Origin of the sequence: Arthrobacter sp. WCS2018Hpa-7, assembly GCF_031843805.1 — a bacterium.
Taxonomy (GTDB): Bacteria; Actinomycetota; Actinomycetes; order Actinomycetales; family Micrococcaceae; genus Arthrobacter.
The window spans coordinates 1-115,343 of record NZ_JAVTJB010000003.1 but is presented as its reverse complement, the minus strand read 5'-3'; the positions used below and the strand labels follow the sequence as shown (position 1 = coordinate 115,343).

At 62.7% G+C, this 115,343-nt stretch carries 103 protein-coding genes (1 of these 103 running past the window's edge); 53 read left to right on the top strand and 50 right to left on the bottom strand.

Translation table 11 applies throughout. From position 1 onward, the window contains the following. The 8 genes from RQH14_RS04780 to RQH14_RS04745 form a co-directional block, all read right to left on the bottom strand. Positions 1-251, bottom strand: the 5' portion of a protein-coding gene (locus tag RQH14_RS04780) for an FAD-linked oxidase C-terminal domain-containing protein (RefSeq protein WP_311212197.1). 1,162 nt of this gene lie to the left of the window's left edge; only the first 251 of its 1,413 coding nucleotides appear in the window; the start codon lies at positions 249-251; its stop codon lies beyond the left edge, outside the window. A gap of 435 nt (positions 252-686) precedes the next feature. Next, positions 687-989, bottom strand: a complete 303-nt coding sequence (locus RQH14_RS04775) for a hypothetical protein (RefSeq protein WP_311212196.1) — start codon at positions 987-989, stop codon at positions 687-689. A 65-nt stretch (positions 990-1,054) separates the two neighbouring features. Next, complete coding sequence (locus tag RQH14_RS04770) at positions 1,055-1,822, bottom strand: SCO1664 family protein (protein ID WP_311212195.1); 768 nt, start codon at positions 1,820-1,822, stop codon at positions 1,055-1,057. Further along, on the bottom strand, positions 1,822-2,376 hold the full coding sequence (locus RQH14_RS04765) for a DUF3090 domain-containing protein (RefSeq protein WP_311212194.1): 555 nt from the start codon (positions 2,374-2,376) through the stop codon (positions 1,822-1,824). The genes RQH14_RS04770 and RQH14_RS04765 overlap by 1 nt, the downstream gene beginning before the upstream one ends. Positions 2,377-2,400: 24 nt before the next feature. Beyond that, a complete protein-coding gene (locus RQH14_RS04760) occupies positions 2,401-3,093 on the bottom strand; it encodes an MSMEG_4193 family putative phosphomutase (RefSeq protein ID WP_311212193.1) in 693 nt (230 codons plus the stop codon). Between the two features lie 59 nt (positions 3,094-3,152). Then, complete coding sequence (locus RQH14_RS04755; protein ID WP_311212192.1) at positions 3,153-4,529, bottom strand: aspartate ammonia-lyase; 1,377 nt, start codon at positions 4,527-4,529, stop codon at positions 3,153-3,155. Further along, positions 4,526-5,941: an aldehyde dehydrogenase family protein gene (locus RQH14_RS04750; RefSeq protein ID WP_311212191.1), complete on the bottom strand. Its 1,416-nt coding sequence runs from the start codon at positions 5,939-5,941 to the stop codon at positions 4,526-4,528. Before RQH14_RS04750 ends, RQH14_RS04755 begins: the two co-directional genes overlap by 4 nt. After that, on the bottom strand, positions 5,934-6,980 hold the full coding sequence (locus RQH14_RS04745) for a homoserine dehydrogenase (protein ID WP_311212190.1): 1,047 nt from the start codon (positions 6,978-6,980) through the stop codon (positions 5,934-5,936). Before RQH14_RS04745 ends, RQH14_RS04750 begins: the two co-directional genes overlap by 8 nt. 158 nt (positions 6,981-7,138) lie before the next feature. Here RQH14_RS04745 and RQH14_RS04740 point away from each other — a divergent pair, with 158 nt between their 5' ends. Then, positions 7,139-8,173 carry an AAA family ATPase gene (locus RQH14_RS04740; RefSeq protein WP_311212189.1) on the top strand — a complete coding sequence of 345 codons (1,035 nt, stop codon included), beginning with the start codon at positions 7,139-7,141 and terminating at the stop codon, positions 8,171-8,173. 95 nt (positions 8,174-8,268) lie between these two features. On the opposite strand, the gene RQH14_RS04735 is transcribed toward RQH14_RS04740, so the two are convergent. Then, positions 8,269-10,425 (bottom strand): glycogen debranching N-terminal domain-containing protein, encoded by a 2,157-nt coding sequence (locus tag RQH14_RS04735; RefSeq protein ID WP_311212188.1) that lies wholly within the window; start codon positions 10,423-10,425, stop codon positions 8,269-8,271. A 280-nt stretch (positions 10,426-10,705) separates the two neighbouring features. On the opposite strand from RQH14_RS04735, the gene RQH14_RS04730 reads away from it, so the two are divergent. Further along, the gene (locus RQH14_RS04730; RefSeq protein ID WP_311212187.1) at positions 10,706-11,062 is read left to right on the top strand and encodes a cupin domain-containing protein; all 357 of its coding nucleotides are present in this window, start codon (positions 10,706-10,708) and stop codon (positions 11,060-11,062) included. Between the two features lie 80 nt (positions 11,063-11,142). On the opposite strand, the gene RQH14_RS04725 is transcribed toward RQH14_RS04730, so the two are convergent. The 7 genes from RQH14_RS04725 to RQH14_RS04695 all read right to left on the bottom strand — a co-directional run bounded on the left by RQH14_RS04725 (position 11,143) and on the right by RQH14_RS04695 (position 18,448). Further along, positions 11,143-11,835, bottom strand: a complete 693-nt coding sequence (locus RQH14_RS04725; protein ID WP_311212186.1) for a GntR family transcriptional regulator — start codon at positions 11,833-11,835, stop codon at positions 11,143-11,145. Between the two features lie 38 nt (positions 11,836-11,873). Next, complete coding sequence (locus RQH14_RS04720) at positions 11,874-13,328, bottom strand: NAD-dependent succinate-semialdehyde dehydrogenase (RefSeq protein WP_311212185.1); 1,455 nt, start codon at positions 13,326-13,328, stop codon at positions 11,874-11,876. Positions 13,329-13,353: 25 nt separating this feature from the next. After that, positions 13,354-14,607 (bottom strand): aspartate aminotransferase family protein, encoded by a 1,254-nt coding sequence (locus tag RQH14_RS04715; protein ID WP_311212184.1) that lies wholly within the window; start codon positions 14,605-14,607, stop codon positions 13,354-13,356. A 79-nt stretch (positions 14,608-14,686) separates the two neighbouring features. Continuing rightward, entirely contained in the window at positions 14,687-15,820 is a 1,134-nt protein-coding gene (gene solA / locus RQH14_RS04710) for an N-methyl-L-tryptophan oxidase (protein WP_311212183.1), read from the bottom strand. A gap of 2 nt (positions 15,821-15,822) precedes the next feature. After that, positions 15,823-16,590 (bottom strand): amino acid ABC transporter ATP-binding protein, encoded by a 768-nt coding sequence (locus RQH14_RS04705; protein ID WP_311212182.1) that lies wholly within the window; start codon positions 16,588-16,590, stop codon positions 15,823-15,825. After that, the gene (locus tag RQH14_RS04700; RefSeq protein WP_311212181.1) at positions 16,587-17,483 is read right to left on the bottom strand and encodes an amino acid ABC transporter permease; all 897 of its coding nucleotides are present in this window, start codon (positions 17,481-17,483) and stop codon (positions 16,587-16,589) included. The genes RQH14_RS04705 and RQH14_RS04700 overlap by 4 nt, the downstream gene beginning before the upstream one ends. Positions 17,484-17,527: 44 nt before the next feature. Next, the gene (locus RQH14_RS04695; RefSeq protein WP_311212180.1) at positions 17,528-18,448 is read right to left on the bottom strand and encodes an ABC transporter substrate-binding protein; all 921 of its coding nucleotides are present in this window, start codon (positions 18,446-18,448) and stop codon (positions 17,528-17,530) included. Between the two features lie 344 nt (positions 18,449-18,792). On the opposite strand from RQH14_RS04695, the gene RQH14_RS04690 reads away from it, so the two are divergent. Genes RQH14_RS04690 through RQH14_RS04670 form a run of 5 tightly spaced genes read left to right on the top strand, consistent with a single transcriptional unit; the run spans position 18,793 to position 24,441 of the window. Then, positions 18,793-19,467: a haloacid dehalogenase type II gene (locus tag RQH14_RS04690; RefSeq protein ID WP_311212179.1), complete on the top strand. Its 675-nt coding sequence runs from the start codon at positions 18,793-18,795 to the stop codon at positions 19,465-19,467. 27 nt (positions 19,468-19,494) lie between these two features. Then, positions 19,495-20,772 carry an FAD-binding oxidoreductase gene (locus RQH14_RS04685; protein ID WP_311212178.1) on the top strand — a complete coding sequence of 426 codons (1,278 nt, stop codon included), beginning with the start codon at positions 19,495-19,497 and terminating at the stop codon, positions 20,770-20,772. Positions 20,773-20,786: 14 nt separating this feature from the next. Then, entirely contained in the window at positions 20,787-22,337 is a 1,551-nt protein-coding gene (locus tag RQH14_RS04680) for an aldehyde dehydrogenase family protein (protein ID WP_311212177.1), read from the top strand. Next, on the top strand, positions 22,334-23,449 hold the full coding sequence (locus RQH14_RS04675; protein WP_311212176.1) for a tartrate dehydrogenase: 1,116 nt from the start codon (positions 22,334-22,336) through the stop codon (positions 23,447-23,449). Before RQH14_RS04680 ends, RQH14_RS04675 begins: the two co-directional genes overlap by 4 nt. Before the next feature lie 2 nt (positions 23,450-23,451). Further along, on the top strand, positions 23,452-24,441 hold the full coding sequence (locus RQH14_RS04670) for a D-2-hydroxyacid dehydrogenase (RefSeq protein ID WP_311212175.1): 990 nt from the start codon (positions 23,452-23,454) through the stop codon (positions 24,439-24,441). Here RQH14_RS04670 and RQH14_RS04665 read toward each other — a convergent pair. Then, a complete protein-coding gene (locus RQH14_RS04665; protein WP_311212174.1) occupies positions 24,438-25,460 on the bottom strand; it encodes a DUF808 domain-containing protein in 1,023 nt (340 codons plus the stop codon). The genes RQH14_RS04670 and RQH14_RS04665 overlap by 4 nt on opposite strands. Positions 25,461-25,958: 498 nt before the next feature. On the opposite strand from RQH14_RS04665, the gene RQH14_RS04660 reads away from it, so the two are divergent. The 8 genes from RQH14_RS04660 to RQH14_RS04625 all read left to right on the top strand — a co-directional run bounded on the left by RQH14_RS04660 (position 25,959) and on the right by RQH14_RS04625 (position 36,033). Beyond that, positions 25,959-27,029 (top strand): LacI family DNA-binding transcriptional regulator, encoded by a 1,071-nt coding sequence (locus RQH14_RS04660; RefSeq protein ID WP_311212173.1) that lies wholly within the window; start codon positions 25,959-25,961, stop codon positions 27,027-27,029. A gap of 80 nt (positions 27,030-27,109) precedes the next feature. Next, a complete protein-coding gene (locus RQH14_RS04655) occupies positions 27,110-28,780 on the top strand; it encodes an ABC transporter substrate-binding protein (protein WP_311212172.1) in 1,671 nt (556 codons plus the stop codon). A gap of 124 nt (positions 28,781-28,904) precedes the next feature. Next, positions 28,905-29,882: an ABC transporter permease gene (locus tag RQH14_RS04650; protein WP_144650234.1), complete on the top strand. Its 978-nt coding sequence runs from the start codon at positions 28,905-28,907 to the stop codon at positions 29,880-29,882. Positions 29,883-29,893: 11 nt separating this feature from the next. Next, positions 29,894-30,829, top strand: a complete 936-nt coding sequence (locus RQH14_RS04645) for an ABC transporter permease (RefSeq protein WP_311212171.1) — start codon at positions 29,894-29,896, stop codon at positions 30,827-30,829. Then, a complete protein-coding gene (locus tag RQH14_RS04640) occupies positions 30,826-31,788 on the top strand; it encodes an ABC transporter ATP-binding protein (protein ID WP_311212170.1) in 963 nt (320 codons plus the stop codon). Before RQH14_RS04645 ends, RQH14_RS04640 begins: the two co-directional genes overlap by 4 nt. Then, positions 31,785-32,879 (top strand): ABC transporter ATP-binding protein, encoded by a 1,095-nt coding sequence (locus RQH14_RS04635; protein WP_311212169.1) that lies wholly within the window; start codon positions 31,785-31,787, stop codon positions 32,877-32,879. The genes RQH14_RS04640 and RQH14_RS04635 overlap by 4 nt, the downstream gene beginning before the upstream one ends. Next, positions 32,876-34,426, top strand: a complete 1,551-nt coding sequence (locus tag RQH14_RS04630) for a glycoside hydrolase family 32 protein (RefSeq protein ID WP_311212168.1) — start codon at positions 32,876-32,878, stop codon at positions 34,424-34,426. Before RQH14_RS04635 ends, RQH14_RS04630 begins: the two co-directional genes overlap by 4 nt. A 164-nt stretch (positions 34,427-34,590) precedes the next feature. Further along, positions 34,591-36,033, top strand: coding sequence for a glycoside hydrolase family 32 protein (locus RQH14_RS04625; RefSeq protein ID WP_311212358.1), 1,443 nt, complete (start codon positions 34,591-34,593; stop codon positions 36,031-36,033). 166 nt (positions 36,034-36,199) lie between these two features. Here RQH14_RS04625 and RQH14_RS04620 read toward each other — a convergent pair whose 3' ends face one another. Then, positions 36,200-37,648: an SLC13 family permease gene (locus tag RQH14_RS04620; RefSeq protein ID WP_311212167.1), complete on the bottom strand. Its 1,449-nt coding sequence runs from the start codon at positions 37,646-37,648 to the stop codon at positions 36,200-36,202. A gap of 12 nt (positions 37,649-37,660) precedes the next feature. Next, complete coding sequence (locus RQH14_RS04615) at positions 37,661-38,779, bottom strand: PrpF domain-containing protein (RefSeq protein WP_311212166.1); 1,119 nt, start codon at positions 38,777-38,779, stop codon at positions 37,661-37,663. A gap of 228 nt (positions 38,780-39,007) precedes the next feature. Here RQH14_RS04615 and RQH14_RS04610 point away from each other — a divergent pair, with 228 nt between their 5' ends. After that, positions 39,008-39,946, top strand: a complete 939-nt coding sequence (locus tag RQH14_RS04610) for a LysR substrate-binding domain-containing protein (protein ID WP_311212165.1) — start codon at positions 39,008-39,010, stop codon at positions 39,944-39,946. Here RQH14_RS04610 and RQH14_RS04605 read toward each other — a convergent pair whose 3' ends face one another. After that, positions 39,947-40,726: a type 1 glutamine amidotransferase domain-containing protein gene (locus tag RQH14_RS04605; RefSeq protein ID WP_311212164.1), complete on the bottom strand. Its 780-nt coding sequence runs from the start codon at positions 40,724-40,726 to the stop codon at positions 39,947-39,949. Between the two features lie 129 nt (positions 40,727-40,855). Here RQH14_RS04605 and RQH14_RS04600 point away from each other — a divergent pair, with 129 nt between their 5' ends. The 5 genes from RQH14_RS04600 to RQH14_RS04580 all read left to right on the top strand — a co-directional run bounded on the left by RQH14_RS04600 (position 40,856) and on the right by RQH14_RS04580 (position 46,381). Beyond that, entirely contained in the window at positions 40,856-41,281 is a 426-nt protein-coding gene (locus RQH14_RS04600) for a ChaB family protein (RefSeq protein ID WP_311212163.1), read from the top strand. Between the two features lie 177 nt (positions 41,282-41,458). After that, on the top strand, positions 41,459-43,009 hold the full coding sequence (locus RQH14_RS04595) for an ABC transporter substrate-binding protein (protein WP_311212162.1): 1,551 nt from the start codon (positions 41,459-41,461) through the stop codon (positions 43,007-43,009). A 28-nt stretch (positions 43,010-43,037) separates the two neighbouring features. After that, complete coding sequence (locus tag RQH14_RS04590; protein WP_311212161.1) at positions 43,038-43,979, top strand: ABC transporter permease; 942 nt, start codon at positions 43,038-43,040, stop codon at positions 43,977-43,979. Beyond that, positions 43,963-44,808 (top strand): ABC transporter permease, encoded by an 846-nt coding sequence (locus tag RQH14_RS04585; protein ID WP_311212160.1) that lies wholly within the window; start codon positions 43,963-43,965, stop codon positions 44,806-44,808. The genes RQH14_RS04590 and RQH14_RS04585 overlap by 17 nt, the downstream gene beginning before the upstream one ends. Beyond that, positions 44,801-46,381, top strand: coding sequence for an ABC transporter ATP-binding protein (locus tag RQH14_RS04580; protein WP_311212159.1), 1,581 nt, complete (start codon positions 44,801-44,803; stop codon positions 46,379-46,381). Before RQH14_RS04585 ends, RQH14_RS04580 begins: the two co-directional genes overlap by 8 nt. A 7-nt stretch (positions 46,382-46,388) precedes the next feature. On the opposite strand, the gene RQH14_RS04575 is transcribed toward RQH14_RS04580, so the two are convergent. Beyond that, complete coding sequence (locus RQH14_RS04575) at positions 46,389-47,201, bottom strand: hydrolase (RefSeq protein ID WP_311212158.1); 813 nt, start codon at positions 47,199-47,201, stop codon at positions 46,389-46,391. Between the two features lie 213 nt (positions 47,202-47,414). Here RQH14_RS04575 and RQH14_RS04570 point away from each other — a divergent pair, with 213 nt between their 5' ends. The 4 genes from RQH14_RS04570 to RQH14_RS04555 all read left to right on the top strand — a co-directional run bounded on the left by RQH14_RS04570 (position 47,415) and on the right by RQH14_RS04555 (position 50,976). Continuing rightward, the gene (locus RQH14_RS04570) at positions 47,415-48,881 is read left to right on the top strand and encodes an APC family permease (RefSeq protein ID WP_311212157.1); all 1,467 of its coding nucleotides are present in this window, start codon (positions 47,415-47,417) and stop codon (positions 48,879-48,881) included. Positions 48,882-48,899: 18 nt separating this feature from the next. Further along, on the top strand, positions 48,900-49,463 hold the full coding sequence (locus RQH14_RS04565) for a DinB family protein (RefSeq protein WP_311212156.1): 564 nt from the start codon (positions 48,900-48,902) through the stop codon (positions 49,461-49,463). Positions 49,464-49,568: 105 nt separating this feature from the next. After that, a complete protein-coding gene (locus RQH14_RS04560) occupies positions 49,569-49,775 on the top strand; it encodes a DUF2945 domain-containing protein (protein WP_311212155.1) in 207 nt (68 codons plus the stop codon). Positions 49,776-49,779: 4 nt separating this feature from the next. Next, on the top strand, positions 49,780-50,976 hold the full coding sequence (locus tag RQH14_RS04555; protein ID WP_311212154.1) for an FAD/NAD(P)-binding oxidoreductase: 1,197 nt from the start codon (positions 49,780-49,782) through the stop codon (positions 50,974-50,976). Between the two features lie 48 nt (positions 50,977-51,024). Here RQH14_RS04555 and RQH14_RS04550 read toward each other — a convergent pair whose 3' ends face one another. The 3 genes from RQH14_RS04550 to ligD all read right to left on the bottom strand — a co-directional run bounded on the left by RQH14_RS04550 (position 51,025) and on the right by ligD (position 54,591). Next, positions 51,025-51,918: a glucose 1-dehydrogenase gene (locus RQH14_RS04550; RefSeq protein WP_311212153.1), complete on the bottom strand. Its 894-nt coding sequence runs from the start codon at positions 51,916-51,918 to the stop codon at positions 51,025-51,027. Between the two features lie 143 nt (positions 51,919-52,061). Then, positions 52,062-53,345, bottom strand: coding sequence for a cation:proton antiporter (locus RQH14_RS04545; protein ID WP_311212152.1), 1,284 nt, complete (start codon positions 53,343-53,345; stop codon positions 52,062-52,064). 1 nt (position 53,346) lies between these two features. Next, positions 53,347-54,591: a non-homologous end-joining DNA ligase gene (gene ligD, locus RQH14_RS04540; RefSeq protein WP_311212151.1), complete on the bottom strand. Its 1,245-nt coding sequence runs from the start codon at positions 54,589-54,591 to the stop codon at positions 53,347-53,349. 362 nt (positions 54,592-54,953) lie between these two features. Between ligD and RQH14_RS04535 the strand changes: the two genes are divergently transcribed. Both RQH14_RS04535 and RQH14_RS04530 read left to right on the top strand, forming a co-directional pair. Further along, positions 54,954-55,304 (top strand): DUF3846 domain-containing protein, encoded by a 351-nt coding sequence (locus RQH14_RS04535; RefSeq protein ID WP_311212150.1) that lies wholly within the window; start codon positions 54,954-54,956, stop codon positions 55,302-55,304. An 83-nt stretch (positions 55,305-55,387) separates the two neighbouring features. After that, entirely contained in the window at positions 55,388-57,136 is a 1,749-nt protein-coding gene (locus RQH14_RS04530) for a pyruvate dehydrogenase (protein WP_311212149.1), read from the top strand. 1 nt (position 57,137) lies between these two features. Here RQH14_RS04530 and uvrA read toward each other — a convergent pair whose 3' ends face one another. Further along, complete coding sequence (uvrA, locus tag RQH14_RS04525; RefSeq protein WP_311212148.1) at positions 57,138-59,660, bottom strand: excinuclease ABC subunit UvrA; 2,523 nt, start codon at positions 59,658-59,660, stop codon at positions 57,138-57,140. A 64-nt stretch (positions 59,661-59,724) separates the two neighbouring features. Next, on the bottom strand, positions 59,725-62,100 hold the full coding sequence (locus RQH14_RS04520; protein WP_311212147.1) for a family 78 glycoside hydrolase catalytic domain: 2,376 nt from the start codon (positions 62,098-62,100) through the stop codon (positions 59,725-59,727). A 111-nt stretch (positions 62,101-62,211) separates the two neighbouring features. Between RQH14_RS04520 and RQH14_RS04515 the strand changes: the two genes are divergently transcribed. Beyond that, positions 62,212-62,859: a TetR/AcrR family transcriptional regulator gene (locus tag RQH14_RS04515; RefSeq protein ID WP_311212146.1), complete on the top strand. Its 648-nt coding sequence runs from the start codon at positions 62,212-62,214 to the stop codon at positions 62,857-62,859. On the opposite strand, the gene RQH14_RS04510 is transcribed toward RQH14_RS04515, so the two are convergent. Then, complete coding sequence (locus RQH14_RS04510) at positions 62,856-63,680, bottom strand: IclR family transcriptional regulator (protein ID WP_396136269.1); 825 nt, start codon at positions 63,678-63,680, stop codon at positions 62,856-62,858. The genes RQH14_RS04515 and RQH14_RS04510 overlap by 4 nt on opposite strands. Before the next feature lie 236 nt (positions 63,681-63,916). Here RQH14_RS04510 and RQH14_RS04505 point away from each other — a divergent pair, with 236 nt between their 5' ends. From RQH14_RS04505 to RQH14_RS04465, 9 genes are all read left to right on the top strand, one after another. Continuing rightward, positions 63,917-65,473 (top strand): ABC transporter substrate-binding protein, encoded by a 1,557-nt coding sequence (locus RQH14_RS04505; protein ID WP_311212145.1) that lies wholly within the window; start codon positions 63,917-63,919, stop codon positions 65,471-65,473. A 55-nt stretch (positions 65,474-65,528) separates the two neighbouring features. Continuing rightward, on the top strand, positions 65,529-66,482 hold the full coding sequence (locus RQH14_RS04500) for an ABC transporter permease (protein ID WP_311212144.1): 954 nt from the start codon (positions 65,529-65,531) through the stop codon (positions 66,480-66,482). Continuing rightward, positions 66,479-68,518 (top strand): dipeptide/oligopeptide/nickel ABC transporter permease/ATP-binding protein, encoded by a 2,040-nt coding sequence (locus RQH14_RS04495; protein ID WP_311212143.1) that lies wholly within the window; start codon positions 66,479-66,481, stop codon positions 68,516-68,518. Before RQH14_RS04500 ends, RQH14_RS04495 begins: the two co-directional genes overlap by 4 nt. Further along, positions 68,515-69,522, top strand: coding sequence for an ABC transporter ATP-binding protein (locus RQH14_RS04490; RefSeq protein WP_311212142.1), 1,008 nt, complete (start codon positions 68,515-68,517; stop codon positions 69,520-69,522). Before RQH14_RS04495 ends, RQH14_RS04490 begins: the two co-directional genes overlap by 4 nt. Positions 69,523-69,564: 42 nt before the next feature. Then, on the top strand, positions 69,565-70,536 hold the full coding sequence (locus RQH14_RS04485; RefSeq protein WP_311212141.1) for an alpha/beta hydrolase: 972 nt from the start codon (positions 69,565-69,567) through the stop codon (positions 70,534-70,536). Positions 70,537-70,582: 46 nt separating this feature from the next. Next, positions 70,583-71,575 carry an alpha/beta hydrolase gene (locus RQH14_RS04480; RefSeq protein WP_311212140.1) on the top strand — a complete coding sequence of 331 codons (993 nt, stop codon included), beginning with the start codon at positions 70,583-70,585 and terminating at the stop codon, positions 71,573-71,575. 82 nt (positions 71,576-71,657) lie between these two features. Beyond that, positions 71,658-72,515, top strand: coding sequence for a fumarylacetoacetate hydrolase family protein (locus RQH14_RS04475; protein WP_311212139.1), 858 nt, complete (start codon positions 71,658-71,660; stop codon positions 72,513-72,515). Beyond that, positions 72,515-74,239, top strand: coding sequence for an FAD-dependent monooxygenase (locus RQH14_RS04470; protein ID WP_311212138.1), 1,725 nt, complete (start codon positions 72,515-72,517; stop codon positions 74,237-74,239). Before RQH14_RS04475 ends, RQH14_RS04470 begins: the two co-directional genes overlap by 1 nt. Then, entirely contained in the window at positions 74,217-75,449 is a 1,233-nt protein-coding gene (locus RQH14_RS04465; RefSeq protein ID WP_311212137.1) for a DUF3500 domain-containing protein, read from the top strand. The genes RQH14_RS04470 and RQH14_RS04465 overlap by 23 nt, the downstream gene beginning before the upstream one ends. 107 nt (positions 75,450-75,556) lie before the next feature. On the opposite strand, the gene RQH14_RS04460 is transcribed toward RQH14_RS04465, so the two are convergent. The 4 genes from RQH14_RS04460 to RQH14_RS04445 form a co-directional block, all read right to left on the bottom strand. Next, on the bottom strand, positions 75,557-76,624 hold the full coding sequence (locus RQH14_RS04460; RefSeq protein WP_311212136.1) for a quercetin 2,3-dioxygenase: 1,068 nt from the start codon (positions 76,622-76,624) through the stop codon (positions 75,557-75,559). Between the two features lie 82 nt (positions 76,625-76,706). Further along, entirely contained in the window at positions 76,707-78,989 is a 2,283-nt protein-coding gene (locus RQH14_RS04455; protein ID WP_311212135.1) for a family 78 glycoside hydrolase catalytic domain, read from the bottom strand. Between the two features lie 45 nt (positions 78,990-79,034). Further along, the gene (locus RQH14_RS04450) at positions 79,035-80,324 is read right to left on the bottom strand and encodes a family 1 glycosylhydrolase (RefSeq protein ID WP_311212134.1); all 1,290 of its coding nucleotides are present in this window, start codon (positions 80,322-80,324) and stop codon (positions 79,035-79,037) included. A gap of 44 nt (positions 80,325-80,368) precedes the next feature. Beyond that, entirely contained in the window at positions 80,369-81,697 is a 1,329-nt protein-coding gene (locus tag RQH14_RS04445; RefSeq protein ID WP_311212133.1) for an MFS transporter, read from the bottom strand. 189 nt (positions 81,698-81,886) lie between these two features. Here RQH14_RS04445 and RQH14_RS04440 point away from each other — a divergent pair, with 189 nt between their 5' ends. After that, on the top strand, positions 81,887-82,513 hold the full coding sequence (locus RQH14_RS04440) for a TetR/AcrR family transcriptional regulator (protein ID WP_311212132.1): 627 nt from the start codon (positions 81,887-81,889) through the stop codon (positions 82,511-82,513). Positions 82,514-82,567: 54 nt separating this feature from the next. Further along, complete coding sequence (locus tag RQH14_RS04435; protein ID WP_311212131.1) at positions 82,568-82,969, top strand: nuclear transport factor 2 family protein; 402 nt, start codon at positions 82,568-82,570, stop codon at positions 82,967-82,969. Positions 82,970-82,997: 28 nt separating this feature from the next. On the opposite strand, the gene arfB is transcribed toward RQH14_RS04435, so the two are convergent. Then, positions 82,998-83,417 (bottom strand): alternative ribosome rescue aminoacyl-tRNA hydrolase ArfB, encoded by a 420-nt coding sequence (gene arfB, locus RQH14_RS04430; protein ID WP_311212130.1) that lies wholly within the window; start codon positions 83,415-83,417, stop codon positions 82,998-83,000. 103 nt (positions 83,418-83,520) lie between these two features. On the opposite strand from arfB, the gene RQH14_RS04425 reads away from it, so the two are divergent. The 6 genes from RQH14_RS04425 (at position 83,521) to RQH14_RS04400 (ending at position 89,329) form a co-directional block, all read left to right on the top strand. Beyond that, complete coding sequence (locus tag RQH14_RS04425; RefSeq protein ID WP_311212129.1) at positions 83,521-84,345, top strand: ABC transporter ATP-binding protein; 825 nt, start codon at positions 83,521-83,523, stop codon at positions 84,343-84,345. A 45-nt stretch (positions 84,346-84,390) separates the two neighbouring features. Further along, positions 84,391-85,371 carry an iron-siderophore ABC transporter substrate-binding protein gene (locus RQH14_RS04420; protein ID WP_311212128.1) on the top strand — a complete coding sequence of 327 codons (981 nt, stop codon included), beginning with the start codon at positions 84,391-84,393 and terminating at the stop codon, positions 85,369-85,371. A 9-nt stretch (positions 85,372-85,380) separates the two neighbouring features. Beyond that, positions 85,381-87,531 (top strand): iron ABC transporter permease, encoded by a 2,151-nt coding sequence (locus tag RQH14_RS04415; protein WP_311212127.1) that lies wholly within the window; start codon positions 85,381-85,383, stop codon positions 87,529-87,531. Between the two features lie 54 nt (positions 87,532-87,585). Continuing rightward, positions 87,586-87,981, top strand: coding sequence for a hypothetical protein (locus tag RQH14_RS04410; protein WP_311212126.1), 396 nt, complete (start codon positions 87,586-87,588; stop codon positions 87,979-87,981). Between the two features lie 71 nt (positions 87,982-88,052). Beyond that, a complete protein-coding gene (locus RQH14_RS04405) occupies positions 88,053-88,688 on the top strand; it encodes a dihydrofolate reductase family protein (protein ID WP_311212125.1) in 636 nt (211 codons plus the stop codon). Further along, positions 88,685-89,329 (top strand): MBL fold metallo-hydrolase, encoded by a 645-nt coding sequence (locus tag RQH14_RS04400; protein WP_311212124.1) that lies wholly within the window; start codon positions 88,685-88,687, stop codon positions 89,327-89,329. The genes RQH14_RS04405 and RQH14_RS04400 overlap by 4 nt, the downstream gene beginning before the upstream one ends. Before the next feature lie 32 nt (positions 89,330-89,361). On the opposite strand, the gene RQH14_RS04395 is transcribed toward RQH14_RS04400, so the two are convergent. After that, a complete protein-coding gene (locus RQH14_RS04395) occupies positions 89,362-89,790 on the bottom strand; it encodes a hypothetical protein (protein WP_311212123.1) in 429 nt (142 codons plus the stop codon). Positions 89,791-90,022: 232 nt separating this feature from the next. Between RQH14_RS04395 and RQH14_RS04390 the strand changes: the two genes are divergently transcribed. Next, entirely contained in the window at positions 90,023-90,505 is a 483-nt protein-coding gene (locus RQH14_RS04390) for a pyridoxamine 5'-phosphate oxidase family protein (protein ID WP_311212122.1), read from the top strand. Positions 90,506-90,511: 6 nt separating this feature from the next. Next, positions 90,512-90,868, top strand: coding sequence for a TraR/DksA C4-type zinc finger protein (locus tag RQH14_RS04385; protein ID WP_311212121.1), 357 nt, complete (start codon positions 90,512-90,514; stop codon positions 90,866-90,868). A 1-nt stretch (position 90,869) separates the two neighbouring features. Here the strand turns inward: RQH14_RS04385 and RQH14_RS04380 are convergent, their stop codons facing one another. The 7 genes from RQH14_RS04380 to RQH14_RS04350 form a co-directional block, all read right to left on the bottom strand. Next, a complete protein-coding gene (locus tag RQH14_RS04380; RefSeq protein WP_311212120.1) occupies positions 90,870-91,130 on the bottom strand; it encodes a hypothetical protein in 261 nt (86 codons plus the stop codon). 18 nt (positions 91,131-91,148) lie between these two features. Next, positions 91,149-92,162: a fumarylacetoacetate hydrolase family protein gene (locus RQH14_RS04375; RefSeq protein ID WP_311212119.1), complete on the bottom strand. Its 1,014-nt coding sequence runs from the start codon at positions 92,160-92,162 to the stop codon at positions 91,149-91,151. Positions 92,163-92,172: 10 nt separating this feature from the next. Further along, complete coding sequence (locus RQH14_RS04370; RefSeq protein ID WP_311212118.1) at positions 92,173-93,258, bottom strand: amidohydrolase family protein; 1,086 nt, start codon at positions 93,256-93,258, stop codon at positions 92,173-92,175. Then, positions 93,255-94,379, bottom strand: a complete 1,125-nt coding sequence (locus tag RQH14_RS04365; RefSeq protein ID WP_311212117.1) for an FAD-dependent monooxygenase — start codon at positions 94,377-94,379, stop codon at positions 93,255-93,257. Before RQH14_RS04365 ends, RQH14_RS04370 begins: the two co-directional genes overlap by 4 nt. A 65-nt stretch (positions 94,380-94,444) precedes the next feature. Further along, entirely contained in the window at positions 94,445-95,452 is a 1,008-nt protein-coding gene (locus RQH14_RS04360; RefSeq protein WP_311212116.1) for a cyclase family protein, read from the bottom strand. Beyond that, positions 95,449-96,390 carry a fumarylacetoacetate hydrolase family protein gene (locus RQH14_RS04355; protein WP_311212115.1) on the bottom strand — a complete coding sequence of 314 codons (942 nt, stop codon included), beginning with the start codon at positions 96,388-96,390 and terminating at the stop codon, positions 95,449-95,451. The genes RQH14_RS04360 and RQH14_RS04355 overlap by 4 nt, the downstream gene beginning before the upstream one ends. 5 nt (positions 96,391-96,395) lie before the next feature. Beyond that, on the bottom strand, positions 96,396-97,415 hold the full coding sequence (locus RQH14_RS04350; RefSeq protein WP_311212114.1) for a VOC family protein: 1,020 nt from the start codon (positions 97,413-97,415) through the stop codon (positions 96,396-96,398). A gap of 271 nt (positions 97,416-97,686) precedes the next feature. Between RQH14_RS04350 and RQH14_RS04345 the strand changes: the two genes are divergently transcribed. Next, positions 97,687-98,910 carry an MFS transporter gene (locus RQH14_RS04345; protein WP_311212113.1) on the top strand — a complete coding sequence of 408 codons (1,224 nt, stop codon included), beginning with the start codon at positions 97,687-97,689 and terminating at the stop codon, positions 98,908-98,910. Positions 98,911-98,938: 28 nt separating this feature from the next. Then, positions 98,939-99,895: a LysR family transcriptional regulator gene (locus tag RQH14_RS04340; RefSeq protein WP_311212112.1), complete on the top strand. Its 957-nt coding sequence runs from the start codon at positions 98,939-98,941 to the stop codon at positions 99,893-99,895. A gap of 45 nt (positions 99,896-99,940) precedes the next feature. Here the strand turns inward: RQH14_RS04340 and RQH14_RS04335 are convergent, their stop codons facing one another. From RQH14_RS04335 to RQH14_RS04300, 8 genes are all read right to left on the bottom strand, one after another. Beyond that, positions 99,941-101,212: an MFS transporter gene (locus RQH14_RS04335; RefSeq protein WP_311212356.1), complete on the bottom strand. Its 1,272-nt coding sequence runs from the start codon at positions 101,210-101,212 to the stop codon at positions 99,941-99,943. Between the two features lie 5 nt (positions 101,213-101,217). Further along, positions 101,218-101,700, bottom strand: a complete 483-nt coding sequence (locus RQH14_RS04330; protein WP_311212111.1) for a hypothetical protein — start codon at positions 101,698-101,700, stop codon at positions 101,218-101,220. A gap of 187 nt (positions 101,701-101,887) precedes the next feature. Continuing rightward, a complete protein-coding gene (locus RQH14_RS04325) occupies positions 101,888-103,258 on the bottom strand; it encodes a DUF3100 domain-containing protein (RefSeq protein ID WP_311212110.1) in 1,371 nt (456 codons plus the stop codon). After that, positions 103,255-104,481 (bottom strand): amidohydrolase, encoded by a 1,227-nt coding sequence (locus RQH14_RS04320; RefSeq protein WP_311212109.1) that lies wholly within the window; start codon positions 104,479-104,481, stop codon positions 103,255-103,257. Before RQH14_RS04320 ends, RQH14_RS04325 begins: the two co-directional genes overlap by 4 nt. Positions 104,482-104,492: 11 nt before the next feature. Continuing rightward, entirely contained in the window at positions 104,493-106,040 is a 1,548-nt protein-coding gene (locus RQH14_RS04315) for an aldehyde dehydrogenase family protein (RefSeq protein ID WP_311212108.1), read from the bottom strand. Positions 106,041-106,069: 29 nt separating this feature from the next. Further along, positions 106,070-106,975, bottom strand: coding sequence for an NAD(P)-dependent oxidoreductase (locus RQH14_RS04310; RefSeq protein ID WP_311212107.1), 906 nt, complete (start codon positions 106,973-106,975; stop codon positions 106,070-106,072). Positions 106,976-107,039: 64 nt separating this feature from the next. Continuing rightward, positions 107,040-107,924 (bottom strand): MurR/RpiR family transcriptional regulator, encoded by an 885-nt coding sequence (locus RQH14_RS04305; RefSeq protein WP_396136272.1) that lies wholly within the window; start codon positions 107,922-107,924, stop codon positions 107,040-107,042. Positions 107,925-108,106: 182 nt separating this feature from the next. After that, positions 108,107-110,017, bottom strand: a complete 1,911-nt coding sequence (locus RQH14_RS04300; RefSeq protein WP_311212105.1) for an FAD-binding monooxygenase — start codon at positions 110,015-110,017, stop codon at positions 108,107-108,109. A gap of 184 nt (positions 110,018-110,201) precedes the next feature. Between RQH14_RS04300 and RQH14_RS04295 the strand changes: the two genes are divergently transcribed. Both RQH14_RS04295 and RQH14_RS04290 read left to right on the top strand, forming a co-directional pair. Continuing rightward, a complete protein-coding gene (locus RQH14_RS04295; RefSeq protein WP_311212104.1) occupies positions 110,202-111,137 on the top strand; it encodes a 5'-3' exonuclease in 936 nt (311 codons plus the stop codon). 187 nt (positions 111,138-111,324) lie between these two features. After that, positions 111,325-111,882 (top strand): Clp protease N-terminal domain-containing protein, encoded by a 558-nt coding sequence (locus tag RQH14_RS04290; RefSeq protein ID WP_311212103.1) that lies wholly within the window; start codon positions 111,325-111,327, stop codon positions 111,880-111,882. A 160-nt stretch (positions 111,883-112,042) separates the two neighbouring features. Here the strand turns inward: RQH14_RS04290 and RQH14_RS04285 are convergent, their stop codons facing one another. Beyond that, a complete protein-coding gene (locus RQH14_RS04285) occupies positions 112,043-113,128 on the bottom strand; it encodes an acyl-CoA desaturase (RefSeq protein ID WP_311212102.1) in 1,086 nt (361 codons plus the stop codon). Positions 113,129-113,315: 187 nt separating this feature from the next. Between RQH14_RS04285 and RQH14_RS04280 the strand changes: the two genes are divergently transcribed. Both RQH14_RS04280 and RQH14_RS04275 read left to right on the top strand, forming a co-directional pair. Next, positions 113,316-113,735: a YciI family protein gene (locus tag RQH14_RS04280; RefSeq protein ID WP_311212101.1), complete on the top strand. Its 420-nt coding sequence runs from the start codon at positions 113,316-113,318 to the stop codon at positions 113,733-113,735. A 58-nt stretch (positions 113,736-113,793) separates the two neighbouring features. Continuing rightward, positions 113,794-115,047, top strand: a complete 1,254-nt coding sequence (locus tag RQH14_RS04275) for an RNA polymerase sigma factor (protein WP_311212100.1) — start codon at positions 113,794-113,796, stop codon at positions 115,045-115,047. Between the two features lie 99 nt (positions 115,048-115,146). Here the strand turns inward: RQH14_RS04275 and RQH14_RS04270 are convergent. Next, positions 115,147-115,343, bottom strand: a 197-nt coding sequence (locus RQH14_RS04270; RefSeq protein ID WP_311212099.1) for a hypothetical protein, incomplete at its 5' end; no start/stop codon positions are given.

The following is a 115,343-nucleotide window of genomic DNA, read 5'->3' as shown; positions in this document are numbered from 1 at the left end:
GGCACCACCGTCACGCCAAGCTCCGCGGCCAGCTGCACTGCCGCCTGAACCTCGGCGGCCGTCGAGGGAAGAACGACGCCGGGGCCCGGATTTCCGCTGTCGGCTGCAGTTTTTGCCGTGGCTGCGTCGTGGCCGTAGCGGGTGGTCCGGGGGCCGGGAGCCAGGATCTCAATGCCTTCGACTCGTCGCGAGAGTTCACGGATGTAGTCCTGCAATGCGGTGTGTTCTTCGGTGAGCTGTTGTGTTGTCATGCGGGCGTCTCTCCGTCCGGGTGCATGACAAGGCATTCCTGCGCGAAGCACCCAAAGGCTTGTGATGGAAATCCCGGTCACAAATGACTGGGTCCTCAAAAGCTAGCGGGATTCGGAATTTACGCGCGAGTTTCCTGAAACGTCGATCAATAGTTCTCAACCGGGGGTAGTAAACAGGACTATTAAGTAAGAGAACGTCATTCAGCGAAAGAATTGTTTATTGGGGGTGCTGCTTCGCCCGCCAGCACGGCGAAGATGACAGTTGTGGTCTGTTTGCTACGCCCAGGCGTCGCGCCGAGAAGCCCGATGTCGCTCGGTGACCGACTGGTTAGCTTGCATGACCGATTCAGCGCCGCCGCCGTTGCTTCGCGTACGTCTGGCGTCCGGGCAAGTACATCAATAGGGACGTGCCGGCCGCCTGACCCAGCCCGGCTTCTACTGTGGCTTGAAGGGCGAGAGTCGGCGGATTCTCTGTCGTGCAGCAGAAATCAGGGGACGTGCTTCCAGGGCTCCTGACTTCACAGAAGACAGCACCTTACGGAGGATGCCACTGAAGCGATCCTTGCTTCGCAGGTTGTGCGTCAGGTCCCAGGTGGTTCGGATGGAGTGCACGGCGAGAACAACGATGAAGAGTGAGATCACCAGGCCGGCAACTGAGGCGGCCACGATCATCACCCCTGTGATGTGCACCAGGAGCACGGCAGAAATCACAACGGTGTGGGCGTCAAAAAGTTCCATATTCATTTCTCGCGGAGTAGTGGGTGGGGTGGTTTTCGTGGGGAATCCCGTTGCCGGGATTCCCCCTAAAACAGAGGCCAGGGCACCGCTGGCATGTCACCGCTTGGAGCCGGGAACTGTCCTAGCAGGCGCAATCTGGCGCAGCGTGTGGCCAGTGATGCGACTTCTTCGGCGCTCAGCAAGTCCGCGAGGTTTTGACCCAGCCCACCGTTCAAACCCTCGGCCACACGATCGATGCCTTCTAGTTCCCCGGCGGCAAGCGGGTCGCCCAGCCATCCCCACAGCACCGTGCGCAACTTGTGGTCATGGTGGAAGGTCAGTCCATGGTCTACGCCGTGTCGGCGTCCGTCCGTCATGGCAAGGATGTGGTCGCCTTTACGGTCGGCATTGTTGACGATCATGTCGAAGACCGCCATGCGTCTTAGCGCCGGCGAGTCTTCGTGAATGAGGGCGACCATCTGTCCCTTCTCATCCTGTCCTTCGAGCACGTGCTTCCATCCCGTCTGCGGCACGCGGTCCGTTGCGACCAGGTCCACGGCGCGCTGGGAAGGGTCTTGCTCTTGCCAGAGTTGCACCATTCCTTCGCCCAACGGGCCATCGCGCAGCCAGGTGCGTGGCACGATGTCCCCACCGAATACCTGCGACACCAGGTAGGCAGCCACTTCCCGGTGAGCCAGATTGCCATGGGGAAAATCCCAGAGCGGACTTTCGCCTGCTATCGGCTTGTAAACGACTGTGACGTCCCCGATGGCGCCCAGGAATGTCGCGTTTGAAGCCGTCGTGATGCGGCCAGTGAGCGTCAGCTCGGCGGTCGCCAAGTCCGGCGCCGGCATCACGCCTCGGGAAGGGTGCAACTGTGCCCGTCGGCGTCTACGGGGTATCCACACAGCGGGCACGTCGGGCGCCCGGCGCCGACGATTTCACGGGTGCGCTTGGCGAATGCACGGGCGGTGCCTACAGGCATGCGGACCAGCAGCATTTCGGCTTCGATTGCGCCGTCCTCAACAAGCGGTTCGTCGTTGTCATCAGCATCGACCTCGGCGATGGGGTAGGCCTCAATCACCACCTGCGCCGTGGTTGGATCCCAACCCAAGCTCATGGCTCCGGCGCGAAACTGCTCGTCAACTGCCTCAAGGGGCTCGTTGTCCACAAGCTCAATGGGAGTACTCGTCGGAACGCTGAACGGGTTGCCCTGAACGGTGATGAGCTGGTCAAGGATCTCGTCGATCTTCTCCGCAAGCTGGGCCGACTGCTGCTTCTCCAGGGCAATACTCACGATCTGTTTCCCCGCGCGCACCTGCAGGTAGAACGTCCGCGACCCCGGAAGGCCAATGGTCCCAACTACAACCCGATCAGGCCAGGCAAACTCGTGAACACTTGTAGGCATGTCAGTATTTTAGGCACATAAGATTCATGGCGCGTTCTGACCTGCACCGCCGCCCACCGGCGCATCGCCGGAATGGATGCCGTTCGACAGCCATGACAGATCACCGGCATCGGTGTTGGTCGCGTGGACGCTCGGCCGATCAGCCCCGTAGCGCACGATCGAAATGGAGGCGGGGCCAACGTTAATACGCTGGAAAAGGTCAAGGTGCATGCCGAGCGCGTCGGCAAGGATTGACTTGATGATGTCACCGTGACTCACCGCCACCCACACCGCTCCTGGCCCATGCTCGGCTTCGAAGGCTGCATCGTGGCGCCTGATTGCCGCCACGGACCTGGCCTGCATCGCGGCCATGGATTCTCCCCCGGGAAACACGACGGCGGATGGTTGCGTTTGCACTACTGGCCACAAATCCTCGGTTGCGAGCTCACTGAGCATGCGGCCCTGCCACTGGCCGTAATCACATTCGGTGAGATCGATGTCGACCGGCGCATATGGAGTGCCGGCCTGGCGGGCGAGAATCAACTGGGCGGTCTGCCGGCAGCGCTCAAGAGGACTCGACACCACCCCGACTACCGGCACGGCTGCGAGCCGGTCTGCTGTCACAGCCGCCTGTTCGCTCCCCACTTGATCCAGGCTCACGCCATCGGCCCGGCCAGCCAGCAGTCCAGTGGCATTGGCTGTGGTGCGGCCGTGCCGCACGAGAATAACTGTCGCCATCCACCCAGCCTAGTTCCCCGCCCGTACCTGCGTGGTTCGGTGAATCGCGTGTTCCCGTCTCAGGCCATCATCAGGGCCTCGGCTTGTTCGGCCAACAGCAGACCTTCACCCACAGCGATATCGAGGACGCTCTGTCCGGACACAAGAGCCTTGTGGGCGATGTCGGCAGCAACGGCGTAGCCCAGCAGCGGAAGCAACGCTGTGGCTTGTGCTGTGGAGGCCCGTGCCCGGGACCGCAGCAAGGCCTCGTTCGCTTCGATGGCTTCAACGCAAAGGTCCCGCAGAACATCTGTCCCGTTGGTCAGCCAGCTCAGTGATTGCAGCAGGGCGTGAGCGATGACCGGTTCAAAGGCGTTGAGTTGAAGCTGCCCATTGTCTGCGGCCATGGTGACGGTGAGGTCGGCCCCGGCCACGAAGAAGGCTATCTGGTTGACGACCTCCGGAATCACTGGGTTGACCTTGCCGGGCATGATGGAGGAGCCCGCCTGCCGCGGAGGCAAGCGGATCTCGGCCAGCCCTGTTTGGGGACCGCTGGAAAGCAGCCGCAGGTCGCTGCAGATCTTGGAGAGCTTGATGGCGGTGCGTTTGAGCGCTCCGGAGAACGTCATGAACGCACCGGTGTCCCAGGTTGCTTCGACGAAATCGTGGGCGCGGACCAGTTGCACTCCGCTCACCGCTGAGAGCTTGTCGATGATGCGCTCAACATACAAAGGGTCGGCCGTGATGCCCGTTCCGATCGCCGTGGCGCCCAGGCTGCACTCGAGCAATAGGGCAGCCGCCTCGCGCAGACGCCGTTGGTCTTCCTCGAATGTCACGGAGAACGCGGTGAACTCCTGGCCGAGGGTCATCGGCACGGCGTCCTGCAATTGCGTGCGTCCAACCTTGGGGATGGCTGCGAAGGCCTGGCCCCGTTCGGCGAACGCTGCCGAAAGGAGGGCCAGGCGTTCCAGCAAGTCCTCCAGTGCGAACACCAGGGCCAGGCGCACCGCCGTCGGGTAGACGTCATTGGTGGACTGGCATTTGTTGACGTGCCCGATCGGATCCACTACGTCGTAGGAGCCGCGGGGGTGCCCCAGGGCTTCCAGCGCGAGGTTGGCGATGACCTCGTTGGCGTTCATGTTGGTGGATGTTCCAGCGCCGCCTTGGATGACGTCCACGGGAAATGCGTGGTCAACGTCGCCGGAGGCCACAGTTTCGCAGGCCAAAGCAATGGCTTCGCCAATCTCGGCGGGGATCAGGCCCAGCTCGGTGTTGGTCAGCGCTGCGGCCTTCTTCACGAACGCGAGAGCGCGGACAAGGTGCCGGTGGGTTCCCAGTTGGATGCCGCTGATGGGGAAATTGAGGATGGCCCGTTCGGTGTGGATTCCCCACAGGGCGGATTTCGGGACAGCCATGGAGCCGAGGCTGTCGTGCTCGATTCTTAGTCCTGTGGTCATGAAGTAATCGCGATGACTTTGGGCTGGGTCATTTCCTCGTAGGCGAAGTGGACGCCTTCGCGGCCCATGCTGCCGTACTTGGAACCGCCGAAGGGCATGGCGTCGTGGCGGTAGTCGGAGGAATCGTTGATCATCACGCCGCCTGCGTCGATCGCTTTGGCGGTGGCCAGGGCCCGGCCCAGGTCCTTGGTGAAAACCCCTGCCTGCAGGGCGTATTCGCTGTCGTTGGCCAGTTCGATGGCTTCCTCGGCGGTGTCGAAAGGTTCCACCAAAACTACGGGGGCGAACAGTTCCTCGCTCCAGGCTTCGCAGTTCCGGGGGACTCCGGTGAGAACAGCGGGTGTGAGGACCGGCCCGTTCAGGGTTCCGCCCGTGAGGAGTTGAGCCCCGGCGGCCACAGCCTCATCGATCTTCCGTTTCGCTTCGGCGGCGGAGGCATTGCTGATCATGGGCCCGACGTCGGTTTGTTCGCTGCGCGGGTCCCCGGTTTTCAGTGCAGCGGTTTGCGCGACGAAGGCCTGAACGAAGGCGTCAAAGACTGATCGGTGGACAAGGATGCGCTGGGCACCGATGCAGTTCTGCCCGGCGGCCCAGAAAGAGCCCGAGACGCAGGCTTCGACGGCGGCTGGAAGGTCCGCGTCGTCGAAGACGATAACGGGCGCATTGCCGCCAAGTTCCATGGACAGGCGCTTGAGGCCGGCGTTCGCAGCGATCGCCCGGCCGGTGGCGAAGCCCCCGGTGAAGGAGACCATGCGGACCAGCCTGGAGGAAATGATCGTTTGGGCGATCGTGCGGTCGCCCAGGACAACAGTGACGAACTCCGCGGGCAGTCCGGCCTCACGCAGCAGATCCACCAGGAGGATAGCCGTCAACGGTGTCAGCTGCGAGGGCTTCAGGATCACTGTGTTCCCGCCGGCGATCGCCGGTCCGAGCTTGTGCGCCACCAAGTTCAATGCGTCGTTGTACGGGGTGATCGCGGCGATGAGTCCCAACGGTTCACGGGTAAACCATCCCTGACGGTTCTCAGAACCGGCGAACGAGTCAAACGGGACCACTTCGCCAACGTTCCGGCGGGTTTCCGCCGCAGAGAGCTTGAGGGTGTTCACTGCACGGGAAACTTCCTTGCGGGCCTGCTTGATGGTCTTGCCGGCTTCGGCGACGATCAGCTCAGCTACCTTCTGGGAACGCTCCTGCAGAAGATCGGCGGCGGTGTCCAGGATCCGGCCGCGCTCATGCCGGGGCATGGCGGCCGCTGCCGGAGCGGCCGCAGCCGCGCGGATAAGTTCTACGCGGACGTCAGCGTCGGAGCACTGGTCCAGTGTGGCCAGGACGGTGCCGTCAAACTTGTTGCGCACCACCAGATCCTGGGTTGCCACCGGCGAGTAGGCTTCTGCAATCGCTGTTTCAGGCACGGACGGCTCCTTTGACGAATTCGTCGACGGCAATGATGTCGGAAATGAGGGCGTAAGCAGTCTCGACGCGACCAGCACCCGGGCCGGAAACTGTGACAGCCCCGAGCAAGTCGGTGGTGAAGGAGACGGCGTTGGTGGCACCGGAAATCCCGGCCAGCGGGTGGTCAGCCGGAAGGGCGATGGGCTGGACAGATGCGGTGATGCGGCCATCGCTTTCGCGGCGGGCTTCGCCGATCAGCTTCCAGCGGAGGTCGTTTGCCAAGGCCTGGGCGACGTCGTCACTGGTGATGTCCTGAATGCCCGTAGTTTCCACGTCAGTGGGGTGGATGTTTGCGCCGAGAAGTTCGTTGGCCAAAATGGCAACCTTGAGCCGAACGTCCGAACCGCCAATGTCAGCGGTGGGGTCAGCTTCGGCGTAGCCGAGGTCCTGGGCTTCGGCAATGGCCTCGTCCAGGCGCAGACCGGCTTCCATCCGGCCCAGCACGTAGTTGCTGGTTCCGTTCAGGATCCCCTGTATGCCATTGAGTCCCAGGCCCCCAAGCATCTTGTGGGCCAGACGGATCACGGGCGTACCGCTCATGACGGCGCCTTCATACTCAAAGCGGACGCCGTTGTTTGCAGCGAGCTTGCTCAATGACGTGCCCTGCAGAGCCACGGGTCCCTTGTTGGTGGTGACCACGTGCTTGCCCGATTCGATAGCCCACTTCACGTGGGAGACGGCTGGTTCGCCGTCGACCGGGCTGGTGAAGGTGGCTTCGACGACGATGTCGGCGGGGCTGTTCTTGATGACCTCTTCGTTGCGGGGGTCGTGGCTGCCGCCCGGCAGCCCGTCGAAAGAAGACCCGCGAGGCATGGCCAAAACAGCGGCAAGATCAATCCCATCGCCCTGGACCAGCGAGCCAAAGGCGAGGTCGGTGATGGCTACGACGCGAAGCTCGAAGCCGAGGGAAGCGAAGCGCTGCGGTTCATCGCGGATCAGTTCTGCCAAGGCGCGGTTAACGCCTCCGAAACCGATCAGGGCCAGGTTGTAAGTAGTCACGGGATCTCCTTGGGTAGGGCGGTGATGCTGTTCTCTAAGCCTCAGTCCTTGGAGTGTCAGTTACCTATGTACGAATCGCTCGTCGGAGATGCCGAAACGCCCAATTGCGGGCAGTTTGATCCGTGGCCGCTTCAGATCGCGAGTACTACAGTGGATGTATGGCTGCAGGCCGCAATCCGCTCGATGAGCTGAGGGAAACCATTGGCCATCTGGCCAATCAACTCAAGCTGCCAGGTTCAGAACGCGTTGACGACCTTGTGGGTGATTTCATCGGTGCCCGGCCCGGTCCGGCACGGCCGTTGTCCGAGGTCCAGGCCGAGCTTGATGCGCTGGTCGGACTGGAGACCGTGAAGGAACAGGTCAGGGCCTTGGTGGCATTGCTTCAGGTCCAGGCACGTCGCAAAGCCCACGGACTGCCGGAGGTGGCCACATCCCAGCATCTTGTGTTTCTCGGAAACCCGGGCACGGGCAAGACCACCGTGGCGCGGCTCCTGGCAGAGATGTACCGTGCGGTGGGCCTGCTGCAGAAAGGACACCTGGTCGAGGTGGACCGTTCCGGCCTGGTAGGGCAGTACGTTGGGGCAACGGCCATCAAGACGGACCGGGTGATCCGGCGGGCGCTGGACGGCGTCCTGTTCATCGACGAGGCCTACGCGCTGGCCCCGGAGGACGGCCGGATGGACTTCGGCCCCGAGGCTATCGAGATCCTGCTCAAACGGATGGAGGACCACCGCCACCGTTTGGTGGTGATCGTGGCCGGTTACCCGCGCCTCATGGAATCCTTCCTGCTCTCAAACCCCGGGCTGCGGTCCCGTTTCGCCCGCGAGATCACCTTCCCCGACTACTCCGTGGACGAACTCGAGACGATATTCCAGCAGATGCTGGCCCAACACGAGTACACGCTGGAGCCAGGCGCGGATCAGATGTTGCGGCGCATCCTGGCCGGGCTTCACGCGGGCGAAGACTCCGGGAACGCCCGTTTCGCCCGCACCCTGTTTGAGCAGTCACTTAATCGCCAGGCACTGCGGCTGACGCGCGGCGACGAACAGAGTCTCGACGCACTCGACCGTGAAGCGGTCATCACGCTCACCGAGGATGACATCGTTGAGGCGGCTCTTGCCCTGGGCCAGGAGCCGCAGCCGGAACCTGCTCCGGAACCGGAGCCTTCACGCTGGTGGCGCTGGTTCGCCTGACGGCTCGTGCCGACAGAGCTGCGTCGATCCGGTGGTTGGCACCACTGCCCAGACCGGGTGGTGGTCATCAGGTCGACCTCCGTGCTTCACGCGTCCTAGCCCTTTTTGCGAAGCCCTGCCTGTTCGACGAGTTCGGTCAGCCACGGCCGGTGTCCCTGATGGAACACCATCCCATCCGGCAGTCCCTGCACGGTGGGGACCGAATCGGCAATGTCGATGGTCACCCTGCCGCCCGCCATGGGCGCGTTGGTGATGTGCAAGTCGCCGTAAGAGGCCGGCAGCTGGGGATCCATCCAGAATCCGCCGTGGGACACATGGGCGTCGTACCTCATGAGGCTCGTGATCAGCTGGATGGGTGAGGTGGCAGCCCAGGCTTGGGGTGAACAGGCTGTGGGGTAGGGCACGGGTTCGCTGTACTGCTCCCGGCTGAATCCACAGAACAGCTCGGGGAGGCGGCCTTCGGAGTGGTCGGCGGCATCGAGCAGGGCTGTAGCGATCCGTTGAGCTTCCTCTACGAATCCGTAGCGCATCAGCCCCGCCGCGATGACAGCGTTGTCGTGCGGCCAGACGGATCCGTTGTGGTAGCTGGCGGGGTTGTAGGCGCCCATGTCGGTTGCCAGCGTGCGCACGCCCCAGCCACTGAACATCTCAGGTGACATCAGCCGTTCTGCCACGAGCGGCGCCTTGTCCTCGTCCACTAGGCCGACCCAGAGGCAGTGCCCCATGTTGGAGGCGCACGCGTCCACCTGCTGCTTATTGCCGTCCAGCGCAATCGCGTAGTAGCCCCGGTCCGGCATCCAAAATTGTTCGTTGAAACGTGCTTTCAACCGGGCCGCGCGATCGGCGAGTTCGCGCGCCAACGGTGCGTCTCCGGCGTCGTACGCCATCCACGCCCGGGCCATGTACGCGTCATAGACGTATGCCTGGACCTCGCACAGCGCGATCGGCGGCTTGGCGAGCCGTCCGTCCGCGAAGTTGATCCCGTCCCATGAATCCTTCCACCCTTGGTTGATCAGCCCGCGATCATTGAGTCGCTCGTATTCGATGAAACCATCGCCGTCCCTGTCCCCGTAGTCCCGGATCCATTCGAGGGCACGGTCTGCGTGGGGGAGCAGGGCGGCGATGGTGTCCTTGGCGAAACCCCAGCGGCTCACCGAACCCAGCACCACCACAAACAGGGGAGTGGCATCGATGCTGCCGTAGTAGATGGACTTCCCGCCCAGGGCCAGGCTGCTGGAGACATCCAACCGGACCTCATGCAGGATCTTTCCCGGTTCTTCCTCAGTCGCAGGGTCAACCACCCTGCCCTGCCGCTCAGCCAAGGTTTGCAACGTTCCCAAGGCCAATGAGGGATCAACCGGCATGGCCATTTCCGACGCCCACAACGAGTCCCGACCAAACAGCGTCATGAACCACGGGGCTCCTGCGGCCACAACCACTCTTTCCGGGTGGGCAGGGTCCTCGATTCGAAGGGCCCCGAGATCGTCATAACTCCGCCGGAGTGTCCTTTCGATCGAGCGGTTACCCATCTGCAGAACGGGAATTTTGGCCACCCATTCCTGCCGGCGTCGATCGCTTCGGGACAGTTCGCCGACGGCGGGACGCACTACGGACCCTGCCAAAACCGCCCCTTCAGATCCGGGCGTGACGGTGAGTTCGGCGCTCCAGGAGCCTCGCGCCGGGATGGTTGTCCGGTAGCTGAAACCGTCACGGTCCGCTTCAGGGATGTCGGAACTTACGACGACGGACTTCCGGACGTCCTGCCAACGGGCGCGGATTGTCAGTGTGGTGGCATCGGCCTCGCGGCTTACCTCCCACTGCGTCTGCACGCGCGCTTCCTTCACTTCGAAGACATCAGCGAAGTCAGAACCTACGCTGATCGCGATGAGGCAATCTGCCGGCTTCGTAGAATAGTTGCGCACGGTGATGTGTTCCACCATGCCAACGCCCAACTCCCGGGTGCGTTCCACGATCAACGGGGTGTCCGCGTATCCATCGGACATGGTGATACGTCCGGCGAAGCCTGCCCTGTAGGGTTCCTTCGTTTGGGCTGTCAGGGGTTCCACAGACTGCCCGTTGACCGTCAGGCCCCACGCGGAGAGTATCCGGGTGTCCTGGAAGAACAGGCCGTGCGGATGATCCGGAGTGATATCACCGCTGGGCTGCGAGATACAGAACGAGGTTCCCTCCACCAAGGTCACTGTCCCGGCGCCCAGAGGGCCGGCGGCGGTATCGGCATTCCATCCGGCCATTTTCCGGGCTCCTTTGGCGGTCCTGCTGCGTCCTCGCTGTCCTGCTGCATCCCTAGAGTGACGCTACTCTTGCCAGGCGATGCGGGCCAGACCATAGAGGGACGCCTAACGGCTCAATTTCCGCCCACCCGGTTCTACCGGGTTGTCCCTCCTGTGTCCACACCGTGACCATTTCCACTCAAAGCTATCGTCGATTGTTGACAATTGTTAGGATGGGGCATGTGCTCTTCCAAAGACGGCGGGCACATTTACACGGGTCTGAGACCCAGAAGGAGCAGCAATGGTCAAGGCCACTGTCATGAAAAATGCCAACACCCAGAACCCCGGCGAACACCTTCCAAAGCCCACATCAAGCACTCCCGGTCAGACGGAAGTGTCACTCCGCCTGTGGGCCCGGGAAGGACTAAAGACCGGTATCTGGGAGGCGACCCCCGGTGTGTCCACGAGTACCAGGCCCGGCTATGACGAGATTTGCCAGATCCTCAGTGGCTCAGCGACCATCACCGAGGAAGATGGAACCAGCTTCGACGTCGGCCCCGGCTCGTTGTTCGTTACGCCGGCCGGCTGGACGGGAACGTGGACCATCCACGAAACACTGCGGAAGATGTGGGTAGTGGCCGACCTTCCCAAGGTCTAACAGCGAAGGTCCCATAGATGAAAGGAAGGGCCCGGTTCAGTGAACCGGGCCCTTCCTTTGATGCGGATAATCGATGAGGCCTAGGCGATTATTCCCGTTACTTCAGGCTTGGAGGTGAGGTCCTCCACGGCCTTGTGCATGTGGCGTTTGATGGCGTCCTGAAGGCCGCTCCGGTCACGTGCTTCGAGCAGGTCCAGAATCATCTGGTGTTCCTGCACCAGTGCATCGATACGCGGATAAGCCACTTCCAGGCTGAGGATACACATCCTGGATTCGGCAGCAAGGGTCTCGTAGATCCGGATCAGGCGCGTGTTTCCGGTTCCGGACACAAACGCCGTGTGGAACTGCATATCCAGCCGGGCGATAGCCTGCCAGTCCGAAGCTGCAACCTGCTTGGCCATACCTCGGATGATGCCCTTGAGTTCCCTGCACGTATCAGCAACCTGATCCGGCTCGGAATCCAGAAGTGTGCTGGCGGCAGCCAATTCCACTGCCTCGCGGACGGCATAGATCTCCCTGACGTCCTCTGTGGAGAGCTCCAGTACGAAGACGCCCCGGTTGCGCTTGCTCACCAGGATGCCCTCCTGGCACAGCCGCTGCAGTGCTTCGCGGAGCGGGCCCCTGGACGTGCTGAGCTGACTGGCCAGTGCGGATTCGTTGACTTGCTGTCCAGGCCTGAAGGCTCCCTGGACAATAAGCTCCCGCAATTGGTCAGCGATCAGCTGCGCCGTGGGCCGGCCCTCCAGAACGAACATTCCCTCCGGTGCCGCCATTGACATCCCCTCATTCCATGCTCGGCAAGTTGAATCTATTAGACCGCTACTGCGGTGTACTTGTATTCCAAAAACTCTTCAATCCCAATTTTGCCGCCTTCGCGGCCCAACCCTGACTGCTTGACCCCGCCGAACGGAGCGGCGGGATTGGACACCAGGCCCGTGTTCAGTCCGACCATGCCAACTTCCAGGTCAGCCGAGAACCGCAATGCCTTTTCCATGCTCTCGGTGAACACGTACCCCACAAGGCCCCACTCAGTGTCATTGGCCAGGCGGAGGACTTCGTCTTCGCTGTCGAACGCCGTGATGGCAGCTACTGGGCCGAAGATTTCCGTGGACATCAACGCGGCGTTGGTAGGCACATCCATCAAAACGGTGGGGGAGTAGAAGTAGCCCGGCCCTTCCGGACGGCTTCCGCCGGTGAGGATGCGCGCGCCCTTGGAAACGGCATCTGCAACAAGGCTTTCGACCTTTTCCAGGCCCTTCTGCTCAATGAGGGGTCCGACGTCGGTCCCTGCCGAAGCGCCATTGCCCACCTGCAATTCTGACATCTTTTTGGAGAACTTCTCGCCAAACTCTTCCACCACGGAACGGTGGACGAAGAAGCGGTTGGCTGCCGTGCACGCCTCTCCCATGTTCCGCATCTTTGCTTTCATGGCTCCATCTACAGCCTTCTCAATGTCTGCATCCGCGAGGACGATGAAGGGGGCGTTGCCGCCCAGCTCCATGGAGGACCGCATGACGTTGTCCGCAGCCTGCCGCAGGAGAACCTTACCCACCTCGGTAGAACCGGTGAAGCTGATCTTGCGGGCGATCCCGCTGTCCGTCCAGGTCCGGACCACGCCGGAAGCGCTCGACGTCGTCACAACGTTCAGCACGCCGTCGGGAAGTCCTGCTTCCTTGAAAATCGCCACGAGCGCCAACGACGTGAGGGGCGTCAGCTCCGCCGGCTTGAACACCATGGTGCAACCGGCAGCCACTGCCGGCGCGATCTTCCGCGCGCCCATGGCGAGCGGAAAGTTCCACGGCGTCACCAGCACGGAAGGCCCAACGGGTTCCTTGGTAATAAGGATGCGCGTGTTGCCGTCCACGGAGGAGGCGTTGTCGCCACCGATCCTTACTGCCTCTTCGGAGAACCAGCGGAGCATCTCGGCGCCATAAGCCACTTCGCCCCTTGCTTCGGCGAGGGGTTTGCCCATCTCGGCAGTCATGATTGCTGCCAATCGATCTGTATTGGCGATGACGAGGTCGAAGGCGCGGCGGAGAATGTCTGCGCGCTCACGGGGAGTGGACTTCCCCCACGTTGCCTGTGCGCGTCCTGCAGCTTCGATGGCCAAGGCTGCATCTTCAGGGGTGCCATCGGCGACATGCGCAATGACATCGTTCGTGGCGGGATTCTCCACAGCAAAAGTGGCGCCGTTTGCAGCCTTCTGCCACACGCCGTTGATGAATAGATCGGTCTGCAGTGTTGCGGGGTCAAAGGAGGTGGTCATGATGGCTCTTTCAGTGGTCGTCAGGTTAGGAGGTGGCCGCTTTGAGTGCTTGCGTGAACCTGGTCAGGCCGGCTTGGATTTCGTCGCTTGTGACGTTCAACGCGGGGATGAGGCGGATGACGTTCCCGTGCGGCCCACAGGTGAGGAGCAGGAGCTCTTCCTTGATGGCGGCCTGTTGGACAGCCAAAGCAGTGGTTGCGTCCGGGGCCTTGTCAGCGGCTGTGAACTCGACGCCCTGCATCAGGCCCCGGCCCCGCACATTGCCAATTCCGGCGAACTCGGTTTGCAGCGCCTCCAGGCCAGTCCGCAGTTCGTCGCCGCGAAGAAGCGCGTTTTCCACGAGGTTTTCGCGCTGGATGACGCCAAGAGTGGCGACGCCGGCGGCTGCGGCCACAGCGTTTCCCCCATACGTTCCCCCTTGGGAGCCAGGCCAGGCTTTGCCCATCAGCTCTGCTGAGGCGGCGATTGCCGAGATGGGGAAGCCGCTGGCGAGGCCCTTGGCGGTAATGACGACGTCGGGCGTGATTCCGGCCCAGTCGTGACCCCAGAATTTACCGGTGCGGCCTACCCCGGCCTGGACCTCATCAAGAATCAGCACTATGCCGTGTTGATCTGCTCGTTCACGCAGGCCTTGGAGGAAGGCCACGGGGGTGGGGATGTATCCGCCGTCACCAAGCACTGGTTCGATGATGAAGCCGGCAGTGTCGCTGGGGGCGCTGATGGTCAGCAGGAGGTGGTCCAGTTCCTTCAGGGCGAAGTCGACGGCGCTAGCTTCGTCCCAGCCGTACCGGTACCAGTGCGGGAACGGGGCGACATGAACCCCACCCATGATGGGGGAGAACCCGGATCGGAACTTGGTGCCGGCCGTCGTCAGGGATGCCGCGGCGACGGTCCGGCCGTGGAACCCTCCCTGGAAGGAGATGATGTTGGGACGGCCGGTGGCCATACGCGCCAGGCGGATGGAGGCCTCAACAGCTTCGGAGCCTGACGTGGCGTAAAAGACGCTGTCCAAACCCTGTGGCAATACGGTGCCCAAGAGTTCGGTGAGTTCCAACAGCGGCTTGTGCATCACCGTGGTGTATTGGGCGTGGACAATCTTGCCCACCTGTTCACGGGCTGCGGCCACAACATCGGGGTGGCAGTGACCGGTGCTGGTCACACCTATCCCGGTAGTGAAATCGAGGTATTTCTTGCCGTCGGTCGCGTGGATCCAGCTGCCGGCCGCGTGGTCGACAACCACAGGGGTGGCTTGCTTCAGGATAGGGCTAAGTGTTGCCATGGCTTCATACTTTCTTAGGAACTGTAGATTGTCAACAATACGCGATCGATAGGGTATTCCCCCGCCGAGGCGGAACTCTTCAGGTCTCTTGGAACCTCTGTGGCCGAAGGAAGTCCAAGCCGTCAAACCAGCGCTTGCCAAGTGCTTCGCTGGCTGCAATTTCCCCGTAACCGGAAGCCATCTTGAAACCGGCTCCCGAGAACCCCGTCGCGGAGTAAATCCGGCTGGACTCGCCGAGGAAGCCCATCAACGGCTGCGAGTCCGAGGTGAAGAGGTCCGGGAAGGCATCCGAGCGTACGATGCTTGGGACCAGGCCAGGGAAGAACTCCGAAACTGTCTCCGTGGTTTCAGCAATCTCTGCAGGTGTTAGATCCCGGGGCACTGAGTCGGCGGCGGGAGTTGGTGCTCCACGACCATCAAGCGTGGCTTTGACGGTGACGCCATCCACTGCCGGTGCACCGTACATAGAGCTATCGCCGGAAATCCTGATGAAGATCGGAAATTTCTCCGGTGAGAATTGTTCTGCGTCACGGGCGACGAACCATGACAGGAAGATCCTCTTGGTTTCGGTGTGAGCCCTGAGGTATTCAGGCATGAGCTGCTTGGACCAAGCGCCCGAGGCGACGATGGCTCGTTCGAAGGTCCAGGATTTTGTCCCCGACGTGATAACGACGCCGTCGTCGGTTTCAGTGATGGTATCGATCGGCGTGTTGCTGTAGATGGTTGCGCCGTTGGCCTCGGCTGCGGTGATGGCGGCGGTGATGGCGCGGTCCGTTCGCAGGGCGCCGGCCTTGGGGTCGTAGACGGCCATGTCGTCGGCACGCAGATTGTGTTGCGGGTAGCGGGTGGCCATTTCCTCACGGCTGAGGATCTCGTGGACGGCTCCGGTGATTCGTGTGGTCTCAAGCAAGCTCTGGAGGTATGGTCCGTCGGTGGTGCCGATGGAGAGTCCGCCACAGCGAGTGAGGATGTCTTGCCCGGTCTCCGCTTCGAGTTCGGCCCAGAGTTCGCGGGAGCGGCTCAGGATGGGGTAGTAGGCAGGGTTGCCGCGGTAAACCATCCGGAAGAGCCGGGTGTCTCCGCCGGCGGCACTTCGTGCGTGTGCAGGGGAGTGCGCTTCAAATCCCACGACGGAATCGGTGAGTCGGGAGGCTTGCCAGAGGGCCATGCTGCCGATGCTGCCCAGGCCGATGATTGCGAGTTTTCCGTCCATGATCAGAGGACCTGCTTGAGGAAGGATTGGGTGCGGGGTTCCTTGGGGTTGGTGAGGACTTCGCGGGCGTCGCCGCGTTCTACGACGTTGCCTTCGTCCATGAAGATCAGGGAGTCGGCAACTTCGCGGGCGAAGCCCATTTCGTGGGTGACGACCACCATGGTCATGCCTTTTTTGGCGAGGTCTTGCATGACGGCCAGGACTTCGCCGACTTTTTCGGGGTCCAGGGCGGAGGTGGGTTCGTCGAAGAGGATGATTTCGGGGTTCATGGCCAGGGACCGGGCGATGGCGACGCGTTGCTGTTGTCCGCCGGAGAGTTCGGCGGGGTAACGGTCGCCGAAAGCGCCGAGGCCGACGCTGGTGAGCAGTTCCTGGGCTTGCTTGGCTGATTGTTTTTTGTCGGCGCGTTTGACAAGGACAGGGCCGGCCATGACGTTCTCGCGGGCGGTCATGTTGGGAAAGAGATTGAACGACTGGAACACCATGCCCACGCGGGTGCGCTGTTGGGCCAGTTTTTTCGGTGGGAGGGCGTGGTAGGCGGTGTCGGTTTCGTAGTAGCCGAAGTCTTCGCCGTTGACTTTCAGGATGCCCGAATCGACGGTTTCGAGGCCGTTGATGCAGCGCAGCAGGGTGGACTTGCCGGAGCCGGAGGGGCCAATAATGCAGCAGATTTCTCCGCTGGCGATTTCAAGGTCGACATCTTTGAGGACTGTTTTGGGTCCGAAGGATTTCCGGATTTTTTGGGCCTGGATGGTGCCGTCAGCGTTCATCGTGCTATCCCTTCCGGTGCGGTGAGTGTCACTTTGCGGGCTTTGCGGGGGACCCGGGCGGAGGTGTGTGAGTACTTTTGCTCGAGTTTGGACTGGGGGTAGCTCAGCAGCATGGTCATCACGAGGTACCAGAGGCTGGCGACGATCAGCAGCGGGATGGTTTCGTAGGTTCGGGCGTAGATCAATTGGGCGCTTTGGAGCAGTTCTGCTACGCCCAGGACGCTGACCAGGGAGGTGCCCTTGAACATGCCGATGACCTGGTTGCCGGTGGCCGGGATGATGGACGGCATGGCCTGGGGGATGATGACCTTGCGCATTTTCATGGCCCCGCTCATGCCCAGGGAATCGGCCGCTTCGATTTGGCCTTTGCCGACCGAGGAGAATCCGCCGCGGATGATTTCGGCCATGTACGCGGCTTCGTTCAGGGTCAGGCCGATCAGGGCGGCGGTGATCGGACCCATCAGGGCGTTGGTGTCGATCGCGGTGCCAATATCGGTGAACGGGATACCGATGCTCAGGTTCGGGTAGAGGGCCGAGAGGTTGAACCAGAAGATCAGTTGGACCAGGACCGGGGTGCCGCGGAAGATCGTGATGTAGACCCCGGCGAGGGCGGCGATGGGTTTGATGGTGGAAGCCCGCATGATGGCCAGGCCCAGTCCGAGGAGGGTGCCCAGGGCCATGCTCGCCACGGTGAGGAAAATGGTGAGCATCAGCCCGCGCAGGATGGATTCGTGGGTGAAGTACTTCGCTACGACATCCCACTTGAAGTTCGGGTTGGTCGCGACCGAACTGAGGACGCCGATGCCGACCAGGATGCACACGACCCAGGAAGCGTACTCAAACGTGCTGCGCCGCTTCAACCGCGGCTTCAGCGCCGAATCCAACCCGCTCATCGCTTTACTTCTTTCCATAGTCACTTGCTTCATAGGAGCGCCCACTAGTTCAGCTTGGCGTCAGTGATGGCTCCGGATTCCAGCCCCCAGTTGTCGAGGGACTCTTTATACTCCGGGGTCTGAAGGACGGACTGGAGGGCTGCCTGGAAGGCCGGGACCAGCGGTGAACCCTTCTTCAGGCCGATGGCCGTCAGGTCGCTGGAACCGACGTCGACCCGACCGACGAGGACGAAGGAGCCCGGCTGCTGCTTCTCGGCCCATCCGAGTGCGGTGGTGTCATACAGAATGCCGTCGATGCGCTTGGAGTGCAGCTGGGTGAGCGCGTCCTGGACGTTGGGCAGCGTCACACCGTTGATGGCCGGCTGTCCCTTTGACGTGCAGGTCTGCTCGCTCAGCGCGGGGAGGCGCTTGAGCTGGCCCGTTGATCCCTGGGTTACGGCGATGTTCTTGCCGCACAGGGTCTCTACCGTGAGGTTGAGCGGGTTGCCGGCGGCCACAGCCACAGAGTTGCCGGCCTTGAAGTAATCGATCATGTCCAGGACTTTCAGTCGTTCTTCAGTCTTGGACATGGTGGTGGCGGTGAAGTCGAAGCGACCGCCATCGAGCCCGGGAACAATCGTGTCGAACTTCGTGTCCACGAACTTCAGCTTCAGGTCAAGCTTCCTTGCAATGAGCCTGGCAATGTCCGGGTTGAGGCCAATCGCAGTTGTGTTGTCTTCAGCCAGGAACGTGGTGGGCGGGTAGTGAAGGTCCATGGCGACCGTCAGCTCGCCTTTGTCCTTGATGGCCTGTGGCAAGAGGGCCACGGCAGCTGAATCGGGCTGCACGCCTTCGGATATGTCTGTGGTGTCGGCAGTCTTGCTGCTGTCCGCGGAGTCGCTGTTGGCGGCGCCTCCACAGGCGGTCAGCGCCATCAGAACGGCAAGTCCAGCAGCGGCGGTCTGCGCCTTGGTTCGGATCTTCATAGTAGTTCCCTTCGAGGGAGTCGGGCGGTGGGGAGGGGGAAGTCTTGAGTTGAAATGTGATCCGGATCTCTCCGTCATCTAGTGCAATGCAACCCCCTCAACAGTAGATTGTCAACAATTTACAGAAAACTTTTTTGACCCCGCTCACTCAGTTGAGAATCATTCTGGATGTACGCCGAAACTGTTGACAATTGACAATTTGGCGTCCTAGAGTCGAAGCAATGGTCGAGCAGCTTCCCGGCCCGCCCTGCAGGACATTGCGGTGCAGCCCCATCGAATCCGGCACCTTCACATACGGCCGGACCGCCCCCATCCCCAGACACCTGACAAGAAACGGAATCGACATGGCAGAGACAAACTTCCGGCCGAAGTACATCTCCTTTGATATCTACGGCACCCTGATCAACTTCGACATAGATCCCACCACCCGGCGTCTGCTGGATGGACGTATCTCTGAAGAACAGTGGCCCACGTTCAAGAAGCAGTTTCGCGGATACCGCTTTGACGAAGTCCTCGGTGACTACAAGCCATACGAGCGGATCCTCCAGGACTCTTTTGACCGCGTGTGCAAGCGCTGGGGGATCGGACCTACCGAAGGCGCCGGCGCAGCTTTCGCTGACGCAGTCCGCGGCTGGGTTGCCCATGAGGACGTGCCGGCCCCGCTGAAGCTGATGGGTGACAATTACCAGCTCGTGGCTCTGTCCAATGCGGACACCAGCTTTCTGGACATCAGCATTCCCAAGCTCGGCGCCAACTTCCACTCCGTCTTCACTGCCGAGCAAGCCCAGGCGTACAAGCCGCGCTACCAGGCCTTCGAGTACATGCTGGACACCCTGAACGCCAAGCCTGAAGACTTCCTGCACATCTCCTCACACACCCGCTACGACATGCATCCCATGCACGACATGGGCTTCCGGAACCTCTGGATGCTGGACCGCGGCTACGACCCCATCGGTCATGGCTACGACCTCAGCACTGCGAAATCCCTGGACGAGATCAACAAGCACCTCGGACTCTAGAACGACTACGAGGCGAAAGGCCACCCCGTGAAACTTGTTCCCTACTGGCTTGATACTGCAGAGCCATCCGGCGATTACCGCCGAACACCGGTCCCGGAAAATGTTGATGTTGCGATCATCGGCGCGGGCTTTACGGGGCTGTCCGCGGCCCTTGAATTTGCCAAGCAAGGAGCCAGCGTGGCTGTCTTCGAGCGACACACTGTTGGCTGGGGTGCGTCGGGCCGTAACGGGGGAATGGCTACCACTGGTTTGGCCATTGGTTTCAGTACCGCAGTCAAACGCTACGGGGCGCCCCGCGCGGTTGAGATGTTCCGCGAGTACAACGACGCCATCGAAACCATCGAGAAGCTCGTCCACGACAACGGCATCGACTGCGACTTCAAGCGCTTCGGCAAGCTTTCGCTCGCGTTCCACAAGTCACACTACGATGGCTTCCTGAAGTCCCAGGAGCTGCTTGCGAACCTTGTGGATCACCACGTAAAAGTCATCCCGAAGGCAGAGATCCACAGCGAAATCGGGACGGACTTCTATCAGGGGGCCATGATGGATCCCCTGGGTGCAGGCCTGCATGTGGGCAAGTTCGTTCACGGGCTGGCGAAGGTGGCCGCCGACCACGGCGCAGATATCTGCGAAAACGCAAGTGTCACGGAGCTGAACAAGGTTTCTGGTACGGTGCACGACGTCCACACCACCCGGGGCATTACCCGTGCAAAGCAGGTCCTGGTGGCCACGAGCGGCTACACGGGCAACGTCACCCCGTGGCTGCAGCGCCGTGTGATTCCGGTAGGCAGCTTCATCATCTGCACTGAGCCACTGTCCGAAGAGGTGGTCAACCGCATTCTTCCCAACAGGCGCCAAGCATCTGACAGCAAGATGCTCACCTACTACTTCCGCATTACCCCGGACAACAGACTGCTGTTCGGTGGGCGCGCCCGCTTCGCGCTGTCCAGCCCGGATTCGGACGTCAAAAGTGCAGAGATCCTGCACAAGGCAATGACCGAACTTTTCCCCTATCTGTCCAAGGCCAAAGTGGACTACATCTGGGGTGGCCTTGTGGACCTTTCCATGGACCAGATGGTGCACGCCGGCGTTCATGACGGGCTGTTCTATTCGCTCTGCTACAGCGGCCATGGCGTACAGATGGCCGCCCATATGGGCAAGAAGATGGCCCACTACATGGCCGGAGATAAGCAGGCGAATGTGTGGGAAGACCTGAAGAACCCGCCTGTGCCCGGCCACTTCGGCCCGCCGTGGTTCCTGCCTTTCATTGGTGGAGCCGCGAAGATCATCGACCGCATCAAATAGGCAGGGCAGGACCCATGAGTTCATCGACCAAAGTCGCTCAAGCGCGCCCAAAAACACGGCAGGAGACCGCCTACAGGCGGGCAAGTATCGCCGCCCTGCCCGGCGGTGCTTTCCTGGAGGGCCGTTGGGAGACGGCTGACAGGATCCTTGAGGTCCGGGATCCCGAAGACGGCGTTCTTCTGGGGACAGTGTGTTCCTCCACTCCACAGGATGTACGGCGGGCGGTTGCCTTCATTTATCGCCATCTACAAGAATTTGATTGGACTCTCCGGGAACGGCGGGAGGCCTTGGACCGTGCTGCGGTGTTGCTCGCGGAGCAAGGCGGGCGGTTCGCGGAGATCATTGCCGCGGAAAGCAGCAAGACCATTACCGAGGCTGAGCGTGAAGTGCGCCGGTGCATCGAGACGTTGCGACTATCCGCTGCTGCGTCCAGCGAACTTGTCGGAGAGACTCTGGCGTTTGACGACAGTGTCGCCGGGGCCAATAAGATCGGCTGGTACATCCGCAAACCCGTGGGCATTATCGCGGCCATCACCCCCTTCAATGATCCGCTCAATCTTGTAGCGCATAAGCTGGGCCCGGCGTTGATCGGAGGCAACGGCGTCGTACTTAAACCCTCAGGACGCACACCGCTGACCGGGCTTGCCTTCATCGAACTGTTGTTGGAGGCGGGCGTTCCTGCCGGTCGACTTGCCGCCATCGTTTCGGGACCGGGTGTTTCGGAGGCGATCGTGACCGACCCAAAGGTTGATCTCATCTCGTTCACGGGCGGACCGAATACTGCCGACCGTATCGCTGCCGCCGCGGGAGCGAAGAAGATCCTCTCTGAACTCGGCGGCAACAACGCAACAATCGTCTGCGCAGACGCTGACGCCAAGGCCGCCGCCCAGGCGATAGTTGCCGGCGCATTCGGAGTGGCAGGGCAAAATTGCCTGTCGGTGCAGAGGGTCTACGTTCACATCTCACTGTTCGATCATGTCCTCGAAGAGGTGGTCGTTGGGACCCGGGCGCTTCGCGTCGGGGCCAAGTTCGATCGCTCCACTGACGTCGGACCCTTGATCAGCGAGGCTGAGGCCCGCCGCGTGGAGGAATGGGTGGACGAGGCCAAGGCACTTGGCGGGACCGTCCACGTGGGTGGGCAACGCCACGGCGCGTTCTACCAGCCGACCGTACTCACGGACGTGCCCGCAGATGCGCTGGTCATCCGCGAGGAAGTGTTTGGCCCGGTGGTCAGCCTCATGCCGTTCATCCAGGTCAGCGATGCCATCCTGGCCGCCAACGACTCCGATTACGGGCTGCAGGCCGGTGTCTTCACGGAGTCGATCGAGCTGGCCCTGGCCATAGCCGACAAGCTGCACGTGGGTGCCGTGGTGATCAATGAGACCAGCGATGTCCGGATCGATTCCATGCCCTTCGGCGGGTTCAAGAAGTCCGGCGTGGGCCGCGAAGGCGTCAAGCACGCGGTACGCGAGATGACCGAACCCAAAAGCACCATCATCAAATTGGCCGAGCCGGCCACACGCTGGCAGCAGCTCAATGCCACCTCAGAACGGAATGCATCATGACGACCCACAAAATCGCAGTTATCGCGGGCGACGGAATCGGCAAGGAAGTTGTTCCCGCCGCCATCGAATGCCTCGAACGGATCGCGCAACTCCACACCATCAACCTCGAGTTCACCCACTTCGGCTGGGGCTCGGACTACTACGGAGAGCACGGGCGAATGATGCCGCTGGACGGGCTGGAACAGCTGGCGCAGCATGATGCCATCTTCCTGGGTGCAGTCGGCTCCCCGGAGGTTCCGGACGCCGAATCCCTCTGGGGACTCTTGATCCCCATCCGGCGGGAGTTCCAGCAGTACATCAACCTGCGTCCGGTGAAAACGCTCGACGGCGTCAAATCACCACTGGAGAACAAGGCACCAATCGATATTCTCATCGTGCGTGAAAACAACGAAGGGGAGTACTCGGAGGTCGGCGGCCGCGCCTACCGCGGGCTGCCCCATGAGACAGCCGTCCAAGAGACCATTTTCACCCGCCTGGGGGTATCGCGGGCCGCTCACTATGCCGCTTCGCTCGCCTCATCCCGAAAAGGTCACCTGACATCGGCAACCAAGAGCAACGGCATCATCCACACCATGCCGTTCTGGGACGAAGTAGTGGAAGAAACCACCCGCCTCTACCCTGACGTGACGCTGACCAGCGAACTGGTTGACGCGCTGGCTGCCCACTTGGTTTTGAAGCCCTGGACCTTCGACGTCATTGTCGCCTCAAACCTGCTGGGCGACATTCTCTCCGACTTGGGCAGCTCCGTCACCGGTTCCATCGGCGTAGCCCCCAGCGCCAACCTCAATCCGGATGGTGACTTCCCGTCCCTCTTCGAGCCGGTCCACGGGTCAGCCCCGGACATCGCGGGCAAGGGGCTGGCAAACCCGGTTGGCCAGATGTGGTCAGGGGCAATGATGCTCCAGCACCTGGGCCACCCGGAAGCGGCCGGGCACCTGCAATTGGCCTTCGAGTCAGTGTTGCGGGAGGGCCTGGGCACCCGCGACGTTGGAGGACCCTCGTCCACTTCGGAGTTCACTGCCGCCGTCCTGGCTGCCATCGACGTCGTGGCGGCCGTCGGCCGGTCGGAAGCCGTCGAAGCAGCGAAGCCAGCGGCAGCAGCGGCGTCGTAAACATGAAGACCGCCAACGCTCAACGGCCTATAGTTGCTGTCCTGTACCGGGAGGCCCTGCCGCCCCGATTAGACGAGATCGAAGAGCTGGCCGACGTCCGCCTCACCACGGCAGAGGGCCTGGCTGTTGCAATGAACGGCGCGGATGTGCTGTATCAATGGCACTCCTTCTCACCTGCACTGCGCGAGAACTGGGCCGCAGCCTCGACGCTGAAATGGGTCCACGTTTCAGCGGCCGGCGTCAGCCAGCTCCTGTTCGATGAACTGATCAACAGCGACGTCGCCTACACGAACTCGCGCGGTGTCCTCAGCCGCGCAATAGCGGAGTTCGCGCTGGGGTTTGTCCTGGATATTGCGAAGGATTCGCAGGGTTCGTTGAAGCTTCAGCAGGGCGGGCGCTGGCAGCATCGGGTCACCCGCAAGGTCCAAGGCCAGCGTGCGCTGGTAGTAGGAACGGGCTCCATAGGGCGGGAAATTGCGGCATTGTTCAGTGCCGTTGGCCTACGGGTCAGCGGTGCTGGGCGCAGCAGCCGGCCCGGGCATGGGTGCTTTGAAGAGATCCACTCTTCGCAACGCCTGGCCCTGGTTGTCCGCGACTTTGACTACGTTGTGCTGGCAGCCCCGCTGACCGACGACACCAGGCACTTGGTGGACGAGGACGTCCTTTCAGCCATGCGGCCCACGGCCCACCTCATCAACGTGGGGCGCGGGGAACTGGTGGACACAGACGCTTTGGTGGACGCGCTCGGCTCGGGATCAATAGCCGGCGCGGCACTCGACGTGGTCCACCCTGAACCCCTGCCCGCGGAACATCCGCTATGGAGCATGGACAACGTCATCCTCACCCCTCACATGAGCGGCGACACCGAAGACTACCTCGACGATCTGGGAAAGCTGTTCGTGGCAAACCTCCAACGGTTCAGCCGGGGTCAACCACTGCATAACGTCGTGGACAAAAAACTCGGGTTCGTTCCCGCTCCTTCAGCCCCCTAGGACACCGGACCGTCATGCCCTTCAGCGGGCCTGTGACCGGAGATCGCGGCGCGGATATCGCCTTCTTCGTGCCCGTCCTTCTTCTTGCCGAACGGCAGCACCTTGAGCAGCGGGTGCAGGATGACCATGATGACCAGGCCCCAGATGGCGCCAAGAATGGCCGAGCACAGCGTGTTGACCAGCCAGGCAAGGAAGCCACCTACAGCGGGGATTCCGGCAAAGGGCGTCTCGAGGACATGAACCAGGTCATACGGGCCGTGCCAGCCGAGGTCGTGTGCCCCTTGCAACATGATGTGGCCACCAACCCAGAGCATGGCGATGGTCCCGATGAGGGTGATTGCGGCCAGAACGGCGGGCATTCCCTTGACGAGAAGCCGGCCGAAGCGCTGGGAGCCCGCGGAGTCCTTGGTGGTCAGGTGCAGGCCGATGTCGTCCATTTTGACGATCAGTCCAACGGCGCCATACACGATGACCGTGATAGCGATCGCTACGACGACGAGGATGAGCGCCCGGACCCAGAGGGACTCAGTGGCTACCTCGTTCATGGCGATCACCATGATTTCGCAGGACAGGATGAAGTCGGTGGTGATGGCTCCCTTGGTGACCTTGGCCTCGGCTTCAGGGCCGCGCTGGACAGCAGGTGTCTTCTCGGCAGCAGCATGGCCCCGGAGTTTGTGCCAGACCTTCTCGGCGCCCTCGTAGCAGAGGTAGGAACCGCCGAGCATGAGGATGAACGGAATGATTCCCGGGATGAAGGCGCTGACGAGCAGCAGCGCCGGCAGGATGATCACCAGTTTGTTGCGCAGTGAGCCCCAGAAGATCTTTTTGATCATGGGCAGTTCGCGGGATGGGTCAGCTCCGGACACGTACTGCGGGGTGACAGCGGCGTCGTCGATCACGACGCCGGCAGCTTTGGCCCCGGCCTTGGCTGCTCCCGCTGCGATGTCGTCCACTGAGGCAGCCGCGATGCGGGCCAGAGCAGCAATGTCATCCAGCAGGGCGACGAGACCGCCGCTCACAGAGCTGCTCCATCCTGCTCAAGAGCGGATGGGTGGGCATGGAAAGCTGGTACGAGGAGCATGAAAGGCATGCTCGGATTATACGTTGGCTGGTAAAACCGGGGGTGGGCGTGACGCGCCTTAACTGCGACATTGCCACGTGAAATTAACCTGGCTTTGCCCTCCCTGTATCGCCGCGGGTGCGCCACCTATGCTGGCTTCATGTCAACTGATGAAGAGAAGGATCCGCCCGTACCTGCCGACCTTGAGGGCAAGAGGCCGAGAAAGGTCCACGATGCGCCACGTCAAGACGAACATGAAACAAGCAAGGAAAAGCCTGACGACAATTAGTCCCCCGGGGCCTCAATGGAGTGTTGACAGACTCGAAGTAACGCGGGTAACCTAAGTCACATGCCCACTTAGTAACGCGCGTTACCAGCGCTGCCTTACCAGGCAGGTCAGTCAGACAAAGAAGGTCTGGCGCAACACTCAGAACACCGAAGGACACCGGAGCATTCGATGGCGAAAAGCACCACCCCCGGCAACACCGCAGCTGTCCGGCAGCGCGGAGTCACCATGAAAGACGTCGCCGACCACGCCGGTGTTTCCCGGACTGCTGTTTCCTTTGTGCTGAGCAACCGCGAAAATGCCAGCATCTCCGAGGAAACCCGCACCCGGATCAACGATGCCGTACTGGAATTGGGCTACCGCCCCAATGCCGGTGCCCGTGCGCTGGCATCACAGCGCACGGACTGGTACGGAATCGTGACGGAGATCGTCACGGCACCCTTCGCCGTTGACATCATCAAGGGCGCGCAGGACCAGGCCTGGCTTGACCGCCGGTTCCTGCTCATCGCGCCATCGGACCAAGCGGATGCCGTAGGACCCAACCAGGGCCTGGAGGATGCTGCCATCGAAAAACTGTTGGAGCAACGGGTGGAAGGACTTCTCTACGCAGCCACTTTTCACCGGGGCGTCCGGGTTCCGGTGAGCGCCAACGAAGTACCCACCGTCTTGATCAACTGCTTCGACGCTGACGGAAAGCTGCCCTCGATCGTCCCCGACGAGCGTGGGGGCGGCCGCGTCGCCGTCGAGCGTTTGCTTCAAGCCGGCCACACGCGGATCGGAGTCATCAATCTTGACCCGGTTATTCCTGCTGCAGTGGGGCGGTTGGCGGGTGCACGCGAAGCACTCGCCGCCGCCGGACTGGAGCTCAACCCCGAACTGGTGGTGTCCGGATACGCAACGGCGGATGGCGGCTACGATGCCGCGTGCCGGATTCTGGACCGTTATCCACCCAAGGACAGGCCAACTGCGCTGTTCTGCCTCAATGACCGTATGGCGATGGGCGCTTATGACGCCATCAAGGAACGGGGCCTGACCATCCCCGGGGACATCGCTGTGATCGGCTTCGACAACCAGGAACTGATTGCGGCCTACCTCAGGCCAAAACTGACCACGGTTGCGTTGCCTTTCGAAAAAATGGGCGCCCTGGGCGTCCAAACGCTAGCCGCTCTTACAGCAGGACAGCCGATCATTGCCGACCAGCAATTGGTCGGCTGTCCGCTGCTAGAACGCTCTTCGGTCTGACCGCGAAATCAACGTCGAAGAGCAAACCCCTTACCCACCCCTTCACCTTGGACGATGAAGACAGGAAAGAGATAACCATCATGACACACCCCCGATTCAGGGCTGCCCGAATGACGGCAGCGAGCCTCGCAGTGGGCGCTATGCTGCTTACCGGCTGCACGGCCAACGTGGCCAAGACAGGCACTTCCGACGCCGGAGCGAACGCCAGCGCGTTCCTCACCATTCCGCGCGAGGACATGGGCACGTTCGTGCAGAACTTCAACCCGTTTGCACCCACGGTGAACCCCATGGTTCAGCAGTCCATTTACGAATCCCTCCTGATCTTCAACCCGGCCAAGGGAGATACTGTGCCGTGGCTCGCCACGGAGTGGAAGGCGGCCGAGGACGGCAAGTCAGTCACATTCACCCTCCGTGATGGTGTGAAATGGTCAGACGGGCAGCCCTTCGTGGCTGACGATGTTGCCTATACGTTCGAACTACAGAAGAAGATCAAGGGCGGCTTCGAGTACTTGGACAGCGTTACCGCCGAGGGCAACAAGGTCACCTTCAACTTCAACAAGCCGTGGTCGCCGGCCCTTTACGACGTCGGCCAGCTCACCATCCTGCCCAAGCACATCTGGTCTGCAGTGCCGGATCCGGAAAAGGACGCCAACGCCAAGCCCGTGGGCACCGGACCGTACACAGAGGTAGACAGTTTCCAGGCCCAGTCCTTTGTGCTGAAGAAGAACCCCAATTATTGGCAGCCGGAAAAGCAGAAGATTGCCGGCATCAAGTTGCTCGCCTTCGCAGGAAACGACGGCGCCAACCTCGCGGCAGCGAACGGCGACGTCGACTGGGCCCCCCAGTACATCCCGAACATCGAAAAGACCTTTGTCTCCAAAGACAAGGAACACCGTCAGTACTGGTTCCCGGCTACGGGTGCCATGATCAACTGGCAGCTCAACACCACTAAGGCGCCTTTCAACGACGTTGACGTCCGCAAAGCACTGAGTATGGCAGTGGACCGCGAGCAAGTCACCAAGATCGGCATGAGCGGTTACGCCAAGCCGGCCGACTGCACCGGACTGTCAGGCAACTACGAGACCTGGAAGAACACCCAGGTCAAGGACAACTGCACGTGGACCAACCACGATGTCCAGAAGGCCAACGAGCTGCTGGACAAGGCGGGCTACCCCAAGGGAGCCGATGGGAAGCGCACGCTGAAGGACGGCAAGCCTTTCGAATTCAAGATCTCCGTGGGCGCCAGTTCGTCCGACTGGCTGTCCGTGGCCAACGTCATCTCACAGAACCTGGCCGAGGTTGGAGTCACAACCAAGGTGGAGTCTCCTGATTGGGCCGCCGTGGTTGCCGGCTATGAAACCGGTGACTTCGACTCCGGCATTGTCTGGAGTGCCAACGACCCCAGCCCGTACAAGTACTTCAACACCTCCATGGGCACAGGCACTGTGAAGCCCGTTGGTACCAAGACGCTCGACAACTACCACCGGTTCGGCGACACCACGGCGGATGCCCTGCTGGCCGACTTTGCGGCGGAGGCTGACCAGTCCAAGCAGAAGGACATCGCCAACAAGCTGCAGGAAGAGTACAACGACGTCGCACCGCTGGTGCCGCTGTTCTCCGGCCCTGAATGGGGTGCCTTCAACGACACCCGCTTCACCGGCTGGCCCACCGAGGCCAACCCTTACGCCACACTCTCGGTCCGGTCGCCTACCACCGTGTTGGTTCTGACCACGCTGGAACCCCGCAAGTAACGATTCCTTCGCATGAGGCCCAGTCGGGCCTCACAGCGCACGCCCGGCGGAACGCCGGATCACCGGCCAACGCCGCCGGGCGTGCCTTCCCATACTTTCCGCACTTCCCGAATGGAGGGAAACCGTGCGCTTCATCCTGCGCCGCCTGGGTTTCTACCTGATCGCCTTCTGGGCGTCCATCACCCTGAATTTCCTGCTTCCGCGCTTCATGCCCGGGGACCCCGTCTCCCGCATGTTCGCCCGTTCCCAAGATCGAATGCAGCCGGAACAGATCGAGGCCCTGCGCAAGCTGCTGGGTGTTGACGACCGGCCCATCTGGGAGCAGTACATCGACTACATGCACAACATCTTCACCGGGCAGATGGGTGTTTCCATCTCCCGTTTCCCCACCCCGGTCACCGAGGTCATTTCGTCCCAAATCGGTTGGACACTCTTGCTGGGCGGTACTGCACTGGTCATTGCCGCCGTCGTGGGTAACCTGCTGGGCATCCTGGCCGCTTGGCGGCGCGGCGGCGCGATCGACTCCGCGCTTCCACCGGTGCTGGTGTTCATCGGTTCGTTCCCGTACTTCTGGCTTGCCATGGGCGCGCTCTACCTGTTTGGCGTGGTGTTGGGCTGGTTCCCGATCCGCCATGCGTTCACTGACGGTTTGGAGCCGGCGTTCACTTGGGAGTTTATTGGCGACGTCGGTGCGCACCTTGTGCTGCCGGCACTCACGATCGTGTTGGTTTCCATCGGCGGATGGATGCTTGGCATGCGGAACACCATGATTGCCACCAACTCCGAGGACTACATCACCATGGCCGAAGCCAAGGGACTCCGCCCGGGCCGCATCATGCTCCGCTATGCGGCACGCAACGCCATGCTCCCGTCGGTGACCAGCTTCGGCATGGGACTGGGATTCGTGGTGGGCGGTGCCTTGCTCACAGAGGTGGTGTTCGCCTACCCCGGCGTCGGCTACCAGCTCCTCAACGCTGTCCAAGGCCTCGACTATCCGCTCATGCAGGGCCTGTTCCTGACCATCACCGCCGCTGTTTTGCTTGCCAACTTCCTGGTGGACATCCTCTACGTCCGCCTCGACCCGCGCGTGCGCAGCAACTAGAGGGACTGATCATGACAACCGCACTTCTGAAGCAGCCAACTCCAACGCCGGTCCGCAAGCCGAACCGCAGCTTTGTCCACGGACTGCTCACCAACAAGAAAGCCCTGACGGGCATGGCCGTGATGATCGTCTTCATCGCCTTGGCCCTTCTGGCACCGATCCTGTTTCCTGGGGACCCGTCGCGGATCACGGCCATGGCTTCACTGGAACCATCGTCCGAGCACTGGCTGGGAACTACAGCCAAGGGACAGGACGTCCTCGCACTGACCGTCCATGGTTCCCGGAGCTCGCTGTTCGTGGGACTGACCGTGGGCTTGGCATCAACTTTCATCGGTATCCTGGTGGGCCTTGCCTCGGCGTACTTCGGCAAATTCATTGACGAAGCACTGTCCCTGGTCACCAACGTTTTCCTGCTCCTGCCCGGCCTGCCGCTGCTGGTCATCCTGGCCGCCTTCCTTCCGCCGGGACTGGGGACCGTGATCCTGGTACTCGTGGTGACCGGATGGGCCGGTTCCGCACGCGTACTGAGATCGCAGGCGTTGTCCATCCGCTCCAAGGATTTTGTGGCTGCGGCCGTGGTGTCAGGCGAAAGGGCCGGCCGGATCATGTTCCGTGAGATCCTGCCCAACATGGCCTCGATCGTCATGGGCACGCTGCTGGCTTGCGTCATCTACGGCATCGGCGCCCAAGCGGGCCTGGAGTTCCTTGGCCTGGGCGATGTCAGCACGGTCTCCTGGGGCAACAACCTCTTCTGGGCCGGCAACGAAGGCGCCCTGCTCACCGGAAGCTGGTGGGTCTTTGTCCCCTCAGGCGTGTGCATCGCGCTGGTGGCTTTCGCCCTTGCCCTCATCAACTACGCCGTGGACGAGGTCACCAATCCGCGGCTTCGGAAGATCAAAACGACTAAAACAGCACCCACGAACACCGAAAGAAGCGCCGCCAAATGACCATCTCCCAAGTTTCCTTCGGCTCCCACGAACCTGTCCTTGACGTCAAGGACCTCACCGTCAAGTACATCGGTGACACCCGCTCCACCACCGCCGTCGACCGCGTTTCCTTCAGCATCGGCACCGGTGAGGTATTCGGCCTCGCGGGGGAGTCCGGCTGCGGGAAGTCCACCATTGCCAACTCGATCATGAGGCTCCTGAAGGATCCTGCGAAGATCGCCGGCGGCAGCATTTCCTTTGGCGGCAAGGACGTCCTGGCCATGAGCCCGGAGGAGCTGCGGCGCTTCCGCTGGCAGGACGTGGCAATGGTCTTCCAATCAGCCATGAACTCGCTCAATCCGGTGCTGACCATCGGCGAACAGATTGTAGACATCTTCACCACCCACGCCGACTACTCCCGCAAGGAATCAATGCGGCGTGCCTGTGAACTATTGGAACTGGTGAGGATCGATCCCGCCCGGCTTAAGTCCTATCCGCACCAGCTCTCGGGTGGCATGCGACAACGTGCCGTTATTGCGATGGCTGTAGCGCTCAAACCGTCATTGCTGATTCTGGACGAGCCCACAACTGCACTGGATGTGGTGGTGCAGCAGGAGATCATGGCACAGATCAAGGAACTCCAGCGCGAGCTTGGCTTCTCCGTCCTGTTCATCACGCACGATATGTCCCTCATGGTGGAACTCTCGCACCGCATGGCCGTGATGTACGGAGGCCGGATTGTGGAAACCGCCAAAGCCCAGGACGTCTTCGCCAACCCCCGCCACCCGTACACCCAGGCGCTGATGGGCGCCTTCCCGCCGCTCACCGGTCCCCGCGTTCCGTTGACGGGATTGCCCGACGGAGTGAAGTTCCGCAACATCCCGGACCTCACCGAGGCTGCACACGGGCATTTTGTGGCACCGTTCGGCGCCGACGCCCCGGTGGTTGATTCAGCAAACCTGGAAGGAGCCGCACGATGAGCCATTCCCTGATGACCCCAGCCCCCGTGTCCACTACCGGCACCCCCGCGCTTGAGATTCGAGGCCTGGGAAAGACCTTCCCGATTGGCGGCTTGTTCTCCCGCGATTCTGTCCGCGCTTTGCATGGGATCGATCTGACCATTGGCAAGGGCGAAATCGTGGCCCTCGTGGGGGAGTCCGGTTCCGGCAAGAGCACCTTGGCCCGTTGTGTTGCCCGGCTCGAAAAGCCGGGCTCCGGGGAGATTCTCATTGACGGCGTCGATGTCCTGAAGCGGGATCGTTTCCAGGCGTCACGGGCGTTTCGGTCCCAGCTGCAGATGGTGTTCCAGGATCCTTTCGGCTCCTTGAACCCGGCCCATAGGATCGAGCATTTCCTGCGGCGCTCCCTGGCGATCCACGGCAAGAACGGTAGTTCCGAGGAGGAGACGCAGCGGCGGCTCGCAGAGCTGATGACCACGGTTGGCTTGGATGCCGACATGCTGAACTCGTATCCGCACGAGCTCTCCGGCGGTCAGCGCCAACGCGTTGCGATAGCCCGGGCCCTCGCCGTTGAACCGCAGGTCATCCTGGCCGACGAGCCTACCTCCATGCTGGACGTTTCCGTCCGGATCGGCGTGCTCAACCTCATGCGCAAACTCCGCGACGAGCAAGGCATCTCCATGCTCTACATCACCCACGATCTCGCGTCCGCCCGATACCTGGCGGACCGGACGGCGGTCATGTTCGCCGGTGAACTGGTGGAGGAAGGCGAGTCCCTGGATCTGCTGGCCAACCCCGCGCATCCTTACACGCAACTCCTGGTCTCCGCTGTCCCGGATCCCGCCCGGGCAGGCTCGTACGATCCCGTTCGCAGGGCCGAATTGCGGCAGGCCGTCATGGCCTCCACGCACTGCGCCTTCGACGGCGACCAGGACCAGGCCTGCTCGGCCGAAGAACCTGTCCGCCATCAGGTGGGGGACCCCGAAAACCGTCACTGGGTCCGCTGCCACCTGTACCGCCCCTGGGCTGCCGCCGGCGGCCATGCCCTGGCGAGTGAACCACTCCAACCCGGCCACCCGGCGTCGAACGCTCAAGAAGAGGCTTCCGCATGACTGAACTGACCCACCCGCTCGCTACCGTTCCGCAGGAGGAGTTGGTGGCCCGCGCCGAAGCCGATCCACTGAGGCCGCGCTTCCACTTTGTCTCACCGGCCGGTTGGCTCAATGACCCCAACGGTGTCAGTCACTGGGACGGCACCTACCACCTCTTCTACCAGTACAACCCTGAGGGCGCTTTCCATCACCGCATCCAGTGGGGTCACGCCACCAGCACCGACCTGGTCACCTGGGTTGACCAGCCTGTTGCTTTGGAACCGTCCGAGGGGCCGGACGCCGAGGGTTGTTGGTCCGGGGTGTTGGTGAACGACGGCGGGACGCCCACCTTGGTGTATTCGGGCCGTGCGGAGGGCAAGGAGCTCCCATGCGTCGCTGTGGGAACCCCGGACCTGCTGAGCTGGACCAAGGACCCCGGGAACCCGGTTATTGGTGCCCCGCCGGCCGGTGTTGACGTCACGGCCTACCGCGATCACTGCGTATGGCGCGAGGGCAACACATGGCGGCAGTTGGTGGGTTCAGGGATCCGGCACCTCGGCGGCACGGCGTTCCTCTATGAGTCTTCGGACCTACGGTCGTGGGACTACCTCGGACCACTCTTTATCGGGGATGCCTCACAGGGCGATCCTGCGGACACTGATTGGACCGGGACGATGTGGGAATGCGTAGACCTGTTCCGTGCGGGGCAGGGATCGTTGGGGTCTGCGCCCACGGACGGCTCGCCTGATGTGCTGGTCTTCTCAGCATGGGACGACGGCGTAACCCGCCACCCGCTGTATTGGACCGGCCGCTACGCCGGCGATACCTTCGAGCCGGATACGCTGCACCGGCTGGACTACGGAGGCCGCTTCTTCTACGCACCGCAATCGTTCCAGGACGAGTCAAACCGCCGTGTCATGTTCGGCTGGATGCAGGAAGGACGAAGCGATGCCGCCATGGTCGAAGCCGGCTGGTCGGGCGTCATGAGCCTGCCGCGCGTCACCACGTTGGCCAACGATGGAACGTTGGAATTCGCACCGGTTCCCGAAGTAGAGAAGCTGCGCAGAAGCCACGTCAGCGTCCCCGGCCAAGTGCTGGTGGGGGCGGGAACGTCCGTGGAGACCGGTGTGTCCGGCAACCAGCTGGACCTTGAGCTGGACGTGCAACTTGCTCCCGGTGCGGAGGTTCGGCTCGGAGTGCTGACGTCCCCGGACTGTGCCGAGGAGACGGTGATTGTGCTGAGCCGGGCCGCCGACGGATCCCGCACCGGCACCCTCCGCCTTGACCGCAGCCGTTCCAGCCTCGCCCCTGCCATTGATGGTGAAGACAAGTCCGGGCCTGTTCCCATGACGGACGGTCGGGTCCGCCTGCGCGTCCTGGTGGACAGGTCCGCCGTCGAAATTTTCGCCAATGGCAAGCCGCTCACGGCCCGTGTCTACCCGACCCTGGGCGGGGGGCGCGTGACGCTGGCGGCCACGGAAGGTTCGGCGCGGCTCCTCTCCTTCGATGCCTGGACCATGGCCGGGATCTTTGAAAGCCCCCGCAACCTCGTCCCGGAAGGACTGTGAAACCCATGGAACGATCACCATCGCTTTCCCGTCGTGCGCTGTTTACCGGAACCGGTGCAGTCGCCCTCGGTGGATCGATCGCGCTGTCTGGTGCCGCAGCGCAGGCCAGCCCCGTTGCGGCAGCCACGGCAGCGGGCGGCCCATCGTCGAAAGGAGCAACCCGGATGCGCCCGGTCTATCACTTCAGCGTGCCTGATAACTGGAAGAACGATCCCCAGCGCCCCATCTACCTCGACGGGGAGTACCACTACTACTACTTGTACAACGCCGACTACATCAAAGGGGGTGGTGGCACATCGTGGCGACGGGCCACCACCACTGATCACGTCGCGTTCCGGGACCGCGGGGTCGCGATACCGAAGTTCAGCAATTCCAACGGCGACTGTTGGTCCGGATGCATGGTGGTTGATGAGCGGAATACTGCGGGTTACGGGGCCGGCGCGGTGATAGCCCTTGTCACCCAGGCACCGGAAGGCCGGCAGGCACAGTACCTCTGGTACTCCACGGACAAGGGTCGCTCCTTCAAGCCAGGTGGCCAGGCGCCGGTGCTGCCCAACCCGGGGGTGCCCGATTTCCGTGATCCCAAGGTGATCTGGGACGAGGACCGCGGCCGGTGGTTCATGGCCAACGCGGAGGGGCAGAAGTTGGGCTTCTACACGTCACCGGACCTGCGCTCCTGGAAACGGGTTGGCGAGTTTCTTCGCAGCGACTTGGGGCTGCTGGAGTGCCCCGACCTCTTTAGGATGACCGCCGACGACGGCACCCGGCATTGGGTGTTGGGCACCAGCGCAAATGGCAAGGGCCGCGGACTGCCGGCAACGTATGCCTACTGGACAGGAGCTTTTGACGGCAGCTCCTTTACCCCGGACCGTCCCGAGCCTGAATGGCTCGATTATGGCTTCGATTTTTATGGCGCGGTCACCTACCCGCATCACGATGCGTCGGGTGCGGAGGACCCAACCCTCCGCCGGGCGATCGGGTGGGCAAATTTCTGGGATTACCCCCACAACACACCAACCCTGGCTACTGACGGTTACAACGGCGATGACATGATCGTCCGGGATGTCCGGCTCAGGCGTGGAAACGGGGCCTACTTTCTCGCTTCCGTACCCACGTCTGCGCTGGGGGACCACGTGAAGCGAACGCATCGCTTGGGTGATGTGCCGGTTGCGGGTACTCATGACCTGAAGATTCGCTCGAACGCCTACGACCTCACGTGCGAGCTGGTGTGGGATCCGGCTGCGCCGCCTGCCAATCTCGGGTTGGAGCTGTGCCGCGCACCCGGTGGTGGCAGGCACGTGGCAGCGGGTGTTTTCGTGGGTGGCCCGTTTGCCTACGTCAATCGCCGCCCCACGATCAACCCGACGGCAGGCGAAACCCAAACGCCGGTAGATCCTGCTACAGGCCGCCTCACGCTGCGGATCCTGGTGGATCGAACCAGTGTGGAAATGTTCGTTGGAGATGGGCGCGTGGTGCACTCGCACAGGGTATTCCCCCTTGAAGGCGACGACGGCATCCGCCTCTACGCCCATGAAGGAGCGGCTACGTTCCGGGGCTTGACCATACGGGAACTCAAGGGAATATCTTCTGAGGGCACTCAGCTCTGAGTGGAGTTATCTCACCAAAGGCAGGGCCACCTCACGGTGGCCCTGCCTTTGGCGCGTAAGGCGCCGGTCCCTGCGCCCGAGGTTCGGGCTTCCTGTTGCGATGGTGTGCAGGTACGGTTCCGTACGCGTGCCGAACCTGTTCTTCGGCGGCCGGTGGGTCAGGGACCTACATGATTCCGGTGGGGACCAGCAGCGCCCAGGCCAGTGCCGGTGCAACGAGGACGACTCCGCCGGCGTACATCATGAGTTGCTTGTAGACGCGCTGGCGATCGTCTTCGCGGGCGTTGGCGACAACCAGTGCGCCGTCAGTGGAGAATGGGGATACGTCGACCACGGTCGCGGCGATGGCCAGTGCGGCCACTGTGCCCGAGGCGCTCAGTGAACTGGTCGCCAGCAACGGTCCCGCCAGAGGGATGAATGCCGTGAGCAGGGCGGTGGAGGAGGCAAAGGCCGAGCCGACGCCGATGACGTAGCAAAGTACCAGTGCAATCAGAAGCGGCGCCCCGAGTGCCAGGGCCTGCTCGGCGAGTGTATCGATCACGCCGACGTGCTGCAGCAGGGATACGTAGGTGATCATGCCGGCAACCAGGAGCACGGTGGACCAGGAGACTCCGCCGATGAACGTCTGGTGTTCCTTGATGTTGACCAGTGCCAGGAGGAGTCCTGCGGAGAGTGCCACGAAGCCAATGGGCATGTGGAAGCCCAGGGCACAGACAAGCATTGCGACGATCAGTGCCAGCGTGAGGATCTGCTGGCCGTGTGGCCGGGCGGTCCGCGTGGTGTCCAGATCAGCGAGCTGGCCTGTGACGCCGTCGCGGATTTTACCCAGGAGGGCAAACAGCACCACTGTCAGGACTGACAGGATGAGGTTCAGCGCAAAACTGGCGGCGAAGAGTGAGCCCTGCGAAATGGGGAAGTCGTTCTTTACCGCGATGTCGTGCACAAGAACGCCTGCCACGGACAGCGGCGAGAATCCACCTGCATGGGCTCCATTGATGATGAAGGCGCCCATGAGGACAGGGTGGATGCGTGATTCATAGGCCAACCCGATGGCGGCAGGGGCCAGGAGGGCGACGGCGGCAGGGGAGAAGGTGCCAAGGGCTGTCAGCGATGCTGCCAGGAGAAAGAACACCCACGGGAGGAGCATGGTTTTGCCGCGAACCAGCCGAACACAGGTCTGGACGATGATGTCGATGGTCCCGTTCCGCTGGGCCATGCTGAAGAAGTACGTGACACCGATGATGGTGATGACGATGTTGGCGGGGAAGTCCGCCAGGATTTCCTTGTCCGTCATGCCCAGCATGAAGTAGCCGACGCCGAAGGATGCCACCAGTCCCATGACGCCTATGTTCAGCGGCCATTTGGTGGCGACGACGAACATCACCACGAGGATGACCAGCGGGATGATCTGAGTGGCACTCATGGTCGGCTCCGATTCCGGGGTGGCCGCCGGGTTGAAGATGGCGCCCCCGAACAGGATGGCAACCAGGCCCAAGATCACGGAAGCGGCAACCGTTACCAGCAGGATACGGCGGCGGCGGTTGGGACTGCCGGAATTCTGTTCCCGGGTTTGGCTCTCCGATTCGGGAGCTGGGTGGTAAGTGACTTTAGCCATGGTGGTGTCTCCTCATTGAGTGGCTGATGCTAGCGAGGCTTCGACGGCACTGCCGAGAGTCTCCGGGAGGTGGATGATGCTGGTGGCGATGGTGCGGGCAGTCCGGTCGACGCCCACCACGAGGGAACCGTCCCGGTGTTCGGTCCAGGTTTCGATCACACCGGCCGGCGTGCGGAGTTTCAGGGTGGGGCGGGAGATGATGCCGGTGATGTGGTTCAGCACTGTTCCCGTGGTGCGGGCGGCCAGTGTCAAAGCGATGCTTCCCGTGATGGCCAAGGCCGGATGCGGTTTCCCCATGGAGAGCATCATGACGTTGACGTCGCCTTCCGGGTCTGCCCCGGTGGGTGCGCCCACGATCGCAAGCTTGGGGACGGCCCGCGCTGCTTGCGAAGGACTGGGCGCCAATCCCATCCGGACGGCCGCCTGGCGGCGGATCACGTCCAAAGTATCCAGCTGCAGGTCCACGCCGGCGCCCCAGGTTTCATAGCGGGCCGTGTCCAGTCCCAAGTCTTCGGCGCGCAGCATGACCACTGGCGCTCCGGCGTCGACCATTGATACCGTCCACCGGGTGCCGCTTGCGACGATGATGTCCGTCGGCGCGCCGGTAGGAAGGAGCTTTCCGGTGGTCTTTCCCGCCGGATCACGGAAGCCCAGACCCACCCTGTACCCGGGAAAAACGACTCCGGGCATTTCTGCATCGGGAACGATCGGCAGGGCGCCGTCGGGGGTTGAGACCCGCTGGATGATGATCTGGCCCGTATTGGTGTTGCGGGTGACGACGCGGGTGGAATCGCCGCCGGGTGAAACCCAGCCTTTTTCAATGGCGTACAGGCCCACAACTGCGGAGCAATTCCCGCAGTTGCTGCCCCAGTCCACGGCTGCCTCTTCGATGCCTACCTGGGCGAAGGTGAATTCGACATCAACTTCATCGTCGTCAGGCCGGCTGAGGATCATCGCCTTGCTGGTGGTGGAGGTGGCCCCGCCAACTCCGTCGATCTGGCGGGAGTCCGGGCTTCCGAAGAGCCTGGGAAGCAGCTCGTTGACGTCGGTGCCGGCTCGTTCCAGATGAGCAGTTTCAAAGACCCAGCATTTGCTGGTGCCTCCGCGCATCCATTCCGCTTCTATCTTCATGGTGTTCCCTGCATCTCGTTGATGTTGTTCCTGTTACGAGAATGATCCGGATCACAAATGAAGACAATGTTGGATATATGATGGGGGTTGTAGTGATGCTTAAATCACTTGGGCAATAAGGCGCAGCGAGTGGATCATGATGTGTCGAACGCATGAACAGCAAGCTCCATGGCAACTTGATGACCCGTAAATACAGTGAATGAACCACTTGGACAGGAGCATGAACGCATGCTTAATGATGACGCCCCCGAGTTATTCGATATCCGGCGGCTCGCGCTGCTGGTGGAAGTGGTCGAGCAGGGTTCCATCACCGCCGCGGCCGACACCATGATGTACACGCCGTCGGCGGTTTCACAGCAGTTGCGCAAGCTCGAACAGGAAGTGGGCCAGCCGTTGCTCAACCGCCGTTCGCGCGGCGTAGTCCCCACTGAGGCAGGCCAGTTACTGGCAGGGCACGCTCGGAAGATCGTGGGTCAGATGCGGGCGGCCCGCGCCGACCTGGATCAGATCGCGGGCCTGCGGCGCGGTTCACTGACCGTTGGTACATTTCCCACGCTGGCGGGATCGTTTCTCCCGCTTGTCATCCGGGCTTTCAAAAAGCGTTACCCCGCCATTGGACTTTCTGTCCGCAGTGCCCGCTTCGAGGAGTTGGTCTCGGATCTTGAGTCCGGGGTGACGGGACTGTGCTTGCTCTGGGATTACCCTTGGAACCGCTTCAGTGATGAGTCCATCCGCATCACTGAGGTTTTCCAGGAGAGCACGGTGATTCTGGTGGCCAAGGGGCACCCCCTGGCTGATCGTGATGAAGTAAATATGAGTGAACTCCGGAAGGAGTCGTGGATTGTTCGCGCTGAAGCTCATCCGGTAGTGGAAGTGCTTCAGCGATCTGCCCACGATGCCGGTTTTGAGCCGAACATCGGGTTCCTGGCCAACGACTATCAGGAGGCGCAGGCCATGGTCAGCGTGGGCATGGGCGTGGCAATGGTGCCCAAGACGGCTGTTGCACTTCAGCATCCCGATGTCCGCGTCCTCAGCCTGGGCCCCGACGCCCCCTTGCGGCGGGTACTTCTGGCCCAGCGCCAAGACAAGGTCTACGCCCCCGCGGAAGTTGCGTTCCACTCCACGCTGGTGGAAATCGCCCGCGAACGGGGGCGCGACTACTTGTAATCAGTGGTCGGCGTCAGAATCCGCCTGTTTCCGGGCGCTCTTCTCCGCGTCCTTCTCTGCACGCACTGCTTCTGCTTCGTGTTGCTCTTCTGCCTTCTCCTGGTGGATGACTTCGGCAAAGAGTTTTTCCATTTCCTTGGCCACGCCAGCGGCCGAGGCGGGGTTCTGGCCGGTCACCAGGCGACCGTCCACCGCCACCTTTTCTTCGAAAACCCCTGCGGAGACGTGGCGGGCCCCCTGTTCCTCAAGCCGGTCCGCCAGGAAGAACGGGATGACCTTGTCTTTCCCTGCAGCCACTTCTTCGTCGTTGGTGAAGGCTGCTACGTCGCGGCCTTCAACCAGCCTGAACCCGTTGTCCAGCTCCACGTTCAACAGGCCGGCCGGCCCGTGGCAGACGGCACCCACCAGGCCGCCCGCGTTGTACACGCTGGCCACCAGGTTCTGCAGGCCTTCGCTGTCCGGGAAGTCCCACATCGTGCCGTGGCCACCCACGAGGTAGATGGCATCGTACTGGGCGGGATCTACGACGTCGACGCGGGCAGTGTTGTACAGCCCGGCGCGCGTTGTCTCGTCTTGGGTAAAGGCAACCTGGATGGGGTCGTCCGCGTCCACTTCATCGCGCGGAGGCTGGCCTCCTTTGATGGAAGCAAAATCGACGAAGTGGCCTGAGTCTTTGAAGACCTTCCAGGGATGTGCGGCCTCAGCTACGTTGTAGCCGGTCTTCTCTCCCGTGTCGCCGAGCTCGGAAACGCTGGTTAGTACCATGAGGATTTTCTTCATGAAGTGCTCCTTTCGTCCTGCTCCCACCCTACGCCCCCATCAATTCCGGCCCTTGAGTAGGCTGGATGAACATCAATCCGTCTGCTCTTGCAGGCTTAATGTGTTCCCTCGATCAGGAGTGTGAGTGCCATGCCCAAGACCGGCAAAAACGATCATGCCCGAAAAAGCGAGTTGCCTTCGACCCTTCAGCGCTCGGACCAGAAAGCCCAAGACACGTTTGCCAAGACCTACGACTCGGCGATGGATTCCTACGACGGCGATGAGAGCAGGGCCGCCCGCACGGCTTTCGCGTCGCTGAAGCACAGCTACGAGAAGGTGGGCGACCATTGGGAACCCAAGGAAGAACGTGGACCTTCGGATGACCATGCGGCGGAAGGGATCAGCTCGGATAAGCCCACTGCTGGCGGAGTGGACGCCAACGCTTCCAAGGAGCACCTCTACCGGCGGGCCCGCGAGCTGGACATCAAGGGTCGTTCAACCATGACAAAGGACGAGCTGGTCCAAGCCCTGCAGAAAGCCAATGACGCCGCAACCCGAAAAGCCCGGGAAAGCTGAACCCGAGGGCAGGATGCCGTGGCGAGGGGATTGTTGGGCTTACGGGTGATGTCAGGCACATTGTGACGCGTCTGCGAAGCGTCCTCTTTTTGGTGTGGCGCCGAGGTAAGGCTAACCTAAATAGTCTCCAGTTCCCCATGCCCTCCCGTTCCGGGCATACATCGCAGGCGGTTCCCTTTGCGCACACTCAGCCGTTCCTCAGCAGCCCTTGGGGTCGCTGCACTTCTTTCGCTGACCGGTTGTGGTCTTAGCGGTGGACAGACAGGCACCACCGAAAAGGTGGCCGATACCAACCAACGCATCGTCGTGGATAACTTCCGGGCCCCCGTGGCCAACTGGGCGCTTGAGTCCGACGCCGCGTACATCCTGTCGTTGTCCGGCTGCCTGGAAACCCTGACCAAGTACGATTCTGCCCAGGGCAAAGTGGTCCCGTTCCTGGCAACAGAATGGAAGCAGGTCTCACCGCTTGAATGGGACTTCACCATCCGTGACGGCGTGAAGTTCCAGGACGGTACCGATCTCACCGCAGAGACCGTCGCCGCTTCGCTGAACTCGGTCCTGAAGGCCAAGGTACCTGCAAGGGCTTTCAGCCCGAGCATTGTCAGCGCAGTTCAAGCGACGGACGCCAAGACCGTTCGCGTCACCACGCCGGTGGAGAACCCGCTGGTGCCGTTCCGCTTGGCGAGCGTCAACACGGGCATCCTCGCACCTGCCGCCTATGCCGGCGCCACGCTTGATCCGTTCGGTCACTGCACCGGCCCGTTCACACCTGTGTCGGAGAAGGCGAAGCAGTCCTTGACCTTGGACCGCAACGAGAATTATTGGGGCGGCAAGGTGCAGTTGGCTGGCGCCGAAGTCCGCTTCATTACCAACGGCGCTACCCGGGCCGCCCAAGTCCAAACCGGCGAGGCCGACATTTCCCTGTCCATTCCGGCCTCCGCACTGTCCACGCTTGAAAGTGCACCCGATGTTTCCGTCTTGAAGGCAGATTCGCCCCGCACGGCCACCTTGTACATGAACAACGGCCGGGCACCTTTCAACAACGTGGATTTCCGCAAGTCACTCCGCTCCGCTCTGGACCTTGAAGCCTTGGCGGCCAGCGTCTACGAAGGCGCGGCCTTGCCTGCCGCTGGCCCCTTCGCGCCTTCCGAACCATGGGCTTCCAGCGAAGCCAAGCCACCCAAGCAGAACCTGGACGAGGCGAAGAAGCTCTTGGCCGATGCCGGCTACACCGCAGACAAGCCGCTGGAGATCATCGCCATCGTGGAGCGGACGGAGTTCGCCGATGTAGCAACGGTGGTTCAGGACAACCTCAAGGACATCGGTGTTCCGGTGAGCATCCAAGCCAAGGAATACGCCTCGGCTGAACCGGACGTTCTGGCCGGCAACTATGACATGATCCTGAGCCAGCGCAACCGGCTGATCGACATTGCCGATCCCATTGGTTTCCTGACGGCCGATTACACCTGCAAGGGCACGTACAACCTGAGCCACTTCTGCAACGAACAGTACGACGCACTCATCACCGAAGCGGCCCGGACCTCCAACACCGAGGAACGCTACAAGCTGTATGCCAAAGCCGGACAACTCCTGAACGACCAAGCCGTGAACCTGTGGCTGGTTAATGAACAGGCCACTGACGCTGTCCGCAGCAACGTCCTGTCCTACGTCCAGGATCCGCTGTCCCGGTACGTCCTGACCGCGCAAACGGCCAAGGCCGGCTCCTAGCAACGGGCTGAGACAAACCGAAGCTCGTATGATCACGTTCCTTGCCAAGCGGACGGCGACCCTGGTGGTCGCCGTCCTGCTGTCGTCTTTCGCCGTCTTCCTGATTCCTTACGTGACCCCGGGCGATCCGGTCCGGAAAATCATCCGTTCCCGTGTGGCCGGGGACGTGGTGGACGAAGCCACCGTTCAGGCACTGGCGGAAAGCCTGGGGCTTAACGATCCGCTTCCCGTGCAATATCTGCGGTGGCTGGGTGACTTCTTCACGGGCGACATGGGGTTGTCGCACATCAGCCGTACACCCGTGATTGATCAGGTGTTGCCGGCCTTGGGGATCACCCTCAGCCTTGTGCTGGTGGCTTTGGGCACGGCCGTGGTGGTGTCCCTGCCCCTGGGGATTGCGGCGGCCCTGAAACAAGGCAGCAAAACCGACAAACTGATCACCACTGTCACGCAGTCCTTTATTGCCATGCCGGAATACTGGTTGGCACCACTGCTGGTCCTGGTCTTTGCCCTCAAGCTCACCTGGCTGCCCTCAGCGGGGTGGAACACGGCGTCGTCCATTGTCCTGCCGGCCGCCACGCTGTCCCTTCGGCCCATCAGTTTCTTCACCTCAGCGGTCCGCTCAGGCATGATCGACGCCCTTGAGGCCGAGCACATTCCCGCTGCCCGGGCCCGGGGCCTTAGCCACGTGCAGACCGTCCTGCGGCACGTGGTTCCCAACGGCCTGGTTCCGTTGTCCACTTTGTTCGCGGTGTGGTTCGCGGGACTTCTGGGAGGTTCGGTCATTGTGGAGGTCATCTTCGCGATCCCCGGCATGGGACGCCTCCTCTACGACGCCGTGGTCAACAGTGACATCCCCTTGGCACAGGGCGGCGTGGTGGTTGTGGTGGCTTTGGCCGTCGCCATCACCACTCTCGCGGACTTCCTGCACCGGATTCTGAGCCCAAAGGTGAGTGGCGCCCTTGCGTAAGCGGTCAGTGTTCGACGGCGCCGCCGTCGTTATTCTCCTCCTGATAGTCGCCGCCGTGGCGGCTGCGCCGTGGCTGGCACCTTTTCCGCCGGACGATCAGAATCTTGCTGCGCGGCTTGCGCCACCCAGTGCCACACACTGGTTGGGGACGGACCACCTTGGGCGGGATACGCTCAGCCGCTTGCTCGACGGCGGTCGGTTCTCCTTGGTGGTGGCGGCACTGGCCACGGTCCTGACCGGAATCATTGGTCTGGTGGTCGGTGTGCTCAGCGCGCGGCGGAAGGGCTGGGTAGACGAACTGTTCACCCGCACCAATGATGTCTTGTTGGCGCTGCCGGAGATGGTGGTGGCGTTGTTCATCGTCGCTGCCATGGGCACAGGCTTTACCTCGCTCCTGGTCGCGTTGACCGTGACAGGGTGGACGCCGTTTGCCCGCCTGGCGCGGACGTTGGCCTATGACGTCTCTGCACGCGGCTTTGTCGAAGCAGCGCGCGTGGTGGGCTGTTCGCCGTCGTTCATTGTATTCCGGCACATCATCCCGCACCTCGCAGCCCCGATGCTGGGGCAGGCGACGCTGCGTTTCGGGCAGCTCCTGATCAGCGTGGGAGCCCTGTCCTACCTCGGGCTGGGCGTTCAACCGCCACAATCGGACTGGGGTTCCATGGTGGCAGCGGCCCAGCCGTACGCGGAGCGGGCACCGTGGGGGATCATTGCGCCGGGACTCACCATCTTCCTGGTTGCCCTGTGTGTGACGCTGATCGGTCAGCGGACGTCACGGCGGGCAGCCGACCCGGTGGATGTCCTGGTGGTGGAGGGCCGGCATGCCTGAACTGGTTATCGAGGACCTGACGGTGCTGGGCGCCGACGCCGGGCGCCCCATTCTTTCCGGCGTGAGCCTTGCGGTGCATCCCGGCGAATTTGTAGCCCTCGTGGGAGGTTCGGGGTCGGGCAAAACCATGACGGCCCGGTCCGTCCTGCAGTTGCTGCCGCAACAATTGCGCATTGTTTCCGGGTCCATCCATGTGGGTTCCGTCGACGTGACCCGTGCCCCTGAAGTTGAGCTGAACCGCATCCGGGGTGGCCGGCTGGGGATGCTGTTCCAACAGCCCAAGAAGATGTTCAACCCCAACAAGACCATCCGCGCCCACCTTGGGGAACCCCTCCGACTCCATTCAAACCTGCGCGGCAGAGCTGCGGATGCGAAGGTGCTGGAACTGTTGGATGAAGTGGGGTTCGAGGATCCGCAATGGGGCGCCAGGGCCTACCCGCATCAACTTTCCGGTGGCATGGCCCAGCGTGCCATGACGGCCATGGCCTTGGCGGGCCAGCCTGAGATCCTGCTGGCTGACGAACCGACGTCCGCTTTGGACAAGGTCCTGGAACGCCAGATCCTGCAGTTGCTGGACCGCGAACGGATCCAGCGTGGTCTGGGGATTCTCTACATCACGCATAACCTTGCCTCCGTTGCTGCCTTCGCAGACCGTGTCCTGGTGATGGATGCAGGAAAGATCGTGGAATCGGGCACCGCCGAAGAAGTGTTGGGAAGTCCCAAGGTTCCCTACACGCAAAGGCTCCTGGAAGCCTCAAACCTCCTGCCATCAGGGACTGTGAAGCAGCTGCAGCCAGAGCGGAGTGTCATTACCCTGGACGGCGTGGTGAAGAATTTCGGACGTAGCCGTCGAGGCAGCAGTCCAGCACTGGACGCTGTTTCCCTTGAGCTGAAAAAGGGCGAGATCCTGGGGGTGCTCGGCCAGTCAGGATCCGGGAAAAGCACCCTCGCCCGGGCCATCGTTGGTCTCGACGGAATCAGCGGCGGCAGCATCACCCGGGCTCTGTCAGCAGACCGTCGTGCCGATCCGACTGCCGTCCAACTGGTGTTCCAGGAACCACATGACGCCTTCGACCCCCGCATGACGCTCCGCTCCAGCTTGGAAGCACCCTTGCCACGGCGGCTCCCATCGAACGAGAAGACCCGGCGTCTGAACGATGCCATGACAGAGGTGGAACTGGAACCCGCGCTGCTGGACAGGCGCCCTGGCCAGTGTTCCGGCGGCCAGCTGCAGCGGGTCACCATCGCCAGGGCGCTCCTGATGGAGCCGGAAGTGCTCATTTGCGATGAAGCAACGTCCGCCTTGGACGCGCTGACGCAGCGGACAATTCTTGACCTGTTGCAACGCCTGCACCGCGAGCGGGGACTGTCACTGATGATGATCACCCACGACATGGACGTGGTGCGGCACATGTGCCACCGTGTAGCTGTCCTCTACCAAGGGCGTTTGGTGGAGCTCACCGACACCGACAAGTTCTTCGCTCACCCACAGCACCAGCACAGCAAAGACTTGGTCTCGGCTGCGATTCCGTGCAGGGGACTGCACCTGAAAAAGATGAGGACTGCCCCCTAGCGCCGATTCATGTCAGGTGGTCGAAGTCTCCCCGCACCCAGGCAGCATGCCGTTGAGCGGAATCGCGCAAAACAGCTTTGGCTCCGGACGCTATGACGTTGTTGAAATTCCCGTAGATGCGATCGAACGCAAGGGTGTCCAGCTGCGTGGCGATCCGCAACACCACTGCCCCGGACAGCGGCAGGCGATTCGGGTAGCTTCGCATAAAAGAGATGGAGCGACGATCCGGATTGGGAAATACGCTGTCACCGGTCAGCAGAACTCCCGCACCGGCTGCTCCTGCCGCCCAGTGCGCCACGGCGCTGCCGGGGAAGTGTCCGCCGGTTTGGTGCAGGGTCAGCCCGGCACCGATCGACGTGCTGCCAGACCAGTAGGCAATGTTTGGATCATCGCGCCCCAGCCATTGGCGGTCCGCTTCAGCCACCCATACCGGTGCCCCGCCCAGCCGCCGCGACCATTCGACCTGCACGCCGAACATGTGGGGATGGCTGGCGGCGATCGCCAGGACAGGTCCGTGCTCCAGCACCGCGTTCACAGCACCGTCGTCGATGTAGCCCACCGGATCCCACAGCAACGAGCCCTGGGACGTCACCACCAGCTGGGCCGTCTGACCGATTCCGACCTTCGGGTCAGTGCTGATGCCGACAAGACCTGGCTCGTTTTCTGAGAACGATAGCCGCTGGCCGGCTGTCCCGAGCTGGTCAAGACTGACCCACTGCTGCCCTTCCTCAGGCACGTACTGCCGTTCGTCGGCGCAGATGGGGCAAACCCCGGGAACGGGTTCGTCACGTTCCACCGCACAGGCACCGCAAATCAGCATGGATGGTCCTTTCGGAACTGTCAGTATCCTACGGCTCCCGGCCCTCCGTCCGCCGCAGGCTGGTCGGCCCAGAATATTGCAAGCGTGCGGCGGTCCGGAAGGGCAGGTTTTCGGGTCCGACAGTGTTGCCAAAGTCAGCGGACAGGCTCACAGTGGGATACGTCAGGTCACGAACACGATCAGGGAACCGTGTATCCGCCGTGGAGGTCAACCATGAGCACCACATCCGATGACGTCTACCAAGCTTCACCCCCGGACGAAGAACCACAGCTCAAGCGGGTTCTGGGACCCAAACTCCTGCTCCTCTTCATCGTGGGCGACATTCTCGGAGCCGGCGTGTACGCGGTCACGGGTACGATGGCAGGGACTGTGGGCGGCATTGTTTGGCTGCCGTTCCTTCTGGCCTTCGTCGTGGCGACGCTGACGGCTTTTTCCTACTTGGAACTGGTAACTCAATACCCTCAGGCAGCCGGTGCGGCCCTGTATACGCACAAGGCCTTCGGGATCCACTTTGTCACCTTCCTTGTGGCGTTCGCCGTCGTTTGCTCCGGCATCACCAGCGCCTCAACATCGGCAAATGTCCTCGCCCAGAACCTGTTCGGGGGTCTGGAGGTCAACGGATGGATGGGCGCGCCGGACAAAGGCATGATCACGCTGGTCGCCATGGTTTTCATGCTGTTGCTGGCAGTGATTAACCTGCGTGGGGTTGGCGAGAGCGTGAAGTTCAATGTGGTGCTGACCTCGGTTGAGGTACTCGCACTGTGCATTGTGATCGGCGTCGGGTTCTTCGTGATGGCGCAGGGAACAGGCAACATTCAAGAAATTACGGTGTTCACCGACTACCAGGACAAGGGGTTGTTCCTGGCTGTAACGGCCGCCACGTCCATTGCCTTCTTTGCCATGGTTGGATTCGAGGACTCGGTGAACATGGTGGAGGAGACCAAGAACCCGGAGCGCATCTTTCCCCGAACCATGTTGACGGGCCTCGGCATCGCAGTGTTGCTCTACATGCTGGTTGCGGTGTCTGTTGTCAGTGTGTTGTCGCCTGCCGAGTTGGGTGAGATCAGGGAATCCGAAGGGGCGGCACTCCTCGAGGTCGTCCACAAAGGGTCCCCGGATTTCCCGATCGATAAGATCTTTCCGTTCCTGGCAGTCTTCGCGGTGGCCAACACTGCCTTGATCAACATGCTGATGGCAAGCCGGCTGATCTATGGGATGGCCCGCCAGCATGTCCTTCCCCGTGGCTTGGGCAAGGTGTTGCCCGGGCGCCGTACACCGTGGGCCGGCATCACTTTCTCCACCGTGCTCGCCTTGGGACTGATTTGGTACGTCAGCATCGATCCGGACAGCAACATCGTGGCCAACCTTTCGGGGACAACTGCTTTTCTGCTGTTGTGCGTCTTCACCGTGGTCAATGTGGCGTGCGTTGTGCTCCGCCGCAAGAGGGACCCTGATCGCAAGGTGTTTTTCACCTCGCCCGGTCAGTTGCCATGGGTGGCCGCCATCCTCTGCGCCTTCCTCGCTGGTCCTTGGGTGGGCAGGAACCCCATCCAGTACCAGGTAGCCGGCGGGCTTATGGCCATTGGCGTGGTGCTCTGGTTCATCACGTGGCTTATCACCAGAAAGTCTTCTGCTTCAGCAGGGTCACGCGACCGGGAGCAGGGAACTCCTTCCGGCTGAAGAACAAGGAGAGTCGCCGTGAACGATCAAGTACGCACTACCGAACCGGTCAACGCCGAGCCTCCGCTGGACGGCGATGAAGCCGCCACCCTGCTTGGCTTCCTTGAGCGGCAGAGGACTACGTTCGCATGGAAGACAGGGGGACTCGACCGGGAAAGCCTGCGGGCCCGGCATGCTCCGTCATCGTTAACCTTGGGCGGGTTGCTCAAGCACCTGGCCCGCTTCGAGGACGATATGTCCACCGAGTGGCTTCATGGCCGCAGGCAACTTCCCCCGTGGAACTCCGTGGATTGGGACGCTGACCCCGACTGGGACTGGAACTCCGCCGCCGGCGACTCTCCCGACGAACTGTATGAAAGGTGGCGTGAAGCTGTTGCACGTTCCCGGGTCCTTTTCGAGGCAGCCATGGCAGAAGGCGGCCCGTCCCGGCAAGGCACTGTCGCATCCCGTCCGGATATTGAGTTGCCCAGCCTGCGCTATATCCTCTTGAACATGATTGAGGAGTACGCGCGCCACAATGGCCATGCAGACCTTATCCGCGAATCCGTGGACGGTCTCGTGGGGCAAGACCCGCCGGGCTAAGACCGGGCCAGCGACGTCCGCAGGAGGGTTCCGCGAAAAAGATCATCATGCTTACTATTGTGGAGCGCTTGAAGTCAGAGCTGAACACCACACATTGGAGCGGACATGGCACTGAGCAAGGGAACGCGCGTGGAGTGGAATACCTCCCAAGGCAAGACGCACGGAAAGATTGTGGAGAAGAAAACCAGTGACTTCGTTCTGGACGGCAACACCCACCGAGCCACTGAAGACGAGCCGCAGTACGTGGTGGAATCAGGCAAAACCGGCGCACGGGCGGCGCACAAAGGCTCCGCGTTGACCGAAAAGAACTAGCGATATGTCCCATCAGCACGATGTAGTCATCATTGGCGGGGGCAATGCGGGAGTCTCGCTCGCGGCCCGGCTGACCAGATACGGGGTCAGGAATATTGGCCTCATTGAACCCAAAGACCATCACCTTTACCAGCCGCTGTTCTCCCACATCGCCGGCGGCAGGGCTGCGGTCAAGGAAGCCACCCGCAGCCAGGCATCCGTGATACCCAAGGGAGTTGCCTGGATCAAAGACCATGCCGTGGATGTGGACACCGCGGCCAACACGGTGGTGCTGGCCTCAGGCGGCGCCGTGGGCTACCAACATCTGGTGGTGTGTCCCGGGCTCCAGTACCGATGGGATTCAGTGCCGGGGTTGGCCGAGGCTGTCCATTCCCCGTACGGCGCGTCCCACTACGAATTCGAGCTCGCACCCAAGGTCTGGTCACTCCTGAGCAGCGTCCGGTCCGGCACAGTAATTTTCACCATGCCCTCCGGACCCATTAAGTGTGGGGGCGCCAGCCAGAAGCCCATGTACCTGGCGTGTGACTACTGGCGGGAACAAGGTGTCCTGGACAATATCAGAGTGGTGATGGTGCAGCCCTATCCCACCGTTTTTGGCATCCTCGAGGTGGACAGGGAGCTTGAGCGGAAAATCGCTGAATACGGCATTGAGCTCCGGACCAACAGCGAATTGGTGGCCGTGGACGCAGCCAGCAGGCAAGCGACCATCCGCAACAATGCCACCAACACAACTGAGGAGCTGCGGTACGACGTCCTGAACGCCGTCCCGCCCCAGTCTGCGCCGGAGTGGCTCAAAGCTACGGATCTTCCGGCCCCTGGCCTGCAGGACGGATTCGTCCAAGTGGACACCGAAACGTTGCGCCACGTCCGCCACTCCAACGTATGGTCCCTGGGCGACGCTGCAGCCACCACCAACTCCAAGTCCGGCGGTGCGTTGCGCAAGCAGACCAAGGTGCTGGCGAAGAACCTCGTGGCGGCCCGCCAGGGAAAACCACCGACGATGAAGTACGACGGCTACTCCGTATGCCCCTTCACCGTTTCGCGGACCACGGTGGTCTTCGCTGAATTCGATGACCACTACCGCCCCATGCCTACCATCCCTAAAGTGCCCACGTGGAAGGAAAGCCGGTTGTCGTGGTGGGTGGACCGCATCATGTTTCCCCAGGTCTACTGGCACATGATCCTCAAGGGCAGGGCCTAAGGGCGAGTCCATTCCCACCACGTCAGCCACGCAGCTGCGGGTTCCCGGCTAGGGCGTGGGGCTGCCACCGTTGACGTTGAGGGTTTCGCCAACTACGTAGCTGGATTCGGGCGAAGCGAGGAACACGTATGCCGGAGCAAGCTCCGCCGGCTGGCCGGCGCGGCCCAGGGGAGTGGAGTGTCCGAACTCCGGCAAGGCCTCTTTGGGCTGGCCGCTGCTCACCTGCAGCGGGGTCCAGATGGGGCCGGGTGCCACCGCGTTGACCCGGATGCCCTTGGGGGCGAGCTGCTGGGCCAGGCCCTTGGTGAAATTGTTGATGCTGGCCTTGGTGGTTGCATAGTCCACCAGTGTGGGTGAAGGGCTGTAGGCCTGGATCGATGTTGTATTGATAATGGTCGAACCGGCGGGAAGGTGGGGGAGCGCAGCCCTGGTCAGCCAGAACATGGCGTACACGTTCGTCTTCTGTGTGTGGTCAAACTGCTCGTCGGTGATGTCCGCAAGGTCTTCCTGTGCCACTTGCTTGCCTGCGTTATTGACCAGGATGTCCACCCCGCCGAGGACGGCGACGGCGGTGTCCACTATTTCCTGACATGTAGCGGAGTCTTTGAGGTCGCCGGGCACCTTGACGGCCTTGCGGCCCGCAGCTTCAATGATGCCGGCGATCCGGGCAGCATCTTCTTCCTCTTCGGGCAGGTAGGAAAGCACGACGTCGGCACCCTCCCTTGCGAAGGCAATGGCCGTGGCCGCGCCGATGCCCGAGTCCGCGCCGGTAACGATCGCCTTGCGCCCTTCCAGCCGACCGGTTCCGCGGTAGGTCTCCTCGCCAAGATCCGCCGTGGGCGTCAACTCTGCGTCCAGTCCTGGTTCGGGTTGGTGCTGCTTCGGCGGGGAAATTTTTTCGTAGGCGGTGACAGGGTTTCGGAACGTGTACTGATCAGTCATGGTGGTCCTCCTGTTGTCTACGGGAAACGTCTTTCGGTACAGCCGGCCATAAGCTAAGGAAGCTTATGAACCCACCCTAAGCATGCCTGAGCACATGTGTAAAACCTGTTGGCGGTTCCCTTCTGCCCGACGTTCGCGGCACCCTAGGTGCCGGAAGCGCCCGACGGCGGGAGGTCGCCGTCGTGCGTCTGTTGGGTTGGTGTCTGGTGGGTTGGTTGCGCACTGCTGTCGGACGGCAGTTCCGCCGCAGGGGCAGTTGTGTCCCTGCGTTGGAGCTCTCGCAGGGCCAACAGGGGGAACAGCAGGACGGAGAGCATTCCGGCACCTACAAGTGCGGAAGAGAATCCGCTGGTGATGAATCCGTGCTCCCGTCCGATGGTGGTCACGGCCACGATGATGGGCAGTCCCGTTGCCCCGAAGAGCAGGAGTGCCCGCTGATGGGCACGCGTCGAACCCCGGGGCGCTGCCAGCAAGGACGGCAGGCCGCGGATGACCAGCAGGAGGACCAGGAACAGCGGGACCAGGGCGAGCGTAGCCGGGCTGGACGTCAACGCCCCGAGGTCAAAATCAATGCCGGTATCGATGAAGAAGATGGGCACCAGGAATCCGAAGGCGACGGCATCGATTTTTGTTTCAATGACTCGTCGGTCAGCTTCGGGAGCACGCGCGATGGTTACCTGCCAGAGGACGCCGGCCGCGAAGGCACCCAGCAACATGTCCAGCCCCAGCACCATGCTCAGGACAACCAGGGAGCTGAGGACCAGCATGATGGACCGCATGGCGAATTGGCTGCTGGTGTGGAGGGTCCTGGTGACCTGGGCGTGGAAGAGAGTGTGCCGGGCCTTTGAAGCGAAGAAGATGGCCACGCCGGTCAGGAGGACAAATCCCAACAACACCACTGAGGCCGTTCCCACTTGCTTCCCGGTGAAGAACAGCGAAATCGCAATCAGGGGACCGAACTCGCCCACCGCACCCAGGGCTGCTACGGCAGTGCCGATGGGAGATTTGGATTCGCCGGCATCGCGGATGATGGGCAGGAGGGTTCCCAAAGCTGTGGAGCACAAGGCGATTCCGATGATCACGGCGGACTCCGGAGCGGGAGCCAAGACAAAGCCGGCACCAATTCCGGCGGCCAAGGAGATCACCCACCCTGCCGAAGCGCGTTTGATGGGACGCCCGCGGATTGCCCTGAAGTCGATTTCGTTCCCTGCCACGAAAAACAACATGGCGAGCCCGAAATCCGCCAGGGTGTCAGTAAAGGGCGTGGATTGAATCCATCCCAGCAGGCTGGGGCCCAGGAGGATCCCCAGGACAATTTCGAAAACAACGATCGGCACCTTGACCACGGGATCCAGGAGCCGAACGGCTATGGGGGCTACAACTGCCAACGCTGCGATGAGGACCAGTGACGCGGACAGGCCTTGCATGTCAGGCCCCGGGCCGTCCGGGCCATGTCTTGCCCGCCCACGGGTCGTAGTCGGCAAGCAGGTCCTCCTGCGGCGGGCGTTCGATCTCGGGAACGTGCTGCAGATTGACGCGAACCCTGTACCAGAGCGAGCTGGATCCCCTCATCCCGTCAATGAGGACATCTGCCGGGTGCAAAGCGGAGACGAGGCCCGGATGCTGTTCCTTCCATTCCTCCAGCGCGGCGAAGGCCTCTGGCTTTGTTTTGGTGCGGGCCACCTCGATGAGTGGCATCGTGGACATCCGGCGGCCTGATCCGTCCCCGCTCCGTGGAGCCTTTTCTGCCGGACCCAGCTCGGCAGCCAACGCCAGCAGCCCGTCAAGTGACCCCACGGCGTGGTCGATGCCGGCATGGGGGTCACCCACATCGGCATAACGGTCGGGGACGGTGAGGACCGTGAACTGGTCCGGCCGGGCTGAGCATACGTCAGCCCAGTTCAGCGGTGTCGAGACGCGGGCATCGGGGAGTGAACGGACCGAGTAGGCCGAAGCGACGGTGCGGTCCTTGGCGTTCTGGTTGAAGTCGACGAACACGCTCTCACCCCGTTCCTCTTTCCACCATCTGGCGGTGGCCAGCCCCGGAGCACGGTTTTCCACCTCCCGGGCCAGGGTTTCGGCGGCGAGCCGCACCTCGCGGTAAGACCAGTTGGGGGCGATCCGCACCAGGATGTGAAGCCCCCGCGAACCGCTCGTCTTCGGCCACCCCACCAGCCCGATGTCGGTGAGAACGTCCTGCGCGACGTACGCTGTGTCCACGATCTGGGACCAATCCACTCCCGGCATGGGGTCGAGGTCCACGCGAAGCTCGTCAGGGTGCTCCAGGTCCTCGGCGCGGACGGGGTGCGGATTGAGGTCAAGGCAACCAAGATTCACTACCCAGGCCAAGCCCGCAGCGTCCCGGATGACCGTCTCTTCAGCGGAAGTTCCGGAGGAGTAATGCAGCGTAGCCGTGTCGATGAACGGCGGATGGTTTTCCGGCACGCGCTTTTGGAAGAACGGCTCGGCATCAATGCCTTTGGGAAAGCGCTTGAGGACCATGGGCCGGCCCCCGGCTCCCCTCAGCGCACCTTCGGCCACCGCAAGGTAGTAGCGGACCAGGTCGAGTTTGGTCAGCCCGGGCTCGGGGAAAACCACCTTGTCCGGATTCGAGACACGAACCTCGGCACCGTCGATGTCGAGGATCTCCGCGGGGGTCTTGGAGGGGCTCATGCGGTCACGCTAGCAACGAACGACGGTCCCAGCCAGAGGAATCGAAGAAAAAGTGGTTCAATGCCGTTGCCGCGGCCAGCAAATTTACAGAACTGGCATTTAATTTAAAAGTAGGTATGGTGATGATAAAGGATCTACGAATGGAGTGATCGGATTGTCAGGAAAATCACCAAACGGAACAAAGTCGAAAAAGTCTGGAAAGACCATCTTGGAAAAGCGGGCAGAAAAGAGGGCAAAAGCTGAGGTTAGCGAAAATGTCTTCTCGAAACCGCGAAAGAACCAGCGGTAGCCAGGACAAGGCGAGTCCACGGAGGGCCTACCAGTCGTGATGGATTAATCGTTGAGGTTATGGAAGCGCATCAATGAAACAGAAAGTCTCGGCACTTATTGTGCCTGCGCGGATCTTCCTGCCAATTCATTTGGAGTGGATTGGGCATGATCTTCATTTCCGGCAAAAACTGGTAAAAGGAAATGTGGAGACAATCAATGGCAGAGGTTGGCATGTTTTCCTGAATGATGAGGCCAAGTTCATTCCCCTGCCCCTTAACCCGCGCGCAGAGGTGTTGATCCGCGAAGCGGGCCTCCGGATTGAGGACACCGTCAGTGGCGACGCAGTCTTTCTCGGCCATGCAACCAACGGTGAGGACACCTGCGTCCCGGAACACTTGTTGACCATGGCGGAAAGGCTTTTTGAGACCCGTTTGGCGGCCTAGCAGCCATCCAGCCGATGCAAAGGCAATCCGACTATATTTGGCCATGTCAGCCCACCACCATCCACTGAGGGAGTCTGCACACTATGGCCAAGGAACTCGCCACCCAGCTCGTTGAACAACTCCAGGCTGCCGGCGTGCAGCGGATTTATGGAATCGTTGGTGACAGCCTCAACCCGATCGTGGACGCTGTCCGCCAGACCGGAGGTTCGGCGAAGGGAGGCATCGATTGGATTCATGTACGCCATGAGGAGGCTGCAGCGTTCGCCGCCGCTGCGGAGGCGCAATTAACCGGCAAGCTCGCGGTCTGCGCGGGATCATGCGGCCCCGGCAACCTGCACTTGATCAATGGCCTGTACGATGCCAACCGTACTGGCGCCCCGGTGCTGGCCATCGCCTCGCACATCCCCAGCAAGCAGATCGGCAGCGGCTTCTTCCAGGAAACCCATCCGGACCGGCTGTTCACGGAATGCTCGGTGTATTCGGAACTGATCAGTACAGCGGAGCAGGCACCACGGGTCATGCACAGCGCCATCCAGAACGCGATTGCCCTGGGGGGAGTCTCGGTGGTCACCCTCCCGGGCGACATCGCCGGCCTTGAAGCCACAGCCCCCACGCCGGCGCCTGCCACCTTCCGTCCCGCAACGGTGGTGCCCGATCCTGAGAGCGTCCAGGACCTGGCCAGGGCCATTAACGACGCCGATAAGGTGGCTGTTTTCGCCGGAGCCGGCGTCGCGGGGGCCCACGGCGAACTCATGGCGCTGGCAGAGCTCATCAAGGCTCCCATTGGCCACTCCCTCCGGGGCAAGGACTTTGTCCAATACGACAATCCGTTCGACATTGGCATGACCGGGTTGCTCGGCTACGGTGCTGCAGCGGAGGGTATTGAGGACGCAGACCTGCTGATCCTGTTGGGCACCGACTTTCCTTATGATCAATTCCTGCCGGATACCCGGACTGCCCAAGTGGACCGGGCCGCGCAGCGGCTGGGCCGGCGGACCGACGTCGATATTGCGGTCCATGGCGACGTCCTCCCAACGCTTAAAGCGCTGCTGCCTCTGATCCAAGCGAAGAAGAACCGCAAATTCCTGGATCAAATGCTCAAAAAGCACGACCGCCTGATGAATAAAGCCGTGGGGGCCTACACCCGCAAAGTGGAGAAAAAGCAGCCGATCCACCCCGAATATGCTGCCTCCTTGCTGGATCAGGTTGCAGCAGAGGACGCCATCTTCACGGCTGACACCGGCATGTGCAACGTCTGGACCGCGCGCTACATCAACCCGTTGGGCACGCGGCGACTCATCGGTTCCTTCCTTCACGGCTCCATGGCCAACGCCCTGCCGCACGCGATTGGTGCGCAAGTGGCATATCCCGGCCGACAGGTGGTTTCGGTCTCCGGTGATGGCGGCCTGTCCATGTTGCTGGGTGAGCTCATCACCGTTGCCGCGCACAAGTTGCCCGTGAACGTAGTGCTGTTCAACAACTCCACCCTGGGCATGGTCAAGCTGGAGATGCTGGTGGATGGACTCCCTGACTTTGGTGTGGACGTCCCGGACGCAAACTACGCCGAAGTTGCCAAGGCGTTGGGCTTCCACGCAGTGCGCGTCACGGATCCAGCGGACATCGAGGCTGCCTACCGGGAGGCGTTTGCACATCCTGGACCGTCACTGGTGGAGCTCATCACCGATCCGAACGCACTGTCCATTCCGCCTAAGATCTCCGGATCCCAGGTCATTGGATTCGCTACTGCCATGTCCAAAGTGGTCCTGAACAGGGGCGCGGGCGAGGCCGTGAGCATGGCCCGCAGCAACCTGCGAAACATCCCGAGGCGCTGACTCACGGCCGGAGCGCGGCAGCGAGATACGGGGCCGTCCGGCTGTCCGTTGAGCTCGCGACGACGGCGGGCGGGCCGGTGGCGATCACCTTGCCACCGGCGTCGCCGCCGCCGGGTCCCAAATCGATCACCCAATCTGCGTCCGCCACCACGTCCATCTCGTGTTCCACCACGATCACGGTGTTGCCGGCGTCGACGAGCCTGTGGAGCTGTTTCATCAGCAACCGGACGTCAGCGGGGTGCAATCCAGTGGTGGGTTCGTCCAGCAGGTACAGGGTGTGCCCGCGCTGGACGCGCTGAAGTTCGGTGGCGAGTTTGATGCGTTGGGCTTCCCCGCCGGACAGCTCCGTGGCAGGCTGCCCCAACCGGAGGTAACCCAGTCCGACTTCCTTCAGTGTTTGCAGGCTTCGCGAGACGGACGGGAGATCTGAGAGGAACTCGGACGCTGTTGAAACGGTCATGCCCAGGACCTCGGCGATCGTCCGGCCGCGGTAGGTAACTTCCAGGGTCTCGGGGTTAAAGCGGGAACCGTTGCACTCGGGGCAGGGGCCGTAGCTTCCTGGCAGGAACAGCAACTCCACCGCCACGAACCCTTCGCCCTGGCACGTTTCGCAGCGGCCTCCGGCGACGTTGAACGAGAACCTTCCTGCGCCGAAACCCCGGGCCCGGGCTCCATCAGTGGCCGCGAATTCCTTCCGCACACCATCGAAAAGGCCCGTATAGGTGGCCAGGTTGGAGCGCGGAGTGCGGCCGATGGGCCTCTGGTCCACTTTCACGAGGCGATCGAGTCGGTGCAGTCCGGACACGGCCGCCGTCCCTGATGCTACGGCGGGCGCCCCGCTGACCGTGGACTCCGGATGCAGTTCAGCGCTGACAACATCGGCCAGCACCTGGCTGACCAACGTGGACTTGCCCGAGCCGGAAACGCCTGTCACAGCCGTGAGCACGCCCAAGGGAAAATCGACCGTTAGCCCGCGGAGGTTGTGCCGGGTGATTCCTCGAAGCTCCAGCGACTCATCCCATGAGCGGTCAGCACCTGTACCCGCCCTGCTGCCTTCGGGGAAAAGGAAGGGCCTGGTCACGGAATCCTGCACATCTTCCAGACCGCCCACGGGGCCGCTGTAGAGGACCTGCCCACCACCTTCACCGGCATGCGGTCCGACGTCCACCAACCAGTCCGCGGCCCGGACGAAGTCCATGTTGTGCTCCACAACGAATACTGAGTTCCCGGACGCCTTGAGCTGGTTGAGGACCTCAAGCAGGGGTTCGGCATCTGCAGGATGAAGCCCGGCGGACGGTTCATCCAGTACGTAGATGACGCCGAACAGGCCGGAGCGCAGCTGCGTGGCGATCCTGAGCCTTTGCATCTCGCCGGGAGAGAGCGTGGGTGTTGCGCGCCCCAGGGCCAGGTAGCCCAGGCCAAGTTCCAGGAGCACGGTAAACCTGGCGAGGAGGTCCCGGGTAATGGCGACTGCCACCTCGTTGCTTTCTCCGGATGTCTGGGTGCGGGACGCCGTACCCGCGGCGGTGAGCCCGGCGGTGGGCCTGATGATCTCTGCCAGTTGGGTCATTGGCAGGGCGTTGAGCTCTGCGATCGTCTTTCCGGCGAAGGTGACTGCGAGCGCGTCGGGCCTGAGTCCGCTGCCGTCGCACCGCGGGCATCGGCCGGTCTCCATGAAGCGCAGTACCCGGTCCCGCATGGTATTGCTCTTGGAGTCCGCGAGCGTGTGGAGGACGTAGCTCTTAGCGCTCCAGAACCGGCCTTTGTAGGGCTTGGCAACGCGGTCGCGTTGGGGTGTCACTTCCACCACTGGCTGTTCCTCGGTGAAGAGAATCCAGTTTCGGTCTTTCTTCGGCAGCTTCTTCCACGGTGTGTCCACGTCGTAGCCCAGGTGGGTAAGGATGTCCCGGAGGTTCTTGCCTTGCCAAGCGCCCGGCCAGGCGGCTATGGCGCCGTCGCGAATGCTGAGGGAGGGGTCGGGAACCAGCGATGATTCGCTGACCGTGTGGGCAACGCCAAGGCCGTGGCACTCAGGGCATGCTCCAGCAGCGGTGTTGGGGGAGAACGCGTCTGAGTCCAGTTGCTTGGCGCCTTGCGGATAACGTCCGGCCCGGGAGAACAGCATGCGCAGCGAGTTGGAGAGGGTTGTCACTGTACCCACGCTGGAACGTGCGGTCGCGGTGCCGCGACGTTGTTGGAGCGCGACGGCGGGGGGCAGCCCTGTGATGGTCTCCACCTTGGGGTTGTGGCCCTGTTGGATCAGGCGGCGGGCGTAGGGGGCCACGGATTCGAAGTAGCGGCGCTGCGCTTCGGCAAAGATGGTGCCGAAAGCCAGGGAGGATTTTCCGGAGCCGGAGACGCCGGTGAAGGCGACGATCGCATCCCTGGGGACGTCCACGTCAACGGCGCGGAGGTTGTTTTCGCGTGCTCCCCGGACCCGGACGAAGCCGTCCTCGGGTTCGGTGGACGGCGTTGCCGGCACTTCGGGAACGGGCCGCTGGGAATTTGTCAGTACACTGTCCATTGCTATGACTCTAGCGCCGTTCGCCGTCGGGCGCTGGGCTGCGGCTCTGCTTCCAGCCTCGGCGCTAAGGGGCTGGAATGATGAAATCGTGCCTTCCGGCAGGTGCCGGGTGTCTGGATCCATCCGGTAGTTGAACTGTAGCGGCAACGCCGCGGGGAATTTCCACCCGCAAAGTGAACTTCCCGCGCTCGATCTCCCATGCGCTGCTGATGCGGCCCAGCGTGGTCTCGACGGCGGCACGCGCCGATGTGATGCCTCCGCCTGGTTGTGGGGCGATGGTCACCGTACGGTAAGCCGTCCCCGTGGGCTCCGGGTGGTCAGGAAGGAGGAGGCCGGCGACGTGCGTGTACAGGAATGAACCCACTGCCCCTTTGCTGTAGTGGTTGAGGGATCCGCGGGCTCCGCCGCGGGTGATCCCGTCCCACCACTCCCACATGGTGGTGGCGCCGACGTCGAGCATTCCAAGCCAGGAGGGGGTGCCGTTGGACAGCAGCAGTTCGTAGGCTACGTCGAGGTAGCCGTGGTCGGCGAGGGCGGGCAGGAGGAGGCCGGTGGCGAGGAACCCGGTGCCCAGCCGGTTTCCGTTGCTGCGGATGAGTTCCACCAGCCTGGCCGCGGTCAAGGTCTGGGTTTCGGGCGGAACCAGTCCAAAGGCCAGGGCCCGCACATAGTGGCCTTGGGACTCTTCGCTGAGTCTGCCGTGGCCGTCCAGGTATTCGGTTTGCCACGCGGTGAGGACGTGTGCGGCCAGGGTGGCGTAGTGGGATTCGGCGCCGAAGTCTCCCAGTACTGAGGCGGTCCTGGCCAGCAGGGTTGCTGACCGGAACAGAAATGCGGTGGCGACGATCCCGTGGTCCCTGGAGGGATCGGGATTCGGTGGAGTGTCCGGCTCAAGCCACTCGCCAAAGTGGAATCCGGTGTCCCACAGGTACTGTTCGTGCGGCAGGGGAGTTGGGCGGGCTGCCGCGCGATCAGGGTGGCGGCCGGCCGCAGCCTCTCTGGCAGAGTAATCAACCCAGGCGCGCATGGAGGGAAATGCCTCCGCCAGCGCTTCCCTGTCGCCGTAGGCGCGCCACAGGGACCATGGAACCAGTACGGCAGCGTCACCCCAGCCTGCTGATCCCGTGGCGAGGTCTTCGAAGACGTTGCCCGATGGACCATCCCCGGCGGGATTCGGGATGACGGTGGGTACGCGGCCGTCCTGCCACTGGTCAGCTGTCAGATCACGCAGCCACTTGGTGCTGAAACCTGAGACGTCGAACAGCAGGGCGGCGGTGTCCACGAAGACCTGCCAATCACCGGTGAAGCCTGATCGTTCGCGCTGAGGGCAATCAGTGGGAACATCGCACGCGTTGCCCCGGAAGCTCCACAGGATGGCGTTGTGAAGGGCGTTCAACCGGGGATCGCTGCATTCAAAGGTTCCGGTGCGGTGGAGGTCAGTGTGGACCACCACAGCAGTGATGTCGGCGGAAGAGAAGGGGCCCGCGCTGCCTTCAATCTGGACATACCTGAAACCGTGGGTGGTGTGCCGTGGTTCGAAGACATCACCGGTACGGCCGGCCGAGATCACGTGGTCCACTTGGCCGGCGGGAAGTGCAGTCTTGCTGGCGAAATCGAAGGCCTGGATGTTCGTGGTGGATACCTGGCCAGTCCCGTCCAGCACTTCACCGTGCCGGAGTGTGATGCGCGTGCCGGCAGGGCCCAAATTGCCCAGCCGGACCCAGCCATTGATGTTCTGCCCGAAGTCCACCACCATCAGTCCAGGCTCGGGTGTGGCAATACTGGTGGGACTGAGGTGCTCAAGGCGGCGTACAGGGGGTGCAACCGGCCGGATCAGCCGTTCCCGGTGGTCGTAGAGCCCGCCGTTGCGGACGATCACCGGAAGCCAGCCCTCCGTCGTCGTGCTTTCCTCCAGAAAGTGGAAGCGACGTAGGTCCACTGACTGCCCATCCATGAGATCCGCCTTGGTGATGTGGCTTTCGATTGATTGCCATGTCCCGTCGGTTGCTGCCAGGACCCCTCCGGCGCAGGCAACAGAGGCGAGAAACGCGGTCTCCGTGCCAAAGCCGTCCGCCCTGCGTTCGAAGCCATGGCGGCCGCGGAACCAGCCGTCGGAGAGCAGCGCAGAGATGGCGTTGACTCCTTCGTCCAGGAATTCGGTGATGTCCCATTCCTGGACCTGGAGACGCTTGCGGTAGGAGGTGAAGCCGGGGGTCAGTTCCTGGTCGCCCACGCGGCTGCCGTTGATGAACAGCTCGTAGATGCCGTGGGCTGTGGCATGGACTGTCACCTGTCCGTGGTCTGGACGCCAAACGAAGCTGCTGCGCAGCCAGTAGGCCGGGCGATTGCCCGGCTCGGCGGGCGTGCCTTCCCGGGGGGAGATCCAGGACGCCTGACGCAGGGCCTCGCTGACGGAGGAACTGAACACATGGTCAATCAAAAGGGGACTCCTCGGGAGTTTGGCCTGAAGGGGACGTTTGGCCCATGGTAGGTCATAAAAACAGTGTATGCACTGTTTTTAATTATCAGCGCCCAAAGCTACGCTGAGAACGTGCGAACACGGCGGAAATCGGGGAGTTATGAAGTTGGGCGGGCCAAGCGTGCCGAAATCCTGGATGCGGCCACGCGGCTCTTCGCGACATCCGGCTACCACAAGGTGCCGTTGTCGCAGGTCGCTGCCGACGCAGGCCTCAGCGAAAGTGGCCTGCTCCACCACTTCCGTTCCAAAAAGCACCTGCTGCTCGGCGTTGCTGAGCGGCGTCTCGAGCAGACAGCACAGTGGTGGAGCTCCCAGCGGGAACAGAACTCTGATGACCCTCTGGAGGTCTTCACCACCATGGTGGAATCCACCCGCGCTTTGCTCAGGGAGCCGGGGCTCATCGAGCTGTTCGTGCTGGTTTCGGCAGAGGCGGCGGATTCGTCAACCCCGGCGCACCAGCTCTATGCCACCTGGTACGAGCGGGCGGTGGGGGAGACCGCCCAGCTCCTGGCTGCCGGCGTCGAGCATGGCTTCCTCAGGGCAGAAACCAACGTCAATGGTTGCGCCCGCGAGATCATCGCCGTGAGTGACGGGCTGCAGTTGCAGTGGGTGCTTTCCGGGGGCGAACTTGACTTGGTGGCAGCTATTCGTGACTACGCGCGAAGACTCGCGCTGGCGCTCCTGACACCCGACCATGCGGCCAAGGCCGAAAGCCTCTAGCGCATCCGCACACTGTCACTCGGCCCGGCGTTGTAGCCGAGGTTTCGCGAGACGGCCCTGGCCGTCGCCTGCACGGCCGGCGCCATGACGTTCGGAGGGGTCGCGCCGTCGGGAACCACGATCGACAGTGCCGCCACTACCAGTCCGTCTGCCCCAAAAATGGGGGAAGCGACCGAGACTGTCCGCGAGGGCGCCGTGCGGCGGATCATGGCAAGGCCGGTCCGCCGGACGTCGGACAGCGTTCGCCTCAACTGGCCCTCCGGCATGGAATCCACCCCCACTTCAACGTCCGGCGGCTGGTTGATGACTGCTTCCTGGAACGCGGCGTCGGCCCCTGACAGCAGGACCAAGCCCACCGCCGTCGACCTCAGCGGCGCGCGTCCACCCACGCGGTAGGCCACCTCGGTTGCCTCTTTGGAGGAGAGCCGTTCAATCAGGACGGCTTCGTTCTTGTCCCTCACGGCCAGCAGCACGTGATGCCGCGTGACGGCGAAGAGGTCCTCAAGGTAGGGCAGCGCAATCTCGCGCACGCCGTGGCCGCGGGGCGACAATGATGCCACCTCCCACAGCCGGACTCCCACTACGTAGCGGCCATCCTCAAGTCGCTCCAAGGCGCCCCACGCCACCAGCCTCGCGATCAGGCGCAGGGCGGTGGGGGCCGGCATGTCCGCCAGCCTCGCCATGTCGGAAAGGGTCAGAGCACGACGGCGGTCGCTGAAGACGGCGAGCAGGCTCAGGGCGCGGTCTATGACGGGTTCGCCCTGTTTGGGGCGTTTTCCCCGCTGCGGTTTTGCGGCGCCGGCGCCATCATCTGCCAACAATGACCTGAATCCTTTCAAAGGAATGAGTGACCTCCACCACAATACTGTTTCAACCAATGGAATTCACATATGGCCGGATGCGCCCTGCCTATGACCCTTGAAGAAGCCGGTTACCGGAAGCCATCTGACGAGAGGGCGCCGACGGATCGGCCCGGAGAGGTCACAGCCGACCTCCTCCAGGCCGCCGGTCCCACATCTCGACTCACGATTCCACCACGAATGCGAAGGCGCAGCACATGAATCTCCTCACCTCACCTGCACGTCGGAGCGCGGCCGTCCTGGCAGGCGCGCTCCTCTTGGGATCCCTGACGGCCTGTGGTGGCGGATCTGCCGCCACGTCCACTGTGGACAAGAGCACGCTGACCATCGCAACCGACAGCGACAGCGCATCGTTCGGCTATGACCCGTTGCGGGTATCGGACGCCCAGCGGCAGTTCTTCGAAGGCCTGTACGAGAACCTGATGACCCTGCAGCCTGATGGCAGCGTGGGCCCTGGCCTGGCCAAGGAGTTCAGCTACAACGCGGACAACACCGTCCTCACCTTGACGCTCAAGGAAGGAGTGACCTTCACCGACGGTTCCACCTTGGACGCCGCTTTGGTCAAGGCCAACCTCGACCGCCGCAGCGACACTGCCCTCAGCGCCTACTCGGCCGTTGCCAAGGGTGGCGCGCAGGAAATTGCTTCCGTTGACGTCGTGAGCCCCACCCAGGTAGCCATCACCTTTGCCAAGGCCCAGCCCGGTTTCGAAAAGAACCTCACCTCCACGTTGGGCATGATTGTGGGCAAGAACGCTGTCACTGACACCGCCAGCCTGGCCACCACCCCGGACGGTTCCGGCCCTTACACCTTGGACAGTGCCACCACCGTCAAGGGCAACAAGTACGTGTTCACCAAGAACGAGAAGAACACGGACGCGTCCAAGTATCCCTACAACAAGATCACCTTCAGCGTCATCATGGATCCCCAGGCCCGGGCCAATGCGCTGGTATCCGGCCAGGCGGATGTTGCCTCCCTGACCTCGCCTACGGTGGACTTCGCCAAGTCCAAGGGCGTTGGCGTCTCCCAGATCGGAGGCACTGTCCAGACCATGATCTCGTTCGACAAGACAGGCAAGACCGCACCGGCCTTCGCAAGCGAAAAGGTCCGCCAGGCATTCCAATACGCCATCAACCGCAAAGCTTTGGTGGACGCCCTCCACAAGGGAGACATCCCTGCCTGGAACGCACTGCCCAAGGATTCCGCAGGCTTCACTGAAGAGCTGAACACCACCTACGCCTACGATCCCGCCAAAGCAAAGAGCCTGCTGGCGGAGGCCGGCTACGCCAATGGCTTCGACTTCACCATCATCGCCAGCGCCCAGACGCAAACCGATCTGCAGGCAGTCCAGAAGGACCTGGCCGCGGTCGGGATCACCATGAACGTCAAGCTGGCAGCATCCACGGACGAAGCCTTCGCCGCGGTAGCCACCACCCCGCTGGGTTACGCCCCACTGGGTTGGGACAACCCGGTTGGGCTCATGTATGGAGCAATCCTGAGCGGCTTCACCAACGTCCAGAAGGCCACGGATGATCAGCTGAACGCGGCCACAGCCGAGGCCGCAGCAGCCAAGGACGATGCCGCCAAGAAAGCCGCATTGACCAAGGTCAACACCCGCTTGGTGGAGTCCGGTTGGATGATCCCGCTGTACGAATCCCTCACCAACCAGGGCTACAACACCAAAAAGGTCCAGCAGGTGAAGTTCGCCGGTACCAACGTGTACCCGCTGCTCTCCTCCTACGCACCCACCAACTGATCCACCGAACAGGCCGGACGCCACGTCCTCAACGGATTGGCGTCCGGCCCGACCAATGGAGGTCACCATGGCAATGTTTGCCACCAAGCGCCTGTTGATGGCGCTTGCCACCGTCTTGGTGGTGGCGGTGCTGGCATTCCTGCTGGTCCACGCCATGCCAGGCAGCCCCGGGGCAGTGTCGTTGGGAGCCGGCGCCTCGCAGGATGCCATCAACCAGTTGAACCAGTCCCTCGGCTGGAATGATCCGTTGCTGGTCCAGTTCTTCCGCTGGCTGGGTGATGCCGTCCAGGGCAACCTGGGAAACTCCTTGATTGATGGCCGGTCCATCACGTCCGATCTTGCCAACAGGCTTCCGGTGACTGCCTCACTGGCCGCCGGGGCCACCATCCTCAGTGCCGTCTTCGGCATCGTCCTGGGTGTCACTGCTGCCGTAAGGGGTGGCTTCCTGGACCAGCTCATTGGCGGTTTTGTTGGACTTCTGGTGGCCCTGCCCGCTTTCTGGATCGGCGTCATCTTCGTCTATCTCTTCGCTGTCCAGTCCTCGATCTTCCCGGCCACCGGCTACGTTCCCTTCGAGGTGTCACCACAGGACTGGGCCATGTCCCTGGCACTCCCGGTGATCACCCTGGCGGTGGGCGGTGCAGCGTTCATTGCGCGGCAAACCCGGGCGTCGATGCTGGAGGCCTTGCAGCAGGAACATATCCGGACACTCCGGGCCACAGCCACTCCCACCTGGAAGATCCTGTACGTCCACGCCCTGCGCTACGCCAGCCTTCCGATCGTGGCAGGCATTGCCCTGCAGTTCATCGGCCTCTTCGGCGGCTCTGTGATCGCTGAACAATTGTTCGCGATGCCGGGCCTTGGACAAGCCGTCCAGACCTCCGTCAGCACCCACGACGCCCCCGCCGTTCAAGGGGTCGTGGTCATCGCCACCGTGGTTGTCGTCGCCGTCAACCTCGTGCTTGAACTTGCCACCAAATTCCTTGACCCCAAGTTGCGTGCCTCATGATTCCCACCCTTCCTGCAACTCCTCCCGCCGCCCTGCGTAAGACCGTACGCACCAGGCTCTCCGGGCACCGCCTTCTCGCTTCCCCTGCCGGCGTTGCCGGCACGCTGTGGTTGGCCGCCATGGTGGTCGCCTCACTGACAGCACCGTGGTGGCTGCCCTTCAAAACCGAAGACCAGGACTTTACCGCCGTCCTGTCCGGTCCCACGGCTGCCCACTGGTTGGGTACTGATGAATTGGGCCGGGACATCCTGAGCCGCATCTTCGCCTCAGCAGCCGAAACGTTGGGGACCTCGTTCATCACGGTGATTGTCGGCGTCGGACTCGGCACCCTGTTGGCCCTGGCAGCGGCAAACAGCCACCGCGGCGAGGGCATCATCAGCCGCGTCACCGAAATCATGATGTCCCTGCCCGGCACCGTCATTATTCTTGCCGTCATCGGTGCGGTGGGTACCAATATTCCGTTGATCATGGCGATTCTTGGTGTGCTCATTTCTGCGGGTATCTACCGCGTCATGCTCGGCCAAGCGAAATCGCTGCAAAACCAGCTGTACGTTGATGCCGCCAAAGTCGACGGACTGAATCCGCTCGCCATCAGCGTCCGTCACGTACTGCCCGGGCTGGCAACCACCATCGTGGTCCAATCCGCGCTGATTTTCGCCGTGGGCCTCCTGATCCAGGCAGGGCTTGCGTTCATCGGGTTCGGCCCGCCGCTCCCGCAGCCCAGCTGGGGCGGAATGATCCAGAGTGCCTCGCAGCACGTCTACGACGCCCCATGGTTGATGGTTCCCACAGGCGTGGTGCTGGCACTGACCGTCTTGTCCGCCAACGCCATCGGTAATGCCTTGGGCAAGGCCCCCAACGCCGTTGCCTCGCATTTGCCCTCAGCGGCCATCCGCCGCAAACGCTCTGCCCAGGCAGCCGCCGCGGCGGCAGCAGCGCCGGGGGTGGAAAACCCGCCCGCCACGGGCCGGCTGAGCGTCCGCGGACTCTCTGTAGGGGTCGACGGCGGAACGCCGCTGGTCACGGACGTCTCCTTCGACGTCGAACCCGGCAGTGTCCTGGGCCTTGTTGGAGAATCGGGCTGCGGCAAAACGATGACCGCGCTTTCTCTGATGGGGCTGCTGCCGTCCGGCGTGGCAGTCACCGGCGGCCAGATCCTGTGGAACGGCAAAAACCTGGCCGCCGCCACGGACAAGGAGCTGGAAGGCATCCGCGGACGCGATATTGCCCTGATCTCACAGGAACCCATGCGCGCCCTGGACCCCATGTTCACTGTGGGCTACCAGCTGACCTCAGCGATCCGCAGGCTCCGGTCTGTCGGCCGGGCCGAGGCCAAGATCGAGGCCCTGGGCCTGCTGGAGAAGGTGGGCATCGTTGACGGTGAGCGCATTCTGACAACGTATCCGCACCAGATCTCCGGCGGCATGGCGCAACGTGTTGCCATTGCCCTGGCCTTGTCCGGGAAGCCGCGCCTGCTGGTGGCTGATGAGCCCACCACGGCGCTCGACGTCACCGTCCAGGCGGAAATTCTCTCCCTGCTGCGGTCCCTGGTGAAGGACACAGGAATGTCCGTGGTGATGGTGACCCACGACCTCGGCGTTGTTGCCGACATCTGTGACCAGGTAGCGGTCATGTACGCCGGCGAGGTGGTGGAAAACGGGCAAACCGCCACCATCCTGGACAATCCGCGGCACCCCTACACACTGGCCCTCCTGGCGGCGGATCCACACGCCAATACCGCCCACGACATGCCTGAACGCCTCGCTACCATCAAGGGCCAGGTTCCGCAGCCCAAGGATTGGCCAACCGGTTGCCGGTTCGCAGCCCGATGCCAGTTCGCCGGGTCAGCATGCCAGGTGCCCGTTCCCCTGCTTTCCTCAGGATCCGGCGAGGGCAGGGTGCGGTGCGTCAAAGCCGACGAACTCGCCATGGAAGGCCTCGGGTGGGTGGCCACGGACGTTCGTTTGGAGCACGCGGTCCCGGCCGAAGTTCCTGCCCGGCACCGCTTGGACATCATCGAAAAGGACATGGCATGAGCATCGAAACTCCACTCCGGCAATCCACCGGGACCACGCTCCGCCAGGAGCCCATGCTCGAGGTAAAAGACCTGGTGGTCCGATACGGCCGCGGCAGGAAAGCAGCCTCCGCACCTCCCGCCGTCGACCATGTCAGCTTCACTATCCAACCTGGCGAAACCGTGGGGCTGGTGGGCGAGTCCGGGTCCGGTAAGTCAACCATCGGCAAGGCGATCCTGGGACTGCAGAAGGCTACCGGCGGCAGCGTGGCATTCCAGGGGGAGGACATCACCGCTGCCAATCCTTCCCAGCGCCGCGCCATTGGCAGCGAGCTCCGTGCTGTCTTCCAGGACCCCAACTCGTCACTGAATCCCCGCAAGACCATCGGAGCGTCCCTGGCCGAACCCTTGAGGGTCCGGGGTGTCCAGGCGGCTGACGCCCGGGCCAAGGCGGAAGACATGCTGGAACGCGTGGGGCTCCCACGTGAAGCAGTGGACCGGTACCCGAGCCAGTTCTCCGGCGGCCAGCGGCAGCGCATCTCCGTGGCCCGGGCCCTGATCTGTGAGCCAAGGCTGGTGGTCTGCGACGAAGCCGTCAGCGCCCTGGATCTCTCTACCCAGGCACAAGTGTTGAATCTGCTGGCGGACCTCCGGGACGAGCGCGGCCTGAGCTACCTGTTCATTGCCCATGACATCTCCGTGGTCCAGTTCCTCGCCCAACGGGTGGTGGTGCTGTACCGGGGACAGGTGATGGAGTCCGGCCCGGTATCAGAGGTGACGGAGAACCCGAAGCACCCGTTTACGCAGGCCCTGGTGGCAGCCTCGCCCGTACCGCGTCCCGCGGAACAAGCGGAGCGGCGGGCTGTCCGGGAATCGCTGGGCGTCCGTACTGCCGCGGCCGTCGCGGCGACTCCGGGTGGCTGCCCGTTCCGTCAGCGCTGCCCACTGGCCACTGAACTCTGCGCTACCGAACGTCCGGCTCTGCGCCGTGTGGGCGATTCGGATGTCGCCTGCCACTACGCCTGAAAAACTTCCCCATGCTTAATCCCCATACATAAGGAGCCACCCATGACACTTCAGACCACAGCTGCTGCCGAACCACGCCGCATGCCCGCGCCGCCGCCGTTCCCCGCCTATCAGGTTCCTGGCACGCCCCAGGAGGTGTCCGAGTACTCGCTGGTGCACCGTGAACTCAACTACGCCATCGCTGTGGGCTTCCGCCGCCTGTCCATGGATGTGTGGTTGCCCAGGAAGACGGGCGACGGCCCAGTTCCGCTGGTGGTCTGGATCCATGGTGGAGCGTTTCAGCTGGGGGACCGCCGGGAGCTGCCACCCACGTTCACCCCGGACTCGGTGTTCCGCCTCCTCAACGAAGCGGGTATTGCCTGTGCCACGGTGGACTATCGGCACGCCCTGGAAGCGCCTTTCCCGGCCCAGCTCCACGACATCAAAGCGGCTGTCCGCTATCTGCGGCAGTACGCGGACGTCTTCGGCATCGACGCTGAAAGGATCGGTGCCTGGGGCGAATCGGCAGGCGGCCACCTGGCGGCCCTCCTTGGGCTCACCGGATCCCGCGACGACCTTGAGGGTGGCCTGGGCGCCCAGGGGCAGTCCAGTTCGGTCACCGCCGTGGTGGACTTCTACGGCATCTCATCGCTCACCCATGTTCAACGGAGGCAGGGGGTGGAGGAATTCTTGAACGGCCCCTTGGTGGCGGCGGTGCCTGAGGGTGCTTCGCTCGACCCCGGCACCATGTTGGTGGGAGGCACGGCAGATCCGGGCCTTTTGGATGCTGCCAGCCCCCTGGGGTACGTCACGGACGAAGCTCCACCGTTCCTGCTGGTCCACGGCGACAGCGACGGACTGGTGCCGCACTCTCAAAGCGAACTGCTCGCCGGCGCCTTGGAGCGGGCAGGGGTTCACCATGATCTCGTCACGGTTGAGGGGGCGGACCACTGCTTCTTCTTCGCCGAAGACCAGCTGGACGGGATCCTGGAAAGGTCGGTCGACTTCTTCCGGCGTGAACTCCGGAACGTATGAGCCTTGGTACTGGGTTGGGTGCGTTGATGACAGCACGGCGGTTTCAATGAGTGAAATCACCAGTTCAGGTCCGGGCGCCGGTCAGGCACCCTTGGAGGAACAAGCCGGGACATCGAGGATCCGGCAGAAGCAACAAAGGGAGTCGACGATGACGGATGGTCGCGTGTTGAAGGGCCTTGAATTCGCCCGCACCGGCGACGACGGATCCCGCCCGCTGTTGTTGGATTTGTACCTGCCGGACGGTTCGTTGGGGCCGGGCGGTCCGGCCGCCCCGGACAGAGCCAAGACCAGGCGACGTCCCGCCGTCGTCCATTTCCACGGTGGAGGCTGGCGCGTCGGTGAGCGTTCATCGCTGGGACCGGTCTGTGACGGTTTCGGTCTGAATCCCTTCGAAAGGCTGACGGAGGCCGGATTCGTGGTGGCTTCCGCTGACTATCGCTTGAGCGACGAGGCCCCGTTCCCGGCCCAGTTACATGATGCCCAGGCCGCGGTGCGATGGCTCCGGAACCATGCCGACGAGTACGGCGTGGATCCCGTCCGCATTTATGCCTGGGGCGACTCAGCGGGTGGCCATCTTGCCAGCCTGGTGGGGCTTGTTGACGGATCCACTCACAACGGTGGGAGCGGTGTCGCCGCAGTTGCGGCCTGGTATCCGCCCACGGACCTGAACCATATGGGGGAGCAGGCGCTGTCCAACGCCGTGGCGAAGGCCAGCGATCCCGGCTCCCGCGAGGAGTTGCTGGTGGGCGCCGTCCTGGCCGAACACCCGGACCTTGCTGCTGCAGCGAGCCCCATCAGCTACGTGGGACCCGACGCCCCACCCTTCCTGCTGATCCACGGCACAGCGGACCGTTTTGTTCCCGCGGCCCAGTCGCAATCCCTGGCGGGTGAACTGCAGAAGGCGGGCACCGACGTCGAACTTCTCCTGTTGGAGGGGGCTGACCACATGTGGTCCCTTCCGGACGGCAGCACGGCGGCGGCCGAAAAGGCGCTGTCCGCCACGGTCTCGTTCTTCCGGCACCAGGCCGGCCTCCCGTAATTTCTCCGGCAAGAAGCATTGGGGCTCTTTTGCCGTGCCCTCCTACCAACAACCGCCTCCGGGCGAAGCTGAAAGGCCCACCATGCAGTACATAGGTATCAACCACGACGACGGTACTTGGGTTGCCGCCCTGAGCGGCACCAAAGTCTTCCCGCTGGCGTCCATCACGGACTTCTGGGCCGACGCAGTCCGGTGGCAGGAGAAAGCTCCGGCCATCATCGCTGATGTTGGCTCCGGGCATGAGCGGCAGGACGTGATCGAGGTGCCGCTGGTTCCGGCATCGGCACGCGTGATCTGCGTGGGACTCAATTACAGGGCCCATGCCGCCGAAGGCAGCTACAAAGATGTGGAGTTGCCGCCGTATCCCACGCTGTTCGGGCGATGGACGGCCTCGCTGTCCGTCGGTAACGTGCCGGTGCCCGTGCCGGGCGGCGAAGCCGGCCTCGACTGGGAAGGCGAAGTGGCTGCCTACATCGGCAAACGCGTCGAGTCCGTTGACGAGGCCACCGCGGAAGACGCCGTCTTCGGTTACTCCACGTTCAACGACCTCACCGCCCGCCGCGCCCAGAAACTCACGTCCCAATGGACGCTGGGCAAGAACGGCGACTTCACAGGACCGCTGGGCCCCTTGGTCAGCAGGGATGAGGTTGGCGATCTGCGGGATGGCCTCCAGGTCCGCACCCGCGTCAACGGAACCGAAGTGCAGAACGGCAACACCCGGGACATGATCTTTTCTGTCCCGGCCATCATTTCCTTGATCAGTGAAACCTTCACCCTGCACCCGGGGGACATCATTGCCTCCGGCACGCCTGAAGGCGTGGGATACGCCAGGTCACCTCAATGGCTCCTGCAGCCAGGTGACACCGTTGAGGTCGACATCGAGAAACTGGGTACCTTGGTCACCCCTGTCGGCGAACCGTTCCTCCGGGCGAGGGCCTGATGGGCGCCGACCCGAACGCGCGACTGGAGGACCTGCCGGACCACGTCCCCGTCCTGATCTCCGGTGGCGGGCCCAGCGGACTGTTCCTGGCCCTGGACCTCGCCCAGCGCGGGATCCGGAGCCTGGTCATTGAGCCACGCACCACCATTGACCAGGACCGTCCGCGGGCAAAGACCACCAATGCCCGGACCATGACGCATCTGCGCAGGATCGGGCTGTCTGCGGCACTGCGGGCCGCTGCTCCGCTTCCCGTGGCGTACGCGCAGAACGTCATTTTCTGTTCCTCGCTGACTGGCCGGGAGATCCGGCGCTTTACCCACGCCTTCCAATTGGAAACGGGCCGCTACGAACCTCAACCGGAATGTGGTCAACAAGTGCCGCAACCAGTGCTGGAGTCAGTGCTTCGGGATGCAGTAGCTGCCTCCCTGCATGCCACAATGCTGACCGGTTTGAGGGTTGAAGACTTCCTGGCTGGCACAGGCGGCGGACAGCTCGTCACCGTCAGCGACAGTGACGGCAACCTCGGAACCGTTGAGTGCACCTATCTGGCTGCAGCCGACGGCGGTTCGTCCACCGTCCGCCGTGGCTTGGGAATCCGCCTCGAGGGCGGATCGGCAGCGCTGTCCAACATCAGCATCCTGTTCCGCTCCACCGACCTCGCGGACACCATCACTCTTGACCCGGCGGTGCAGTACTGGGTTCTTGGCCCCCGGACGGCCGGCATGGTGGGCCGGATGAACTTGGACAGGACGTGGTGGGCCATCATCCAGGGGGTGGACGTTTCAGCCGGTGGCCAGGACGTGGATCCGGTGGCATTGGTCCGGTCACTGGCAGGGGCCGACGTCGATGTCGACGTGATTGCCACAGATCCTTGGACGGCACGGATGCTCCTGGCTCCCAACTACGGCCGGGATGGGGTGTTCCTGGTGGGCGACGCAGCACACCAGAACCCTCCGTGGGGTGGCCACGGATTCAATACGTGCATTGGCGATGCCGCGAATTTGGCCTGGAAGATTGCCGCCGCCTTGGAAGGCTGGGCCGGGCCGGAGCTGTTGGACAGTTACGGCCTGGAGCGGCGGCCAGTGGCGCAACGAACCATCAACGACGCCGCGGCCAACGGCAAGGCACTCGCATACCACTTTGCTGATCCTGCTTTGGAAGTTGAAGGAACAGCCGGCGACGCCGCGCGGGCAAGCGCCCACGAAGCCCTTGGCGTTAAGCAAAGCGAGTTCGATTCACTGGGCCTTGTCCTCGGCTACTCCTACATAGGGTCCCCGCTGGTTGTCCCGGATGGATCGCCCGTACCGGCCGAAGACCCCATCCGCTACGTCGCCTCGGCCACACCGGGTGCGCTGCTTCCCCACGCATGGCTGGAGGGTGGCAGCTCCATCTATGACGTTCTGGGTCCCGGATTCACGCTGCTGGTGGACTCTGGTTCATTGGCCGGCGCCGCCACTGAGGACATCTATGCCCCTGTTCTGGCTGCAGCTGCCGGCCAGGGCGTGCCGCTGACCGTGCTGGCCATCCGGCCGGGCAGCAGCGGCACGCCCATGTCAGAGCTGTGGGCTGCCGACGCCGTCCTTGTCCGCCCTGACCAACACGTTGCCTGGCGCGGTTCGTCTGCTGACGCTGCGGCACACGCCGTGCTCGTCGCCGCGGGCTGGAGCCACCCCGCATCACTCACAACCCAGGAGGCCGCACATGTCGACGCCGTCCTTTCGTGACTCCCTGTACGCGCCGGACCATCCCCGGGTGGAGAAACTCCGGAGACTGGATGCACGCTCCTACGCTGAGGCCGCCAAGGAAGACTCTTTCGCAGGGCCCATGATCGAAGGCTGGAAGAAGCTCTACCCGGCGCCATTTGTGGGCGTGACCAGTGACGGCACCATCCGTGAAGGCTTGTTTCCGCTGAGTGAAGCCCGTCCCGGCGAGGAGGCTCCGACGTCGGACATGGTGGCCGCTGCGGACAAGCTGTTCGCGTTGCTGGGCGCGCCGCAGCGCGAGCGTATCAGCTACCCGGTAGACGCTCTCGAATGGCAGAGCTGGGCCAACCCGGAATTCATGCAGCATGACACCGGCCTTCGTCTGGAGGAACAGGACTCCGCCGTCCGTGACGCTGCCCTGTCCCTGGTGAAGGCCAGCCTCAGCCCCCAGGGCTATGAATTGGCGCGGAACCTGATGAGAATCAATGGCTTCCTGGGTGACTTGGTGGACCTGCCTCTCCTCATGAATGAGTTCAGCTACAACTTTGCCCTCTATGGCACGCCGTCCGAATCCGAGCCGTGGGGCTGGCAACTGTTCGGCCATCACTTGGCATTGAACTGCTTGGTGATGGGGACCCGAATGGTCATCTCGCCGGTCTTTTTGGGTGCGGAACCGAATGTCATCGACGACGGCCCGCACCAAGGCGTGAAGGTCTTCAAGGAACGCATCCACCTGGCCCGGGAACTCATGGCGGCCCTGCCGGAGGCGCTCCGTGCCGAGGCAGTGATCTTCGAGCACCTGCAAGACCCTGCCATGCCTGCAGGACGGCTGCACCCGGGAGACGAACGGCATCTGGCTGGATGCTTCCAGGACAACAGGGTCATTGCCTACGAGGGCATCCCTGTCAGTTCCATGCCTGCCCCGGCGTTGGCTTTGCTGGAAGGGGTGGTGGACGACTCCATCGCCTATCTGCCGGCGGGACCCAAGGCTGCACGCCTGCGGGAAATCCGGGAGCACTACGCGGAAACCTGGTTCTGCTGGATCGGCGGCTGGCAGGGTGGGGATCCGTTCTACTTCCGCATCCAGAGTCCCGTGGTCATTCTTGAGTTGGATCACCACTGCGGCGTTTTCCTCGGTAACGACCAACCTGCGCCGTTCCACATGCACAGCGTAGTCCGGACTCCCAACGGCAACGACTACGGACGGGCGCTGGTACAACAACGCGGCTAAGACAGCACCGCACCCACTCAACGCCACAACGCAGGAGGCCCGGATCCTTGGAAAGGATCCGGGCCTCCTGCGATGTGCTTGCGTTGGGCTGGACTCGTTGGGCTGGACTAGAGGTCCAGGGCAACCCGCCTCTGCGGGGGAGGTCCCACCACGGTCAGGTCCATCTCGGCCTGGGCGCGGCCGAAGCCTTCCATGTCCATGTAGGGCTCGCCACCCTCGGTGTAGATGTGGTCCTCTGTGGGTTTGTTGAAGTACTCAAAGAAGCCGTTGAAGACCGATGGCGTGAGGAAACCCACCATCTGGGTGTTGTGGGCGTCGAACGCGAAGGAGTGGATGGTGCCGGCTGGGGCGTGCACAAAATCGCCTTTGGTCAGGAGCATCTCGCGGCCATTGGCGTACAGGAACATCCTGCCTTCCGTGCACAGGAAATTCTCGGTGTGCTCGGAGTGGAAGTGCAGCGGAATGTACGGGGATTTGGCGCCCTTGGTGTGGACCGCGAAGTAGTTGTCCCCTGTGTTCTGCGGGCGTGAGAGGTAGGAGAACATGGTCTGGTAGCTGACCAGCCGTTCGCCTTCTCCGGCACTGAGGAAGTAAGGACTCAGCGACGCCGGGAGGCCGGCGTTGTGTTGGAGGCTCGGGTTGACGCGTTCCACGTCAGGGAACGTGATCCCAAATTCGGCGCCAACGTCGGCCTGTTCCTGGACGGTCAGCCGGTGCCCGGCGTGGACTGGTGGAACGTGGGAGTCGATGGGTGTACCTACGCGCTCGTAATACGCCTCCGCGCCCCCGGGCGTCATCCAGTTTAGGAACCGTGTGTAGTGGCTGGCCATCCGGTAAGCGTGGGGGGTCCCCGGGGGAATGACCACGGAGTCTCCGGGGGTGAGGATGCGGCTTTCGCCAGGCAGCCAGACGTGGAGGATTCCGTCGAACACGTACAGCGTTTTGTGTTCGATCGAGTGGTTGACGAACGGTGATTCGGCCCCCTTGCCACCGGAGATGTAGGCCGCGCTGAAAATCCCGCCGGTGTCGGCTGCACGGGCAATCACGGTGACGAGCTGGCCGTTGATCTCGTACCGTGCACCTTCCCCGGAAGCCATGTAGTAGGGGACGGCCTCGCCTGGCAAAGTGTTGGCCAGGGGGAGTGTTGTGTTCATTTCCTCGACGCTGAGGGACATGTGGTTCCTTCTTTCCTTCGTCGGCATCAATACCTGTTTCAAGCTTTGCCCATTGGAGGCAGGGCGTGGCTCGCGATTTCACTCAATGAAAGGTGAGTTCCGGCAGGACACCGGCGCGCCTGTGGTGTCCCGGCCCCAGGATCTGGTCGTCCACGCCTGGAAGCCGTAGGACGGCTTCGCCGCCATCCGGAACTGTTGCGGAGATTTCCAGCCGGCCGTCAACCACTTCCCAGCGGACAGAGGCCAATCCCAGGGGCGTTTCCAGGCTGGTTTCAGCCCACTGCAGTCCGCCGCCAGGCTGTGGCGCCATGAGGATGCGCCGGTATCCCGGTTCCAGCGGCGCCAGCCCACCTATGGTCCGGTGCATCCAGTCCACCACCGCGCCAAGTGCATAGTGGTTGAAGCTGGTCATCTCGCCGGGGTTGATGCTGCCGTCCGGCAGCATTGAGTCCCAGCGTTCCCAGATGGTGGTGGCGCCCATGGTGACCGAATACAGCCAGGAGGGGTTTTCGGTTTGGAGCAGCAGACGGTATGCCTCGTCGAGGTGGCCTGTGACTGTCAGTGCGTCGGTGACGAACGGTGTTCCCGCGAAACCGGTGGAGATGCGGAAACCGGACTTTTCCACCAACTCCGCGAGCCGGCGCCCTGCGAATTCCCGGTCTGCCTCACCCAGGATGTCGAACACGATGGCCAGGGCGTAGACAGTGGTGCAGTCGCTGGTGATGACGCCATGGGAAAGGTAGTGATCCGTGAATGCCGCCCGAAGTTCCTGTGCCATGGCTCCGAACTCGGTGGCAGCCCCCTCATCTCCGAGGACCTCCGCTGTTGCGGCAACCAAGGACGCCGTTCGGAAGGCGCACAGTGTCGCCACTACATGCTTGTCGGCTTTTGCGGCCCACGGTTGGTCCGGGGAGGCGTCTGGATCCAGCCAGTCTCCGAACTGGAAGCCGGTGTCCCACAAGCCATTGGGTGAGAGTTTGCTGCGAAGCCGCCTGGCGTGGCCGGTCATCGACTCGAACTGCTCTTCCAGCACGCGCTTGTCTCCGTAGGCGGTCCAGAGTGCCCACGGAACCCATACCGCAGCATCGCTCCACACCGCAGCGGTGTCCGGGGCGCCGAACTCGGCCGGCTGTTCGATGTACTTCAGGACATTGGGGACAACAAACGGCACCAGATCGGCGTCGTGTTTCTGCTCCAATGCAAGGTCCCGCAACCAGTCGCGGAGGAAGTCCTTGCTGTCGAACAGGAACGCGGCACTCGGCGCGAACGCCGAGAGGTCTCCTGTCCAGCCAAGGCGCTCATCACGCTGCGGGCAGTCCGTCGGGACATCCACGAAATTGCCGCGCATGCCCCACACCGCGTTCTCGTGAAGACGGTTCAGGAGAGGGTCAGAGGACGTAAAGTGACCGATCCGCTTCATGTCCGAACTGATAACGACGGCGGTCAGGCCGCCTTCGCTGGCCAGGGTTTCGGCGCCGCCGGGCCAACCGTCAACCTCCGCGTAGCGGAATCCATGGAAGGTCAGCGTTGGCTCAAAGACGTCCTCGCCGCCGGAGAGCGTGAAGCAATCTGTAGCTTCCGCCGAACGCAGCGGCCGGGTACCCAGCTCACTGTTCTCGAGGACCTCAGCATGGCGCAGTGTCACCACCTGGCCGGCGGACCCTGTGACTGATGCCCGCAACCACCCCACCAGGTTCTGCCCGAAGTCCACCAACACCTTTCCGGCAGGTGACGTCCAGATCTTGACCGGGTTCAGCTCCATTTGGCGGCGGACCGGCGGACCAATGTAGGGCTCGAGGCGGCTGAGGTCGTCGTCGAGCACATGCACCGCCGACCATTTCCCCGAGCTGAAGCCCGGCGCCAGCCACGCGTCGTCGAACTTTCGGGCATCGATGGACTGGCCGTCGTAGAGGTCGTTCGCCGTGGTGGCCGACTGACCTGCGGTCCATGATGGGTCGGTCCCGACGACTTGCTCGTGGCCATCGGTAAATCGGATCCGGACTTCGGCGAAGGCACCGATTTCCTGCCCGTAGTATTTGGACCCGCCGGACCACGCCAGCCGCCCCCGATACCAGCCGTTGCCCAGCGCCAACCCGATGACAGTCGTTTGACCCACCAGCTGGGTGACGTCCAGCTCGCTGTACCGCACCCGCCACTCGTAGCTGGACCATCCAGGTGTCAGCAGATCATCGGAAACACGCCGGCCATTAACCCATGCCTCAACAACTCCGAGGGCAGAGAGGAACAGGGTTGCGGACTCAACGCCGCCGTGGCCTTCGTCGAGCCGGAATTCGCCGCGCATCAGTGGTGCGCCGTCGAACTCTTTGTCTGCAGCGATCATGCGGGCATGCCAGGTAGTCATCATTGGTCTCCAGTATCAGGGTAGGTTGGCGCGGACGGGCTGGCGGTCCTAGGCGGGCTGGTTCTCGAGGGACCCGGACGTGCCCAGGGCAAGGGACGCGCCATTGTCCTGTGCCACGCCACCCAGCCAAGTGGCGCTGGGCTTCGGAGTACGCTCCTGAGTCGCCCGATCGACAGCAATCAGCCCGAACTTGGGGACATAGCCAAAGATCCACTCGAAGTTGTCAAAGGCGGTCCATGCGATGTACCCCCGCACGTCGATGCCGTCGGCCAGGCAGGAGGCGACGCCGGCGACTGCCGTTCGCAGGTAGTCCAAGCGCTGGGTGTCGTCCTCGGTTGCCAGGCCATTTTCAGTGACGATCACCGGGATCCGTGCAATGCGGGCAGCCTCGCGGATGGTCGCTTCCAAACCCTCAGGATAGATTTCCTCGCCCATCTGGTTGGTGGGCACTCCGTCCTCGGCATGCACAAGGCCGTCGGCTCCAAAGACGGTGCGTCCGTACGTTTGGATACCCACAAAGTCATCTCCGCGGGAGGCCTCCAGGAAGCGCTCGTTGACGTCGCGGCGAATACGCTCTGCGTTGGTTTCCCCGCCCGGTGCTGCGTGAATGTCCGTGTTCGCCAATGTCCAACCCACCATCAACTCAGGACGGCGTGCCTTGATGGCGACCGTGGCTGCATGGTGCGCGGCGAGCTTGACCTCAAAGCCAGGCTCCGAGACCGTGAACTGGAAGGGGGCGATGCGGGCTGCTTCAATGCCTAGGCGTTCAGCGGCAGCCGCCCAGACAGGTACCTGTCCACGGCTCTCGGCGGGTCCGCCACCGATCCCCAATTCCTTCAACAACCACGGGAGGTTGGGTTCGTTGAGGGTGCATGCAACGCCAATGAGATCGCCCAAGTGCTCCATGACCCGCTCGCAATAGCGAGCGAAGCGCTCCGGAGTCGCCGGGTCTTCCCAGCCCCCGGCCCCGAGTAGCCACAGCGGTGAGGTGAAGTGGTGGAAGGTCACTACCGGTGTGAGGTTGTGCTCATGGCAGGCCTCCAGCACGCGGCGGTAGTGGTTGAGCGCCGCCGTCGAGAACTGTCCTTCCTCCGGTTCGATGCGTGCCCATTCCAGGGAGAAGCGGTAGGTGGTGAATCCAAGGCCGGCGATGAGCGCCACGTCGTCGCGGTAGCGGTGGTAGTGGTCAATCGCATCACCGGAAGGTTCAGCAAAGATCGTGCCGGGGAGTTGCTCCAGGAACCACGTGTCGCTGTTGACGTTGTTTCCTTCGACCTGGTGGGCCGCGGTGGCGACTCCCCAGAGGAAGCCGGCGGGGAAGGACTGGGAGGAGGTCATGTGTGTTCCTTTGGGGTCTGTGTGCAGGAAAGGTGGCCCGCTTTTCAGCGGACGCCCTTGATGAAGGTGACGGTGATGCTGCCCATGGCACACAGCGCGGCTGCTGCAAACCAAAGGAAGCCATAGTTGTGTCCGCTGCCGATTGCGAGGATCGCGGGGGCGGCTGCGGGAACGATGATGTTGGGGATACTGAGGGCCAGGCTGAAGACGGCCATGTCCTTGCCGGTGTCCCGGGCATCCGGGAGGACAGCTGCGCAGAGCGCCAGATCCACGGTGAGGTACATTGCCTGGCCCATGGCGAACACAATCCAGGCAACCACGAACTGCTCGAAGGAGCCTGCCGTGGCACCGAGCACCAGGGCCGTGGCCATGAGCAGAGCAGCAGCGATCACAAACGGCTTGCGCCTGCCAATCTTGTCCGAGAGCCAACCGGAAGCGGTGAAGAACAGGATGCTGACTGGAGCCGAGATCAGAGTGAGCAGGCCGGCACTCTTTCCGGCCTCAGCAATGGACATGCCGAGCCCGTCCATCAGGAAGAAGATGAAGTAGGCGAACAACGCCGTCATGGCGATGCCGGCAAGGAACCGGGAAACCCACGCCCACGCGAAGTTGGGGTGTTTTCGTGGATCTACCAGGAAAGATTTCGCCAGGCCCTTGAGGTCCAGCGGCGGCAATTCAGCGCGCGTCTTCGCTGGATCCCTGTACAGGACCAACAGCGGAATGCTGCAGACGAGCGCCAGCAGGACGGGAACGCACATCATGAGCAACGGTGCGTCCACCAGCCACGCGGCGAGGTAGGACCCCGCGGACATTGCCAGTGCGCCTGCCATGCCCATTGCACCCATGACCCGAGCACGCTTATTGTCAGGCAGTGCCTCGATGGGAATGACGGCGTAAGCGTTGAAGGCGGCCTGTGCCGACACCAGTGCAACGACGTACGCCGCCACGATGACGGGCGTGGAGGGGACAGTGCCTATGACTGCCGCGGCAATCAGCGCAGGGACCAACCCGCCGATGATCCAAGGACGCCGCCGTCCGAACCGGCCTGCGGTGCGATCGGACAGGGCGCCGGTGAGCGGGATGGTGACCAGGAGAATCAACGAACTGATGGACACGGCCATGCCATAGCTGGTCTCCTTGGACGCCGGATCAACTACGGCAAGGCGCAGCGAGAGTGCCGTGCCCAGCGTGAGGCTCATGATGTACATGCCCAAGGCGGCGATCAGGACCAGCGCCATGGTCCTCTTGCTGGACAGCGGTTGTTGCGGTGCATTGCCCGACGGCGGCGCGATGGCTGGTGCGTTGGCTGTTGAGCCCGGTGCTGTTGGCCCGGCAGGTGCCAGGACCTGCGTCTGCGCTGTGGAGTCACCCATGAAAATCCTCCTTTGGACCAGAGCCACCGTTGGCTCTTTGGGATCGGTGATCCGGGCCGGTGAGGACGCGGCCCGTGATGTCTTCGAGCAACGCTAACCAAACTTTGACCATATTGGAATACTTTCAAACAGATTTCTTTACCAAAGTGGAAAAGAAACTTGGTAGCCTCATCCCAAGGAGGTCGTCACATGAACCAGGAAACCCGCGAGCAACCGGCCCGCGCACCGGGCCGAACAGGAAAGCGCGCCCCCTATGCCAACGGCGCCAGGAAACGCGCCGAACTGGTGGAGGCCGCCTTCGTCGTCTTCGCCGAAAAGGGGTACCTGGGTTTGTCCATCCGGCAGATAGCCGAGGCTGTCGGCACAAGCCACACCGCCCTCCTCCATCATTTCGGGAGCAAGGAAGCGCTGCTGGAGGCGGTATTGGTCCTCCGCGAAGAGCGTGAGGGCCCCTGGCGCCGGGAGCTCATCAGCCAGAAGGGCCTGCTGGAAACCGTTCCTGCCGTCATGCGCCACAACGCGGGAATCCGCGGCGTCATCCACCTGGACGCCACCCTCCGGGCCGAAGCCATCAGCCCGGACCATCCGGCCCACGATTTCCTCCTCCGGAGGAATCAGGATTTTGTGGATTCAGTTCAATCCGAGCTGGAACGCGAACTCGCCGCCGGACGCCTGAGGGACGGCTTCCCGCCGTCGGTCCTCGCCCGCCACATCACCGCATTGGTGGACGGCATCCAGCTGAGCTGGCTTTACGACGAATCAGTAGACATGGCCGAACATCTCCAGGCCTTCATGGACCTGATCAAGAAGAACTGATCCGGGCCGCTCAAGCAGTAGTGCAACAGGGCTCCCAGGAGGACAATGCGGATCATGGCTGACGAAATCCTGGATGAACAGCGCACCAACGAGAACGTGGTCAAGCGGCTGATCGACTGCATCAACGATCGGCATATCGAGGTCATGGATGAGCTGTTCCATGACGACGCCGTGATGCATTGGCCCCAGTCCGGGGAAGTGGTGCGCGGGGCGGAAAACCGCAGGGCCATCTACAGTGCTTTCCCGCAACTCCCCACCATTAGTCCGCGCCGCCTCCTGAGCGGCGGCAACCTGGTGACGGCCGAGGCCCTGCTGGACTATGGCGGAACCGCGTATCAGACGGTGTTCATCTTCGAATTCCGTGGCGGCAGGATTATCAAGGAAACCGCCTACTGGAGCGAAGCCTTCCAAGCTCCCGAGTGGCGCGCGCAATGGGTTGAGGTCACTACGGCTTAGTCAGGCTCATTGTCGCCCGAAATCTGAACTACTCGGCTGGAGGCCGGCGTCGTTGCTGCTTGGTGGCGGACCTGAGTTCCTTGGCCGCGCGGTGCCGGCGGGCCGAGCCGCGGGTGGGTTTGGAGCGGCGGCGAATGACTTCGGGAACAAGGCCCGCCCTGACGATGTCAGCGAGTTTGGCCAGGGCGATCTCGCGGTTGCGCAGCTGTGACCGCTCCTCGGAGGCCGTCACTGTGATGACGCCGTCAACAAGCTTCGGCCCCAGTCGCCTGAGCAGCAGCTGGAGCTGCCCATCCGTCAGGGCCGCAGTCTTGGCAACGTTCCACATCAATTCGGCCCGGCTGTCGGTGGTGTTGACGTGCTGGCCACCGGGTCCCGACGACCGCGAAAACCGCCAGGACAGCTCCGAGGCGGGAACAGTCACTGTGGGGGAGATGTCCAGGTCCATGTCTCAAGCCTTGCACGTCCCGAGCCGTCCCGAGGCGGCGTGTGGGAGACATCCTCTGACACGGTTTTAGAAATTAGGTAAGCCTAAGCTAATCTTTCGTTTTGTGATTGAACTGAGTGAGCTCTCCGGGCTTGAAGCCACAGACCTGGTCCTCCGCTATGGGGAGAAGGACGTGGTGCACGGTGCCGGACTCCGCCTGGAGCCGGGCCGCATCGTGGCTTTGGTAGGTCCGAACGGCAGCGGCAAATCCACGCTGCTCCGTGCGCTCGCCCGTCTGCATGAGGCCTCCTCAGGATCTATCAAGGTCCGGCCTGGAGGTGGAGAAGCATCGGATGCGCTGATGATGAAGCGCAGCGACTTCGCCCGCCACGTAACGTTGTTGTCGCAGAGCCGGCCCGTGCCGCACGGACTGAGCGTTCGTGACGTCGTGGAGTTCGGTCGCCATCCGTACCGCGGACGGTGGCGTGCTGCCGATCCCGAGGGACCCTCCGCTGTTCACCGCGCCATGGAACTGACAGGCGTCGCTGAACTTGCCGATCGTGGTGTCCAGGAACTCTCCGGCGGACAACTGCAACGGGTGTGGCTGGCAAGCTGCCTGGCCCAGGATACGTCGGTGTTGCTCCTGGATGAACCAACCAACCACCTGGACCTCCGGTACAAAGTGGAGATCTTTGACCTGGTGTACGACTTCGCCCGCGTCCACGGTGTGGCGATCGGCGTGGTCCTGCACGACCTCGATGAAGCGGCCGCGCTGGCCGACCACGTGGTGGTTCTCTCGGAGGGCAGGATTGCAGCAGCGGGTCCAGCCCACGAAGCCCTCGACGCAGCGCTGTTGAGCGAAGTCTATTCAATCCCCATCGTGACACACACTGATCCGTTGACCGGCCGGCTGCGCACCCGCGCGGTGGGCCGGCACAACGACAGCTGAAGACCTCCAACCAAACGTAAGCACCCCAACACGAAAGGGACCCCCGTGTCCATGAAGATCCACAAGGCCCTGGCCGCCACCGCTGCCTTGGCAGTCCTGCTCACCGGCTGCGGCACTACCGAAGGTCCCGCCAGCCAGGCGTCCAGCACCGCCGCGGCCGGCGAGCCCATCACCGTAACTGACGCCCGCGGCACCGAAGTCAAGCTGGACGGCCCAGCCAAGCGCGTGGTGGGCACCGAGTGGAACGTGGTGGAGAACCTGACCACCCTCGGCGTCATGCCCGTAGGCGTTGCAGACGTCAAGGGCTACAGCGCCTGGGTTACCGCCGGCAAGCTGGACAGCACCCCCACGGATATCGGAACGCGCAACGAGCCCAGCTTCGACACCATTGCGTCCCTCGATCCTGACCTGATCGTTGCGACCACCGATCTGGCGGAACCAGTCATCAAGCAGCTCGAAGAGTTGGCTCCCGTTGTTGTGGTGAAGTCCGCCGATGGCAGCCGACAAATTGCGCAGGCTGAAGACAACTTGAAGCTGGTAGCCAAGGCAACCGGCACGGAGAAGAAGGCTGAGGAGGCCATCGCCGCGTTCGATGCCGCTGTCACCAAGGGCAAAGCTGATCTTGAGAAGGCCGGCCTCAACGGTTCCCGCGTGGCGTTCGCCGATGGCTGGGTTGCTGACGGCAAGGTTTCCATCCGTCCCTACACCAAGGGATCCCTGCTGGCTGACATCAACACCGAACTCGGGCTCGTCGACCCCTGGACTGTTGAAGGCGACCCCGCCTACGGCTTGAGCTCCACGGACGTCGAAGGCCTGACCGCCGTCAATGCCGACCACTTTGTGTACATCACCAACAGTGCTGACGGTGACTTCACCGAGCAGCTGACCGACAACGCCGTGTGGAAGTCACTTCCGTTCGTAACCTCCGGCAAAGTGCACCGCCTTTCCGACGGCATCTGGATGTTCGGTGGCCCTGCCTCGATGACCCAGTATGTCGACGCGATCGTCGCGTCCCTCACCAAGTAATCCCACCTCATGACCGACACTGTGAAGAGGCCCGCCATGACCGTACCCACGGCCGTGGCGGGTGCTCCCGTCCCCGCACCGTCCACCGGACACGGCGCACGCAAAGGCGTCCAGCGTCTTTCCGGCCCGGTCCTTGTGGCTGCGGCCGGGATGGTTGTCCTGGTTCTGTTTTCAGCGATCCACCTCACGCAAGGAACGGCCGACGTCGGTCCGTTGCAGTTGTTGGGTCTGGTCACCGGAAGCGGAACAGACCAGGAAACCGCAGTGTTGGTCGCCTCGCGCGTACCGCGGCTTTTCGCCGGCCTGTTGGTCGGCGTCTCGTTGGGGGTGGCCGGTGCAGCATTGCAGTCGGCCACCCGCAACGTTCTTGCTTCCCCCGACACTCTGGCCGTCAACGCCGGCGCCCACTTTGCCATCGTGGCAGTGGCCGCCTTCGGGCTGACGCTGCCGGCGCTGCTGTCCGGTGGTATTGCCTTCATCGGCGGACTTGCTGCAGCGATGCTGGTTCTGGCGTTGTCCGGTGGGGGAGCCAACGGCAACGGCGGTCCCATCCGTTTGGTGTTGGCCGGCACGGCCCTGGCCCTCGGCCTGCATTCGGCCACCAGCGCGCTGTTGCTGTTGTTCAGCCAGGAAACCACCGGACTCTACGCTTGGGGGCAGGGCAGCCTTGCCCAGTCACGCACCGATGAACTGATCCAGTTCACACCGGTCATTCTTCTGGCCATTGCAGGCTTGTTCCTCCTCGCCCGCAGGATGGATCTACTCGGCCTGGGCGACGACGCCTCCCGGCTGGCAGGTGCGGATCCGCGCCTGGCCCGGGTCGGCGCCGTCGTACTTGCCGTCGTCCTGTCCGCAGCGGCCGTCACCATCGCCGGGCCGATTGGGTTCGTGGGTCTGTGCGCCCCGGCCATTGTTCGGCTGCTGGCCTCGCGGCTCCGCGGGCTTGGCCGGCACCGGGCGTTGCTGCCCATCTCCGGGTTGGCCGGTGCCGTGGTGGTCATCGGGGCTGACGTGCTGGTCCGTGGCCTCTTCGGTGCCCAAGCCGGCGTCGAAGTCCCCACCGGTGCAGTCACCACGGTCTTCGGCGCCGTCTTCCTGGTGGTCCTGGCCATGCGGATGTCCGATGCCGGGTTGAGTGTTGCAGGCGACGCCTTGGCGCGGCTGCGTTCACGCCGGTTCTTCCTCACGGTATTGATCGGGCTTCTGGTGGTGCTCGCTGGCTTGCTGGTGGCGGGAGCCCTGCTGGGTGATGCGAAACTCCTGCTCGGTGATCTGGTCAATTGGCTCACGGGCCAGTCCGGAAACCGTGTCAGTGCCGTGTTGGGTACGCGCATGCCCCGGGTCCTGGCAGCGGTTCTTGCAGGAGCTGCCCTGGCTCTTGCCGGTGCGCTCATCCAGGCAGTCTCCCGGAACTCCTTGGCTGAGCCCGGAATCCTGGGCGTCTCCGGCGGTGGCGGGCTGGCGGCAATCATCGTCATCACCACCGTCCCCACCGCAGGATCCTGGATCATCACCGGCTCCGCGCTGGGGGGCGCGGCGTTGTCGGCATTGCTGGTCTTTGGCCTCGCCTTCCGCGGCGGGCTGCAGCAGAACCGCCTGGTATTGATAGGCATCGGTGTCTCCGCGGGATTGGCCGCAATGATTACAGTCCTCTTGGTGAGTACGGACCCGTTCAACCAGACGAAGGCGCTGACGTGGTTGTCCGGCTCCACGTATGGCCGTAATTTCGCGTCGGTCCTGCCGCCGCTCCTTGCGTTGCTGGTCTCGCTTCCCGTGCTGGCAGGAATGCGACGGGACCTGGACCTCATTGCGGTGGATGATGATTCTCCCCGTGTGCTGGGCATCGGGCTCTCCGGATCACGCCTCCTCCTGCTCTCCATCGCGGTGCTCTTGACTGCGGGGGCTGTTTCATCGGTGGGCGTGATCGCGTTCGTCGGCCTGGTGGCGCCACACGCCGCCCGAACCTTGGTGGGGGCCCGGCACTCCCGCGTCCTTCCGGTGGCCGCCCTCATTGGCGCCGGCACGGTGGTGTTCGCAGACGTGATTGGCAGGACGGTCATTGCTCCCGCGCAGATTCCGGCGGGCATCATGACGGCTCTGGTGGGGGCGCCATACTTCGTCTATCTTTTGTGGCGCTCCCGGGTGGACCGCAACGTCTGACCTCCTTCTTCATGACCTCCCGGACACCGGCCCGCAGCACATAGGATCGACTCTATGGCCGGTACTGTGGACGTTCTTGGCCCCATTCTGGAAATGATGACCTGGGTGGGGTTTGTCCCGGGCGTGCCTTTGTTGATCAGTGCCTGGATCATCGCCAAGCGCCGATGCGTTTGGGTGACCGCGGACGGTGAACGCTTCTCCGCCGGGGGATTCATGGGCCTCCACTGGGTTGACCAGTCAGATGAGGAACGAAAAGTTCTGCTGGATGTCCCTGCCGGCGCCGGAGGCCATGAGCCCCAGGCGGTGGTGGTCCATTACGACGTCTGCCACCCTTCGCGCTGCGCACTTGAACCACCGCGGCACGACCACACTGTGCTGATTGTCGGTTGGATCCTCACTGGAGTCGGCATCTTGAGTACTCTTGGCGGATTTGCCCTCCTGGTGCTTTAGCCCCGAACCCTTGAATGGCTCTCCCCTCCGGGGCTAGCATGGCCCGCACGGTAAATCCGAGGAGGCAGCTCATGAGCCAGTCAACCGCAAGCGAGTCATCGGCGACCCTGATGGTGGACCTGATTATCTCCCTGGACGGCTACGCCTCCGCGGAGGGGTGGCCAGGCTGGTGGGGCCTTGAGGGCCCTGAGTACTTGGCGTGGCTGGAGGAGGAAGGCAAGAAGGACTTCACCATGCTGATGGGCGCCAACACCTATCGGGTGATGTCCAGCATGTCCGAGCAGGCGTCGGGGGATGGATCCGGATTTTCCGACGAGGAAGGCGCCAGTTTGTCAGGTCTGGCGGCCATGCCCAAAGTCATCTTCTCCTCCACCCTCAAAGCGCCCTTGGCCTGGCCCAATTCGGAGTTGGTGTCCGGCGATGCCGTAGAAGCGGTGAAGGAAATGAAGCGGACGCGCACGGGCACGCTGAGTACCCTCGGCAGTCTGAGCCTGTGCCGTTCATTGCTGACGGCCGGTTTGGTGGACAGGTATCGGCTGGTGGTGTTCCCCGTCATTACCGGAAAGACCGGACGTGAACGGATTTACGATGGCTACCCCGACGTCGCACTTGAGATGGTGGACAGCCGGACCTTTGATGGGCGCTCCCAGTTGCTGGAGTACATCCCCAGCATCATCGACGGACCGCCGGGAAGCCGACAGCCATGAGCCGGCCGCTGGAAACGATCGTCCAGCAAGTGCATCTGCCTGCGGGAATGGCAGGACCGGACAAGCTCAGCTTAGACGTACGCTGCTTCGTGCTTCCCGTCGCTGAAGGGATTGTGCTGATTGATGCGGGCCTGGCCGGCAGTATGGTCGACATCGAACGGGGGCTGGACCGGGTTGGCGCGGGCTGGGGTGACGTCTCGGACGTTGTGCTCACGCATTCGCATCCGGATCACGTTGGCGGGTTGGAGGACGTCCTGTCCAGGACGACGGGTGCTGCGGTGTGGGCCGGCGATGGCGAGTCCGATGCCGTGGTCCCGGGTGGACTGATGCAGCGAGCCTCCGAGGGTCAGCAGATCCGCGGGTTGCGGGTTATCCGGACACCCGGGCATACCGAAGGCCACATCAGTTTGCTGCTGGAAGATGAGGGCCTGATGTTCGTGGGCGACACCGTGGGTGTCATGGACGGGACCATGGTGCGACCACCCGCGCCTTTCACAGCTGATCCAGCGGAGGCCGAACGTTCGCTCTGGAAGATCGCCCATATGGCTCCGGACAGGATGGTGTTTTCCCACGGTGCCGAACTCCCGGACGCGGTTTCCCGGCTGCTTGCGTTGCTGGAGGAGCCCTCAGCCGCTTCGTAGCGGCCGAGGGATCCGGTGGGGAGACAGGATTTTCACCGTTGTTGCTGGGCGCGATCGCCGAAGAAGGGCGCCAGGCAGTCCGCGTAGTGGTCCAGTGCTTCGGAAAAGGTAAGGAGCCGGACGGTGTCCGGCCGGGCAGTTTCCGTGGCGTCGGCGTGCGCTTCATCAACAAGGCACAGCACCGGTTCTGCGCTGAATCCGTTCGCGGTTAAGGTGGCAATTCCCCAAGGATGGGCGGGATCGGCAACCGAAATGCCGGCGGAGTCAAACGTGTCCCTGAGGACATTGCCTGTCACGGTCCGCCATGACTGGAGGTACGGCGATCTCAGTTGTTCGATGAGGTCTTCGTCGCCGGCAGCATACGCTGAACGCAGTGCCGTGGTGAGACCGTCCCATTCCTGGGCATCGCGGACCATGAGGTGCGCGGCCCGCAAGTGGCCAAGTGTTTCGTCCAACGTCATGGCAGTCCCCAAACTTCCCGTCGTGTGCTGCCCCTTGGAGGCATGCCTGACCGCCGTCGGCCGTCATCATCAAGAAGAACGGACAACAGGCCGCCATGATTCCCGGCAGGCGGAGTGCCGTGCATTCCTGGCCTTTTATCGACATTCCTCGGCCTCCTAGTAAATCAGTAGTCTTACTATTAGGCTGTCCGTTTGGGGAAAGTCCCCGGCACGGAGAAGAGCGAGGCGAGGCATGACTGAAGAGCAGGGCATCAAGAAGGTCACGGGCATCATCAACGACTCCAGGATCGGAATGCTGACCACCATCAACCAAGAAGGCGCGCTGGTCAGCCGTCCACTCGCCGTTCAGGACGTCGAGGACGACGGCGACATGTGGTTCTTTACGGGACTGGACACCTCGCAGGTGGCGCATGTGCGGCAGGATCCCAGGGTCAACGTTTCCTTTGGCAAGAACACCGAGTGGGTTTCGGTGGCTGGTATCGCCGAAGTGGTCACTGATCGCCAGAAGATCCGGGACATGTGGAACCAGGTGGTGGAAGCCTGGTATCCGGATGGGCCGGATACTCCGGAGGTATGCCTGCTCCACGTCGATTCGGACTCGGCAGAGTATTGGACCAGTCCGGGCGGAACAGCCGCTACGGTGCTTCAGTGGGTTAAGTCCAAGGTCACCAACTCCCGGTTCAGTGTGGGCGAGAGCGGAACAGTGGAACTCTGAACCTCCGTGGTGGACGCAGAGCGGTTCAGGGTCCTCCTTGAGGAGGAGCGGGACCGCAAACTAGGGCTGGTGAAGGCGCTGCGGAGCGACATCACCTCGGTGAGCCTTGCACGTCAAGACTCCAATGTGGACGACGAACATGATCCCGAGGGCAGCACCATAGCGTTCGAACTCTCGCAGGCAGAAGCCCTCCTGGATCAAAGCCGTGCCGGCCTGGAGGCGATCAACGCTGCTTTGGGGCGCATTGCCCAAGGCAGCTACGGAACGTGCCAAGTCTGCGGAGCGGCCATTCCGGAGGACAGGCTTGAGGCACGGCCGTGGACGCCCTTCTGCGTGGAACACGCCTCCGGCCGGCGACGGTGAGCTACCCGGACATGCCCGGCGAGACGGGAATGAACTCGATGGTTTGCTGGACCTTCTTCCGGGGGCCGCGGTTGAATCCCTTGGCGTCAAGGTGGTTGCCGGCGCGATACGCGGCCAGCGCTTCGTCGTAGATGTCGTTGAGCCTTTGCCCGGTAAAGACTTCCTGGGTTCCGTCAGTGAAGAGTATGGATACTGAGGCACCGCCTGGGAAGTGCCTCTTCATCCGAACGAAGCCTTCAGGGTCCTGCTGCAGGGAGATCAAAGGTGGACCGCGCTTTCTTTAGTGGTTAGTGACAGTTTCCCCCACTTTTCGGCTGCCGAGGTCCTTGGTGCCTGGCCGGCAGCGGGCAGGAACCCTGGTGACGGCCTCGCGCCGTTCACCGACGGTGTTCAGAATCGAGCCGATACCGCCCACTGTCATGCGCACGGAATCACCGGTCTTCAAGGGCGGGGGAGTCTTGGCGCCGTTCCGGCCCCATAGCTCGGCCAGGCAGCCGCTGCCACAGGTTCCTGAACCCAGGACATCGCCTGGGCGGACCACTGAGTCCTGGGAGGCGTAGGCCACCAACTCTGCGAAGGGCCACCCCATGTTGGACAGGAGGTCCTGGCCAATAACGTCGCCATTGACCTCCACCGCCATGGTGAGGGGGAGGAATCCCTGGTCGTCGTGCAGGTGCTCGAACTCATCGGCGGTCACGATCCAGGGGCCGAGGGTGTTGGCGAAGTCCTTTCCCTTGCAGGGGCCAAGGCTGACCTTCATCTCCCGCCTTTGCAGGTCGCGCGCCGACCAATCGTTGAGAATCGTGTAGCCGAAGATGTGGCGGTGCGCGTCCGACCCGGACAGGTTCCTGCCCTCACTGCCTGGTACGTGTCCGACGACGGCCGCGACCTCAGTCTCGAAGTCCAGCTCGCTGCACCCCGCAGGAATGCCGATCACCGCGCCGGTGCCGGTCACCGTATGAGGATTCGTGAAATAGAACGTCGGTGCTTCGTACCATTCGGCCACCACGCCCGCCACGCCATCGATGCTCTTGCGAACCCCCTCAACATGTTCCTCGAAAGCAACGAAATCCCTGATAGTGCCCGGCAACAGCGGTGCCAGCAACTGCACGTCCCGCAAGGCAACAGGACGCACGGTCCGTCGGGTTTCGGCGGCGATGGACAGCGTCTTCTCGAGCCCGGCTTCCAGCAGGTGTTGGACGGTGCGTCCCTCGGACAGGGCAAAGCAGTTGTCGTCGTCGACGAACCCTTCCCGAGTACCGCCGTCGTAGTTCCAGCGGGCGATCTTGACCATGGTTTCTTCCTTAGGCGGTGGGGCGGGCAGTGAGGGCTGCCGCGGAGGTGATACCGAGCCGGGCGGCATTGCCGGCAAGAATCCGGGAGGAATCGGCTTCGGAGAGTCCGGCAGCATGAACCTCATCAACAGGGTGGTCCGCGCCCATGTCAAAGGGGTAGTCAGAGCCGAGCATCACCTGGGAGGGCCCGGCCGCTTCGATGAGGGCCCTCAGTTCGCGGGGATTATGGACCAGCGAATCGAAGAAGATCCGCTGAAGATACGACGACGGCGGTTCGGCGCAGCGCCGCGCCTCGGGGCGAACTTTCCAGGCATGGTCTGAACGGCCGATCGTGGTGGGAAGGTAGCCCCCACCATGGGCGGCGAGGATCTGCAGGTCCGGGTACCGGTCCAGGACCCCGCTGAAGATGAGGTGGGAGAGGGCCACAGCGTTCTCGGCCGGCTGGGAAACGGTGTTGGCCAGGTAGAACCGGTCAAGACGCTCGTCCAGGGAACAACCGAACGGATGCAGGAAAACCAGGGCACCCAGTTCCTCCGCCCGGCTCCAGAAGGGTTCCAACCGGGGATCGGACAGCTCCACGGTGGTCCGCTCCCCATCGCCGGGATCGCCGGGCGTGCCGGCGAACGAACCGATCTCCACGCCCGGCAGGCCGCACTCCTGGACGGCGTGCTCCAGCGCTTCGACCATGAGGTGGGGATGCTGCAATGGGGCCAACCCCAATCCGTTCAACCGGTCTGGAGCCCCGTCGACGAGATCCCGGACTGCCTTGTTCGCCTGCTTGGCCAGCGTGAGCGCGAGCTCCGCACCGGCAAAGTAATAGAAGTGCGAAGGCGACGGGGAGACCAATTGAACATCCACGCCCTGGGCATCCATGTCAGCCAAGCGTCGGTCCAGGTCAGTGAGCTGCTGCCACCGCTCCTTGATCATGACGCCCGAGGCGGCCATGGATTCGGGCCCGTTCCTCCGTACTTCCAAGGCCTGGAGCGCCGCGAATCCCTCCGGGTCACCTGCCGCCACTACTTGCTGGAGGGCCGGAATGAGGACATGGGCGTGGACATCGATGACGGGTTGGTGGTCTGTGGCAAGGGTCTTCACGCGGGTTCCTTCAACATGGTGGACAGAGAATTCATGAGTCCGGGCACATCGGCGTCCCGGACGCCGTCCAGCATCCACTGGCCCAACTGCACGGACGCCTTAACCACGGCTGTGGCTCTCTCCAAGCGTCGATCCTCGAACTCTTTCCACAGGGTGTCAGTGAGGTGGTCAGCGGAGATCAGAAGTTCCGCGAGCACCGCGGCATCTTCGAGGGCCATGGCGGCCCCTTGGGCAACCGTAGGAGGGCAGCTGTGTGCGGCATCGCCGATGATGACGGTGCGGCCGCGATTCCAGGGGCCCTCCACCACATGCGAGGTGAACCACGTGTAGTTGATGCGCGCGCTGTGGTCCAGGTTGGTACGGATTTCCTTCCAAGGACCACCGTAGGCTGCAGCAAGTTCTGCCATGACCCGGGGGCCGTCTTCATGCCTGCGTTCCTGCGCCTTCTCCACGAGGTAGGCGTAAATGGTGTCCGGTCCGGTGGGGCAGTAGCCGGCAATGAAGCAGGGGCCGCCGTAGGTGAGGTCGGTCCGGACGACGTCCTCGGGCCGTTCGACGAATGCCCGCCAAATGCCCATGCCTGTGGGTTTGGGCTCGACGTCGATGCCGATCGCCTGGCGGACAGCGGAATGGAGTCCGTCCGCGCCTATGAGGAGGTCGTAACCCGAGGTGCCGCCGTCGCTGGTGCGGACGGTGACGCTGCCGCCGTCGTCCGCTATCTCCGTGACAGTCTTGCCGTAACTGATGCGGGCACCTGCCTGCGAGGCGCGGTCCCGCAGGATTCCAGTAAGCTCCGGCCGGTACATTCCGAGCGTTGCCGGAAGATCGTCGCCGCCTGTCCTGATGTCCTCCAGGACTGCGATGACTGTGCCGGCGGGGTCCGGAGCGCGCAGGCCAAGGGTGCTGAAGGCGTAGCCTTGCGCCTGCACCTGATCCCACACGCCCAGGTCGCGGAGGATTCTCAGGGCGTTGCCTTGAAGCGTGATCCCGGAGCCCAGGGTTTGCGGCTCGGCGGCCTTCTCAAGGACCTCCACCTCGATGCCTGCGTCGGCCAAAAGGATGGCGGCAGTAAGCCCCGCGGCTCCCGCTCCAACGATTCCGACCCTCTGTACTGCTGCCATCTGAAGACTCCTTTGTGTCGACGGCGTTACTGCCTATTGTGCTGCGTGTGGTGGCGGACGGGGTGTCAGCGGACCGCGATGGGATTGACCGGCGACCCCACAGCCCCGGTGATGGGGAGTGGGGCCGCAGTGAGCATGAAGTCATACCTGCCATCGGCGGCGCACGCGTGAGCCAGTGCGTCAGGATCCCACATTTCCCCCAGGAACAAGCCAAGGTTGGGAATGGCGATCTGGTGCAGGGGCTGGAACGCGCCGTCGAACTCATTGGGCCTGACTTCGAAGCCCCAGGTATCTGTGGCGATTCCGGCGATTTCGGAGGTGTGCAGCCATTCGGCGGTGCTGAATGACATGCCGGGAGCGGACCCTCCTGCGTAGTCGCCCCACCCGTCGCGACGGACCCGGGTGTACTGGCCTGTGCGGATCACCACGATGTCGCCACGGCGAACAGCGGAGGTGGGGCCTTGACTTTCAATGGTGCGTTCCAAATGTTCCGGGGTGATTGCGAAACCGTCGGGCAGTTCGCCATCGGTGCGTCCCAGGTCCGGGCCGAGTGCGCGGCCGACGTCCAGCAGCACGCCGCGGGTGACGATCTTGGCTGCGGCGGTTTCGATTCCGGTGACGAGGTCGCCCTCGGAGGTGACGACATCCCCGGCTGCGCGGCCGTTCCAGGCTTTGCCACGATCAAAGATATGGCCCAGCCCGTCCCACTGGGTGGAGCACTGCAACGGCATGGCGATCACGTCATCGGCCCCACCGAATCCGTGCGGGAAGCCCTGGTTGCCGCGCTCGGCATCCACCCCGGTGTCGGTCATGGTGTGGACGGGGTTGGTGCGCCGACGCCACCCCTTCTGCGGGCCGTTGGTGTCGAAGGGCTGCGACAGGGAGAACGCTTCGCCGGTGGTTACCAGCGATGCGGCCTCCACCCGCTTACCCGCATCAATGAAATTCAAGGTGCCGAGCACGTCGTCTTCGCCCCAGCGGCCCCAGTTGTTGTACTGCTTGGCGGCGGCCACGATGCTGGCCAGCGGGTCATTCCGCTGGATCAGGGCAATGTTCACGGCATCGGTGGTCACTGTTCGTCCTTGCAGTGGATGAGTTGGGTGCCCAGCCCGGTGATGGTGCCTTCCATGACGTCGCCGTCCTGGAGGAGCCGTCCCCAGTGCTGGCCATTGCCGGCGGGGCTGCCCGTCAACACGAGGTCGCCGGGTTTCAGCGGCATTGTCTGGGAAGCTTCGCTCACCAGTTTGGCAACGCCGAAGATCATGTCCTGGGTGGACTCGTCCTGCATGGCCTTGCCGTTGAGCTTCAGTGTGACCTGGACGTCCTGCGGATCACCGAAGAACTTGGCCGGCACCAGGAGGGGCCCCGTCGGCAGGAAGCCAGGGGCGTTCTTGGCCCGATACCAGTCCGAACCAATGGCCGGCATGTCCTTGCGGAACACGTACTCGCGGGTGGTGATGTCGTTGACCATGGTGTACCCAAAAACATAGTCAAGGGCCTCTTCGGGGCTCACACGGAAGGCTTCTTTACCGATCACGGCCGCGAGCTCCAGTTCCCAGTCGTGGGACTTGCTGTAGGCCGGCAGGGTGAGGTCGTCCGTGGCTGAAGCGATGGCCGTGGGAAGTCCGATGAAGAAGTACGGTGTGCCCTGACCTGCGCGCTGGTCCATCATGGCAGCAGTCTTGGCCCGCACCTCTTCCGCATCCTGGCCTGCTTCGCGGTGCGCCACAGCAAGATCGATCACGTGCTTGCGGTAGTTGGCGCCGGTTTGCAGCACCTGAGCGGGTTCAACCGGGGCAAGGACCTCGACGGCGGACAGGGCCAGGCCCGCGTCCTCGCCGGCCGTGGCCGCGAGATCGTCCAGCTCGGTTTCGGTGGTTTCCCAGTGCAGGATGAGGGAGTTGACGTCCTCGTCCAGGGGGAGAACCCTTTCGCCTACCAGCAAGCCTGCCTTGGCCTTGGTGTCGCCGGGCTCCTGGAAGCGGATCAGGGAGTACGTTGCGTGTGCCATGTTCTCTAGCCCCGACCCTGCTTTGCGTAGGGGTTCAGGAGGGCTTCCTTCATTTCGGCGGAAGCCCCTTCCTCCGTGGCAGTGAAACCCTCAGCCGGTGGGAAGGATTCGGTCATGGAGTGCGGCATGGCACCGTTCTTGTAGAAGTTATTGGAACCTTCGGACGGCTTCCACGTATTGGCATCCCAGTCCGGGACATAGTTGCGGTAGCCGCCGGAGTTCAGCTCCACCCGCAGGCCTGACGGATCGCGGAAGTACAGGAAGTTCTGCTCGCCCACGCCATGGATGGACGGTCCGTATTCCATGGGGGTGCCGTTTTCCATCATCACGTCGGCGGTGCGGAGCAGGTCTTCGGTGGCGTCCACCCAGAAGGCGATGTGGTTGACACGGCCGGCGCGCTGGGAAGTGTCGAGGACGACGCCGAGGTCGTGGGACTTCTCGTTGGTGGTCAGTACGGAGAAGACCGTGATGGGTGCTTCATCCAGATCGACGAAGGCCATGACACGGAAGCCGAGGGCTTCGTTGTACCACTGGGCGAATCCCCGGACGTCGGAGGAGGCGACCGTGACGTGGTCCAGGAATCGGGGAGCGGCTGCGTGGCTGCTGCGACGCTCAGGGCGGTCGGGGTAGGTGGATTCGAAGCCGGGCTCGGCAACGAACTTCTCCACGTCATAGAACAGGCGCATGTGGTGGCCGTAGGGACCGGTGAACTCATAAGCCTTGCCAAAACCGTGTCCGCCCGCAGTCCATGTGCCCTGCACACCGGTTGTTTCAACACGGGCTGCGGCGGCTTCGAGTGCGGCCTGGGAGTTGGTGCGCCAGGCCATCCGGCCCAACGATGCTTCGGGTCCTTCGGTGATGACCAGGCTGTAGCGGTAGTAATCGCCCCAGCAGCGAAGGTAGACGTTGCCATCCACGCGGTCGATGATCCGCATGCCGAACTTTTCCTCGTAGAAACGGGCCGAGGCTTCGACGTCCGGAGTGGTGATCTCGAGGTGGGCAAGATGGGAGAGGGGAGTTTCCACGATGAATTCCTTCTATGTACTGATGGCTCGGACAGTTCTCTGCAGGTCCTGTAACCACCATGAGCCACATCACCTATCCGGAGAAGAGCAAGTATCTGATAGGAGCTATCCGTCAAACAAATAGTTGGAGCGGGGCCTATCTATCAGCCGCATGAATACCAGCTATACCCAAACAGCTATTCTCCGATGAAGTGAGCCTTGTCACAGTGAGGGGAATCCCCTCGGCGACCCTGCCGATTACAGGGACTCTTCAACGGCGAAGGAACAACCCATGAGCATCATCGATCCAACTGCGCTCGAGTCGCGCCGTCCGGACTCCATCCGGGAAGCGGGCAGGGCACAAGCCGCACTTCTCGTTGCCGGAAGCTGCATGCCTGTCCTGGGCGCGGTCCTGCTGGCACCTGTCCTGCCCACCCTCAACAAGGTTTTCGCGGACACCACAGGAGTCGCCATTCTTGTGCCCCTGGTCCTGACACTTCCAGCGCTGTTCGTGGCCTTGTTTTCGCCCCTGGCAGGATACGTGGCTGACAGGATGGGCCGTAAGCAGTTGTTGATCTACGCCATGCTGGCCTACGCACTCTTTGGCACGGCACCTCTATGGCTGGACACCCTCGAATCCATTGCCGTCTCCCGGATCGGCGTAGGTATTGCAGAGGCAGCCATCATGACGTGCTGCACAACCCTGATCACCGACTACTACGCGGGGCAGCAACGGAACAAATATTTGGGCCTCCAAACCATGGTGAGCGCACTGGCTGCCACGGCATTCTTTGCCCTGGGCGGCACGTTGGGCAGCATCAGCTGGCGGACGCCCTTCTGGTTGTACGCCGTCAGCGCAGTCCTGGTGGTCCCCATGATCTTCAAGCTCTGGGAACCGGCCAAAAGTCTGGCCCAGGACCCAGCCAAGGGCCTGGCAGCGAAACAGCCGGTGCCCTGGCGGCAGATCGGTGCACCTGCTGCTGTGACACTGTTCGGCGGCATTGTCTTCTACGCCTTGATAGTCCACCTGCCGTACGTCATTACAGGTTTGGGAGTCCAGGATGCCGCCCTCATCGGCGGGGCGGCTGCGATCGCTTCGCTTGCAACGGCAGCAGGGGCAATCTCATTCCGTTTCCTGGCCAAGCTGGGCACCCGGAAACTGTTGGCAGGCGCTTTCGGCCTCGCCGCCGTCGGGCTCTGCGTTGTTTCCGTGGCGGGCAGCGTTCCAGTGGCCGTCCTCGGGGCCGTGATCGCCAGTGCGGGTACGGGTATCTTGTTGCCGACGCTGCTGACGTGGGCGGTCAACGGATTGGACTTCTCCCAGCGCGGCCGGGGCACCGGCATTTGGACCGGAACCTTGTTCATTGGTCAGTTCCTGACGCCTATTGTCCTCGGCGCAACAGCCGCCGCACTCGGCAACCTCGGCCTCGCGCTCGGGGCGTTGGGCCTGGCTTGCGCACTGGCGTTGCTGGCTGTGCTGTTTCGCGGACCGCGGCTGGTGCCGGTCAGCCACTGATGTAGCCGTGGCTGGATAACCTAGGGGGATGAAGAACCTGGACCTCAACCTGTTGCCCCAATTGCAGGTGCTGCTGGAATTGCGGAACGTTTCCCGGGCGGCTGAGCGGCTCCAACTCAGCCAGCCGGCAACCAGTGCAGCAATGGCCAGGCTCAGGCGGCATTTCGACGACGAACTCCTGGTTCGTCATGGCCGCACGTACGACCTCACACCCTTTGCGCAGTCGTTGGTCCCGCTGGTGGATGAGGCAATGCTTCATGTCCAGCGGGCCACGCGTGTCCGGTCCGGATTCGATGCCACCACAAGCGAGCGGGAGTTCGTCATTGCGGCGTCCGACTACGCGGCGGCCCTCATGGTGGGACCACTGCGGGGCATCCTGCAGCAGGAGGCGCCACACGTGGTGGTGGACTTCGTTCCAACCTCCGGTCTTGAGGGCACCATGGCCGAGTATTCCAAGATGGACCTGTTGGTGGGGCCCACCGGTTACAAGATGCAAGGTGAGAACAAGCAACTGTTCCGTGACAGTTTTGTGGCGGTGGTCGATGCCGCCAATCCGTTGCTCCAGCTGCCCGCCGTGACCTTGGCGGACTTAGTTGGCGTCCCGCACGCGGTGGGGTACTTCGGTGAGGGGATCAGCACCCCCGCTGACAAACTTTTTGAGTCACGGGGCGTTCGACGGCGGGTGGCAGCGACAGTGGCAGGCTTCCTGTCCCTGCCCCTCCTGGTTGAGGGTACGGACTTGGTGGCTTTGGTCCCGCGGATGCTGGCATCCAGGGCCCAACGCGGGGCAGGGATCGAGGTTCTGGAGTTCACCGGAGACCTGGAGGCCTCCTTGGTGGAGGCTATGTACTGGCATCCATCTCAAACCGAAGACCCAGCCAACGCCTGGCTGCGGTCCGTGGTTCAGCGGGCCTGTTCCCGGCTGCACCTCATTTTCCCCGTGACGGCACATCCGGTCACTGTCTCCTCCGGTCAAGGCAGCTAACCAGGGTCCATCCGTGGCGGGGTATAGCGACCGGGAGACCGCTGGTCACGGCAAGGACTCTTTGTCCGTTCCGCTCGCGGCGGTGCTGGCCCGGTCCGCCATCGATCCCTGCTTCCGGCTTGCCAGCAGGAAAGGCACCGCAAGCAGTTCGATGACACCGGCCATGGCCAAGGACGCAGGGTAGCCGTAGAGGTCGGCTCCCCGGCCAAGGAGCGGCTGGATCACCACGCCGCCGCTTGAACCCATCAGCGAGTCGAAGCTCAGTACTGTGGCCCGCTGCTTCGACGGAATCATGTCGTTGATATAGGCCTGCCGTACGGGAGTTACGGCGGAACCCACGACGCCCCAGAGCGCCAGCAGTGCCAGCGCCGCCCAGAAACTGCCGGTGAAACCCAAGGCCAGGAGAATCACGGCACCCACCAGACCGCCGAAGATCAGGACGGACGTGCGTTTGTGGAAAAGGCTCCGTGCGTGGGGTGCCAACCAACCGCCAAGGATCTGCGAACCAGCCACGATCGCCGCGGCCAGCCCGGCAACAGAGTAGGCGCGCGGGTCACCAAACAGGTCCAGGAGGTAGGGCTGCAGTGCGTAGAAGACATAGATTCCGACGCCGGCACTGAAGGGAGCTGCCAACATCACGTATCGGACGGGCGGGTTTTTCACACCGTTATCGATCGATGCGGACAGCACCGCCCGGGTCGCGCGGAGGGGATGGGTTGAACGTTCAGGCGAGAACCCGACGTCGTGCATCAAGGAGAAGGCGACAACGAACATGGCAAGCAAGACGCCCACCCGGAGGAGAAACGGCACTCCGAGATTGGTCGCCTGCGCAATGACGCCACCAGCCACGGAACCTGCCAACATGGCAACACCCTGCACCATTTGGCCGCGGCCCAGCACCGTCTCAAGTCCGCCCTCATAACCCGAGAATTGCAGGGCATCAACGAGCCAGGCCTCCACAGCACCGGAGAAGAACGTGAAACCCAGGCCCAGCAGAACGGACACCACCGCCCACATCCAGAAGGGCGCCGAGATCTGCCAGAGCACAAAGTACAAATACGTGGAGGCGGCCAAGGTGACCGTACCCAGCAGGAAGGAAACCCTCCGGCCCCACCCGTCAGCGATGACTCCCGTGGGGATCTCAAACACCACCATTCCCACCGTAAAGAAAGCATTGGCAGCGAAAGCCTCCAGGTTGCTCAAACCGGCATCCAGCAGGAAAAGCGTGTTGATGCCCCAGATAAAGGAGGCCGCAATCGTGTTGCCCAGCGTCAGTGTCAGATAGACGCGCTGGATCTTCCGTGCGGCGGGGTTCATGGTAGTCATCCGCACAACTGTTCTATTGTCTTTTGCGCAGCCAGTTCCATTTGCGACGCGTACCGATCCAGTCGGCGCCCGGTTACAGGATCCCCGTCTTCCGTTGGAAGGGTGGGCAAGGCCATTCCTATAGTGACTTGTCTGGCGCCGTCATCGCTGGAGATCGACGTGGAAAGGTAGCCGTAGACGCTTCCCCGGTGGCCGTAGCCGTAGCCAGTGGGTGAACATCCGTCCCGCCATCGGGTCAGGCCATCACGCAGGCCGTAGGCCCGCGACCATTCCCCGCCTTCCCAGCGCACCTGCACCACTACGGAGGTGACGTCGTCCTCCATGAAGCGGCCAATGGTGCCCTCCAAGGACTCAACGGCAGCCGGGGCCGTACCTGTAGGGGTAGGCGCAGGAACTGGTCCGCTAACGGTGCATCCCGTGAGCAGACATGCCAAGGTGACCATCAGGACTGTCCCCGGCGTCGTGCGCCAATCGCCCATAGGGCCGTTCTACGCCCAAGCCGCCCCGAATACTAGGGCCGTATCCAGCACTTGCCTGCCGAGACATCCCCGGCTTTCCGGGAGGGTGAACGGCAACTGCCCCGACATTCCTCAGGCAGAGCGTCAGGAAACCAAAAAGGTCTGTTTCCCGAGCGGGAAACAGACCTTTTCGCAGTGGCGGAGCTGACTAGTGCCAGAGTCCCAACGCGAATTCCGCGATCACCGTGGAGAGGAGGAAGGACGCCGTAATGGCCACCAAGCCAACGGGGATGATCTTCCATCCGATGTTCCGCAGCAGGGGGATGTCCTTGCCAAGCGACAGGCCGGCCAGGGTCAGCATCACCGTAGCGATGGAGAGGAAGTCCACGGTCTTGACGGCTTCGTTCAGGACACCGGACCCGAAGAACCACGGGCTGGAGATGTAGGCGCCAATGGTGGTGATGAACACGATTGCGGAGATCTTCCTGGTGATCTTGGCCAGCAACAGGCTCACCAGGACAAGGGCCAGCATGATGCCGTAACCGGCCAGGATGGAAAGGCTCAAGCCCTTGGCCGCCACCGCCGCTGTACCCACACCCAGAACGGTCAATACTGACAGGGAAAGCCACAGCGGCAACGTCATTGCGGCGGAGGACTTGGCGACCTCCTCACGGAAACGGCGGTTCTCTTCGGCTTGGACTTCGTCCTGGGCGAGCTCGGCTTCTGACCGGACCTGGGGCACCGAGCCGGCGGCGACCTTCTGGCTTTCCTTGTTCCGGGTGAGCACCTTGTAGAACTTGTCAGCCACGGGAAGCGCTATGTAGATGCCGACATAGACGCCCAGAATGGTGGTGATGAGGTTGGAGACTGCGGCCATGCCGAGAATTGCTTCCTGATCGGCAGGGTACGCCGCGATGATGCTCGCTGCGGAGGCGGCCATCATGGAGCCCGAGCCCACGCCGGCGCCCATGGCCAGGGCCAGGGGATCGAAGATCTTCCAGTTGGCCACCAAGGAGGTCAGCAGCGTAATGAAGATGGCGCCGAACAGTGTGCCGAAGACGTACATGGCCAAGACACCGCGGTATTGGTCAGAGTCCGGACCATACTTCTCCGAGACCATGGCGAATGAGGGCTCACGGTCCAGCGAGAAGGTGGCGCCGACAGTAGCCTTGCCCATCCGCAACAGCACGGCCAACGGAAGTGCAAGGACGATGGTTCCCAGCAAGTGGCCCACTTCCTGGAGGAGGAGGGCAGGGCCGGCCTTGATCAGGCTGGGAAGGCTCGGACCGATATTGAACGCCAGCCTTGCCACCAAGAGCAAGACAGCAACGCCCACAAGTGCGGCGGCTACCCGCTGAAGGTCAAGGCCCAGCGGCTTAAACTTCTGGATGGAGACGAGCAGGCCAAGGATCAGGCCCCACACCATCGGGAAGATAATGATCGCGCCAATGCCCAGATCGATTTTGGCCTGGCCAATGAACTGAACCGCAAGGGCAATGACAAACGCGAGCGCGGCAATCGGAAGCGTCAGCCGTGTGCCGGCCTTGTCCGTCCGCGCGGTTGGGGTGCTGGTGCTCATGATGATGCTTCCTGGATCAGGGCTTCGCGGCGGTAGGCCGCCTTGACGAAGCGTTCTCTCTGTTGGGGATAGGATGCAGCGCCTGCCACGGTCCAAGCCAGCGCTGCGGCTGCCTCGAACATCACGGCGTACGCCTGGGGAGTGTTCGCCAAGGCCGCGAAGCCGTGCGAATGAATAGGGACGTTTGCTCCGGGAATGCTGAGCCACGGATGCAGGGACGGAATGACCTGGGAGATATTGCCCATGTCCGTGGAGCCACCGCCCATGCCCGCCGCCGGCGAGGTGTCCTTGCCGAAGACGTCCATCGCTGCCGTCCAGTGGCCGGCCAGGTCCCCGTCCTGGAGCAACGGTTCGTACAGTGGCTCCGCTGCAGTGATTTCCAGGGTGGTTCCCGTGGCCAGGGCCGCCCCTTCAAAGCATCGCTTGACGCGCTCCATCAGCGCCTCATACTCAGGGATCGTGAACGCCCGGCACTCGAACGGCACCACTGCATGATCAGGAATGATGTTGGTGACATGTCCGGCTTCAGCCACGTAGCAGGCGATGCGGTGATCGCCCGGTATCTGCTGCCGCAGCAAGCCGATGGCCACCTGGCTCAGGACCGCCGCATCACCGGCATTGACGCCCAGGTGTGGGGCGGCCGCAGCATGGGCGGCCTTGCCGGTGAAGACTGCCTCGTACCGGCCCACGGCCTGTGCGGTGGTTCCTGCCGGGTTGTAGGTGATGCCATCCTGGACAGGATGGACCATCAAGGCCAGGCCAACGCCGTCAAAGGCGCCGCGTTCGAGCATGAGTACCTTGCCCCCGCCATGTTCCTCGGCGGGCGTCCCGATCGCCTTCAAAGTGATGCCCAGTTCATCAACGTGGGGGAGAAGAGCCAAAGCTGCAGCCACCGAAGCCCCGGCAATGAGGTTGTGCCCGCAGGCATGCCCCACGGATGGCAGAGCATCGTATTCCACGCAAAGTGCCACCACGAGGTCACCGGTTCCGGCGCTCGCCGTGAACGCCGTGGGGAGGTCCGCTGTTCCCTTGGCCACCTCAAAGCCGCCCTCGGCCAACAATGACGTGATGGCTTCGGCCGCCTGGACTTCCTCGAAGGAGATCTCAGGGTTGGCGTGCAGGTTCTCCGACAGAGCCTGAACCCTCGGCTTCCACGAGGCGACGCCGTCTTTCAATGCTGAGCGCAGCTCGTCAGCTGCTGATGTTGTGTTGGTAGTTTCCATGATCATTCCTGTTAGTAGGACAGGGACGGGAACGGGGAGCCAGCTGCCCGTGTGGGTACCCAGACCGCTTTGGTCTGCGTGTACTCATCCAGGACGCCCGGACCGGAGGAACGGCCGTGCCCCGAATCACCGAAGCCGCCAAAGGGGACGGCGACGTGGATGGTCTTATAAGAGTTGATCCAAAAAGTCCCGGCTTTTACTTCACGGGCGATGTGGTGTGTCCGGGAAATGTCGGAGGTCCATACGGCTCCTGCCAGGCCGAAGTTGGTGTTGTTGGCGCGGGCAATCGCCTCCGACTCGGTGTCGAAGGCATCGGCACCCACTACAGGACCAAAGACCTCGGTGGTTTCCAATCGGTTGGCAGGTGTGACGCCGTCCAACAGTGTCGGCATGACCCAGTGGCCCCCGGCGAGGCCCGAGCCGGCCAGCGCCTCGGGGAGCGCCGGGTCCGTCACCCGACGGCCGCCGTCGTTCATTCCGGCCTCAATCAACGAAGTCACGGTCGCAAATTGTGGCGCGGTGATGATCGGCCCCACCTCGGCGTCAGCGTCCAACGGGTCCCCGACACGGAGCCTGGCGGCGCGGTCGGCGACCAGTTCGACGAAGCGGGCGTGGACGCTGCGCTCCACCAGCAGACGCGAACCGGCAACGCAGGACTGGCCTGCGCCGGAGAAGATCGCTGAGATGGCCCCGTCGGCGGCCCGTTCGAGGTCGGCATCGGCGAAAACGATGTTGGCGCTCTTGCCGCCAAGCTCCAGAAGGGCCGGGATACCGGCACCAGCGGCCGCAACGGCCACCCGGCGCCCGGTGGGAACCGACCCTATGAAGCTGATCTTGCCCACTCGCCGGTCTGTAGTGAGCGTTGCTCCAACGGTCTGTCCCAGCCCGGCAGCAACGTTGAAGACGCCGTCGGGCAGCCCTGCGTCGTGGGCCAGCTGGGCAAGCCGCACCGTTGTAGCGGGGGTGAACTCACTGGGTTTGATGATCACGGCGTTGCCGGCGGCCAGCGGAGCGGCTGAGTTCCAGCCAGCGGTGAACAGCGGGGCGTTCCACGGCGTGATGGCCACGACGACTCCCCAAGGTACGCGCTCGGTATACGTGTGCCACGGGCCAGGAACGGGGATGGTCTGGCCGGTGAGCTTGTCCGCCCAGCCAGCGTAGTACCCGAACATCTCGGCGACTTTGGCGGCTTCGGCGCGGGCGTCACGGATGGGCTTGCCAGTGGTTCCTGCTTCCAGGATGGCCAGTTCCTCGGTGTGCGCGGCAACTACTGTGCTGACGTTGCGGAGGATGGCCGCACGTTCGAAGCCGTTCAACCTTCCCCAGGTTTCGGCGCCGCGGAGCGAGCTTTCAAGGATGGCGTTGGCCCCCTCGGCGCCAGGATCGGCGTAGCCGGCGAATGGTTCGCCTGTAGCTGCGGACGTGAGATTGATGGTGCTGCCGGAACCCGGGACTACTTTCCCGTCCATGAAAGCGCCGAGGCCATGTGGAAAAGCCGCGTCCAGGATTGTCCGGGCGGTCTCCGTGGAGGATGCTGTGGGGGCTGTTGTGATGCTCAAGATGCTGTCCTTCTCTCAGGGAGTGCGTGCTACGCGTCCGGGGTGCTTTTCGGAGCGCCGGCAGGTGTAATGGAAGGTGCCACGGTCCGGGCGATTTCAGTGAAGTCGGCAGTTGGGCCCAGGGCGGCCAGAGCGTCCTGCCACTGGCCGGCGGCCGCGGCCAGGAGTTCCGGTTCCTCACCCAGCTGCCGGGCAACGTCAATGGCCAAGGCGGCATCCCGGGCCATAAGGCCCAGGGAGAATCCGGAATCATGCGTGCCGGACAGGACCCACGTGGGGTACATGGCGGCTGAGACCTTACTGCCGCCGGAGGCGTTGCTGATGCTGGCTGCCGCCACGGCCGGATCGATGCCGTAAGCCTTCGCCACCCCCAGGGCTTCACCCACGGACACCAGGTTGGCAGCGGCCAAAACGTTGTTCAACAATTTGACGACGTTGCCGCTGCCCGGGCCGCCGATGTGGGCGTACTGGCCGCCCGTCAGCGCTTCAAGAACGGGACGTGCGGCGGTCAGAGCGTCCGTGGTCGCACCGACAAAGGCGCTGAGGCTTCCGCTGGCCGCGCCGACGCGTCCGCCGGAAACCGGGGCGTCCACGAATGCTGCACCGCTGGAAGCGGCGAGTCCGGCCATGGACTTACTGGTCCCAGGCTCCGACGTAGTGGTGTCGATGATCGCCATAGTGCCAGGGGTTGCGAGAAGCGCCGGAACGGTGGCCTCCACGATTTTGGCCGAGGGTAGGGACAGGACTGCGTAGGGGGTTCCTGCCAGTTCACCGATCTCTGCGGTGGTGGAAATGCCGGTGCGGGCGGCAGCTTCCCTTGCGGCTTCCGACGGATCGAAGCCGGTAACGTCCCAGCCTGCGCGGTGCAGGGTGGCGGCCATGGCTCCGCCCATGGATCCGAGGCCGATGACGGCGACGCGACGATTGTTGCTCATGTGGTACTCCTTGCTGGGGCAATGCATGGGTCTTGATGGCCGGGGTGCTAGCCGTGGTGGGTGCTTAGTCCAGGTAGATATCCAGGTCTTTCCACAGCTGCTGCGTACGCCGGATGGCGGCACGGCTGCGTTCCGGGTGGGCCGCTTCCATGCCGGCGAGCAGTCCATAGACCATCGAATTTGCGGCCGTGACGGATTGGAAGAAGGAGATGCCTTCTGATGCCACGATCAGCAAGTGGTCAGCAGCTGCTGCGAGACGGCCACGGCGCATGTCGCTGATGGCCACCACTGTGGCCCCGGACTGCTTGGCAGCTTCGGCGGTGACGATGACTTGCTGGACGGACCGCCACATATTGACCACCACCAGGACATCGCCGGGGCCGAGGTTGTTCGCCGCCGACGCGAAGTGGACGCCGCCGCGGTTTTCCAGCGTGATGGGGTAGCCCATGGTCGAGCCAAGGTGGGCCATAACGCTTGCCGGGCCAGCGAAGGATCCGATGCCAATAGCGGTGATGGACTTGGCAGCGGCAAGGGCGCTGATGGCAGCCTCGACATCCTCGGCAGTGTTGGAGTCGAGGGTCAGCCGGAGATTTTCAATGTCATGGTTCAAAGCATCATGGAGGGGACTGCGGTGTTCACCGTGTTCAAGCAGGGTGTCTTCGGTGGAGATCATCACCAGGTACCGGGAGCGGAGTTCGCGTTGCAGGTCGGGCCAACCCCGGTATCCGAGCCGCTGTGCCGTCCTGACGACGGTGGAGTTGTTCACGTCCGACCGTTGGGCGATTTCGGCTATATCGGCGTAGGAGGAGAGCTGCGGATTGCGGGCGATGACTTCCACCACCCGCGCTTGCGATTTGGACAGGGTTACGTCCGGGAGCGCGTCCCCAAGCCACGCGTGGTCCACGGACTCCCGTGCCCCGGAGGGTGCCCCCACTTGGTCCTGGCTGATCTTCACCGAATCTCCTTGTAACCCACATCACTCTGCAAACTGTATTGCAATAAAGATACTCTGCAATCTGGTTTGCTTCTAGTGGTTTGCGTTACAAGGGTGTAAAAAATGCCGGCAGGCCGTCGCGGCCTGCCGGCATTCCCCAATCCGACTATGGGACCTCTGCGTCCACCGGCTGGTTGCTACGCCTGAATGAGCCCAGCACCCGGGTGTGAAGCCAACAATGGCGCAAAGAACCCACCGAGTTCCGCAGTAGCGGTCAGCGGCAGCACATTGGCGACATACTGGTCTGGGCGAACCACCACAACTACGCCGTCACGACTGAGTCCGCGCAGGTCGAAGATGTCATTGTTGGGATCGGTGCCGAACACCTTTTCAAGATAGGTGAGCTTGAACGGTCCCACCGTGGGCTTGAAAGCTGCAGGTACGGCATTAATATCCACGGCGGTGTGGTCTTGCTGATAGATCACCTTCACGTCGAACCAGGCGTCGCGGTCAGCGCCCGACGGCGTTGCGGCCAGCGGCGAGTCCGGCGAGTTCGCGATCCACTCGGCAAAGTCCGCCACGGGGCCCGGAGCCCCTGCCTGTGCGGTGTCGGCGAAGACGTAGATGCGCCAACGACCATCCGCTTTGGCGTGATGGCCCAGGTGCATGGGGTTGGTGTCGCACACTCTCTGAACGGGCGCGGATTTGAAGCGTTTACCCACGGGGAAGCCGGTGGCGAGTTCCTGGTGCTGTGCTTCGGCTACCAGCATCGATGGCGCGTACTGCGTCATGAAACCGGCCGGGAATTCGGCGGTACTGGTGTAGAAGGTTTCCAGTTCTGCGGGATCTTCGAACTCTTCGGGCTTCTTGGCCATCAGCGTGGACCATTGCTTATCGAAGTCGATGAGGTTCTTGGCCACTACCTGGCGTTCAGCCGAGTAGCTGTCCAACAGGCTTTCGGGGCTGCGGCCTTCGAGGACGTGGCCGAGCTTCCAGCCGATGTTGAAGCCGTCCTGCATGGAGACGTTCATGCCTTGGCCGGCCTTGGCGGAGTGGGTGTGGCAGGCATCGCCGGTAATGAACACCCGTGGGGCGCGCGTTCCGCGGTCCTCCGGCAGAACGTCGTCGAACCTGTCCGTGAGGCGATGGCCTACCTCGTAGACGCTGTGCCACGCAACGTTGCGGACGTCCAACGTGTACGGGTGGAGGATGTCGTTTGCCTTTTGGATGATTTGCTCGATGGTCGTCTTGCGCACGGCGCCTTTATCGTCGGCGTTAACTTCGCCCAGGTCCACGTACATGCGGAACAGATGCCCGCCCTCGCGGGGGATCAACAGGATGCTGCCACCGGCGCCGGACTGGATGGCACACTTGGTGCGGATATCCGGGAAGTCGGTGACGGCGAGGACGTCCATGACACCCCAGGCGTGGTTGGCTTGGTCGCCGGCAAGGTGGCAGCCGATCGACTCACGGACTTTGCTGCGGGCACCGTCAGCACCCACCACATATTTCGCTCGGATGATGCGCTCTTGGCCTTCATTGGGACCGGACGTATGGGCCAGCGTCACCGTGACCGGATACTCACCTTCGCCAGTGACCTGGAGACCCTGGAATTCGTAGCCGTAGTCCGGCGTCATACGAGTGGGGGAGTTGGCCATGAACTCGGCAAAGTAGTCCAGCACGCGGGCCTGGTTCACGATCAGGTGTGGGAACTCACTGATCCCTGCGGGGTCATCCACTGCCCGGGCAGCCCTGACAATGCGGGAATGGTCGGCGGGGTCCGGCTTCCAGAAGGCCATCTCAGTGATGCGGTAGGCCTCCGCGATGATGCGCTCGGCAAACCCGAACGCCTGGAAGGTCTCGACGCTGCGGGCCTGGATGCCGTCGGCCTGGCCGATGGCGAGCCTGCCGGGGCGACGCTCCACGATGCGCGTTGTGACGTCGGGGAATTGGGACAGCTGCGCCGCAGTCAGCATTCCGGCAGGGCCGGTGCCCACAATGAGGACGTCAACTTCCTCAGGCAGCCCGGTTGGGCGGTTGATGCCGACGCCGGCGGCCGGTTCGACTCGCGGGTCACCGGATACGTAACCGTGGTGGTGGAACTGCACGGGCTTTCCTCACTTCTTTGTGGGCAATCAATCGCTTCGTTGTTCGATAATAGAACAGGTTGTTCTATTATCGCTCACACAATCGTAATGCCGCTCACAGTAGTCTTCAAGTGTTTGTGGCGCCTCACCACCGCATCGACCAGGGGTTCCTGCCCAAAGGGCCGCGGACGTGTCAGGATCAGGTATGCCCCGACTGATGCTGCTGGATACCGCTTCGCTGTATTTTCGTGCCTTCTACGGCATCCCTGATTCGATACGCCGATCCGACGGAACACCGGTGAACGCCGTGCGGGGGCTCATGGATATGATCACCCGCCTCACCACCGACTATGAAGCGACCCACGTAGTGGCCTGTTGGGACAACGACTGGCGGCCGCAATGGCGGGTGGACCTGATTCCCAGCTATAAGTCGCACAGGGTGGCGGAGATCAACCACGATGGTCCCGACCTCGAGGTGGTGCCCGACCCGCTGGAAGCCCAGATTCCCCTGATCCGTCATGTTCTTGACCTCGCCGGCATTGCTGTTGTGGGGGTAGATGAGCACGAGGCCGACGACGTTGTTGGCACCTATGCCAGCCAGGCCCAGATCCCCACGGACGTGGTGACTGGAGACCGCGATCTTTTCCAATTGGTGGATGACGGGCGTGGGGTCAGGGTCATTTACACCGCACGCGGCATGCGGAACCTGGAGCTCGTCACTGACGTCGTGGTGGTGGGTAAATACCGTGTCCTTCCCCAGCAATACGCCGACTTTGCCACCTTGCGGGGTGACGCTTCAGACGGACTTCCGGGCGTGGCGGGGATAGGAGAAAAGACTGCTGCGTCCTTGCTTGGCGAGCACGGCTCGCTGGAAGGCCTGCTCATGGCAGCAGAAGACCCCGACGGCGGGTTGTCCGCTTCCATCCGAGCCAAACTGTCGACCGCAGCCGACTACCTCACGGTGGCGCCCGCCGTCGTCAACGTGGTGCGCGACCTCAAGGTGCCCACACTGGAAGATGCGGGTGCTCAGCTGCGTCCTGTAACCGGCGCGGCGCGGACGGAACTCGAACAGTTGGCCACCGAGTGGAACCTGGGAGGATCGGTCAAACGGCTGCTGGACGCCCTGGACCGCGAACGCTGAGCCGCCGCAGCCGTTGACGGACCGGATGCTCTTGGAGTTCCTTCACAGCTTGCGGTTCACTTTCACAGGCGAATGACAGGTTCGCGACAGCGCGGGCTGGGGTTGTCCTCTCATCGTTGGAAGAGGACGGCACTCAGGCTCGTCCCTCAGACACCAGCCGTATCAACGGCTCATTGAGGAGAGGTACATGTCGAAAACCAAGAGAATAACGCTGGGCGTGGCGGCCGGAGCCCTGGCATTGGGCGCAGGCCTGGGCGCAACCGGCATCGCGACAGCAGCCACCACGCCGTCGCCGAGCGCCAGTTCGTCTGCAGATGCCACCACTCCGTCAGACCGCGGCGGAAAGCCCGGCGGACACGGCCATGGTCGGGACGGCGGCCAGATCGCAACCCAGCTGGCCAGCAAGCTCGGAGTTGACGAGGCCAAGGTCACCGAAGCCTTGAAGGCATTCCGTGAGGCGAACAAGCCCGCTGCGCCTCCTGCCGAAGGAACCGAAGGAACCAAGCCGGACCGGACGGCGCAGAACGCGGCCCTGGCTAAGTCGCTGGCCGAAGCGTTGGGGGTGGACGAAGCAAAGGTCACCACCGCGTTGGAGGAGATACGCACGGAAGCTACGGCGGAGCGTTCGGCTGCGCTGAAGACCAGACTGGACAAGGCTGTTACTGACGGCAAACTCAGCCAGGCAGAAGCCGACGCGGTGGCGAAAGCCGTGGAGGCTGGAGTTATCGGCGGAGGTGGCCGCTGACACCGAGAGCTGATCGGCCCAGCCGCTGAGCCGCCGAGCAACTGACCGGCTGCTCGGCAGATGCGAGGGATCCCTCGGGCGACGTCCGGGGGATCCTTTCTGGTCTGCCCCAAGTGAGTTTGTTACTACGTGGTCTGGCACTTAGCGGGGACGGAACTGGCTAGCGGGGACGGAACTGGTTCATCACGGGACATTCGAAGGGCTCTCCAGCGAACAAGCCAACTTCGTCCAAGTACTTCACCACTGTCATGTAGGACGCCCCCAAACTGGTTTCGGTGTAGGGGATGTCCAGCTCGTTGCAGCACGCTTTGACGATCCCTGAGGCGCGGTGCAGGTAGGGGCGCGGCATGTCGGGGAAAAGATGGTGCTCGATCTGGCGGTTCAAGCCACCCATCAGCACGTCCATGAACCTGCCGCCGGAGATATTCCGCGCCGTGAGGATCTGACGGTTAAGGAAGTCGGTCCGGGTTGAGGAAGCCAGGATGGGCATCCCTTTGTGGTTGGGCGCGAAGGACGCTCCCATATAGAAGCCGAACACGCCCAACTGAACGCCAAGGAACGCGAACGCCATCCCCAGGGGCAATAGCCAGAACACCAGCAAGGGCATGGCCAGCAGGCGCAGCAGGATGACCGGGATTTCCACCCATCGGTGATCGACTTTTCTTTGATGCAGCAAGAACTTCAAGGAGTCGACGTGCAAGCTCACGCCCAGGAAGAACAACAGGGGAAACAGCAGCCAGCCTTGCTTGCGGGTGACGTGCACCATGAAGCCACGGCGCGTGCTTGCTGCTTCGGGGTGGAATGCGATGACGCCCGTATGGATGTCCGGATCCTTGTCGATGACGTTGGGAAAATTGTGATGCCGGGTGTGCTTCTGTGCCCACATGGAGTAGCTGATACCCACCAACGCCGTACCAACAAGCCTCGCGGACCACTCATTCATACCCTTGGACTTAAACACCTGCCGGTGGCCGGCTTCATGCGCCAGGAACGCGAACTGGGTAAGGACCACACCCATTCCCGCAGCAATGAGGAGCTGGAACCATGTGTCCCTCAGCAGGAGGAAGCCGCCCCACGTGCCTGCCCACGCCACCATCAGGATGATAAAAACCGTGATGTAGAAACCTCGCCTGCGTTTCAGGAGCCCGGCACTGCGTACGGACCGCAAGAGAGTGGCGTAGGTGGTGACGGTCCGGGCGGCACCCTGGTCCGGCAGAACTTCATCGGACAAATGTTCTGGTGCCATGGTGCCTCGAACCACTTCCCGGCAGACTCAACAGAATCGTTTTCCACCGTTCTTTCAGACTACGCCGGTGACATTAACTGGGAACCGGAAATTCATCTCAAAATGTTGTCGATTTACGCTCGTGCTGTTCGACCTATGGATGAGAGGGTCGAAGGGCGACCTTCCACAACACAGGAGATTGAGTCAGATGGCCAAATACATGTTGATCATGCGGGCGGACGACGCTTCGTACGCCAAGTTCGAGAATATCGATTTCAACGAAATCCTCGATGCCATGGGCAAATTCAATGACGAACTGATCCGTGCAGGAGTCCTCCTCGCAGCGGAAGGCCTGGACGACGCGAAAGAGGGTGTCGTGGTTGACTTCACTGGTGAAACCCCCGTCGTCACGGACGGGCCTTACGGCGAAACCAAGGAACTCTTTGGCGGCTACTACATCCTGGACGTTGCCTCCAAGCAGGAAGCCATCGAGTGGGCCAAGCGCGCGCCCATGACTGCCGGCACCAAGACTGAAATCCGACGCGTCACCAGCATTGACGAATTCCCGCAGGACAACGAATGGATCCAAAAGGAACGGGCGTGGCGCGAACAGACCGGCCAGCTCTGATAACGGTCCCGGATACTGTCGTGAGCTGTTCGTAAAACTGGAGACAGCAGTACCTGACATGGGAAACAACGTGGCAAGGGCGGCCGTCGAAGCGGTGTGGCGCAGTGAATCCGCCCGCATTGTCGGCGCCCTTGCCCGCTACACGGGTGACTTCGCCTTGGCCGAAGACCTCGCGCAGGAAGCACTCGCTGAGGCCTTGGTGTCCTGGTCCGTGAATGGTGTCCCAGCAGAACCGGCCGGATGGCTGCTGACTGCCGGCCGCCGCCGGGCAATCGATTCCTTCCGCCGGAAGGCTGCCCTTGAGGAAAAGTACGCCCTGCTGGCACGCGGCCTCGCCGAGGAGGAACCGGGCGTGGATACATTGTTCAATCCGGACTCGATCGACGACGACGTGCTGGCTTTGATGTTCATCTCATGTCACCCGGTGTTGTCTCGGGAAGCGCGGATTGCCATGACTCTGCGGGTGGTGGGCGGCATTGGCACAGAGGAGATCGCCAAGGCGTTCTTTGTCCCAGTCCCTACCATCCAAGCCCGCATCACCCGCGCCAAGAAGACTCTTGCAGCCGCGCACGTTCCCTTCACCGTTCCGGAACCAGCTGACATTCCTGAGCGGCTTGGTTCAGTACTGCACGTGGTGTACCTGATTTTCACTGAGGGTTCCTTCGCCAGCAGCGGTGACTCGTGGATGCGTATTGAACTGGCCAGTGAAGCACGACGACTGGCCCGTGTTCTTATCCGCCTGGCGCCAGAACCAGAGGTGTTTGGCTTGCTTGCGCTGATGGAACTGACGGCCGCACGCTTTCCCGCGAGGATCGACGCGAACGGGAGACCTGTACTTCTTGAGGATCAGGATCGACGCCGGTGGGACCAGTCCGCGATACGCCGCGGCAGGGCGGCACTATCGACTGCGGTTGCGGCTGGCCGCGGCCTCGGCACCTATGGACTTCAAGCGTCCATTGCTGAATGCCACGCAGTGGCACAGACCGCAGGCGCGACGGATTGGCAACGAATAGTGATCCTCTATGAGGCACTTGGGCGGTTGGCACCTTCGCCGGTGATTGAGTTGAATCGGGCAGTGGCCGTGGCTATGGCTTCGGGGCCGGTTGCCGGGCTGGAATTGGTGGATGCCCTCGCCGGCCGAGGGGAGTTGAGCGGCTCGCACCTTGTGCCTGCAGTGCGGGGCGAGCTCCTGGCCAGACTTGGTCGGTTCGGTGAGGCGGTGGATGCTCTCACCGAAGCGCTGGAGCTCTGCCCGAACGCGGCCGAACGGATGGCTCTGGAGCGGAAAATTGCCGATCTGGCAGGGCAATAGTCTGCCTCGCCACGTTCAATAAGCAGACTATTCCATCGCACACCGTTATTGAGGCAGTCCGGGACGCGCCCACTATCAGGCCGGGCCCAACGCACGACGTTATTCAGGCAGTCTTGGGTAGTTTTCGTCCGGCGCCTGTGTTGGGCGGGGTTGTGTTCTGCTGAGGCTTTCTTGTGTTTTGTGGGGTGTGTGGTGGTGGTTGCGTCGGGGTGTTTGGTGGGGGTCGATGTGGGGTGGGGGGATGAACCAGGGGACGCCGGTTTCCATGTCGATCCGCCACTGTTCCTTGTGGATGA

Excerpts from the sequence above, each read along its gene's own strand:
- RQH14_RS04725 (WP_311212186.1), bottom strand. The coding sequence starts at position 11,835 with ATGGCGGCACCGGAGGGAATGTTCGTTCTGGAGGGCCGGCCCACGGCG.
- RQH14_RS04400 (WP_311212124.1), top strand. The coding sequence starts at position 88,685 with ATGAGCCGGCCGCTGGAAACGATCGTCCAGCAAGTGCATCTGCCTGCG.
- RQH14_RS04480 (WP_311212140.1), top strand. The coding sequence starts at position 70,583 with ATGAGTGAAATCACCAGTTCAGGTCCGGGCGCCGGTCAGGCACCCTTG.
- RQH14_RS04345 (WP_311212113.1), top strand. The coding sequence starts at position 97,687 with ATGAGCATCATCGATCCAACTGCGCTCGAGTCGCGCCGTCCGGACTCC.
- RQH14_RS04655 (WP_311212172.1), top strand. The coding sequence starts at position 27,110 with ATGACACACCCCCGATTCAGGGCTGCCCGAATGACGGCAGCGAGCCTC.
- RQH14_RS04495 (WP_311212143.1), top strand. The coding sequence starts at position 66,479 with ATGATTCCCACCCTTCCTGCAACTCCTCCCGCCGCCCTGCGTAAGACC.
- RQH14_RS04325 (WP_311212110.1), bottom strand. The coding sequence starts at position 103,258 with ATGAGCACCAGCACCCCAACCGCGCGGACGGACAAGGCCGGCACACGG.
- RQH14_RS04375 (WP_311212119.1), bottom strand. The coding sequence starts at position 92,162 with ATGGTCAAGATCGCCCGCTGGAACTACGACGGCGGTACTCGGGAAGGG.
- RQH14_RS04340 (WP_311212112.1), top strand. The coding sequence starts at position 98,939 with ATGAAGAACCTGGACCTCAACCTGTTGCCCCAATTGCAGGTGCTGCTG.
- RQH14_RS04530 (WP_311212149.1), top strand. The coding sequence starts at position 55,388 with ATGGCCAAGGAACTCGCCACCCAGCTCGTTGAACAACTCCAGGCTGCC.
- RQH14_RS04640 (WP_311212170.1), top strand. The coding sequence starts at position 30,826 with ATGACCATCTCCCAAGTTTCCTTCGGCTCCCACGAACCTGTCCTTGAC.
- RQH14_RS04505 (WP_311212145.1), top strand. The coding sequence starts at position 63,917 with ATGAATCTCCTCACCTCACCTGCACGTCGGAGCGCGGCCGTCCTGGCA.
- RQH14_RS04435 (WP_311212131.1), top strand. The coding sequence starts at position 82,568 with ATGGCTGACGAAATCCTGGATGAACAGCGCACCAACGAGAACGTGGTC.
- RQH14_RS04490 (WP_311212142.1), top strand. The coding sequence starts at position 68,515 with ATGAGCATCGAAACTCCACTCCGGCAATCCACCGGGACCACGCTCCGC.
- RQH14_RS04410 (WP_311212126.1), top strand. The coding sequence starts at position 87,586 with ATGGCCGGTACTGTGGACGTTCTTGGCCCCATTCTGGAAATGATGACC.
- RQH14_RS04545 (WP_311212152.1), bottom strand. The coding sequence starts at position 53,345 with ATGCAAGGCCTGTCCGCGTCACTGGTCCTCATCGCAGCGTTGGCAGTT.
- RQH14_RS04740 (WP_311212189.1), top strand. The coding sequence starts at position 7,139 with ATGGCTGCAGGCCGCAATCCGCTCGATGAGCTGAGGGAAACCATTGGC.
- RQH14_RS04645 (WP_311212171.1), top strand. The coding sequence starts at position 29,894 with ATGACAACCGCACTTCTGAAGCAGCCAACTCCAACGCCGGTCCGCAAG.
- RQH14_RS04320 (WP_311212109.1), bottom strand. The coding sequence starts at position 104,481 with ATGGAAACTACCAACACAACATCAGCAGCTGACGAGCTGCGCTCAGCA.
- RQH14_RS04625 (WP_311212358.1), top strand. The coding sequence starts at position 34,591 with ATGCGCCCGGTCTATCACTTCAGCGTGCCTGATAACTGGAAGAACGAT.
- RQH14_RS04730 (WP_311212187.1), top strand. The coding sequence starts at position 10,706 with ATGGTCAAGGCCACTGTCATGAAAAATGCCAACACCCAGAACCCCGGC.
- RQH14_RS04765 (WP_311212194.1), bottom strand. The coding sequence starts at position 2,376 with ATGCCTACAAGTGTTCACGAGTTTGCCTGGCCTGATCGGGTTGTAGTT.
- RQH14_RS04415 (WP_311212127.1), top strand. The coding sequence starts at position 85,381 with ATGACCGACACTGTGAAGAGGCCCGCCATGACCGTACCCACGGCCGTG.
- RQH14_RS04355 (WP_311212115.1), bottom strand. The coding sequence starts at position 96,390 with ATGGCACACGCAACGTACTCCCTGATCCGCTTCCAGGAGCCCGGCGAC.
- RQH14_RS04445 (WP_311212133.1), bottom strand. The coding sequence starts at position 81,697 with ATGGGTGACTCCACAGCGCAGACGCAGGTCCTGGCACCTGCCGGGCCA.
- RQH14_RS04475 (WP_311212139.1), top strand. The coding sequence starts at position 71,658 with ATGCAGTACATAGGTATCAACCACGACGACGGTACTTGGGTTGCCGCC.
- arfB (WP_311212130.1), bottom strand. The coding sequence starts at position 83,417 with ATGGACCTGGACATCTCCCCCACAGTGACTGTTCCCGCCTCGGAGCTG.
- RQH14_RS04775 (WP_311212196.1), bottom strand. The coding sequence starts at position 989 with ATGGAACTTTTTGACGCCCACACCGTTGTGATTTCTGCCGTGCTCCTG.
- RQH14_RS04630 (WP_311212168.1), top strand. The coding sequence starts at position 32,876 with ATGACTGAACTGACCCACCCGCTCGCTACCGTTCCGCAGGAGGAGTTG.
- RQH14_RS04615 (WP_311212166.1), bottom strand. The coding sequence starts at position 38,779 with ATGAAGATAGAAGCGGAATGGATGCGCGGAGGCACCAGCAAATGCTGG.
- RQH14_RS04720 (WP_311212185.1), bottom strand. The coding sequence starts at position 13,328 with ATGACCACCTCCTTTGACCCCGCAACACTGCAGACCGATCTATTCATC.
- RQH14_RS04405 (WP_311212125.1), top strand. The coding sequence starts at position 88,053 with ATGAGCCAGTCAACCGCAAGCGAGTCATCGGCGACCCTGATGGTGGAC.
- RQH14_RS04465 (WP_311212137.1), top strand. The coding sequence starts at position 74,217 with ATGTCGACGCCGTCCTTTCGTGACTCCCTGTACGCGCCGGACCATCCC.
- RQH14_RS04570 (WP_311212157.1), top strand. The coding sequence starts at position 47,415 with ATGAGCACCACATCCGATGACGTCTACCAAGCTTCACCCCCGGACGAA.
- RQH14_RS04620 (WP_311212167.1), bottom strand. The coding sequence starts at position 37,648 with ATGGCTAAAGTCACTTACCACCCAGCTCCCGAATCGGAGAGCCAAACC.
- RQH14_RS04555 (WP_311212154.1), top strand. The coding sequence starts at position 49,780 with ATGTCCCATCAGCACGATGTAGTCATCATTGGCGGGGGCAATGCGGGA.
- solA (WP_311212183.1), bottom strand. The coding sequence starts at position 15,820 with ATGGACGGAAAACTCGCAATCATCGGCCTGGGCAGCATCGGCAGCATG.
- RQH14_RS04310 (WP_311212107.1), bottom strand. The coding sequence starts at position 106,975 with ATGAGCAACAATCGTCGCGTCGCCGTCATCGGCCTCGGATCCATGGGC.
- RQH14_RS04680 (WP_311212177.1), top strand. The coding sequence starts at position 20,787 with ATGAGTTCATCGACCAAAGTCGCTCAAGCGCGCCCAAAAACACGGCAG.
- RQH14_RS04760 (WP_311212193.1), bottom strand. The coding sequence starts at position 3,093 with ATGGCGACAGTTATTCTCGTGCGGCACGGCCGCACCACAGCCAATGCC.
- RQH14_RS04715 (WP_311212184.1), bottom strand. The coding sequence starts at position 14,607 with ATGGCAACACTTAGCCCTATCCTGAAGCAAGCCACCCCTGTGGTTGTC.
- RQH14_RS04440 (WP_311212132.1), top strand. The coding sequence starts at position 81,887 with ATGAACCAGGAAACCCGCGAGCAACCGGCCCGCGCACCGGGCCGAACA.
- RQH14_RS04485 (WP_311212141.1), top strand. The coding sequence starts at position 69,565 with ATGACACTTCAGACCACAGCTGCTGCCGAACCACGCCGCATGCCCGCG.
- RQH14_RS04455 (WP_311212135.1), bottom strand. The coding sequence starts at position 78,989 with ATGATGACTACCTGGCATGCCCGCATGATCGCTGCAGACAAAGAGTTC.
- RQH14_RS04660 (WP_311212173.1), top strand. The coding sequence starts at position 25,959 with ATGGCGAAAAGCACCACCCCCGGCAACACCGCAGCTGTCCGGCAGCGC.
- RQH14_RS04580 (WP_311212159.1), top strand. The coding sequence starts at position 44,801 with ATGCCTGAACTGGTTATCGAGGACCTGACGGTGCTGGGCGCCGACGCC.
- RQH14_RS04560 (WP_311212155.1), top strand. The coding sequence starts at position 49,569 with ATGGCACTGAGCAAGGGAACGCGCGTGGAGTGGAATACCTCCCAAGGC.
- RQH14_RS04330 (WP_311212111.1), bottom strand. The coding sequence starts at position 101,700 with ATGGGCGATTGGCGCACGACGCCGGGGACAGTCCTGATGGTCACCTTG.
- RQH14_RS04470 (WP_311212138.1), top strand. The coding sequence starts at position 72,515 with ATGGGCGCCGACCCGAACGCGCGACTGGAGGACCTGCCGGACCACGTC.
- RQH14_RS04670 (WP_311212175.1), top strand. The coding sequence starts at position 23,452 with ATGAAGACCGCCAACGCTCAACGGCCTATAGTTGCTGTCCTGTACCGG.
- RQH14_RS04285 (WP_311212102.1), bottom strand. The coding sequence starts at position 113,128 with ATGGCACCAGAACATTTGTCCGATGAAGTTCTGCCGGACCAGGGTGCC.
- RQH14_RS04770 (WP_311212195.1), bottom strand. The coding sequence starts at position 1,822 with ATGCCGGCGCCGGACTTGGCGACCGCCGAGCTGACGCTCACTGGCCGC.
- RQH14_RS04450 (WP_311212134.1), bottom strand. The coding sequence starts at position 80,324 with ATGACCTCCTCCCAGTCCTTCCCCGCCGGCTTCCTCTGGGGAGTCGCC.
- RQH14_RS04695 (WP_311212180.1), bottom strand. The coding sequence starts at position 18,448 with ATGAAGATCCGAACCAAGGCGCAGACCGCCGCTGCTGGACTTGCCGTT.
- RQH14_RS04275 (WP_311212100.1), top strand. The coding sequence starts at position 113,794 with ATGGGAAACAACGTGGCAAGGGCGGCCGTCGAAGCGGTGTGGCGCAGT.
- RQH14_RS04500 (WP_311212144.1), top strand. The coding sequence starts at position 65,529 with ATGGAGGTCACCATGGCAATGTTTGCCACCAAGCGCCTGTTGATGGCG.
- RQH14_RS04395 (WP_311212123.1), bottom strand. The coding sequence starts at position 89,790 with ATGACGTTGGACGAAACACTTGGCCACTTGCGGGCCGCGCACCTCATG.
- RQH14_RS04575 (WP_311212158.1), bottom strand. The coding sequence starts at position 47,201 with ATGCTGATTTGCGGTGCCTGTGCGGTGGAACGTGACGAACCCGTTCCC.
- RQH14_RS04460 (WP_311212136.1), bottom strand. The coding sequence starts at position 76,624 with ATGTCCCTCAGCGTCGAGGAAATGAACACAACACTCCCCCTGGCCAAC.
- RQH14_RS04700 (WP_311212181.1), bottom strand. The coding sequence starts at position 17,483 with ATGAGCGGGTTGGATTCGGCGCTGAAGCCGCGGTTGAAGCGGCGCAGC.
- RQH14_RS04390 (WP_311212122.1), top strand. The coding sequence starts at position 90,023 with ATGACTGAAGAGCAGGGCATCAAGAAGGTCACGGGCATCATCAACGAC.
- ligD (WP_311212151.1), bottom strand. The coding sequence starts at position 54,591 with ATGAGCCCCTCCAAGACCCCCGCGGAGATCCTCGACATCGACGGTGCC.
- RQH14_RS04290 (WP_311212103.1), top strand. The coding sequence starts at position 111,325 with ATGTCGAAAACCAAGAGAATAACGCTGGGCGTGGCGGCCGGAGCCCTG.
- RQH14_RS04610 (WP_311212165.1), top strand. The coding sequence starts at position 39,008 with ATGCTTAATGATGACGCCCCCGAGTTATTCGATATCCGGCGGCTCGCG.
- RQH14_RS04690 (WP_311212179.1), top strand. The coding sequence starts at position 18,793 with ATGGCAGAGACAAACTTCCGGCCGAAGTACATCTCCTTTGATATCTAC.
- RQH14_RS04675 (WP_311212176.1), top strand. The coding sequence starts at position 22,334 with ATGACGACCCACAAAATCGCAGTTATCGCGGGCGACGGAATCGGCAAG.
- RQH14_RS04735 (WP_311212188.1), bottom strand. The coding sequence starts at position 10,425 with ATGGCCGGATGGAATGCCGATACCGCCGCCGGCCCTCTGGGCGCCGGG.
- RQH14_RS04705 (WP_311212182.1), bottom strand. The coding sequence starts at position 16,590 with ATGAACGCTGACGGCACCATCCAGGCCCAAAAAATCCGGAAATCCTTC.
- RQH14_RS04635 (WP_311212169.1), top strand. The coding sequence starts at position 31,785 with ATGAGCCATTCCCTGATGACCCCAGCCCCCGTGTCCACTACCGGCACC.
- RQH14_RS04535 (WP_311212150.1), top strand. The coding sequence starts at position 54,954 with ATGAAACAGAAAGTCTCGGCACTTATTGTGCCTGCGCGGATCTTCCTG.
- RQH14_RS04365 (WP_311212117.1), bottom strand. The coding sequence starts at position 94,379 with ATGGCAGCAGTACAGAGGGTCGGAATCGTTGGAGCGGGAGCCGCGGGG.
- RQH14_RS04335 (WP_311212356.1), bottom strand. The coding sequence starts at position 101,212 with ATGAACCCCGCCGCACGGAAGATCCAGCGCGTCTATCTGACACTGACG.
- RQH14_RS04600 (WP_311212163.1), top strand. The coding sequence starts at position 40,856 with ATGCCCAAGACCGGCAAAAACGATCATGCCCGAAAAAGCGAGTTGCCT.
- RQH14_RS04590 (WP_311212161.1), top strand. The coding sequence starts at position 43,038 with ATGATCACGTTCCTTGCCAAGCGGACGGCGACCCTGGTGGTCGCCGTC.
- RQH14_RS04280 (WP_311212101.1), top strand. The coding sequence starts at position 113,316 with ATGGCCAAATACATGTTGATCATGCGGGCGGACGACGCTTCGTACGCC.
- RQH14_RS04295 (WP_311212104.1), top strand. The coding sequence starts at position 110,202 with ATGCCCCGACTGATGCTGCTGGATACCGCTTCGCTGTATTTTCGTGCC.
- RQH14_RS04755 (WP_311212192.1), bottom strand. The coding sequence starts at position 4,529 with ATGACCACAGGACTAAGAATCGAGCACGACAGCCTCGGCTCCATGGCT.
- RQH14_RS04605 (WP_311212164.1), bottom strand. The coding sequence starts at position 40,726 with ATGAAGAAAATCCTCATGGTACTAACCAGCGTTTCCGAGCTCGGCGAC.
- RQH14_RS04550 (WP_311212153.1), bottom strand. The coding sequence starts at position 51,918 with ATGACTGATCAGTACACGTTCCGAAACCCTGTCACCGCCTACGAAAAA.
- uvrA (WP_311212148.1), bottom strand. The coding sequence starts at position 59,660 with ATGGACAGTGTACTGACAAATTCCCAGCGGCCCGTTCCCGAAGTGCCG.